We start from the raw sequence: 115,343 nt of genomic DNA on the forward strand, positions 1-115,343 counted from the left end.
CATTCCAGGTTACGCGACGAGCGCGACCAACACGCTGCGCCTGTGGTCCGCGCGTGCAACCGAAGAACTCGATCTGTCCGCGTTCAATCAGGGTGATTACCGGCGCGCGGTGGATGCGAAGAACATGTCGGAGAACGTGTCGCGCCTGCTGTATCCGGATGATTCGACCTCCGCCGGGCGCGAATTGCGGCTGCGCCAGGAATACTTCTTCGTGTCCGCGACGATGCAGGATCTGATCCGCCGTTACCTGCGCACGCACAGCACATTCGGCCGCTTCGCGGAAAAAGTGGCCGTGCATCTGAACGATACGCACCCGGTGCTCGCGATTCCCGAACTGATGCGTCTGCTCGTCGACGTGCATCGTGTGCCGTGGGACAAGGCGTGGCAAGACGTGCAGCAGGTGTTCTCGTACACGAATCACACGCTGATGCCCGAAGCACTCGAAACCTGGGATGTCGAAACGCTTGCACGGCTGCTGCCGCGGCATCTCGAGATCATCTTCGAGATCAACGCGGACTTTCTGAAGCGCGTCAGTGAGCATTCGGGCCATGACGTCGACATGATCCGCCGCATTTCGCTGGTCGACGAGTACGGGCAGCGGCGCGTGCGGATGGCGCATCTGGCGATCGTCGCAAGCCAGAAAGTGAATGGCGTATCGAAGTTGCATTCGCAACTGATGACGCGCGATATCTTCGCCGATTTCGCGCGGATGTTCCCCGAGCGCTTCACCAACGTGACGAACGGCGTGACGCCGCGGCGCTGGCTCGCGCAATCGAGCCCGTCGATGTCGTCGCTGATCGACAAACAGATCGGCACGCATTGGCGCCGCGATCTGTTCGAGCTTGCGAAGCTGCGCGACCTGAAACACGACGCGGCCTTCGTCGACGCGTTCCGCGACGCGAAGCGGCAAAACAAGCTGCGCCTCGCGCAGCGTCTGTCCGCACATACGAAGACCGCGTTTGACCCGAATGCGCTGTTCGATCTGCAGGTCAAGCGCATCCATGAGTACAAGCGGCAGTTGCTGAACGTGCTGCATGTAATCGTCCGCTATAACCGGATTCTCGCGGAGCCGCAGCGCGATTGGGTGCCGCGCGTCGTGATGTTCGCCGGCAAGGCGGCGTCTGCGTACCGGATGGCGAAGACGATCATCAAGCTGATCGGCGACGTCGGCGAGAAGGTGAACAATGACCCGGTGATCGGCGATCGGTTGAAGGTCGTGTTCGTGCCGAACTATGGCGTCAGCGTAGCGGAACTGATCATTCCGGCCGCCGATCTGTCCGAGCAGATTTCGATGGCGGGCACCGAAGCGTCGGGCACCGGCAATATGAAGCTCGCGTTGAACGGCGCGTTGACGATCGGCACGCTCGACGGTGCGAACATCGAGATCTGCGATGCGGTGGGGCGCGAGAATATTTTTATCTTCGGCCACACCGCGGATCAGGTGGATGACCTGCGCGCGACAGGCTATAGACCGCGTCAGTTGTACGAAGAGGACCCCGAACTGCGTCTCGCGCTCGACCAGATTCGCACCGGCTTTTTCTCGCCGGACGATCCGCTGCGCTTCTCGGACATCTTCCACACGCTGGTCGATTGGGGCGATCACTATATGGTGCTGGCCGATTTTGCTGCGTTCGCGAAAGCGCAGGATGAGGTCGACCGGCGTTTTGTGGACCCCGCCGGTTGGGCCGCGAGTGCCATTGAAAACGTCGCCGGCATGGGGCAGTTTTCATCGGATCGCACCATCGCCGAGTACGCGCGCGAGATCTGGCAAGTGAAGCCGGTCGAACTGGAGTAATACGGCGCGAGTTGCATCGTGGCGGCGCGATCGTACGTACCGCCACGCTTTAACCATCGATCGTTTCGACGTCGCGCGCGGCCCGTACACCGAGTTGCGCGTGGGTGAAATCGAACAGCAAATCGATGTTCTGTAGCGCCATCAGGCCGATCACGATCCGGTTCCCGCCGGTAGCGGCCTTTGCAATCGTCACCTGAGCGCCGTCGAAACGATGGCTCCATGCGCCGACGGCGAGCGCGACGTTGTAGTTGGCCTGCTTGAGCACCTTGTTTTCGACATCGTCGTCAAGCCAGCTTGGAGCCTTGTCGGTCTCGATACGGATCATGCCTGCGCCACCCGTCGCGAACACAACGGGTGCCCAAAAACGCATCTTGTCGGCAACTTGCACGCATCCCATCGGCCACTGCAGCGCACCGTCCTGGGCGACGCGTAACGGCAGCTGCGTGAAGCCGGTCGCGACCGCATTCGACGGACTCAGCACGAGATACGGCCGCGTTAAATCCGGATGCACCAGATAGCGCTGACCAATACGCGCGGGCAATGCGCGCAGCGGCGGCGTGCAGCATGTGTCGTCCGGCGCATCCGCGGCGGCGCCGAGAATGCCGGAAAACGCCCAGCCCAACTCGCCGGTGTAGCCATCCATCGCGACGCACCGTTTCGCGCCGGGCAGACAACGCACATCGTCGACCGATTGCGCGGCGATATCGACAGGCTTCGTACCGGCCATGCTGAACGGCACGGTCACCACGGGCCCGGATGCCTGCGCGCCGGTCGGAAACGTGAGCGACGTACGAACACCCGCAGCCGGATAGGCGGTGCGCGGCAGCACCGACGACAGCACGCGTAAGCCGCGCGTGCCGGTGTCGAACATCAGATAAACCGGTTTGCCGTCGATTTGCGCGGGAAGCCCAACGCGTGCGTGGCCGAGGTCGCTGCGCTCAACATGCAGCGGAACCAGCAGACCGTCGCGGCCGCCGTTGATCAGACCCGCGGTGGACGCCGGCGGCGTCGGCGTGGTGATCGACGTGCCGCAGCCGGAGAACATCAGCGCCGACAGCAAGGCGACGATTCGTGCGCTCGCGCGCGGCGCCGCGCGACGCGGCGAAGAGTAGGCAGCCATGGGACACACCTTGCGGTTAAGCGTGTCCCCGTGACGAGCGCCTCGACGCGGGCGCGCTGCGCGCGCGGCGGTTGCGTCGTCCGCATCAGGGAACACGGGATGACAAAACCGCAAACTCTACGCGCGCGTCTTCGCGCATTTGCAAAAATCTGTGCCTGCTACGCATCCTGGCGGCGTTTGATGGCCGTCGATCTGACGCGGCCGATGGTGGCGCGCTCCAACGCGCCGGTGAGTGCGCCGATCACTTCATCGATGGTGCGCGACATCACTTCCACGCGGAACGTGATGCGCTCATGGCGCTTGTCGATGGTCATCACGTAAAGGCGCAAATCGTTGCCGAGCGCAGTGTGCAGCGCGCGCCGTCCCGCGGAAGAGGAGGTGCCGGACAACGTGATATCGATCGTGACGAAAGAGTCGGCCGGTTGAGGAGCGACGGCCGGCGCGCGGAACATGCGCGACGCGGGCCGTTCAAGGGTGGAGACAGGTTCGTGCATCTTCGAAGTGCCGACGCGAGCGGGGACGGCACGGCTGTTGAGACCTGTCCACTGTAGCCGCGCGGGTCTTAAACGAGTGCAAAAGCGCACCGCCGGGAGGTTAATTTTTTGTTAACGACGTTTACGCGAAATATGCGCCGAATGCGCGCGGTCGCCCCGCCGCGCTTAGGTGGTCGACTTGGCCGCAAGCGCGTCGCGAACGGTTTGCGCGACGCGTTCGACGAACTCGAGATCGACGCTCGACAGCGCTTCGTGCTGGCTGTCGCCTGACTCGACGATCAACCGGTGCGTGACGTCCTGGCTCGCCCAGGTAATCCAGCCGACCACGACCAGCATAGCGCCGCACACGATGCCGGCCGGCGACCCGAACAGCCCACCGACGATCGCGCACACCACGCCGACCACCGAAATGGCGACGGGTAGCCAGCGGTTCTTGCGGACCGTCATGACCCGCACGCCGCCGATTTCCCGCAGCGGAAAGACCTGACCGGCTGCGGACAATGCATTGCGCGTGACCGATACGCCGCGCTCATTGAAAGGGATGTCCATTGAGTGGAAGAAAGAGAGAAGCATGGGCCGGGCGCGCTGACGGCAGGATGGCGTTCGCGGTGCTGTGCATGTTGGCTGGTCCCGCCGGACACTTTCGTTAGATCCCTTATTGCGGATTTTATGCCTAAATCGTCACGCAGTAAGCAAGGGGGCAATGCATCGTGCCGCATGCGGGTTGATTTGCCTCAGCCTTCCGTTTCGCGTCCGACCGCGCCCGATCGCGCCCGCTCCGGATCGGAACGAACGACGCATGGTGGTGGATCAAACGGCTGTGCGATCAGTGAAGGTGATAGCATCCAGTCGATATCGGGCACGTCCAGACCGTGTGAGAGGAGCGTCAAGCGTGGGAGCGAAGCAAGCGATCTTCGAACGACTCGCGGGGCTAGCACAGGCATTCGGTCATCCGGGCCGGCTCGAATTGCTGGAGTACCTTGCGCAGCGGCAGCGGTCTGTCGAGGAACTGACCGCGCTGTCCGGTATGAGCTTCGCGAACACATCGCGCCATCTGCAGGTGCTGCGGCGCGCACGGCTGGTGGATGCCGAAAGACGCGGCAAGAACATCGTTTATCGTCTTGCCGGCCACAACGAAATTGTCGGCTTGATGAATTCGCTGGGCCGGATCGGCGAGCGCAACGATGCGGAAGTCAGGCAAACGCTGAACGACTACTTTTACTCTCGCGATTCGCTCGAAGCGGTATCGCGCGACGAACTGGCGCGGCGTCTTGCCGATGGCCTCGTTACTGTGCTGGATGTGCGGCCGCACGAGGAGTTTGCGCACGGTCATTTGCCCGGCGCGTGCAATATCCCGCTGGCCGAACTCGAGCGGCGCCTTGCCGAATTGCCGATCGACACGGCAATCGTCGCGTATTGTCGTGGCCCGTACTGCGTGCTTTCTTTTGAGGCGGTTGCCGCGTTGCGCGCAAAAGGATTCAACGCGCTGCGTCTCGAAGATGGCTTTCCTGAATGGAAGGCGGCGGGGTTTGCGATTGAAACCGGGGTTGCCGCCTGGCGTTTCACCGCGCTCGCCGCCGCGCGCAGACCTACCCGCAAATAAAAAAGACGCCTCGAAGGGCGTCTTTGCGTGCTGCCAGCAACGCTGGCCGTGCGCATTGCGCGCAAGGCCAGTTGCCAAAACGATTTAGAACTTGTGACGCAGGCCGACGCGGAAGGCCAGCTGGTTCTGCGCGTTGTTGCCCGAGTTGCCGAAGAACGAGTTGCTGTCGCCGATCGACGCTTGCAGGTTGCCGTTGCCGGCGCGGCCGCTCGCGTCCTGGAACGCCGTCAGGAAGTAGACGTCGGTACGCTTGCTGAGCGCGTAGTCGACTGCGCCGTTGATCTGGTTCCAGTGGCCGTTCGCATTCGCGCCGGTGATGCGCGAGTACGTGTAGGCCAGTTGCAGCGACAGGGCTTGCGTCAGTGCGTACTTTCCACCGACGTCAACCGCGGTGTATGCCGACGAAGCCAGGCTGACCGGCGAGAACAGCGTGTTCGTGTACAACGCCCAGACCGAAGCCGGACCGAACGTATAGCGGCCGCCGACACCGAACGTGCGCAGATCGCGCAGCACACCCGGGCCGAACGCCGTACCCGGATTGAAGTTCGCGAGGTTGGTCGAGAACGCCGGCACCGATTGCGACGGGAACTTGATGTCCGTGTAGGCAGCACCGAGGCCGAACGGGCCGTAAGCGTAGTTCGCGCCGAAGCTGTACGTACGAGACGAACCGGCGGTCGGCGTAGCAGCCGTACCGGTCGGCGGCGCGCCAGCGAACGAGCCAGCCTGGTTCGAGAAGCCGTACAACGCGCCGAAGGTCACGCCGTAGAAGTTTGCGCTGCTGAACTTCACGGAGTTGTTGATACGGCTCGACGTCAGTTGGTCGACGTCGTTGAAGTGGTACGCGTAGTTGCCGACGACCGTGTTGCCGCCGTTCGAGTACGCGCCGCCGAGCACATCGGTCGACAGCGAGTATTGACGACCAAACGTGACCGAACCGATGCCATCCTTGGCCAGACCCACGAATGCCTGACGGCCGAACAGCGTGTTGCCCTGGCCAGAAACACCCGTGCCGCTATTGAAACCGCCTTCCAGGGTGAAGATCGCCTTCAGACCACCACCGAGGTCTTCCGAGCCACGCAAACCGAAACGGCTGCCCTGAGCAACGCCGTCGTCATACTTGAAAAGCTTCTGCGAGTTGGTACCGCTGTGATTCACGTAGCTGATACCTGCATCGATAATCCCGTACAGCGTGACGCTGCTTTGCGCGTGGGCGGCACTGGCAAAAGTTGCGAGGAGCGCCGTGGTGAGTACTTTCTTGTTCAAATGCATTCTCCGATTTTTAAAGGGATGCGAGCGACAGTTGCCATGCTCTTTACGGCAGGTCTTTCGTCGCCCGCAAATTTAGCGGGAACGTATGCAAATGAATATGACAATTGCGTAATTTGACGGCAATGTAGTGCAAAAGCTACATTTCTTAGACTACAGAGCAGCAAATTTTGCTTCATTTTTATAGTTACGCCTGCAGATTGCTTATAGGTGTATGTGATGTGAAAGAAATGTGACGAAAGTCCGGAAGTGACCCCTGAAAGCAAAATCGCCCGCTTGAAGCGGGCGATTTCCTTGGTCTTCGTGCTCTCGGCGCAGCGCGCCGCCAGCGGCGACTCAATGCTCAATTGGACAGCAGCGGCCCTGAGCGGAACGCCTTCGCGCCGGCCACGCGTGCCACTTCCATGCCGGCGGTCGCAAAGCGGGACACGTGCCGTGCGTACAGCACGCCCGACACCGAACACTTCAACGTGACGACGCGATCGGTCAACGGATCGACGATATCGGCAATCGCCGTGCCCGCATTCACCCACTTGCCGACTTCCGCACGAAATACCACGACGCCGCTCGCCGGCGCCATGATGGGCTCAGTGCCCGCGAGTGGGGTTGCCGCGAATTCGAGCGGCGGCATCGGCGCAGCCGTGCCGTCGATCACGCCGCGCTGGGTCAGGTATTCGACGATCCCTTGCGCATCCTTCTCCGCCACCTCGTAGGTCACGTCGCGCTGGCCGCGCAGTTCGACGGTGACCGAGATCGTGCCGTTCGGAATCGGAAAGCGGTCGCCGAAGCGCCCGCGCAGATCGGACCAGCAGAAGCTATGAATTTCGTCGAACGGATTGCCGACCGAGTCGAGCGCGAGCAGCGATGCCTTCGCGTCCAGGTAGCGCGACAGCGGCTCGACATCGGGCCACAGGTCCGGGTTCGTGTATAGATGTAGTGCAGCTTCCCAATCGCAATGCAGATCGAGCACGATGTCCGCGTCGTACGACATCAGTTGCAACGCGAGCCGATGTGATTCGAGTTCGGTGGACGGCTGCTGCGCTTCGAGCGCCTCGCGCATCGCCGCACGGATCGCCATGCGGTTGCGTTCGATGTCGTCGGTGAGCCGCTTTTCGATAACCGGTTCGACCAGCGCGGCGAGGTTATAAAAATTGCGGTTGAAGTTCTGCGCGGTATTCGTCTCGAAGCGGCCCGCCATCCGTCCAAGCACGTGCTGGTTCAGCCCGATCGGATTCGCGACCGGCACCACGATGATTTCGCCGCGCAGCTTGCCGGCTGCTTCGAGCGCTTCGAGCTTGCGCCGCAACGCCCAGCAGACCAGCATGCCAGGCAGTTCGTCGGCATGCAGCGACGACTGGATATAGACCTTCTGTCCGCCGCCGGGGCCATAGTGGAAGCTCGTCAGACTGCGGGCGGTACCAAGCGACGGAGAGATCAGCGGATGAGTTTGGGTATGCATGGTTCGGGGGGGCGGCAAACGTGCAAGCCGCGCTATGGGTTGATTGCAGAGCAAGAACGGTGGCGCGCGCAATGAAACGCGCGAAGGGCAGGCCGGTTCCGACTGCACGATCTTATCCGATCCGCCGCGCCAAACAAAAACGGGCCCCGCAAGGAGCCCGTTTCTGGAACACCAGCCGGCGCGGGCCGGCCGCGCCATCGGTGTCGATCAGCCGCCGTACACGTCGAAGTCGAAGTACTTCTTCTCGAGCTTCTTGTAGGTGCCGTCCTTGATGATGTCGGCGATCGCCTTGTCGACCTTCACCTTCAGATCGGCGTCGTCCTTGCGCATGCCGATGCCGGCGCCTTCACCGAGAATCTTCTTGTCTTCGAGATCCTTGCCGACGAACTGGAAGCCCGCGCCGCGCGGGGTCTTCAGGAAGCCGATGTCCGCTTGCACGGCATCTTGCAGCGCTGCGTCGAGGCGGCCGGAGATCAGATCGGCGTAGACCTGGTCCTGGTTCTGGTATGCGACGACCTTCGCGCCCTTCGGCTCCCAGTAGGTCTTCGCGTACGTTTCCTGGATCGTGCCCTGTTCGACGCCGACCGATTTGCCAGCGAGCGATTCGGCCGTCGGCAGAATATTCGAACCTTTCTTCGCGACCAGACGCGTCGGCGTATTGAACAGCTTCGACGAGAAGGCGATCTGCTCAGCACGTTGCGGCGTCATCGACATCGACGACAGCACGCCGTCGAACTTCTTCGCCTTCAGCGCGGGGATCATGCCGTCAAAGTCGTTCTCGACCCACACGCACTTCGCGTTCAGGCGCTTGCAGATTTCGTTGCCGAGGTCGATGTCGAAACCAACCAGTTTGCCGTCGGAGCCTTTCGATTCGAACGGAGGATAGCTGGCGTCGACGCCGAAGCGGATGGTCGTCCAGTCTTTGGCGTGTGCGCCGATCGAAACGGTGGCAAGCAGGGCAACCGTCAAGGCCGCGAGCAGTTTTTTCACTGAAATACTCCCGAGTGGTTCTAAATAGTCGCGTACGCGGATTGTGCTTTGCGACATCACCCGCCGCGGATGGCGGCTGGGTTGAGTGGTTTTGGCCGCTGGCAGGCCGCCAGCGACGCGCGCCAAGCTTACCAGTCCAAAAATATTAGGGACCTGGTAAAAGCCCCGATGGCGGGGCAAATCGAGCATTGACGCGCGTTTGCGGGGAAGTGGGGGTGAAAGGAAATCGACAGTTATGCGGTAACGCGCGGGCTTGTTTGAAAGCGCTGCGGCGGCTAGAACCCGCATTCGCGCATTCGTTGCACTGCCGCAAGATCAGTCGATGCGGCAGCGCTTTCGAGGCAGTGCCTTGAAGCAGTCCTGATGCGCGGACACCTGAACCTGTGAGAAGCGTTGCGCGCGACCGCTGCGCTCAGACCACTCGCACGCCGGCGCGCCACGTCGCGCGCGGCACCGGCAGCGCGTCCATCATCGTCACGCGAACGAAATCGGCGCGCAGGCCCGGGGCGATCACGCCGCGGTCGTGCAGGCCGGCCGTACGCGCGGGCTCCGCCGACACCGTCGCCATTGCGCGCGGCAGCGTCCAGCCAGCCTTGTCGACGAGTTCGAACGCGGCGGTGAGCAGGCTCGACGGCACATAGTCGGACGACAGGATGTCGAGCAGGTCCGCTTTCGCCAGCTCCAGCGCCGACACATTGCCCGAGTGCGAGCCGCCGCGCACGACGTTCGGCGCGCCCATGATCGTCGCGATGCCGTGCCGGTGCGCGGCTTCGGCGGCGACGCGGGTGGTCGGGAATTCGGCCAGTACGACGCCTTCGGCGGCCGCCTGTTCGACGTGCTCGATGACCGTATCGTCGTGGCTTGCGACCGGCACCTGCAGTTTCTGGCAACGCTCGATGATCGCGCGACGGTTGGCGTCCGAATAGCGCTGCTGTTCCTCGGCGAGTTCCATCAGCGTGCGCTCGGCCTCCTCGTCGGTCAGCTTGCCGTGGCGTTCCTGGAAACGGCGCCACGCGACGCGGTCGTGCCACTGCCGCTGCCCGGGCGTGTGATCCATCACCGACGCGAGCCGCAGCATCGGATGCGAGCACAGTTCGTCGAACACCTCGACCACATCGCCGGTCGCGATTTCGCAGCGCAAATGCAGGAAGTGATCGGCGCGCAGCAGCTTGCGCTCGGTGAAGCGCTGCAACGCTTGCGCGCAGCGCGTCTGAATGCCGCGCTCGCGCGGCCCGTTGTGTGCGCGCGAGCCGATCGCGAGCGCGTCGAACACGGTCGTGATGCCGGCGGCGGCCACCTGCGCGTCGTGAATCACGAACGCGGCGTCGGTGTTCCAGAACACGCCGGGACGCGGCGCGAGATGCTTCTCGAGATTGTCGGTGTGCAGCTCGATCAGGCCGGGCAGCAGGTAATCGCCTTCCCAGTCCTCCGATTCGCGCGCGGACGTCGTGCCGCGCGAGATGTCGCGGATCACGTCGTTTTCGATCCATACGACGCCGGTGAATTCTTCATCCCGCGTAACGACGCGGGCATTCCTGATCAACATCGAAGACTCCGTTTTTGGCATTGGATGTCAGTGTATGACCGCTGTGTGACGCAGCGGTGGCCTCAGTTCAAGTCGGCGCGTCGCGACCTTCGCGCGCGTGTCTTCGTCGTGAAAAATGCCGACGATCGCCGCGCCGCGCTCGCGCGCTTCGATGACCAGATCGGCGACCACGTCGCGGTTTTCCGCGTCGAGCGACGCGGTCGGCTCATCGAGCAGCAGCACCGGATGTTCGGCGATCAGTCCGCGCGCGATATTCACACGCTGCTGTTCGCCGCCGGAAAACGTCGCCGGCGCGAGCGACCACAGCCGTTCTGGCACGTTTAACCGCGCGAGCAGCGCCGCTGCGCGTTCGCGCGCGGCGGACTCCGCGACGCCGCGCGACAGCAACGGCTCGGCGACCAGCGTCAGCGTCGGCACGCGCGGAATCACGCGCAGGAACTGGCTCACATAGCCGACCACACTGCGTCGCAGATGCAGCACTTCGTGTGCCTGTGCGCCGGTAATCGCGATGTGCTGCACGTCGCTGTGCGGATCGCGCAGCGCGATCGTGCCGGCGCTGGCCAGATAGTTGCCGTACAGACAGCGCAGCAACGTGCTCTTGCCCGCACCCGACGGGCCGACCAGCACGACGCACTCGCCGCGCTGCACATCGAGCGACACGCCGTCGAGCGCGTCGATCTGCACGCCGCCCTGGCCGTGCAGCGTGAAGGTCTTCGCGACGCCGACCGCGCGCAGCATCAGTGCCGGGTTGTCGACGAAGGTGCGCCCGATCGCGCGCGCGGCATTGGATTCGGTAAATGACATCGAAGACCTCAAACCGGCAGAACCGAGGAAACCAGCGTTTGCGTGTACGGATGCTGCGGATCGTCGAGCACCTGATCGGTCAGGCCCGATTCGACGACTTCGCCGCCTTGCATCACCATCAGCCGGTGCGCGAGCAGACGTGCGACGCCGATATCGTGCGTGACGATCAGCACCGACAGATGCAGCGTCGCCGTCAGCGTGCGCAGCAAATCGAGCAGACGCGCCTGCACGGATACGTCGAGGCCGGCGGTTGGTTCGTCCATGAACACCAGACGCGGGCCCGTGACCAGATTGCGCGCGATCTGCAGACGCTGCTGCATGCCACCCGAAAACGCGGATGGATATTCGTCGATACGCGTCGGGTCGAGCTCGACGCGCTCCATCCATTGCGTTGCCAGCGCGCGGATTTGCCCGTAGTGGCGCGCGCCGACCGCCATCAGCGGCTCGCCGATATTCGCGCCCGCGGATACGCCGATGCGCAGCCCATCGCGCGGATTTTGCTGAACAAAGCCCCACTCGGTGCGCATCAGCAGCCGCCGGCGCGGTTCGGATAGTGCGCGCAGATCGACCGTCGCGCCGTGCGCGGCCGCGTACTGCAGCGTGCCGCTATCGGCCTCGGTGCGCAACGCGAGGGTATTGAGCAGCGTCGTTTTGCCAGAGCCGGATTCACCGACGATGCACAGCACTTCGCCAGGATACAGATCGAAACTTACTTTTCTGCAACCGTTGCGGCCGCCGTACTGTCTGGTAAGCGCGCGCGCGCTGAGCAATGGCGCCGGTGCCATGCCTGGTGCCGCCGTGAGCGTTGTGCCGAGCGCGGGCGAGGACACGTTCGTCATGCTTGTTCTCCCGCACCTTGACCCGCAGCTTGCTCCTGCGCTTCGCGCCGCTCGTGACAGTAGTCGCTGTCCGAGCAGACGAACATCCGCTTGCCGCTATCGTCGACGATCATTTCGTCGAGGAAGCTTTGCGTCGACCCGCACAACGCGCACGCATGGTCCCAGCGCTGTACTTCGAACGGGTGATCGTCGAAGTCGAGGCTGCGCACAGGTGTGTACGGCGGGATCGCATGGATGCGCCGTTCGCGGCCGGCGCCGAACAGTTGCAGCGCGGCGTTCATATGCATCTTCGGGTTGTCGTACTTCGGGATCGGCGACGGCGACGCGAGATAGCGATTGTTGACGATCACCGGATAGTCGTAAGTGGTCGCAATGCTGCCGTGGTGCACGATGTCCTCGTACAGCTTCACGCTGATCAGGCCATAGTCGGCGAGCGCATGCAGCTTTCTGCTTTCGACGACGCGCGGCTCGAGCCGGTAGAGCGGCTCGGGATTCGGCACCTGGTAGACGAGAATCTGCTTGTCGGTAAGCGGTGTTTCCGGAATACGGTGGCGCGTCTGCACGATCGTCGCTTCGGTCGTGCGGCGCGTGGTCCTGACGCCCGCCGTACGCGCGAAAAAGCGGCGAATATTCACCGCATTGGTGGTTTCGTCGGAACCCTGATCGATTACCTTCAGCGTATCGTCGCGACCGATGATCGATGCGGTAACCTGAATGCCGCCTGTGCCCCAGCCGAACGGCAGCGGCATTTCACGCGATGCGAACGGCACCTGGTAGCCCGGCACCGCCACTGCCTTGAGCAGCGCGCGGCGGATCATCCGTTTGGTCTGTTCGTCGAGATATGCGAAGTTATAGCCTTCGGCGGCGCGCTCTGCGTCGAACGCCGCGAGGTGAGTGTCGGGCGAGTTCATGCGGCCTGTTCCTGTTGAGCGTCCTTGTTGCCGCTGGCTGCGTCGTCGCCTGCACGGCTGCCGGTAGCAGCAGCCTTCTGTTGCGCGCGCAACCGTCGCACGAGTTCGAGTTCGGACTGGAAATCGACGTAATGCGGCAGCTTCAGGTGCTGCACGAAACCGGACGCTTCGACGTTATCGCTGTGCGACAGCATGAATTCGACGTCCTGCGTCGGCGAGCTCAACGTTTCGCCGAGTTCTGCGGAGCGCAGTGCGCGATCCACCAGCGCCATCGCCATCGCCTTGCGTTCCGAATGGCCGAACGAGAGACCGTAGCCTTGCGTAAACGACGGCGGTGCCTCGGTGCTGCCGGCGAACTGGTTGATCATCTGGCATTCGGTCACGTCGATCTCGCCGATGTCGACCGCTTCGCCGAGCTCGTCGAGCACCATCTCGACCGCGACGCTGCCGAAGCGGATTTCGCCGGCAAACGGGTGCGTGTGCGAGTAGCCGCGCTGCGTTGCATAGCCCATCGCGAGCAGAAAACCCTCGTCGCCGCGCGCGAGGTTTTGCAGGCGCGTCGCGCGGCTCGCCGGAAACGCGAGCGGTTCGCGCGACAGATCTCCGGGTTCCGGCGCATCCGGCGTCGGCGTCTCCTGTTCGATCAGGCCTTCCTTGTCGAGCAGCGCGACGACGCGCGGCATCGACTCATGCGCGACGTTGCGTACGACTGCGTCGGTGTTCGCATTCGGGTTCGCGTTCGCGCCATTCGCTTCGCCTTCGGCGAGCAACGCGAAATCGAGCAGACGCTGCGTATAGTCGTAAGTCGGACCGAGCAGCTGACCGCCGGGCACGTCCTTGAAGGTCGCGGAAATGCGGCGCTCCGCGTGGATCGCTTCGGTGCGTAGCGGCTCCGTGTAGCCGAAGCGCGGCAGCGTCGTGCGATACGCGCGCAACAGGAAGATCGCTTCGACGAGGTCGCCGGCCGCCTGTTTGATCGCGAGCGCGGCGAGTTCTTCGTCGTACACCGAACCTTCGGTCATCACGCGCGACACCGCGAGACGCAATTGTTCACGAATCTGCGCGACGCTCAATTCGGCAAGCCGCGTATCGCCGCGACGTTCCTGATCGAGCAGGCGCCACGATGCTTCGATCGCGCGCTCGCCCCCCTTGACGGCAACGTACATTAGTTGAGCTCCACTTGGGTTGTGCGCGGCAAACCGATCAGCGCGTCGCCGCAGACAAAGTAGCAGTCGATACCGCACGGAAAGAGCGGCGCCAGTTCCGCGCGTTCACACCAGAAACGCTCGGGCAGACTGGCGGGGGCGATCGTTTGCGTCGTTTCGATACCGGGGCCGCGCAACGTGAGCGGCGCGCCGCCGGTCAACGCGGTGACGCGAATGAGCAGCGTCACTGCTGTTTCGGGTGATTCCGGTTCGCCGAGCGCGAAGCTTTCGAGCGCAGGCATCGCAGCGGGATCGTGCAGATACGCGAATGCCGCGCTGCGCGGCGTATCGACGAGCGGCGCACCGGTGTGAAAGCGCAGCGCGGAGGCGAGCGGCGCGTCCGGTTGCGCGAGCCAGACGGGCGTCGAGAAATCGCACAACGTCAGCAGCGCGGCGAATGCGGCACGATCGGCTGCGGGCCGGTGTGCGCCGGCTGCGTCGAGCGCTGGCAACACATCGCTCACGGTACCGGTCGTGCCCGGACGGGACAGCACGTCGAGCAGCGTGCGAAAGACTGCTTGCGTGTCATGCACCGGATCTGCAAAGCCGGGCGTGAGTGTGGCCAGCGAAGCAGCCATTGGGGTGGCCAATGGGGTGGCCAATGGAGTGGCCAATGAGGGAGACGATAAACTGGACAACGCGCCTTGCGCCTGATTATTCGATGTATTCATCAGTCGCCTCGGACCATCGTGAAGAATTCGACGCGCGTATCGTCGGTGTTTTGCCGGCGCGCTTCACGAGCGGCTTCGATGCGCGCGGCGAGCGGCTCGATTAGTTGTTCGTGTAGCTGACGATGGTGTTGCGGCAGTTGCAGCAGCGCATCGGCGAGTGCCGCGAGTTCCGCGCGCCGCCGGTCGCGGCCCAGATGACAGGCGACGCCGACCGGCGCATTCGCCGCCGGTTCGCGCAGACGCAGTGTGGCGCGCGTGACCGTCGCTTCGCCGAGATTGAATGCATCGCCGCTGCCGCCGACACGGCCGCGCACCATCGCAAGGCCGGTTTCAGGCGGGCGCAGCCAGTCGAAAGCGGGCATCGGTGTGCCGTTCATCGCGCGCTGCAATGCGGCTTCGAGGTCCGCGCGCGGCGTGCGCGCCAATACCCCCATCCATGCGCGGCGCACGGACGACGATGACGGGGTGGAGGAAACGGGGGCGGAAGGGTCGCTCATCGGATGTTCCGTGGTGTCGATGTCCGGACATTTGACCATCTATTCATCTAAACGTCTAGACGTTTGTAGGTAAAATCCCGTGGTGACACGGTACGGCGTGTACATTCATATTTTCATCACGGCCTGGGCACTACAATCGAGAGTTGTCTATTTGAACCGAGGGGAATGACACCACCATGACATCGAACGACGACGCGACACCCGGCACGCTGCTCGAACGCGGCGGCGGCGTCGCGGTATGGCGGCAGATCGAGCAGATTCTTGCGGCGGAAATTGCTGCGAGCGGTTTCGGCGAAGAAGGGCGTTTGCCGAGCGAAGCCGAACTGGCGAGGCGTTTCGACGTCAACCGCCACACGATCCGCCGCGCGATGCTGGGGCTCGCGGCGCTCGGTCTGGTGAGTGTCGAACAAGGTCGAGGGACGTTCGTTCAGCCTGGCGCGATCGACTATACGATCGGGCGCCGTACCCGCTTCACGGAAAATTTGCGGCAGCAGCACTCGTCAGGTGTACTGCTGTCTGCTGCGCGCGTGAAGGCGGAGCCCAATGTGGCGAAGGCGCTGGGGTTGCGCTCCGGTGTGCTGGTTTACCGGATGGACACACTGCACGAATCAAACGGGGTGCCGCTCACGTATGCACGCAGCTGGTACCCGGCGGCGCGTTTTCTCGATCTGCCGGACGTGCTCGAGCGCACCGGCGGTATGACAAAGGCGCTTGCCGAATTCGGTATCACCGACTATCTGCGCAAATGGAGCCGTATCGGCAGCGTGTTGCCGGATGCGGACGTCGCGCGCCGCCTGAATATCAACCGGCAGCAACCGGTGCTGTGGGTCGAAAACGTCGACGTCGATACCGAAGGCACACCGATCAAATACGGCTTTACGCACTTTGCTGCAGACCGCGTTCAGCTGATGGTGGAGAACGATGTATGAGCGCGGCACGAGCAGACAGGCATGACGCTGACGCCGCGGGCGCAGCCGTCGCAGCGGGCAGTTGGACGGCTGCTGCGCGTTTCGCGATTTACTACGCGCCGCCGCGCGCGTCGCAATGGTGGGATGAGGGGTCGACATGGCTCGGGCGCGACGCCGAGCGTGGTGTCTCACATGAAGCGGGCCCCGCGTTTCCATTGCTGTCGCAAACGTTGTCCGATCTGACGAAGGCGCCGCGGCGCTACGGCTGGCACGGCACGCTGGTTGCTCCATTTCGTCTAGCTGACGGCGTGCGTGCGCACGACCTCATTGATGCGGCGCAGCGCTGGGCGCAGACCAAAACGGGCTTCGCTTTGCGCGTTGAAGCGGCGACCCTCGGCGACTTCGTCGCATTGCGACCGTCCGACGACAATGGCGACGCGCGCATGCGCGAACTTGCGTCGGATGCACTGCGCGCATTCGCGGCGTTGCGAGCGAAGCCGTCGGCGGCGGATCTCGAACGCCGCCTCGCCGCGCCGCTTACCGAGCGGCAGCGTGCGCTGCTTGTCGAATGGGGATACCCGTATGTATTCGACGAATTCCGTTTTCATATGACGCTGTCGAACTCGCTCGAGCTCGCGCAGGACCGTGCGGCGATCGTCGAATGGTGGCATGCGCGAATCGCGAACCTCGGTATGTTGCCGGTCGACGGCGTGGCGATTTTTGTCGAACCCGCGCCGGCCGAGCCGTTTGTGCTCTGGCAGCGGCTTGCGTTTAAAAGCACCATGGAGGCGAAATAAGCATGCAGGGCCGTTTGATCTATGTAATGGGCCCATCGGGCGCGGGGAAAGATTCGCTGCTGCATTTCGCGCGCGATCGCGTGGCGGGCGCACCGGTGATGTTTGCGCATCGCTACATCACACGCACTGTGGGCAGCAATGAAAACCATATCGCGCTGACGCTCGAAGAATTCGAGGCACGCTCGGCCTTGGGTCTGTTCGCGCTCGAATGGTCGAGCCATTCGATGCGCTATGGCATCGGTATCGAAATCGATGAATGGCTCGCACGCGGTTGCACGGTCGTCATCAACGGTTCGCGGCAACATCTCGAGCGTGCGCTCGAGCGCTATCCGCTGATCGAAGTCGTGCACGTCGAAGCGGCGCCGCATATTCTCGCGGCGCGACTCGGCGCACGGGCGCGCGAAACGGCGGAGCAGGTCGCGGCGCGGCTTGCGCGTCACGCGCCGTTTTCGTTGCCGGACGGCACACGTCTCACGCGCATTGATAACTCCGGCGCGCTCGAGGTAGCGGGCGACGCATTCCTGCGAGTCGTGCGGCGGGGTAAGTGAACCAGCTGAACCCACCCATCCGAAGCAGGCAGGCCGCGTTAGCCAGACGCGATCTGACGCAATGCCGGAGGCTTTGCTGCCTGGGCAAGCGCTACATAGATCTTCATGTAGCGCTGTGCCATGATCGTCGACGAAAAGCAGCGCACGAAGGACGAGCGAATTTCGCCGCGAGACAGTGCGTCAAGTCGCTTTACTGCATCGACCGCTGCCGGGACATCGTCGACGATATAGCCCGTTACGCCGTGGGAAATCACTTCCGGTACCGAGCCCCGATTGAATGCAATGACGGGCGTGCCGCATGCCATCGCTTCGATCATGACGAGGCCGAACGGCTCGGACCACTCGATCGGAAACAATAACGCACGCGCGCCCGCGAGAAAGTGGGCTTTCTGCGCATCACTGATCTCGCCGATGAATTCGACGTCGTGCCGTAGCAGCCGCGGCTGGATGACATCCCGGAAGTACGCTTCGTCAGCCCTGTCTACCTTCGCGGCGATTTTCAGGGGCAGGCCTGCACGCGCGGCAATCTCAATAGCGACATCGACACCCTTTTCAGCGGAGATTCGGCCCAGAAACGCCAGATAGGTCGGCTGTGTGTGCGGGTGAGGCGTCAGCAGATTTTCCGGCAGGCCGTGATAGACGGTACCGATCCAGTTCGCGTTTGGCAACGCAATCCGTTGCGAACGGGAGATCGACACGACAGGGGCCTGCGGGAACATGTCAAACATCGCCTGCAGTTCCGGTTGGTCAAGGCGGCCGTGCAGCGTCGTCAGGAACGGCACATCGACTAGCGAGAATGTCGGGAGAGGCAGGTAGCTCAGGTGAAAGTGCAGGACGTCAAATGTGTGGGCTACGCGACGGACTTTCTCGAGCAGCAGCAGGTGAGGCGCAAGGACATCGCCAGTTCCGGGATCGAGCCGCAACGAACGTGGCCATGCTGGCTCCAGACGCGCGCTTGTTGATGAGTCACCGCTTGCGAAGAGCGTGACGTCGTGTCCCAGGCTGACCAGTGCTTCCGTGAGGTACGACACGATGCGTTCCGTGCCGCCGTAGAGGATTGGCGGAACGGCTTCGTGCAAGGGCGCGATTTGCGCAATACGCATGCGGCAACTCCGGTCAGAAATTTGTTTTTGTTACGCATTGACTGCCTGATTCGCATTGCGCCCTTAAGCGAAACCCTTTTCACAAGATACTATGCGGCCTGACGACAAAATCAATTCTTTAATACTCGTTTTTGACGTTATCAAATAATTCGGAGGGCGTTGTTTATCTGATCTGCATGTTGTACGGGGGCATCGGAATTTAACGGCCAAAACGACAGCTATTGTGATTTCCATGGAATCAAAAAATTCAACCTGAAGTCCTTGATCTCGAGTAAATGCGGATTAGCGTGATATTCGTAAAGAAACATCCGGGATGATTGCCTCCGGTCGAAGGGTGCGTGAGGACACAAGATGCGTCGGGCCTATATTCCTATATAGTGCTGCCATCCGACGCGCCGGGACTCCTTACCCGTGGCGCCGACCACGATCCGGAGTCAAGCCGATGAACGACGCAGTGCGCTTTGCCGAAGTTGCCGACCTCGAACCTGCCGCCGCGTCGTTGCGCGACATCCGTCATCAGATTCACCACCACCCCGAACTCGCGTATGAAGAAGTCGAGACCGCCGCACTCGTTGCGCGCAAGCTCGAAGAGTGGGGCTGGCAAGTGACGCGCGGCGTGGGCCGCACAGGCGTCGTCGGCACACTGAAAGCCGGCTCGGGCACGCGCAGCATCGGCATTCGCGCGGACATGGATGCGTTGCCGATCATCGAGCAGACCGGCCTGCCGTACGCGAGCGGCACGCACGGCAAGATGCATGCATGCGGTCACGACGGCCATACGACGATGCTGCTCGGCGCCGCGCAACATCTTGCCGCGACGCGCCGTTTCTCCGGCACCGTACACCTGTACTTTCAGCCCGCGGAAGAGAGCGGCATCGATAGCGGCGCAATGAAAATGATCGAAGACGGCCTGTTCGAGCGCTTTCCTTGCGACGCGGTGTTCGGCATGCACAACCATCCGGGCGCGGAGCCAGGCAAGTTCTTGTTTCGCAAAGGCCCGTTCATGTCGGCCGGCGACAAGGCGGTCATCACGATCGAAGGCGTCGGCGGACACGCAGCGCGGCCGCACATGACCGTCGACCCGGTCGTGATCGCGGCGAGCATCGTGATGGCATTGCAGACCATCGTCGCGCGCAACGTCGACCCGGCGCAACCCGCGGTGGTGACGGTCGGCTCGATGCATGCCGGCACGGTCAACAACGTGATTCCGGGTACCGCGAAGCTCGAACTCAGCGTGCGGTCGTTTAGCGCGGACGTGCGCGCGCTGCTGAAAAAACGCATTGCCGAACTCGCGGAAAGCCAGGCCGCAAGCTACGGCGGCAAAGCGAACGTCGACTACATCGAAGGCTATCCGGTCGTGATCAATTCGGATGCGGAGACCGACTTCGCAATCGACGTCGCGCGCGAACTGGTCGGCAGCGATAACGTCGTCGCGCATACGGACATGCTGATGGGTAGCGAAGACTTTTCGTTCATGCTGCAGCAGCGGCCGGGTACGTTCCTGCGTCTTGGCAACGGTGTCGGCGAAGACGGCTGCATGGTGCACAACCCGCACTACGATTTCAACGACCGCAATCTGCCGATCGGCGCGGCGTACTGGGCGCGGCTCGTCGAGCGCTACCTCGGCCGCTGACGCGGGCCGGCGCTGACGCATATTAACCGCGCAGCGCGACCATATCGGACACGTTCTGAGCCGCTTGCTGCAGCGGTTCGAGAAATGTTTTCATCATCTGCTTCGCCGAATTGCGCTGCGCGTTGCCGCTGATATTCATCGCTGCGATAACGCGGCCCTGCCGGTTGCGGATCGGCGCGGAAATCGAAATCAGCCCTTCTTCCAGCTCCTGATCGACGATCGCCCAGCCTTGACGGCGAACCTGCGCGATCACCTGTTTCAGTTCGTTCCTGTCGGTGACCGTGCGCGGCGTGTGCGGTTGCAGCGTCGACGCATCGAGCGTCGCGTCGAGTGTCGCATCGTCGAGTGCGGACAGCAGTACGCGCCCCATCGACGTACACCATGCGGGCAGACGGCTGCCGATCGACAGGTTGATCGTCATGATCTTGTGCGTCGGCACGCGCAGCACATAGACGATTTCCGTGCGATCGAGCACCGCGGCCGAGCAGCTTTCATGGACCTGCGCGGACAACGCTTCCATCACCGGCTCGGCGACATTCCAGAACGGCATCGACGTCAGATACGCGAAGCCCAGATCGAGAATGCGCGGCGTAAGCCGGAACAGCCGTCCATCGGCCTCGACATAGCCGAGTGTTTGCAATGTAAGCAGAATGCGGCGCGCGCCGGCGCGCGTCAGACCGGTCGCGGCGGCTACGTCGGTGAGCGTCTGCGCGGGACGCTCCGCATTGAACGCACGGATCACCGCGAGGCCGCGTGCGAACGATTGCACGTAGGAATCGCCCGGTTTGTCGGGGATGTCCGCGTCCATCGTGGATACAGGCTGCGACGCGCGAGTGTCTTTATAAGTGGCCATGTGACGGGCAACGGAATGGCAGGCGATGCGCAAAGGCGAGACGATAGCGCATGCGCCGGGATTCGCCAACTTGACGACGCACACGGATGACGGGCAGAACACACTTGCCTGCGCGATGGCACGGCACCGCCCGCGCAGCTGCCGTGACACTGCTGGTGCGCTTGACAGGCTTTTCAGCCCGCGCCTATTATGACTCAAATTGTTCGATATAAGATCGTTTGTTCGTATAAAGAACAAACAGCAAGGTCGAGACGTCCGATCGACACAGTTTTTCGAGGCGCTCCGCAGCGGGCGCCGCATTTTCACTTTCGTTCGCCGCATCGCGTGGCGAGCACTGCCGACCGCGGCCGCCGCAGCAGCGTCGAAGCGGCCGCTCGCGCAGCATCGTTGGAGACATCGAGATGGCCGAAGCTTTCCTGTGTGATGCAATCCGCACGCCGATTGGCCGCTATGCGGGTTCACTGTCGTCGGTCCGCGCAGACGACCTCGGCGCCGCGCCGCTCAAGGCGTTGATCGAGCGCAATAAGGAAGTCGACTGGAACGTGGTCGACGATGTGATCTATGGCTGCGCGAATCAGGCCGGCGAAGACAATCGCAATGTCGCGCGTATGTCGTCGCTGCTCGCGGGTTTGCCCGAGAGTGTGTCCGGTACGACGGTCAACCGTTTGTGCGGTTCGGGCATGGATGCGGTCGGCATTGCGGCGCGCGCGATCAAGGCGGGCGAGGCCGGCATGATGCTCGCGGGCGGCGTTGAAAGCATGAGCCGAGCGCCGTTCGTGATGGGCAAGGCAACCACCGCATTCGCGCGTCAGGCCGACATCTTCGATACGACAATCGGCTGGCGTTTCATCAACCCCCTGATGAAGCAGATGTACGGCGTCGATTCGATGCCGGAGACCGGCGAGAACGTCGCACAGGAATTCAACGTGAGCCGCGCGGACCAGGATGCGTTCGCGCTGCGCAGCCAGCAGAAAGCGGCTCGCGCGCAACGCGACGGGACGCTTGCGCAGGAAATCGTCGCGGTGTCGGTTCCGCAAAAGAAAGGCGACCCGCTCGTCGTATCGGGCGACGAGCATCCGCGCGAAACCAGCGTTGAAGCACTGGCGAAACTCAAAGGTGTCGTGCGGGCCGATGGCACGGTGACGGCGGGCAACGCATCGGGCGTGAACGACGGCGCGGCTGCTCTGCTGCTCGCGAACGAAGACACCGCAAAGCGGTTCGGACTGACGCCGCGCGCGCGCGTGCTCGGCATCGCGACGTCCGGTGTTGCGCCACGCGTGATGGGCATTGGTCCCGCGCCCGCGACGCGAAAGCTGCTCGGCCGCCTCGGCATGAAGATCGATCAGTTCGATGTGATCGAGCTCAACGAAGCGTTCGCGTCGCAGGGGCTGGCGGTGCTGCGCATGCTCGGCGTCGCCGACGATGATCCGCGCGTCAATCCGAATGGCGGTGCGATTGCGCTTGGTCATCCGCTAGGCATGAGCGGCGCGCGTCTCGTCACGACTGCGATGTATCAGTTGCAGCGCACACAGGGGCGCTTTGCGTTGTGCACGATGTGTATCGGCGTCGGGCAAGGCATCGCGATCGCGCTCGAACGTGTGTGAAAAAACCTTGCGAAGTGGGCGACGCGGCACGTGTCAGTGACGTTGCGCCCCGCTGCTTATGCGACCCAGACCATTCCCTATTCAAACGGCATCCGAAACATTTTACACAATGTGATAGTTTGCGGGATCTATCGGCTTTCGGTCGGGTTATGATGCGTTTTCGTCTGGATGACGAACTGTTTTTTGATACGGAATATCAGTATGAGAAGGCCCGTATCAGGCAGTGACTGAAAACGCTCTTGAGGGAGAACCCGAATGAAGAAAGCGATGGGAGCAGCCGCCTTGCTCGCGATGGCGTATATGGTGCAGCCGGCGTACGCACAAGACTCGCTGGCGAGCACCGCTGAAGGTGTGATCGGTGCGGTGCAGCCTGTGCATATCCAGGCGAAGATCATCGCCATCGATGCCGCGTCGCGTATGGTCACGCTGCAGGGCGCGGGTGGACGCACCGCGATGATTGTCGTTAGCGACCAGGTGCCGGGCTTCGACAAGCTGAAAGTAGGCGACAACGTCGACGCGGAATACAAGAACGCATTGCTGGTCACTGCGGAAAAAGTGAAGGGCGCCGACAAGGGCATTCGCGAGCGTGTCGAATCGCGGGTCTATCAGCCGGCTTCGGGCGGATATCAGTCCGCGCGGCAAATCGAAGTGCTGGCGACGGTCGAGAAGATCGACCGCAAGAAGCGCACGGTCAAGCTGCGCGGCGCGTATCAGACGCAAACGCTTGATGTCGGCCCCGATGTCGACCTGAAGGATCTGAAGGTTGGCGACACGGTGCATGCGGTCTTCGTTTCGGCGGCAGCAGTGAAGATCGCGCCGAGCGGCACATCGACCACTGCGCAGTAATTCCCAGCGAGACGAGCGAAACCCGACTGCCACGCAATGTTGCGTGGCAGTCGGTTTTTTTCTGATTCCCTTTTCCTCGTATATCGATCGCCAGACGAAAGACGCGACGCGGCGGCAGCGCTCATCGCGAGTTTGGCGCATGGATATCCAGACTCAACAGCGATAGTCGCTCGAACCAGCGAAACAGCCAGCCTCGCTGTTTGCGCGGGTATGTGGTCAACAGCAGACGCGCGGCGACATGGCCATCCGTGCTGATCCATACACGTTCGCCACGTCGCAACTGAATCGGATACCCTGGCTGCACCCAGTAGTCGTACGGTGATTCAGCACGCGTCAACCACACGCGCTCACTTTTCACGTTCAGTTCACAGTGCGCATCGACTCGCCAGGACAGCGTCGCGCCCGGCTGTACTTCGAAGTGAACGACAACTCTTGGCAGTCTCTCCGCGCAGATAAGCGAGACTTCGGAGGTGACGACGTCCGATACGGGATCGGTGAATTGCGGGCTTGCCTGGTTCATGATGCGCTCCATCGAATGAGCCGGGGAACAGCACAGAAGGAAAGCCGCGCACAAAACAAAAGGCCCCTTCCGTTACCGGCGGGGCCTTGGGACTGTTTCGCTTATTCAGACTGCTAACGCGCACACGCTCCCATTTGCCCGCCAGAGATGGCTCGCATTGGGTTTGCTACTGCTGCTGCAATGGCAATGGCAATGGCGGTGGAGGTGAGCGTAAGCATGTCGGCGAGTTTGTCTGGCGACGCGCGGCTTGTCAACACAATCTGTGGCAGAAGTATCGAATTCCGGGTGATCGAATCGGGTTATCGGATTTTCACGCAGTGCGATACATCGCGTTGATCAGCGTGAGTGGCAACACGCTGGCGAACACGCAGATACAGCAGCGCGCAACCGGTGATCGCGAGCGGCCATAGCAGATACCAGCCGGTCGCCGCGCACAGTGCCGCGACCGCGACAAGCGCGACGGCCGCGCAGCGGCGCGCTACGGAGCGCCTGGGCAACAGCCGCAGCGCGGCGGCGGTGCCCAGCGCATAGACTGCGACGAACGAGCCGGTGGTCAACAGAACGAGCGGCCGCGGCCCAAGCCCGGCAACCACATCGACGCACAGTGACACCACGGCCAGCCCGGCGATGACCAGCAGACTGCGGCGCGGCACATCGCCCGCGCGACTGCCGGCCGCGAGCCACGTCGGTAGCGCGCCGTCACGCCCGAGTGCAGCGCCCAGCTTCGCCGCGCCGGCGAAATACGCGTTCATCGTGCCGAGCGTCAATAACAACGCGGCGACGGCCGCCAGCACCTGCACCTTGCCGCCGAGTCCGGTCGCGAGCAGTTCCGCAAGAGGCGCGTTCGACTTGCCCGCTGCAGGGCCGAGGACCAGCACGCTGGTGGCGGCGACTCCGAGATACAGCACCCCGACGACGCATACTGCAATGCCGGTCGCAAGCGGCAGATCGCGCGCTGGGCGGCGGAACTCCGCCGCCAGATGCGTGATCGCTTCCCAGCCGGCGAAGCTCCACACCAGCAGCGCGGCCGCGGGACCGACGGCGAGCCAGCCATGCGGCGCGAACGGCTGCAAATTCGCGGCGCGCGCATGAGGGGCCGATGCGATGATGGCCGCCAGCAGCAGCGCGACGAGTACAGCGGCGAGCATCAACTGCAAACGTCCCGAAACGGTCACGCCCAATGCATTGGCGATGGTGACGATCATCATTAGTGCGAGCGCGGTACCGATGACCGTCGTCTGCCCGCCGCCGAATGCCGCGGCCACATAAGCGCCGCCGAACATCGCGGCGGCGGGCGCACCGGCCGGCACCGCGAAATAGAAGCACCAACCGATCACGGCGGCGGCGCGCGGGCCGAACGCATTGCGCACATAGGTCGACACGCCGCCCGCGTCCGGATAGCGCGCGCCGAGCGCGGCAAACGTCGCGGCAAGCGGCACCGATAGCAACACGAGCGCGAGCCACGCGATGAGCGATGCGGGCCCGGCGACGTCCGCGGCCAGCGCCGGCAGCGCGATAACACCGGTGCCGAGCACCGCGCCGATATACAGCGCGGCGCCTTGCATCACGCTCAGGCGTCCGGCACCCGCATGCTGCTGCACAGATGGCGCGTTCATGCGAGCAACGCGTCGTGATTGCGGTCCGCGCGCACCGCCTGCCAGATCGTGACCTCGCGCGGCTTCACCAGCAGATCAGGCAGCGCTTCGTGATACGCCTGGCGATAGGGACGATTCAGCTGCTCTTCCAGCACGTCCTCGTGGCTTTCCCAAGTTTCGTAGAGCATCAGCCGGTGTGGACAGTCCGGATCGCGATGCAGCGTCGCCTGATGGAAATTCGGCTCGTCGCGCATCGCATCGAGCACGCCGTTCAACAGGTTCATAAAACGATCGAGCTTGTCCGGGATGACCTGAAAACGAATTACGTAAGTTACCGACATATCGCAACTCCTTAACATCGCGCGTCATGTCACCCGTTATACTCGCCAATAGCTGACAACCGATGTCAGGATTTCTTTTCGGAGACCACAATTGCGCCCAAGCCGGCTGGTGTCGATGCTGCTGCTGCTTCAGGTCAAAGGCCGCGTGACCGCGCAGGCGCTGGCCGAAGAATTCGACGTGTCGGTGCGCACCGTGTACCGCGATATCGATCAGCTGAGCGCGGCGGGCGTGCCGGTCTATGCCGATCGCGGGCCGGGCGGCGGATTCGCGCTGCTCGACGGCTACCGCGCGCGGCTGACCGGCATCACGAAGGCGGAGGCCGAGACGCTGTCGATCGCGGGTCTCGCGGGCGCCGCGACCGATCTCGGGTTGTCCGAGCAATTGCGCGCGGCGCAACTGAAGCTGGTCACGGCGCTGCCCGATGCGTCGCCTGATGCATCGCGGATCGGTTCACGGCTGCATATCGACCCGGTCGGGTGGTACCGGCGGCCTGCGCAGGTGCCTCATCTGACGCTGCTTGCGGGCGCGGTATGGGACCAGAAGCGGATCGCGATGCAGTACCAGAGTCTGGCGTCGCCGAACCCCGGCGACGGCGAACCCGAGCGGATTCGCGATCCGCTGGGTCTCGTGCTGAAGGGCGGCGACTGGTATCTGGTCGCGCGGGCGCGCACGCAGCTGCGCGTCTACAAAGTGGCGAACATCATGCATCTCGCCGTGCTCGACGAGACATTCGAGCGGCCGGCCGGCTTCGATTTGCGCGCCGAATGGGCGGGCTCGGTGGCGGCGTTCGAAAAGAGCCTGCTGAAGAACGTCGCGCGACTGCGCCTGTCGCAGGAGGGCATGCTGCGGTTGAGCCGGCTCGGCGCCGCGGCGGCCGAACAGGCGCAAAGCGCGCCTCCGGACGACGATGGCTGGCAGGAAGTCACGCTGCCCGTCGAGCAGTTCGACTATGCAGCCGAGCAATTGCTCGGCTTCGCCGGACACGTCGAAGTGCTCGATCCGCCCGAACTGCGCGCGCGGCTCAGGCGTCTCGCGCAGCACATCGCGACGCTCAACGCCGGATAGAGCGGGCGTTCGGTGGCATGCGGCGTTCTGTCACGTTTCTTTTCTGCCAACTAAACTGTGATTCAAGCCAACCCGGCAAAGTGTGCCTCCTGGCCCGGCACAGGTCCTGTACTGTTGATCCTGTAGAGCCGCGCATACGCGCGGCGGCATTGGAGGCATCATGGAACTGCTCTTTCTGGCCCTGGCGACCGTTGGGTTCGGCGCATGGACGACCTATCTTCTGGCGACCAACATCCCGCAAAAACTGCTGTCGCGCGCGGCACGCCACGGGCGCTACGCGGACCTCACCGGCGCGCAAGCCGTTGACGCGCAAGAAGCGGGGCGCCCACGCCGTCGCTACAGCCGCAGCAAGCTGGCCGAGCAATAAAAGCCCGCGTGAGCGGAACATGAGCGGACACCAGGCGCGACACCAGCCACTAGCTGCGATGCGGCCCGACGATGCCCAGCTTTGCGATGCGACGGTACAGTGTCGCGCGCGACATGCCGAGTGCCTGCGCGGCCGCGTTCGGGTGCCATTGGTGGCGCGCCAGCGCGTCGACAATCCTTGCGCGTTCGTCGCCGACATTCGCGAGCGACGGGATCGCGGCGTCGCCGGGCGCCAGCACGGAGGCAATATCGGGCGAAAGATGGCGCAATTCGACGCGCGCCGAATCGCACACCGCACACGCATAGCGCAATACGTTGCGTAGTTGACGGATATTGCCGGGCCAGGCGAAGCCGCATAGCCGCCCGGCCAGACGCGGATCGAGCGTCAGTGCGTGGCCGGCGACTTGCGCTTCTTCTTCGAATACCTCTTGTACGACATCGAGCACGTCTGCGCGCTCGCGTAGTGGCGGCATCTGTAGTGTCGCGCCGCTCAACCGGTAGTACAGATCTTCACGAAACGCACCGTCAGCGACCATGCGCGACAGATCGCGGTGCGTCGCGCAGATCACATCGATATCGACGCGCACCGGCGTGTCGCCGCCAAGCGGCATTACCTCCCCTTCGGCTAGCACACGCAAAAGACGTGTCTGCAGACTCAGTGGCATGTCGCCGATCTCATCGAGAAACAGCGTACCGGTATGCGCGAGCGCGATCTTGCCGCGCGCGCCGCGCGTGCGCGCACCGGTGAACGCGCCGGGCGCATAGCCAAACAACTCGCTCTCGATCAACGATTCCGGAATCGCGCCGCAATTGACGGCGACAAATGGCCGTGCGCGTCGGCTTCCGGCGTCATGCAGCGCATGCGCGAACACTTCCTTGCCGACGCCGGTTTCGCCGAGGATCAGGATCGGCAGCCGTTTGCCCGCGATGCGCAGCGCGACTTCCGCGTTGTGCGCAATGCGCGCGTCGCGGCTGCGCAGGAAGCGGCCGAGCGCGCCGAGGTCGCGCCGCGCGTAAGCGTCGGCGTTGGCATGGGCATGATGGCCCGTACCGCCACTGTCGACGCGCGTTGCCGAAACCGTCGCTTGCGTCGCGCGCGACGAACGCCGCAGCGGTTCGCGAATACGCGCATGCAGCACCGCGCCGCTCGCACGCAAACGCAGCGGCACAATCGTGTCGCTGCGCGCGACGTCATGCAGATGAAGCGCGGACGTATCGAAGATCTCGTCGATATGGCGAGGCCCCCGCAAGCCCGCGATGCATTCCTGCGCCCTCCGGTTCGACGCGGCGATATTCCCGCATTCGTCGAATGCGATCAGCACTTCGGGCTGCGCTTCGACGAAGTTGCGGCTCTGGTGGCCGAACAGTACCCAATGCTGCGCGGTCTGGTTCAGCAAGTAGCCGTCTTCGATCAGCGCCGCGCTTTGCCGCACGAGCTGATACACGAGCCGCTGGCTGTCGCGATTGTCCGGCGACGTCACCGCCGATGCGTCGAGCACGCCGATCAATTCGCCGGTCGGCGCGAAGATTGGCGATGCGCTACAGGTCAGCGTCGTGAAGGCCGCGCGGAAATGATCGATCTTATGCACGATGATCGGCGCGAGATCGGTCAGCACATTCGCGACCGCGCAGGTACCTTCCTCCTGTTCCGACCAGCATGAGCCGATATAAAGTCCCGCATGTTTGAAATGGCTGCGCCGGTCGCGGTCGATCCGGTAATCGATGGTCACGCCGTGCGCGTCGGTCAGCATCACGCAATAGTCGGCGACGCGAATCATCTCGTGCAGTCGCGTCAGGCATTGTCCGGACGCGCGCAGAAAGGCTTCTTCCTTGCCTTGCACCTCGCGCAATTCCGCAGACGTAAGCACGCGCGGCCCGATCACCGAGCCCGGATCGAGCCGGTATTGCTCATACGAGCGCTGCCACGACGACACCAGTCGCTGCGCATCGGGCGCGCCGGCCGGCGCGGGCAGGCGTCCTTCGATAGCACCGCGTACACGATCGATGTGCTGCGTTTGAGCGACGTAGGGCATGTTCGGCTCCCGTCAGGCGGCGCATGCTGGAGTGGGAACTTCTTGTAGCACATCTATTGCGCGCAATCACACCGCATTGCAGCACGTGAGACGGATGAGACGTTCGTCTCAGCGTCGCGTGTGACAGTGCGTACGCCGCGAATTGCGCCCGAAACGCACGGCGACGTTGGCACCGACGATCGATGCATATCGTTCGGAATGCTTCGCGTGCGTATCAGCGTGAGACACCTTCACGTTCTCGCACTGCGTCATGTCCTGTTTGCAAACCGGTCGATACGCTCGCGCGAATGGCTGCGAAGCTTGGCGGGCGCGGTTCCGCGTCGGTCAACGGACGCGCGAAAAAAATGGCATGGGCTTTGCAGTATTGCGCTTGGTCAAAACGGCGCGGCGTGCTGTATGCATTGAGCCTCATGTCGCGACCTTCGATAAGTTGCCGCACTCACGCGGTTCAGGAGACAAGCCCTTGCCATCGCCCATCACGGTTGGCGTGATCGCGAACCCTGCATCCGGACGCGACATCCGCCGGCTGACGACCCATGCATCTGTTTTCCCGACGGCCGAAAAGGCAAACATGGTCGTCCGTCTGCTCGCGGGGCTTGGCATGCTGGGCCACGGCCGCGTGCTGACGCTGCGCGACAAGACCGGCGTCGCCGCGCTGCTGCGCCGTGCACTCGACACGCATGCGGCGCTCGGCAACCCCGAGCATTGGCCCGATGTCGAGTTCCTCGAGCTGCCGATTACCGACAGCGTCACGGATACGCATAACGGCGTCGATCGCATGGTGCATGCGGGCGTCGATCTGATCGCGGTGCTCGGCGGCGACGGCACGCATCGGGCGGTGGCCGCGCATTGCGGCAGCGTGCCGCTGCTGACGCTTTCCACCGGCACCAACAACGCGTTCCCCGAGATGCGCGAAGCGACCGTTGCGGGCCTCGCCGGCGCGCTGGTCGCCGCGGGCGTGGTGCCGCCCGACGTCGCGTTGACGCGCAACAAGCGGTTGGTCGTGCGTTGCGTCGCCGGGCCGAATCGCGGCCGCGAAGAGATTGCGCTGGTCGACGTCTGCGTAAGCCGGCAGCGTTTCATCGGCGCGCGCGCGGTGTCCGAGCCAGCGGATATCGAATCGCTGTTTCTCACGTTCGCGTCGCCGGACGGTATTGGCCTGTCGTCGATCGGCGGCGCGTGGGCGCCGGTCGAGCGCAGCGCATCGCACGGTTTGCACCTGACGTTCGCGCGTAACGGAGAAGCCGGGGTGCCGATCTTCGCGCCGCTCGCGCCGGGCCGCGTCGAGCAGGTGACGATGCGCACCTGCGATCGGCTCGAAGTCGGCGAATGGCTGCCGCTCGATGCGGGCCGCGGCACGCTTGCGTTCGACGGCGAACGTGAAATCGAAATAGAGCGCGACGATCGCTATGAGATCGCGCTGGATTGGGCCGGGCCGTTGACGGTCGACGTGGGCCGCACGCTGCGTTTCTCGGCGTCGCGGCAGTTGATGCGCGAGATGGCCGCGCAGCGCGGATGACGGATGCGGTTTGCGCCGCCACCGCTCACGCGCTGCCTGCTGCCGTGTTTGTGTTTGCGACGTGTGAACCGTTCGCGTCGGGTTCGCGATCGGTATGACCAATGGAAAGGAGACACACCATGTCTGTTTCGAGTCAGTTGAGCAAGGACAAACTGCTGGACGCGTATCGAATGATGCGCACGATCCGCGAGTTCGAGGAGCGCTTGCACGTCGAGTTCGCGACCGGCGAGATTCCGGGCTTCGTGCATCTGTATGCGGGCGAAGAGGCGTCGGCGGTTGGCACGATGCTGCATCTGAACGACGCCGACTACGTCGCCACCACGCACCGCGGCCATGGCCATTGCATCGCGAAGGGCGTCGATGTACGCGGCATGATGGCCGAAATCTATGGCCGCACAACCGGCGTATGCCGCGGCAAGGGCGGCTCGATGCATATCGCGGACCTGTCGAAGGGGATGCTCGGCGCGAATGGCATCGTCGGCGCGGGCGGTCCGCTCGTGTGCGGCGCGGCACTCGCGGCGAAGTACAAGAAAAACGGCGGCGTGGGCGTGTGTTTCTTCGGCGACGGCGCGTCGAATCAGGGCGTGATTTTCGAATCGATGAACCTCGCATCGATCTGGCGCCTGCCGGCGATCTTTATCGCTGAAAACAACGGCTATGCGGAGTCGACGTCGTCGTCGTGGGCGGTCGCGTCGGACAACATCGCGGACCGCGCGAGCGGTTTCGGCATGCCGGGTGTGATTGTCGACGGGTTCGATTTCTTCGCAGTGCATGAAGCGGTCGGCGAAGCGATCGAGCGCGCGCGTCACGGCGGCGGACCGACGCTGATCGAAATGAAACTGTCGCGCTATTTCGGCCACTTCGAAGGCGATGCGCAAACCTATCGAGCGCCGGGCGAAGTGCAGAAGCTGCGCGAAGAGAAGGATTGCCTGAAGCGTTTCGAAGAGCGTGTCGTGCGCGCGGAGATGCTAGGCGCGGCGGAACTACGCGATGTCGACGCGAAAGTGAAGCAGTTGATCGATGGCGCGGTGAGCGAAGCGAAGGCGGCACCGCTGCCGGGCGCGGAAGACCTGCTAACCGACGTGTACGTGTCGTATCCGTAATTGCCGAACGGCCCAACTTCAAGGAGACAGACATGGCACGCAAGATCAGTTTTTCACAGGCAATCAACGAGGCCTTGAGCCAGGAAATGGCGCGCGACGAGAGCGTCATTGTGATGGGTGAGGACAACGCGGGCGGCGAAGGCGCGCCGGGTGAGCACGATGCATGGGGCGGCGTGCTCGGCGTAACGAAGGGGCTTTACCACAAGTATCCGGGGCGCGTGCTTGATACGCCGCTGTCGGAGGGCGGCTTTATCGGCGCCGCGGTGGGCGCTGCCGCATGCGGAATGCGCCCGGTCGCGGAGTTGATGTTTATCGACTTTATGGGTGTTTGCTTCGACCAGATCTTCAATCAGGCCGCGAAATTCCGTTATATGTTCGGCGGCAAGGCGGTGACGCCGGTTGTGATTCGCACGATGCAGGGCGCGGGCTTGCGCGCGGCGGCCCAGCATTCGCAGATGCTGACTTCGCTGTTTACGCATGTGCCGGGGCTGAAGGTGGTGTGCCCATCCACGCCGTATGACGCGAAGGGTTTGATGATCCAGGCGATTCGCGACAACGATCCGGTTATTTTCTGCGAGCACAAGTTGCTGTACGGGCGTGAGGGCGACGTACCCGAAGAGCTGTATTCGATTCCGTTCGGCGAAGCGAACCTCGTGCGCGAAGGCGATGATGCAACGATCGTCACGTATGGCCGCATGGTGCACTTCGCAACCGATGCGGCGGACAAGCTCGCCAAAGACGGCATCGATGTCGAGATTATCGATTTGCGCACGACGTCGCCGCTCGACGAGGACACGATACTCGAAAGCGCGGAGAAGACGGGTCGGGTGATCGTCGTCGATGAGGCGAATCCGCGTTGTTCGATTGCGACGGATATTGCCGCGCTCGTCGCGCAGAAGGCGTTCCATTCGTTGAAGGCGCCGATCGAACTCGTCACCGCGCCGCACACACCCGCGCCGTTCGCAAGCGTGCTCGAGGATCTGTACATCCCGTCGGCGGACAAGATCGCCGCGGCGGTCGCGAAAGCACGTCATTGAGTACACCACCGAGCAAGCAGCACGCAACTCAGCGCACAACTGAACGAGGTACCGAGCGATGCCGATTCACATGATTACGATGCCCAAGTGGGGCTTATCGATGGAACAAGGGCAGGTCAACGGCTGGCTGAAAGCGGTTGGCGACAAGGTGAGCCGTGGCGACGAGTTGCTCGACGTCGAAACCGACAAGATTTCGTCGGGTGTCGAGTGCGCGTTCGACGGCACCTTACGCCGGCAGGTCGCACAGGAGGGCGACACGTTGCCGGTCGGTGCGCTGCTCGGAGTGGTCGCCGATGTCGAAACGCCGGACGCGCAAATCGACGATGCGGTCGCGACCTTCCAGCGTGATTTCGTGCCGGCGGCCGCAGCCGATGCCGACGCCGGACCACAACCGGAGAAAGTGCAGATTGGCGGTCGCACGGTGCGCTACCTGAAAATCGGCGAAGGCGGCGGCACGCCAGCGGTGCTGATCCATGGGTTCGGCGGCGACCTGAACGCATGGATGTTCAACCATGCAGACCTCGCCACGCACCGCGAGGTCTGGGCGCTCGATCTGCCGGGGCACGGCGAGTCGGGCAAAGCGGTCGATACGGGCAGCGCCGACGAACTGGCGGACGCGGTGCTCGTGTTTCTCGAAGACCGCAGGATCGCGCGCGCCCATCTGGTCGGGCATTCGATGGGCAGCCTCGTGGCGATGACGGTCGCCGCGAAAGCACCGGCGCGCGTCGCATCGCTCGCGCTGATCAGTGGTGCAGGGCTCGGGGACGAGATCAATCGCGCATATATCGAGGGCTTTGTCGCGGGCACCAGCCGCAATTCGCTGAAGCCGCACATGCTGAAATTGTTCGCGGACCCGGCGCTCGTCACGCGGCAGATGATCGAAGATGTCGTGAAGTACAAGCGGCTCGAGGGCGTCAACGACGCATTGCAGAAGATCGCGGGGCGGGCGTTCGTCGAAGGCGTGCAACAGAAGATTTACCGCGATCGGGTCGGCACGCTCGCGCCGCGCGTGATGGTGATCTGGGGCGCGCAGGATCAGGTCATTCCCGCGCGTCATGCGCAAGGGTTGCCCGGCGAAATCCGCGTGCACGTGCTGGAAGGCAAGGGCCATATGGTGCATATGGAGGCGGCATCCGAAGTGAACCGGCTGCTGAACGACTTTTTCGGAGTGGCCTGACGATGGAAGCCGTTCGGCAGAAGGAAACCGTGCAACCTGGCGCGACGGCGCTCGGGCAGCAGGGCCTGCGTAGCCGCGACAAGCTTGCTCGCATTCCGGTGAAGATCGTGCCGGCTGCGCGGGCCGATGTGCTGCCCAAGCCGCCGTGGCTGCATGCGAAACCAATGATGAGCGTAACGGTAGCCGGCATGGCGGCCATTCTTCGCGCGCATCGGCTGCATTCGGTGTGCGAGGAGGCGACGTGTCCGAATATCGGCGAATGCTTCGCGCAGCGGACCGCCACGTTCATGATCATGGGCGGCGTATGCACGCGGCGCTGTGCGTTCTGCGATGTCGCGCATGGCCGGCCGGCGCCGCTCGACGACGACGAACCCGCGCGTCTCGCCGATGCGGTGGCGGCACTCGGGCTGCGTTACGTGGTGGTAACGTCGGTGGACCGCGACGATCTGCGCGACGGCGGCGCCGTGCATTTCGCCCGTTGCGTTGCGTTGTTGCGCGAGCGCGTGCCGGGCATTCGTGTCGAACTGCTGACGCCGGATTTTCGTGGACGTGTCGAGCGGGCGATCGACGCGTTGTCGGCGGCATGGCCTGACGTGTTCAACCACAACGTCGAGACCGTGCCGTCGCTGTATCGTGCGGCCCGCGCGGGAGCGAGTTACGGCGGCTCACTGGAACTGCTCGAGCGCATGAAACGCGCGCATCCGCGCATGCTGACGAAGTCGGGATTGATGGTCGGCCTCGGTGAGACGGACGCGGCGTTGGTCGACACGATGCGCGATATCCGCGCGCACGACGTCGATGTGCTGACGATCGGCCAGTATCTGGCGCCTTCGAAGTTTCACCTGCCGGTGCGGCGCTATGTGCCGCCGGAAACCTTCGATGCGTGGCGGGACGAAGGGCTGCGGATGGGGTTCAGGGAGGTGGTGGCGGGTCCGCTGGTGAGGTCTTCTTATCACGCGGACCAGGTACGGGTGAGCGGCGCCTCTGAATCCTGAGTGCAAGAGCGGCGAATCAATTCACGTACATCCGCGCCATAGCGTCGGCTCGGTTTTGACCTGCGCGTGCCGATCGGGATCGGGGGCCCGGAAGCACAAAAACCATGCGCTCGAATAGTTTCGACGTCTCGGTCGGCTATTTTCTACGCTGCGCGATGGCGCCACCACGCGTCCGGTGCAATGGTATTTCGACAATCTTCTGCCGGAGGAAAGCGTTCGTGCGTTGCTCGCGGCGGATGTGGGGCTGCCCGACATCACCGATGCGTTTGCCCTTCTTGAGCACTATGGCCGGGAGTCCGCGGGGTCGATCACGCTGCGCACAGCGGATGATCGGGCGGATATCGATAGCACCCTGCGGCCGCGTCGCGCTGGGTTTAACGCGCGTGACCGCGCTACGCCAGCTCGATGAGTTGCTGCGGCGTATTCCCGTCGAGGCTGACGCGCTGCTTGCAGCAGTGAATGCGCAAAACGCGGCAATGCTCGCTGAGCGTCCGCATCTCGCCGCGACCTTCGGCGGCGAGATGCGGTGCTTGAGGGCAATTTGCCACGTCGTCATTAGAGAAATGGTCGAGCGCCTGCTAAAGTGACTATCCGACGCGGCAGATCAGGTCAGATCACCCGCTCTCGCAACTTCGCGGAGACGATATCGATTACCGTGACCACTACGATCACCATCAACAGCACCGCAGTCGTTTGCGCGTAATCGAACGAGCGGATCGATTCGTAGAGCACCACGCCGATCCCGCCCGCGCCGACCATTCCGACCACCATCGCCGAGCGCACGTTCGATTCAAACCGGTACAACGCATACGAGATCCACAGCGGCAACACCTGCGGCAGCACGCCATAGATGATCTCGTCGAGACTCGTCGCGCCGGTTGCGCGCACGCCTTCGGCCGGGCGCGGGTCGATTGCCTCGACCGCTTCCGCAAACAGCTTCGCGAGCACACCGGTCGTATGCACCCACAGCGCGAGCACACCCGCAAACGGACCCAGACCGACCGCAACGATAAACAGCATCGCGAACACCATTTCATTGATCGCGCGGCACGCATCCATCGCGCGCCGCACCGGCTGCACGACCCACGCCGGCGCCATGTTGTGCGCGGACATCAACCCGAACGGAATCGCGCAGACAATCGCTAGCGCCGTGCCCCACACCGCGACCGCAAGCGTGACCAGTAGCTCTTGCGTGTAGATGCGCCAGTCGCTGAAGTTCGGCGGGAAAAAGTCCTTCGCGAACTGCCCCATGTTGCCCGCATCCGCGAACAGATCGAGCGGGCGCATATCCGCGGCACGCCACGACAGTCCAAGCACCGCGATCAACACGATCCAGCTGAACGTCGAACTCCAGCTGCGCTTGCCGGCGGCCGCGGCATTCGGCGCCGCGACTGCTTTCGATTGCCGTGCGCCGCGTTCGGCGGCCATGTCTGCGCTATTCATTTATTGCTTCGCGGCCGCGTCGTTCAGTGCGCTCAGCTTTGCGTCGATTGCGGCGACCTGCGTCTTGCGGTCCGCATCGGAGAGGTTCGTGTTAGCTTCGATCTTCTGCTTCTCCTGGAACAGCGCGACCTGGCGAATCGGCACCAGCTGCGCATCCGACGATGCCGCGAAGCCGCTATAGTTGGTCAGGTTTTTCATCACTTCCTTCTCACGCGGATCGGTCTTCGCATAGTTCACGAAGAAATCGCGCAGCTTGTCCTTCGTTTCCTGCGACAGGTCCTTGCGGTACACCAGCGGGTCGCTCGGAATCAGCGGCGACTTCCACAGCACGCGCACCTGCGCGAACTTGTCCGGATGCTGGGTTTGCAGGCGATCGAGCTCCTGCGTGTTGTTGGTCGCGACGTCGATCTTGTTGTTGATCACCGCCAGCAGGTTCGCTTCGTGGCTTGACGGCAGCACCGTCTTGAACGAAGCCGACGTAACCGGCACGCCGCGTTTCGCAAACAGGTAATAGCCCGGAATCAGCGTGCCGGAGGTCGAGTTCGGATCGCCCCAGCCGAGGTTCACGTCTTTCGTATTCTTGAATACATCGTCGAGCGTCTTGAAGCGGCTGTTCACGTTCGTGACTAGCACTGAATAGTAGCCGCCAACACCATTCGCGTTCACCGACTTCACGAACACTTCGCCGTTCGAGCGATCGACGGCTTCCATCGCCGACGCGTTGCCGAAGTAGCCGATCTGAACCTTGTTGAAACGCATCGCTTCGATGATGCCCGCGTAATCCGTCGCGAAGAACGCCTTCACGTGCAGACCGGTCTTCTGGTTCAGATCGTCGATCAGCGGTTGCCAGCGCTGCCGCAGCGTGCTGGACGCATCGGTCGAGATGATGCCGAAATTGAGGTCTTCAGCATGAGCGGCGACGCAGGCAAATGCAGCTACGCCGACGATCAGTGAGCGCAAGAATTTCATGAGTTCAGAATCCCGGTTGGTTTTTGGTCGGTGCTAAACGGCTTGGAGGTGTGTGTCCGCTTGCGCGGCATCACGTGGAATGCGCGGTATCGAGAGCAAAAGCGTACGACTGCGATGCGCGCGGCACATCGTCGTCGGTATGTTCTTCCAGCAGTTCGCGCGCGTCGTCGCCGTACAGCTGTTTCAACAACGCCGGCGTCAGGCTTGCCGACGGACCGTCGTAGACGATCTTGCCGCGCCGTAGCGCAACCGTTCGCGCGCAGTACTGCATCGCGATATCGACCTGATGCAGCGAGACGAGAACGGTCAGGTTGTGCTCGGTGTTCAGCTTGCGCAGCATGTCCATCACGCGGCGCGACGATTCGGGGTCGAGCGACGCAATCGGTTCGTCCGCGAGAATGATGCGCGCTTGCTGCACGAGTGCGCGTGCGAGGGCCGCGCGCTGTTGCTGGCCACCGGACAGATTGCTTGCGCGTTCGCGCAGATGATCGCCAATGCCAACTTCGCGCAACGCGGTCAGCGTCAACTCGCGTTCACGATGCGGAAAAACACCCGTCAAACGACGCCACAACGGTAAGCGCGCAAGCGCGCCGACTAGCACATTGGTTTCGACCGTCATCCGGCCAACAAGATTGAATTGCTGGAAGACAAAGCCGATATCGCGCCGGATGCGCCGCACCTCGCGCACGATACGGCCGTTTTGCTGAATCGGCCGGCCGAGAATCTCGATTTGCGATGGTTGCGCATCGGAGGCGGTGAAGCCCGCGATATGCCGCAGCAACGTCGACTTGCCCGAACCGGACGCGCCTATCAGTGCAACCATTTCGCCCGGCTCGACGCGCAAGTCGATTTCATCGAGTGCTTTGCGGCCGTTACTGAACGTCTTGCTCAAACGTTCGATGCGGATGGCTTCCATAGATGTCCTGTCAATGACGCCGGCTATTCGCCGGAACGTTCGGCCACATTCTAGGAAGCGACTATGACGGTTAGGTGAAAGCTGTCGCAACGTCTAGACGACTATATGTATCAAAACGTGAATGCGGTCCCGCATGCCGCTTTTTACGCGTGTGTCAGTCATATGACAGCGCCTTGTGAGCGTCGCGCCACTGTCATTTAACTGCGAGGCGAACAAGCTATATTTGAAGGGGTCAGTGCATGAGCCGTCCCCAAAAACGCAGCCTCTCACGCCGGCGCCGCCATGCAAAAGGTTCTCAGCTTCTTGCCCGATTCATTTGCGGAATACGAAGAACTGAAGGCAATTCTCGAAGGCGGCAGTGCGCTCTTCGAGATTCGAACCGTCTGCGAAACGCGAGTGCGGGGCAGGTCGTTCGCCGTGTTCTCGGCGAGCATCGGATCGACTGATCCGCTTGCGCCGGCAATCGGATTTTTTGGCGGGATTCACGGACTCGAACGCATCGGGTCACAACTGGTTCTCGACTACATGCGCTCGCTGCTTGGCCGTCTCGAATGGGATGAACTGCTCGTGCGCCAGTTGCAATCGATTCGTCTGATCTTTGTCCCGATTGTCAATCCAGGTGGAATGTGGGCTGCGACGCGCGCGAATCCGAATGGCGTCGACCTGATGCGCAACGGTCCGCAGGATGCCGACGAACATGTGCCGTGGCTTGCCGGCGGACAGCGGCTCGGCGCGTGGCTGCCGTGGTATCGCGGCCGGCGCGGGTCGCCGATGGAGCCGGAGGCGACCGCGTTGCTGCAGGTGGTGGCAAGCGAACTCGCGTCACGTCCGTTCAGCGTCGCGCTCGACTGTCATTCCGGCTATGGCTGGCGCGACAGCATCTGGTTTCCTTATGCACGCACCCGTCGAGCGATGCCGCACTTGCCCGAAATGTTCGCGCTGAAAACGATGTTCGAGCACGCGCATCCTCACCATGGCTATCTGTTCGAGCCGCAAAGCCATCAATATCTGCTGCACGGAGATCTGTGGGACTACGCGTATGACACGCGTCCTCCCGCAAGCATCTTTTTGCCGATGACGCTCGAACTCGGTTCGTGGATATGGATCAGGAAAAACCCGCGGCAGATTTTCTCGCGGCAAGGCATGTTCAATCCGGTAAAGGCGCATCGCACTGAGCGCGTGTTGCGCCGGCATGCGAATCTGCTCGACTTCCTGACGCGCGCGGCCTACTCGTCGCAGCGCTGGCTGCCGCAAGGCGTGGTGCGCCAGCAACTGCTGCAGCGCGCGTTCGACTTCTGGTATCGGACGCAGCACATATGAGCGCATGGATCCTGTTGCGCGGGCTGACACGCGAATCGCGGCACTGGGGGACGTTGCCGCAACGCGTATCCGATGCATTTAGCGAAGCGCGCGTGCTGCCGGTCGACCTGCCCGGCAACGGTGAGTTTGCCGCGTTGCGTTCGTATCGCCGCGTTGCGGATATGGTGGGCTTCGTGCGCGTCGTCGCGGTCGAGCGCGGTATACCAGCACCATACCGGGTACTCGCGATGTCGCTCGGCGGAATGGTCGCAACCGACTGGGCGCAGCGGTATCCGGATGAAATCGAATCGCTGGTGCTGATCAACACGAGCATGCGTCCGTTCAACTGGCCACACGAGCGGTTGCGGCCGCAAGCATGGCCGATGCTGATGCGCATCGCCGCGCACTGGCGCGAGCCGCGCGTCGCGGAAAGCGCGGTTCACGCGTTGACGTGCAACAACCGCGTCAGCCTTGCCGACGATCTCGACACGTGGTCCGCGATTCGCCGCAGCGCGCCGGTGAGCCGCATCAACGCGTGGCGGCAACTGATGGCGGCGGCTTCGTTTCGCGCCGAGTCGCAGCCGCCACGGTGCCGCACGTTGATTCTGTCATCGGCCGCGGACGGTCTTGTGAATCCGCTTTGCTCTGCCCGTCTCGCAGCCGCGTGGCGCGCGCCACATCGACACCATGCATCGGCGGGTCACGACTTGCCGCACGATGACCCGGCGTGGCTCGTCGAACAGATGCTCGACGGTTTGCGATAGCGGCGGGCGCTAACTCAGCCTTTCGGTCTTTCACCATGGCGGCGTTAATCAACGCTGCAATTTATCATTGATTCGTGCGTCACAATTAATAAATGAAAGCTAACATTTCTATTGGTAATTATTTGAACGTTAATTAACGAATTTATAAACGATTGTTATCGTTTGTGCGGTAGCGTACTTTGCAAAGGATATTTACTTTGTAATATCAGTATGCGGGGCTGTGAAATAGGTAAAAAGATATTCCGCAACAGTGCTGCATCATTTTAATGCAATCGTAAAAGATACGTTTTCAAATGCATGCCAGATGACTTGATGACCACGCTGTGGCCTGTGTGTTGAACGGTAAAGGCTTATCCCACAAGGGTCCGACGTGTGCCTTATGCACTTTGAAGGGGACTTCGGCGGGTGGCGCCAGGGACCTCTCCAACAAAAGAGAAACGTTTTTTATTTATCGAATATTCGCCGCGTGGATATCGTAACAGGTTGAATATAAACCAATTAAAAGATTGCGAAATAATAATTGTGCAATGCAGTGTCCATTTTGGCGTTTCAGAGTGGAAACATAAAACACGGGCGTAAACCCTGGATAAATTCAATCGAGTATCGCAAAAGCGCCGCTTGCCCCTTTTCAGTCAAACGTTTGCGCGCATGGCACCGCCTATGCAGGGAGTGCCGCGGATTGGCGTAGTGCTGCCAAGCCGCCCCCCATCCTTTGTGGAGGATCACATGCGAAAAACTTTACTGGCGACCGCTGCAGTCCTGGCCCTCGGCTTCAGCGGCTACGCGATGGCAAACCCATGTAGTGGCAATGACTCGTCATGCAACCAGGAAGCCGCCGGCGGCAGTAACAACCTGACGAGCTCGGCAGCATCGACGCAGACTTCGACGTCGGGTAGCAATGCTAACGAAATCGCGTCAGCAGCGAACCTGTGGCAGAACTCGAACAACTCCACCAGGATCGTTGCATTGAGCCGGCTTGATGGCACCGTGAGCAATGTCGGCGTGACCAATGTCGGCAACATGGCGACCAACTATGGCAGCGCAGCCGGCGGCCGTGGCGGCAGAGGCGCCGCGGGCTTTGGCGGCATTGGTGTCGGCGGCGATGGCGGAGCGGGCGGCGCCGGCGGTAACGGCGGCAATGGCGGCAACGCGCGGAATGGTAGCGCAACCGCGGGCGACGCGAACAACGCTGGCGCATGGGCCGGTGACGGCAATGCGGGTAACGGTGGACGTGGCGGCTCCGCGCATGCGGGCGGCACGCAAGGTGGCGATGGCCACGGCAGGGGCGCGGCTGGCGCGGCTGGCAGCCTCGCGCTCGGTGGTTTCGCTGGCGGTCGTGGCGGTGGTGCGGGCGGCAACGGCGGCAATTCCGGGGCAGGTGGCGCCGGTGGCAACGGCGGCAGAGCAAACGGTGGTGGCGATGCCGCGACGGTGAGCTCGAATTCGCCGGGTGGAGCGGGCGGCGCTGGCGCGGCAGGCGGCGCGGGCAGCGCAACCGGCGGTGCGGGTAGCGGCACCGGCGGTGCGGCAACGACCGGCGCGACTTCCGGTACGGGTGGCGCAGGCACGGGCACCGGCGGCGCAGGCGGCGCAGCGACGTCGACGGCTGGCGCGGGCGGTGCAGGAGGCACGGGCACCGGCGGCAACGCGACCAACGGCAGCTCCACTTCGACGGCATCGAACGGCAGCGCGACGGCTGGCGTCGGCGCGGGCGGTGCGGTCGGCGGTGCGGGCGGCGCGGGCGGTACCGGCAATGGTGGCGTCGGCAACGGTGCGGCTGGCGGCGCGGGCGGCAACGGTGGCACCAATACCGTCGACGCAGGCTCCTTCAACATGAGCAACACGATGACGGGCGCTGCGCAATCGGCTGCCGGCATCGTCGTGATGAACCAGAACAGCGGTGTCGCGTCGCTCGTGCAACAGGCGGTCACCGTTCAGGCCAACCTGACCGTTGGCCACTAACGCAACCAGTCATAGGAGGCTCTCATGAGAAAGACTCTGATGGCGAGTGCTGCGGTCCTTGCGCTGGGCTTTAGCGGGTACGTGATGGCGAACCCGTGTAGCGACGGCAAGGACTCGTGCAACCAGAGCGCGGCCGGTGGTGGGAATACGTCGGCGGTCAGTGCGACAGGGAATCAGACCAGCACGTCGGGCGACAACGCGAATGAAATCGCGTCGGGCGCAACGGTCAACCAGGATTCGTTCAACACGACCAAGGCAGTTGCGCTTGGCAAGCTGAACGGCTCGGTAACCGGTCTTGGCGTGTCGGGTATCGGCAATGTCGCACTGAACACGGGTAGCGCGGCCGGCGGCCGCGGCGGCCGTGGCGGTGCCGGCTTTGCCGGTATCGGCGTCGGTGGCAACGGCGGCGATTCCGGCAATAGCGGCAACGGCGGCAATGGCGGTAATGCCAGGAACGGCAGCGCGAACGCTGGCTCTGTAACCAACGACGGCGCGGTAGCCGGCACCGGTTACGGTGGCGATGGCGCGCGTGGCGGCCGGGCGAGCGCCGGCGGCACACAAGGCGGCGATGGCTCAGGTCATGGCGGCTTCGCGGTGGCGCTGAGCGGCGCGGCGGGTGGCTTCGCAGGCGCGCGTGGCGGTGGCGCTGGCGGTAACGGCGGCGGCGGCGGTGGCGGCGGCGATGGTGGCAATGGCGGTCGTGCGAACTCGATGTCCGGTAGCGCGTCCGCGACGTCCGCAGGCGGCGACGGCGGTGCGGGTGGTGCCGGCGGCGGAGGCAGCGCCACCGGCGGCGCAGCAACCGCGACGGGCGGTGCGGGTACGACCGGCGCAACCACCGCAACTGGCGGCGCAGGCAGCGGCACGGGCGGCAACGGTGGTGCGGCAACCGCCACGGCTGGCGCGGGCGGCGCGGGCGGCACCGGCACGGGCGGCACGTCGACCAACGGCGATGCAACCACGACCGCGACTAACGGCAGCGCAACCGGCGGTGCAGGTGCGGCCGGCGGTGCGGGCGTAGCCGGCGCCGCGGGCGCAACCGGAACCGGCGGTGCCGGAACCGGCGGCGCGGGCGGTGCGGGCGGCGCGGGCGGCACCAATACCGTCAACGCTGGCACGTTCGACATGAGCAACACGATGACGGCAGCAGCGCAATCGGCGGCAGGCATCTCGGTGATGAACCAGACGAGTGCGGCAGCTTCGCTTGCGCAACAGGCAGTCACGGTTCAGGCGAATCTCACCGTCGGACATTAGTCCGCGGAAGCCTCGAACGTCGATGCCGAGGAGCGAGCCGCGGAGCATGTACCCCAAAAGTTCCGCGGCGAGCGCTCCGTGACCGGGCGGGCGACGCCAGCTCGTCGCCTCGTCCGGCGCTGACCATAGATATCCGGTCCCGGCGCGGTGCATGCCGCCGCATCGGGACGAAGGGAGACGCTCATGCAAGCGCGCAAGAGCTGTTCGTTGCTCGTTGTACCGGTCATGCTCGCCGTGCACGGTCTCGCGTGCGCGGCCGACGCAACGCCGCTGATCGCTGCGGCGGCGCAGGCGCAAGCGGTGGGACCCGCCGCGGCGGTTCCTGTCGCGGCGGACGCGCCGTCAGTGCCTGGAAGTGCGCCCGCGGTAGTCGCGACGTCCCCGCAGGCGCCACAAGCGACACACGCAACATCGGCGGCACAGGACGACGTATTCGGCGTCGCGATGACCGCCGGGCAACTGGACGCGCATCGCGGCGGCGACGCGCTGATCGGCCAGAACGATCTGACCGGTACGGTCGCGAACAATACGGCCAACCGCGTTGTGACCGGATCGAATTCGATCAGCGAGGGTTCGTTCGCGAATTCGAGTGGTCTGCCGACCGTGATCCAGAATTCCGGCGCGAACGTGTTGATTCAGAACGCGACCGTGCTGAACGTCCGTTTCGGTAACTGAGCGGGGCATGCTGCGATGATTCATTTTGTCCGTCCCGCGGCCTGGCCGGCTGTTGTCCTCGCGTGCGTGCTGACGTTGTGGTCCGCCGCGCGCGCGGACGACATCATGATTACCGATCCGCAAGGCGCAAGCTACGCGATGCACGTGACGAGCCTCAAGGAGGCGCGTTTCAAGCGGACCATCAAGCAGCAATTCGATTTCAGTTGCGGGTCCGCCGCGGTCGCGACGCTGCTCACGTACCAGTACAACTATCCGGTGAGCGAGCAAACGGCGTTTCAGGAAATGTTCCTCGACGGCGATCAGCAGAAAATTCGCCAGCAAGGGTTTTCGCTGCTCGACATCAAGCGCTTTCTGGAGCGGCGCGGTTTTATCGCGGACGGATATGAGCTGCCGTTGCAGAAGCTCGCGGATACAAACACGCCGGCGATCGTACTGATCAGCGAGAGCGGGTATCACCATTTCGTCGTGGTGAAAGGATTTCGCAACAACCGCGTGCTGATCGGCGATCCGGCGACCGGTACGCGGCCGATTCCGCAGGAAAGCTTTGAAAAGAAGTGGGAAGACCAGGTTTTGTTCGTGATCCACAACAAGCCGGGCGTGGGCATTTTCAATAGCCCGGCGGACTGGCGTGTTGCACCGAGCGCGCCGCTTTACACGGGGATCAATCGCGACGGGCTCTATTTCGTCGTGATTCCCAAACACGGACCGAGCGACTTCTGAGGCGATCATGAAGACGGAGACACGCAAGTTCGCGCGTATCGCCACCGTCGTGTGTGGAAGCGTCGCGCCGTTTGCGGCGCACGCGCAACAGATTGACACGGTCGCGGAATCCGCGCTCCAGTCTGCTGCCGCGGCAGCGCCGATGGTCGCGGGCGTCGTGCAACCAGATGAAGAAAGCACGCGCGCGTCGGCAAATTTGCCGATTGTCGATGCGGCGCAAACGGATGCACAATGCGTGACCGATGCGGCGAGCGCGCGCAGCGTACCGGTTTCGTACGCCGCGCCGATTGCTGTTCCAGGGCATACGGACACGGTTGCGAATATGAGTACAGAGACAGCAGCACCGGTCGTCGCCGCGGCGCAGGCGAATGAACTGGAATGGGGCGAGCCGCGCGACGATGCGGCGAAGGTGGCGGACGTCGACCTGCCGTCTCCGGTGCGGCCGGTGCCGCTCGAAGAGGCCGCGCGCATGGAAGGCGCGCCGGACGTGCCGCATCAAATCGAAAGTTCGCTGCCGGGTGCGCGGCATGCCGACAAGGTGCCGCCTGCAAAACCGGTGCTGTTGCCGAATGTGCAGCGGCCCGTGCACAAGGCACCGGTTTCGTACGCGGCGCCGATAGCGGTTCCGGTTCACGCGGCGGGTGAAGAGAGGCGCGCCGAAGTGGCGCGTGTGGAAGGGAACTCCGCTGAAGTGAAGCGCGCCGAGGTAAGCGGCGCGCTGGCGAATCCCGCCGAAGCGGACCGCGCGCTAGCGATCCGAACCGAATCGAACGAGGCCGAAGCGTCGCCGTCGCCGCGCGATGACAAGCCGGCGGCGCAAGCGGCTACTGCCGCAAACGTCGTTGAAGCCACGCCGCCTCGTGTCGTCGCGCAAACCCCAGCCGATGGACAGCCGATGCGTGCGACACCGCAACGGCGCGTGTCCTACGCGGCCCCGGTCGCCGTGCCCACGCATGACGGCACGCGTGCAATGTCTGACGCACACGGTTTTCCGCCTTCCGCGCCGGCACTCCCGCAAGCGAAGCCGTTTGCACTCGCGCATGTGAAATCGTCGGCCGCCACGGCGCCCGTCGTGCAAATGTTGCAATTGCCGGGACCGTCGGTAGCACCGTCGCCATCGCCGCGCGCCGATTCACGCGTTGCATCGACGCCTGCCGCATTGCCGTCCCCACCGGCGAAGCCGCCCGTTTCGTACGCCGCGCCAATCGCAGTGACAGCGCGCGCGGATTCGTCAGCTAGCGCGAAGCCGAACGCGCAATCGAACGCACAGCAGGTTGCACAGCACGGCGCGCAACCGCAAGCGCAACCCGCTCAGGCTGCCGCGAGCACCGAAGATCCGCAATGGTCGATGCCACAGAAGGTCGCGATCAGCGACGACCGGCTCGACAAAATGCGCGGCGGCTTCGATCTGTCGTCGGGATTGAAAGTGTCGTTCGGCATTTCGCGGATGGTGGTCGTCAACGGTAATCTCGTGACGACGACCAGCTTCAATATTCCGGACATCAGCCACATCAGCGCGCAGCAGGCGCAGCAACTGGCTTCGGTCAACGCGGGCGCTCTGGTTCAGAACGGACCGGGCAATGTCGTGCAGCCCGGTGCGCTACCTTCGCTGTCGGGCGCGGTGATCCAGAACACGTTGAGCAACCAGCAGATCCAGGCATTAACGACGATCAACACGACGGTCAATTCGCTATCGATGTTCAAGAATGCCAATATCGGCTCGACATTGAGCGGTGCGCTCGTGCGAGGTCGATAGGCGGTAGCGGCACATGTGCGAGTCGGTGTGCACCGCATTGACTTCAATGCGGTGCACCGTGCGTGTGGTCAGAACGTGATCGGCAGGCGGAACGTCAGCGTGAGGTCCGGCGTGTCGCGCGTCAGGCCCGCGCCGATTGAAAAGTTCAACGTGGTCTTCGGCGACAGCCGATACGAATACCCGATAAGCAGCGTGCCGAGCACGACGCGTACCGAGCCGGGAACGGTCTGACCGTTCTGCTTGGTCGGCAACACGATGCTCTGGTCGTAACCGATACTGAACGACGATTTTTCGTTTAACGCGAGACCCATGCCGACGTTGAAGCCCCAGATATCGCCGGGCTGTATGCGGCCGACAAAGTCCTTTTCGCCGTTAAGAATCGTCAGGCTCAAGTCGCTTCGCCCGAAACTGTGCAGGTAGCTGAAGTTGCCGAAGAACACCACCGGATCGCTCGGGAACAACCAGGTGAGACCCGGCTGGATCGCGTAAAAGCCGGTACCGGTCGGCTGTTCGAGCGGCAGGCCGGTGCCCGTCGTGTTGCCGATGCAGCGTGTCACGCAGTCGGTCACGACGTCGAACGGGCTTTTGCCGGTGGCAGTCTTGAAGCGCAACCAGCCGACGTAGTAGAACTTGTCCGGACCACCTTCGTTCAACTGGTAGCGCAGCGTCATTTCGACGTCGCCGATGTTATGGCCGCTGCTATTGAACACGTTGTCCTGGGCCGAACCGGTGAACACTTCGCGGCTCACGGTATCGTTGCTCGAGTAGACGTACGGCACGCGCACTTCCACTTCCATCCGGTTGGTGATCCCGTAGCGTGCGGCAAGGCCCGCCGTCAGCACGGTCGACTTGATTTCTCGCACGTCGATCAGGCCGATCAGCAGCGCCGGGATGATCGTGTAGCCGACCAGCGCGACGCGGTCCGACGATGAATAGCCGAACTGGAACGATGGCTCGATCGTTATCTTGCCGCGCGGCGTGAGCACGCCCGGCTGATCGAAGATCGGCGCGACAGCAGGCGGTGCGGTATCCGCCACCGGCGCCTGGCCGACAGGCTGTTGCGCCGCGGGCGCCGCGCTTTGGTTCGCGGGTTGACTGGCGGATTGATTGACCGGCTGGTCAGGTGCCTGGTTTGGCGCTTGACTGGATGTAGGCGCCGCGTTCTGCGCGCTCTGCGCGGACGTTGCAGCCGGCGCCGCCGCCTGTGCCGCTCCCGCGGTGCCGCCAGCAGCCGCGCCAACTCCCGCACCCGCGCCCGCACCCGCTCCCGCTCCCGCGGCCGCATCCTGCGCGATGCCAGGCGCTGCTCCTCCGCCAACGCCCGGCTCACCCGCGCCGCGCTTCGATTCCAGCATGCGCGAGTCGAGTGCGCGGCTCAATTGCTGGAAATTCGCCTCCTCTTCGGCGAGTTTCCGCTTCAATGCGTCGAGCTCTTTAATGCGGTTGTTCAATTCCTGCCGAAGCGTTGCGATGTTTTCCTGCGAGGTCTGATCGTCGAGCGATTGCGCATGCAATTCGGCATGAAAGAAAAATAATAAAGTCGCATAACTGATCGTGCGGAAATGTCGCAATGGCTCGCGCTTCATGGCCTTGTCTCCATGGCAGGCTTGCAGGTTCTACCGCGCACACTTCGACAACAGGCCAGCCGGGTCAGCGGGGAAGCGACACGCTGCCGGGCCGGCAAATGTTTGCAATTCGGTTGAGACGTGTATATGCGCTACGTGAAAAAGCGGCATCTGAAGCGCTTGTCCAGTCGCGCTAAAAGCATCGGCATCAGAGCCGCGTTTTGCGCAACGGACGATTGCGTTATGCGGACTCGCCCGCAGGCGACGCACATTAAAAGATTAGCGCATTATTTGCAGGTTCGCTAATCATAAGAACCCTGGATCGTATTGTTTATTAACAAACCAGGTATCCAGAAACGCTATAACGATTCACGATAAATTCACAATGTCATGTAATGCGTATTCGAATGCGCGCATTCACCGGCGAATAGATGCGCGCGCCGTTCGCATTTTCATGTGCGCATGCACACAGAGGCGTCAGAAGCAGGGTGCATAATGCCCATCTATCGACGTTGCAATGAATCGCCGCCCGCCGTGGAGGACGTCATGCTAGCGAAGAACGAGGAAGCCGTCGCGCACCAGCTCAACGATGTCATCGAATTCGCGCGGGGCCGATTGCCTGAACCGGCCTTTGCGATCGTCGAACCTTTCCTGCGGCACTACTACGATTTCGTCGACGCCGACGAACTGCAAAGCCGCAATATCCCCGACCTGTACGGCGCCGCGATGGCGCACTGGCAAACGGCGCAACGCTTTGTGCCGGGCAGCGAACGGCTGCGCGTGTACAACCCGATTCTCGAACAGCACGGCTGGCACTCGGACCACACGGTGGTCGAGATCGTCAATGACGACATGCCGTTTCTGGTCGACTCGGTCTCGATGGCGGTGAACGGCCTTGGGCTCGCGCTGCACTCGGTGCTGCACCCGGTGTTCCGTATCTGGCGCGGCAAGGACGGCAACATCGAGCGCGTCGCGCTCGGCGGCTCGACACCTGACGACGGGCAGTCGCAGCTCGCGTCGTTTATCCATTTCGAAGTGGACCGTTGCGGCGATGCGGCGAAGCTCGACACGCTGCGCGCATCGATCGCGCGCGTGCTGGGCGACGTGCGCGCCGCGGTTGAAGACTGGCAGAAGATCGTCGGCGCCGCGCGCAGTACGATCAAGGATCTCGCCGCGCGCGAGACGAGCGCGGAAGGCGTCGAGGCCCGCGCGTTTCTCGAATGGATGGTCGCCGACCATTTCACGTTCCTCGGGCAGCGGGACTACGAACTGGTGGCGCACGGTAGCGGTTTCGGTTTGCGCGCGATTCCGGGCACGGGCCTCGGCATTTTGCGCGAAGCCATCGGCGACGAGCGCACACCCGATGTGACGCCGCTGCCGCCCGCCGCGGCGGAGATCATTCAGGGCCCGTGGCCGATCTTCCTGACGAAAGCCAATTCACGCGCAACCGTGCATCGGCCAGGTTATCTCGACTACGTCGGCGTAAAGCTGGTCGGGCCGGACGGCAAGATTGCCGGCGAGCGGCGTTTTATCGGGCTGTACACGTCAACCGCGTATATGGTGTCCGCGACGGAGATCCCGATTGTGCGACGCAAGTGCGCGAACATCGTGCGGCGCGCGGGCTTTCTGCCGAAAGGGCATCTCGGCAAGTCGCTCGTGACGGTGCTGGAAACCTATCCGCGCGACGAACTGTTCCAGGCCGACGAAAACGAGCTCTACGACATCGCGATGGGCGTCCTGCGCTTGCAGGAGCATCAGCGAACGCGGCTGTTCGTGCGGCGTGACCGCTTCGACCGCTTTGTGTCATGCCTCGTGTTCGTGCCGCGCGACAAGTACAACACGGACTTGCGCCGACGCATCGCCAGACTGCTGCTCGATGCGTTCAACGGTGCGGCAGTCGAGTTCACGCCGTTGTTGTCCGAGTCGACGATCGCGCGGATTCATTTCGTCGTGCGCGCGGAACCCGGCGCAATGCGCGACGTCGATACGCACGAGCTGGAAACGCGACTCGTGCAGGTCACGCGCCGCTGGCAGGACGATATGGCCGATGCGCTGCTCGATGCGTTCGGCGAGGAGCAGGGCAACCGGCTGCTGCAACACTATGCGGATTCGTTTCCGGCCGGCTATCGCGACGACTATGCGGCGCGTACGGCGGTGCGCGATATCGAACTGATCGAGCGCGTGCAGGCGACCGGCCATCTGGCGATGAACCTGTACCGGCCGATCGAATCGGCGCCGCGTGCATTCCGCTTCAAGGTCTACCGGGTCGGGCAGCCGATCGCGCTGTCGCGCAGCCTGCCGATGCTCGAGCATCTGGGCGTGCGCGTCGACGAAGAGCGCCCGTATCTGATCGAAGCACCGCACGCGCAGCCCGCATGGATTCACGATTTTGGCCTCGAGATGGCCGATGAAACCGAGTTCGACATCGAGCGCGTAAAAGACCTGTTCGAAGACGCGTTCGAACAGGTGTGGTGCGGCACGATCGAAAACGACGACTTCAACCGCCTCGTGCTGCGTGCGCATCTGGCCGCTCGCGAAGTGACGATTCTGCGCGCGTATGCAAAGTACTTGCGGCAGGTCGGTTCGACCTTCAGCGATGCGTATATCGAACGCGCGTTGACCGGCAACCCGGCGATCGCGCGGATGCTGGTCGAACTGTTTATCGCGCGTTTCGATCCGTCGCCGGGCACCGGACGCGAAGCGCGCGTCGACAGAATGCTGATCACGATCGAAGCGGCGCTCGATCAGGTGCCGAACCTCGACGAAGACCGCATCCTGCGGCAGTTCCTCGGCGTGATCAATGCATCGGTGCGCACCAACTATTTTCGCCGCGATGCGCATGGCCGGCCGATGCCGTATCTGTCGTTCAAGTTCGATCCGGCGAAAGTGCCGGGCCTGCCCGAACCGAAGCCGATGTTCGAAATCTGGGTCTATTCGCCGCGAGTCGAAGGCGTGCATTTGCGCGGAGGAAGGGTCGCGCGCGGCGGACTGCGCTGGTCCGATCGCCGCGAGGATTTCCGCACCGAAGTGCTCGGGCTGATGAAGGCGCAAATGGTGAAGAACGTCGTGATCGTGCCGGTCGGCTCGAAAGGCGGCTTCGTCGTGAAGAACCCGCCGCCGCTGACCGACCGCGAAGCATGGCTGCGCGAAGGTGTCGCGTGCTACCAGACGTTTCTGCGCGGACTGCTCGATGTAACCGACAACCGTTCGGGCGCTGAGATCGTGCCGCCGCCCGAAGTGGTGCGGCACGATCCGGACGATCCGTATCTGGTGGTCGCCGCGGACAAGGGTACCGCGACATTTTCCGACTACGCGAACGCGATCTCGCAGGAGTATGGGTTCTGGCTCGACGATGCGTTCGCGTCAGGTGGCTCGGTCGGCTACGACCACAAGAAGATGGGCATCACCGCCCGCGGCGCATGGGAGTCGGTCAAGCGGCACTTCCGTGAGATGGGCGTCGATACGCAAGCGACTGACTTCACCGTGGTCGGCGTCGGCGATATGTCCGGCGACGTGTTCGGCAATGGCATGTTGCTGTCGCCGCATATCAGGCTGGTGGCCGCGTTCGATCATCGTCATGTGTTTATCGATCCCAACCCGGATCCGGCGACCAGCTTCGCCGAGCGGCAGCGCCTGTTCGGCCTCGAGCGATCAAGCTGGAACGACTACGACCCGTCGCTGATCTCGGCGGGCGGCGGGATATTCCCGCGCACCGCGAAGACCGTACCGATCTCCGCGGCCGCGCAGGGGGTGCTTGGCATCACCGCGACCGCATTGACGCCGAACGAACTGATGCGCGCGATACTTCAGGCGCCGGTCGACCTGCTATACAACGGCGGCATCGGCACGTATGTGAAAGCAAGCCACGAGACGCATGCGCAGGTCGGCGACCGCACCAACGATGGGGTACGCGTCAACGGCAGCGAACTGCGCTGCAAGGTGGTCGCCGAAGGCGGCAATCTGGGCCTCACGCAGCACGGCCGCATCGAGTTTGCGCAGCGCGGCGGGCGCGTGAATACCGATGCGATCGACAATTCGGCCGGCGTAGACTGTTCGGATCACGAAGTGAACATCAAGATTCTGCTGGGCCTCGTGGTCGCGGACGGTGAGATGACCGAGAAGCAGCGTAATGCGCTTCTCGCGGAAATGACCGATGAAGTCGGGCTGCTGGTGCTGCAGGACAATTATTACCAAACGCAGGCCCTTTCGATCGCAGGCCGCTACGCAGCCGACATGCTCGATGCGGAAGTGCGGCTGATGCGCTGGCTCGAACGCGCGGGGCGACTGAACCGCGTGATCGAATTCCTGCCGACCGACGAGCAGATCAATGAACGGCAGGCGGCGAAACAGGGCCTCACGTCGCCGGAGCGGGCGGTGCTGCTCGCGTACAGCAAGATGTGGCTGTACGATGCGCTGCTCGAATCGGACGTGCCGGAAGATGCGCTGGTCGCCGGCATGCTGGCCGGATATTTCCCGCAGCCGCTGCGCCAGCGCTTTGACGAACCGATGCATCGTCACCCGCTGCGTCGCGAGATACTCGCTACCTTCCTGACCAACGGGCTCGTCAACCGCGTCGGCTGCGCGTTCGTGCATCGGCTGATGGAGGAAACCGACGCGCAGCCGGGCGATATCGTCCGTGCGTGCCTGATGGCGCGCAGCGTGTTCGATCTCGACGACGTGTGGCGCAAGATCGACGCGCTCGATAACCGCGTGCCGGACGACGTGCAGGCGCGCATGTTTGTCGAAATCACGCGCCTGCTCGAAAGCGCGGCGCTATGGTTCCTGCGGCATCTGCAAGCAGGCGAACTGAAGGATGGCGGCGCGATGGCGCTGATTGCGCGTTGTCGCGATGCCGCGCAGCGGCTTGCGCCGCAACTGCCCGCGCTGCTGCCCGCGGCGGACATCGAAGCGTTGTCTGAGCGGCAACGCGTGCTGGTCGATGCGGGCGTCGACAGCGAGCTGGCCGTGCGGGTCGCGAGCGGCGAGATTCCAGCCGCGCTGCTCGATATCGCGGAAGTCGCGGCGACCAGCGGGCGCAGCCTCGAGCAGGTCGCGGGCGTTTATTTCGCATTGGGCACCCAGCTGAATTACAACTGGATCAGCGAGCGGGCGGCTGCGTTGCCGACGCCCACGCACTGGGACGTGATGGCGCGCGCCGCGGCGCTGGCCGAACTCGCGCGCCTGAAGCGCCAGCTTGCAACCAGCGCGCTGGCGGACGCGCCGGACGCATCGGAGATGACCGACCCCGGTACCCTGGTCGACGCATGGCGAGCGCGGCGCGAAGTCGCGCTCGCGCGTTATGCGCAGTTGCTGGGCGATTTGCGCGCGGCAGGCGGCGCGAGCCTGTCGATGTTGCTGGTCGTCGTGCGGGAGATGGCGGCGCTCGAGCGCCATTGAGCGTTTCCCGGCCGCCCACGCGCAATGCCGTGGTGCCGCGCGCGGCTTGCTTTGCCCGCGGCTTCGCTGACCGGTCGGCGCGGTCGCGTGTGATCAGTTCGATACAGCGCGCACATGTTCCAGCCGGATTGTCGATAATATCGATTGTTCTCACCACAGCATCCTGTCCGTCATGAATGAAACCGTTTCGACGAATCCGACTGTTCCGCGCCTGACGAGCCTTTCGCACGGCGGTGGCTGCGGCTGCAAGATCGCGCCTGCCGTGTTGTCGAACCTGCTCAAGCGCAGCGTGCCGTTGCCGACGTTTCCCGATCTGCTGGTCGGCACCGAAACCGCCGACGATGCCGCTGTCTATCGGCTCAACGACGAACAGGCAATCATTGCGACCACCGATTTCTTTATGCCGATCGTCGACGACCCGTACGATTTCGGCCGCATCGCCGCGACCAACGCGCTGTCGGATGTCTACGCGATGGGCGGTAAGCCGATTCTCGCGCTCGCGCTGGTCGGCATGCCGATCAACGTGTTGCCGCACGACGTGATCGCGGCGGTGCTGCGCGGCGGCGAAGACGTCTGCAAGGAAGCGGGCATTCCGGTCGCCGGCGGCCATTCGATCGATTCGGTCGAGCCTATCTACGGCCTCGCCGCGCTCGGCGTCGTACATCCGCAGCGGGTGAAGCGCAATGCAGCCGCGCAGGCCGGTGATGTGCTGGTGCTCGGCAAGCCGCTGGGTGTCGGCGTGCTGTCCGCGGCACTGAAAAAGAACCAGTTGAGCGATGCAGGCTACGCACAGATGATTGCGTCGACAACCAGGCTGAACCGCCCCGGCACCGAACTTGCGTCGTTGCCGGGTGTGCATGCGTTGACCGATGTGACCGGCTTCGGTCTGCTCGGGCATCTGCTCGAAATGGCGCGCGGCGCGGGGCTCGGCGCACGTGTGCGCTATGCGGACCTGCCGTGGCTTGACGGCGTCGATGCGTTTGCCGCGGCGGGCGTGTTCACCGGCGCGTCGGGGCGCAACTGGGCGTCGTATGGTGAGCACGTGCAACTAGCCGCTACCCTGCCGGACACCGCTCAGACGTTGCTGACCGACCCGCAAACTTCGGGCGGCCTGCTGGTTGCCTGCGCGCGCGAAACGGTCGACGACGTACTCGCGGTTTTCCACACGGATGGCTTCTCGCGTGCGGCGGTGATCGGCGAAATGACGAGCGGCGCGCCGCGTATCGAAGTCGTTTGACATAGACGTCCAACTTTTCTTCTCCCGCACCGACGATGAAGGAAGAATCGCCGAAAGCCATCTTTTACGCGCTGGCCGCCAACATGGGCATCGCGATCTGCAAATTCGCCGCTGCGGCCTTTACCGGGTCCGGCGCGATGTTTGCCGAAGCGATCCATTCGACCGCCGACTGCGGCAATCAGGTCCTGCTGCTGTTCGGACTGCGCCAGGCGCGGCGGCCCGCGACTCCGCTGCATCCGCTCGGCGCCGGCCGCGTAATCTACTTCTACTGCCTGATTGTCGCGCTGCTGCTGTTTTTTGTCGGCGGCGCGTTCTCGGTTTATGAGGGGGTGCATCGCGCGATTGCGCGCGAGCCGCTGTCGTATGCGTTTGTCGCACTGGCGGTGCTGGGCGTGTCGGTCGTGCTCGAGGCGCTGTCGCTCGCGGGCGCGATACGTGAGATCCGCAAGACCAATCGGGATAAATCGCTGTGGCGGTGGTTTCGCGAAACACGCGAGTCTGATTTGCTCGTGGTCGCGGGCGAAGACATCGCGGCGCTCGCAGGCCTCGCGATAGCGTTCGTCGCGGTGTTGCTGACGATGGTGACTGGCAATCCGCTGTTTGATGCGCTCGGTTCGATCGGCGTCGGATTGCTGCTGATGGTGATCGCTTTCCTTGTCGCGCGCGAAGTGAAGTCGATGATTATCGGCGAATCGGCAAGCCCGGAGGTTCGACGCGCAATCGATGCGCATTTGCGCGCGCGCAGTGAAATTCGCAGCATCATGAATCTGATTACGCTGCAATGGGGACGGCACGTGGTGGTGGCCGTGCAGGCGGAGATGATCGACTACGAAAGCGGACGCGCGATGGTCGATGCGATCAATATCATAGAAGCCGATCTGCAGCAGACGTTTCCGCAAGTGCGCTGGGTGTTCTTCGAGCCGGATGTGCCGCGCCTGTGAGCGGGCATCACCGGCGCGTGGCCGGATGTCAGGTTTAATGAACCTGTATTGCCGCGCCTCTATACTTGTTCGCGCTTAAGGTGGTGCGGCTGATTGCGCATTCCATGCGATAGCACGATCGAGTACATGCTCCAGGCGCTGTCTGAATGCAGCGCATCCCTCCGCTGAAGCCTCGCATTGAATCAACGCATCGCGCTCGCGTGGCGCTACGCGTGTTTAGCCACGACATCGCCGGCTACTGAATCCGAACTGCACAAAACAAGACAAAAGGAACGACGCTAAATGAAGATTCGCCGCTCTCGCCGTTCGACCGCTGCCCGCGCGTCGCGGACATTGACCGCACTGGGTTGCGCAGCCGCGACTGCAGTCGCGTGCATGTCTGCGCTGCCAGGCATCGCCGATGCACAGACTCATACGACGCCACACGCCGGAACGTCTCCCCATGCAGTGCCGAAGATTCGCGCGCCGAAGGTGATGATCGTGTCGATGTTCGGCCCGGAAGGCCAGGTCTGGCTCGACAAACTGGGCCCGTGGCAGCAGATTCGTGTGCCGGGTTTATCGCCGGACTACCCGATGGTTCGGTGCAACGAGCAGGACGTCTGTGTGATGACGACTGGCATGGGGCACGCGAATGCCGCGGCGTCGATGATGGCGTTGACGTTCTCGCCGCAATTCGACTTACGCCACACGTATTTCCTGATCGCCGGCATCGCCGGCATCGACCCTGCGCGTGGCACGCTGGGCAGCGCCGCATGGGCGAACTATCTGGTCGATTTCGGCATTCAGTGGGAAATCGACGGCCGCGAAGCGCCGCCGAAATGGACCAGCGGCTACTCCGGCATCTTCGCGAAGAGCCAGGGCGATAAGCCACCGCTCGAATACCAGACCGAAGTATTCGAGTTGAACCATCAGTTAACCGATACGGCGCTCGCATTGTCGCGCGACGTCGAACTCGCTGATGCGCCGCAAGCACAGGCGACCCGCGCGAAGTACGACTATGCGCCGGCGAACCAGCCGCCGAAAATCATTCAGTGCGATACGTCGACGAGCGATACGTGGTGGTCAGGCGACGCGATCGGCGAGCGAGCGCGTGAATGGACGAAGATTGTCACCGATGGCAAAGGCCTCTACTGCACGTCGCAGCAGGAAGACAACGCGACATACGAAGCGCTCAAGCGCGCCGCAAGCGTGCAACGCATCGATTTGAAGCGTGTTGCCGTGCTGCGTACCGGCGCGGATTTCGATCGCCCGCCGAAGGGGCAATCGAGCGTTGACAATCTGCTTAACACAAATGGTCAGGGTGGCGGCGATATCGCACTCGCGAACCTCTATCGCGCGGGCAGTCCGCTCGTGCAGTCGATTGTCACGCAATGGGCCAAATGGAAAGAGGGCGTACCGACGCACTAGTGCGTTGGCACGCCCTCTCTAACGACGGCGCCCGCAAAGATGCTGACGCCGCAATTCACTGTTGCATTATCGGGAACGGTATGGCGTCCACACAGGAACGCTCGTTTCCCAATGATCGAGTTCGGACGGGCTCATGTTCGGCTCCTTCATCAACATTTCACTGCCGTGTGACTGCGCAAGATTAAATGTCGCTTCACACGGCGACCTGACTTTACTGACCGCTTACAGCATTAGCGGCGTGTCCGCTTTGCGTAGCGACCGGTTCCGCGCCGCCCACATCGGTTTTCACCGAATAGCCATGTGCTTCGGCGATACCGGCTTTAACCTCGGCACGCGGCACATTGCTGCCTTGCGACCACCACGGCTGGTTGTACGAGCCCGCGCGACCGATCCCGCCACCGCCTTGCGCAAACGCGGAGGTGCTTGCCAGGACCGAAAGGACGAGCGCTGCGAAAAGACTGCGTTTCATGAGTTCACTCCTGTCATTCGTTTTTGAGCGCTGACGTGTAGCGCTGCGACAGGATGAAATGTAGGCGGGAGAGCGCGGCGGATAAATCCGCGTTTCGCGAAATGAATTGTCAAGAATGTGGAACAATCGCAGCACGCGCCGCGATTGTTCATCAGACCACAATCACGCGACCCATTCGGTGATCACAGGCGTTTCGAGCGTTGTCGCCGCTTCGCGCTCTTCGAACGTACGTTCGGTACAGGTCTTGTCGAGGCTCGCGCGGCCGCTCAACAGCGGGCACCGATCGAACAGCTCGGCCACCCAGTCGACAAACACGCGCACCTTCGACGACAGATGCCTGCTGGTCGGATAGACGACCGAGATTGGCATCGGCAGCGGTTTGTAGTCGGGCAGCACTTCGATGAGCTGACCGGAGCGCAGATGCGGCAGCGCCATGAAAAGCGGCGGCTGGATCAGCCCGAAGCCTTCGAGGCCGCAGGTCACATACGCATCTGCATCATTGACCGACACAATGCCCTTCATCTTTACAGGGACTTCTTTGCCATCGACGAGAAACTCCCAGTCGAAGTTGCGGCCTGTACGGCTCGAAAAATAGTTGACCGCCTGATGACGCTCAAGGTCGTCGAGCGTTTGCGGCGTACCCGCGCGCTCGAGATACGCCGGCGCCGCGCACGATACCCCTTCGAACAGACCGATGCGCCGCGCGACCAGCGATGAGTCCTGCAGCGCGCCGACCCGCACCACGCAATCGACGCCTTCCTGCAGAAGATCGACCGGTCGGTCAGACAAGCCGAGTTGCAGGTCGATATCCGGATAGAGCTTGTGGAATTCGCACAGTTGCGGAATGACGAGCAGCCGCCCGAGCGAACCCGGCATATCGACCCGCAGCTTGCCGTGTGGCTTCTTGTTGCCGTGCTGGAAACTCGCTTCGGTTTCCTCGACATCCGCGAGGATGCGCATCGCGCGCTCGTAGTACGCGGCGCCATCGGGCGTCAGCGATAACCGGCGCGTCGTACGGTGCAACAGACGCGTGCCGAGAAATGCCTCGAGGTTCTGGATGATGGTCGTGACCGATGCGCGCGGCAGGTCGAGCGTTTCCGCGGCGCGCGTGAAGCTGTTTGTGTCCACGACCCGGGTGAACACTTGCATGGCCTGGAGCCGGTCCATTGCGAACCTCCGGATGATTGAGTGCGAGCGTGTGCAAGCGGCGCGCGGCGGGAACAGCTTAAGCGGCAATGCAGGCCTAATGGCGAACAACGCGATTTATTGTTCAGGCGCACCGAATTGTGTTGCCGGATTATAGGCATTTATTTGGAAGTTTGCAGAACGCACAATTCGCCCCGTCTGGTTAATTTCGCGCATTGTCGCCGTTCGATATGGATGCATTCAACTCGCGTCACTCGCTGGTTCCTGAGGGTAGTGGCCCGGCAGGCGGTCATGCGTCGCTCGATGTCAGCGACGTGATTATCGAGGGGTACGCGCAAGACATCACGTTGCGGCTGTACCGGCGCACCGGCAAATCCGGTCTGCCAATTCTGCTGTATTTCCACGGCGGCGGTTTCGTTCGCGGCTCGATCGACGATGCGGACTTTGCGGCGCGCTTCTTTGCTGAACAATTGCCGGCGCTGGTAGTGTCAGTGGGCTATTCGCTAGCACCCAAGCATCCGTTTCCGGCCGCGCCGGAAGACGCGCATCGCGCGGTGCTGTGGGTGAAGACCCGTGCGCGCGCTTTTGGTGCGGATACGAAACGGATCGGCGTCGCGGGGTACGACGCGGGCGGCCAACTGGCGAATTGTCTTGCGTTTATCACGCGTGATCGCGGCGACGTGCGCATTCTCGCGCAGGCGCTGTTCGGGCCGATGCTCGACCCGAGCCTCACGCGCCTGGGCGATGAACGCAGGCTCGGCTCGGACATTACCGCGAGCGAATGCGCGGCCTGTTACCGCGCCTATCTGCCTCAAGCGGCGCAGCGCATGCATCCGTACGCAGCGCCGCTCGAAGCGGTGCGTCTCGCGAACCTGCCCGACACGTTGATCGCCACCGCGGGCAACGACGTGCTTCACGTCGAAGCGGAGAAATACGCGGGCAATCTGATTGCCGCCGGCGTGCTCACGCAGGTGGTGCGTTTTCCGAATCTGACGCACGCGGCGCTCGCGGATCATCCGGCTGCGCTGCAGGAAGCGGTGCGGTTTTTCCGCTGCAGATTCGATGCACGAGACGCACGAGATTCACGCGACGCGCGTTGATGCACGTTAAAGCGCGTCGATGTCGCGCCCCAATAAACAAACCAACTTGAACTAATGAAACGGGAGTCCGTCATGTCATTGCTTCCTCTCAAGCGCTCCAGGCTGGCGATCGCCGCCGCCGCAGTCGTCGTTATCGCCGGGCTCGGCACGCTCGGCGCGATGCGCGTCGATGCGCGTTCCGAGCCGGCCGTGGCCGCCGCTCCGCTGACCGAAGTCGACGTCGCCAACGTCGTGCAGAAAACCATCACCGACTGGCAGGCGTATTCAGGCCGCCTCGAGGCGATCGACAAGGTCGATATCCGTCCGCAGGTGCCGGGCACGATCGTCGCGGTCAACTTCAAGGACGGCGCGCTCGTGAAGAAAGGCGATGTGCTGTTCGTGATCGATCCGCGTCCATATCAGGCGGAAGTCGATCGTGCGGCCGCGCAAGTGGCCGCCGCGCAGGCGCAGCGTCTGTACGCGCAGACCGATTGGGAGCGTGCGCAGCGGCTGATCGGCGACAACGCGATCGCCAAGCGTGACTACGACGAGAAGCAGAACGCCGCACGCTCGGCCGATGCGAACGTGAAGGCCGCGCAGGCGGCGCTGGAAGCCGCGCAGATCAACCTCGGCTATACGAAGGTCACCGCGCCGGTGTCGGGCCGCGTGTCGCGCGCTGAAATCACGCTCGGCAATGTGGTGAGTGCAGGCGCGGGCGCGCCGGCATTGACCACACTCGTATCGGTATCGCCGATCTACGCATCGTTCGATGCGGACGAGCAGACCTACCTGCAATACATCAGCCGCGTGAAGAACAACGGCAAGGTGCCGGTCGAACTGGGCCTCGCGAACGAATCGGGCTACTCGCGTTCGGGTGTGATCGATTCGGTCGACAACCGTCTCGATACGTCGTCCGGCACGATCCGCGTGCGCGCGCGTTTCGATAACGCTGACGGCACGCTGGTGCCGGGTCTGTTCGCGCGCGTGAAGGTGGGCGGTAGCGCGCCGCATCCGGCGCTGCTGATCGACGACGCGGCGGTCGGCACCGACCAGGACAAGAAGTTCGTGCTGGTCGTCAACAAAAACAATCATGTTGTGTATCGCGAAGTGCAGATCGGCCATCTGCAAGGCAACTTGCGCGTCGTCACCGGCGGCTTGCAGAACGGCGAGCGGATCGTCGTGAACGGCACGCAGCGGGTGCGTCCGGGCGAACAGGTGAAGGCGCACATGGTGCCGATGACGGGTGGCGGTGACAACCCGGACGACTCGGTCGCGCAAGGTCAGCCTGCACGCACGAAGCCGCAAGACAATTCGTGATGCTCGCGCGGCGCACTGCAACGGTGCGCCAGCGCTTTAACGGACAGAGCCTCCCATGAACATATCCAAGTTTTTTATAGACCGGCCCATTTTTGCGGGCGTTCTATCGGTCCTGATTCTGCTGGCAGGCGTGATCGCGCTGTTTCAGTTGCCGATTTCCGAGTACCCGGAAGTCGTGCCGCCGTCGGTGGTCGTGAAGGCGCAGTATCCCGGCGCGAACCCGAAGGTGATCGCCGAGGCTGTTGCGTCGCCGCTCGAAGAGCAGATCAATGGCGTCGAGAACATGCTGTACATGCAGTCGCAGGCGAATAGCGACGGCAATCTGACGCTGACGGTGACATTCGCGCTCGGCACGAACCCGGACCTCGCGACGCAGCTCGTGCAGAACCGCGTGAATCAGGCGTTGCCGCGTTTGCCGGAAGACGTGCAGCGTCTGGGCGTGACGACCATCAAGAGCTCGCCGACGCTGACGATGGTCGTGCACCTGATCTCGCCGAACGATCGCTACGACATGACGTATCTGCGCAACTACGCGTTGCTCAACGTGCGGGACCGGCTGCAGCGGATTCGCGGCGTTGGCGAAGTGCAGCTGTGGGGCGCGGGCGACTACGCAATGCGTGTATGGCTCGATCCGAGCAAGGTCGCGCAACGCAATCTAACCGCAACTGAAGTGGTGAACGCGATTCGCGAGCAAAACATTCAGGTTGCAGCGGGTGTGATCGGGGCATCGCCGTCGGTGCCGGGCACGCAGCTGCAATTGCTGGTGAATGCGCGCGGCCGTCTGAAGACCGAGAGCGAGTTCGGCGACATCGTTGTGAAGACTGCGCCGGATGGGGCCGTCACGTATCTGCACGATATCGCGCGCGTCGAGCTCGCCGCGTCGGAATATGGGCTGCGCTCGCTGCTCGACAACAAGCCGGCGGTCGCGCTGGCGATCAACCAGTCGCCGGGTGCGAACTCGCTGCAAATCTCCGACGAAGTGCGCAAGACGATGAAGGAACTTGCCGCCGATATGCCGGCTGGCGTGCAATACAAGATCGTCTATGACCCGACGCAGTTCGTGCGTTCGAGTATCGAGGCCGTGATTCATACGCTGCTCGAAGCGATCGCGCTGGTGGTGATCGTCGTGATCGTGTTCCTGCAGACGTGGCGTGCTTCGATCATCCCGCTGATCGCGGTGCCCGTGTCGATTGTCGGTACGTTCTCGTTGCTGCTGGCGTTCGGCTTCTCGATCAATGCGCTATCGCTGTTCGGGATGGTGCTGGCGATCGGTATCGTGGTCGACGATGCGATTGTGGTGGTCGAAAACGTCGAGCGAAACATCGAACGCGGGCTGACCGCGCGCGAAGCGACCTATAAGGCGATGCAGGAAGTGAGCGGACCGATTATCGCAATCGCGCTCACGCTGGTCGCGGTGTTCGTGCCGCTGGCGTTCATGACGGGCCTGACCGGTCAGTTCTACAAGCAGTTCGCGATGACCATCGCGATCTCCACGGTGATCTCCGCGTTCAACTCGCTGACGCTGTCGCCGGCGCTGGCGGCGATGCTGCTGCGCGGCCATGACGAGAAGGAAGACTGGCTTACGCGTTTGATGAACCGCGTGCTCGGCGGCTTCTTCCGGCGCTTCAACAAGGTGTTCCACCGGGGTTCCGAAGCGTACGGTAAGGGCGTGACGGGCGTGCTGCGTCATAAGGGCGCGATGCTGATCGTCTATGCGGTACTGCTCGCGTTGACCGCGGTCGTCTATCGCGCGGTGCCGGGTGGCTTCGTGCCCGCGCAGGACAAGGAGTACCTGATCGCATTCGCGCAGCTGCCGAACGGCGCATCGCTCGATCGCACCGAAAAGGTGATTCGCGATATGAGCGCGATCGCGCTGAAGCAGCCGGGCGTCGAGAGTGCGGTGGCGTTCCCGGGGCTGTCGGTGAATGGCTTCACGAATAGCTCGAGCGCCGGCATTGTGTTTGTCACGCTGAAGCCGTTCGACGAGCGCAAGGGCAAGGCGTTGGCTGCCGGCACGATCGCGGGCGCGCTGAACCAGCAGTACAGCAAGATCAAGGACTCGTTCGTCGCCGTGTTCCCGCCACCGCCGGTGCTGGGTCTCGGTACGCTCGGCGGCTTCAAGATGCAGCTGGAAGACCACGGTTCGGTCGGCTATGCGGCGCTGAACGACGCAGCGGAAGCATTCGTGAAGAAAGCGTCGCAGACGCCGGAGCTGGGCCCGACGTTCTCGAGCTATCAGATCAACGTGCCGCAACTGAACGTCGATCTGGACCGCGTGAAGGCGAAGCAACTCGGCGTCGCGGTGACCGACGTGTTCAACACGATGCAGATCTATCTCGGCTCGCTGTACGTGAACGACTTCAACCGCTTTGGCCGCGTGTATCAGGTGCGTGTGCAGGCGGACGCGCCGTTCCGCGCGAACGCGGAGGACATCGGCCAGCTGAAGACGCGCAATGCGAACGGCGACATGGTGCCGTTGTCGTCGCTGGTCAAGGTGTCGCCGACCTTCGGGCCGGAAATGGTGGTTCGCTATAACGGCTACACCGCCGCCGACATCAACGGCGGCCCGGCGCCCGGTTATTCGTCGGGTGAAGCGCAGGCGGCAGCGGAACGCGTCGCGGCGCAGGTATTGCCGCGCGGCGTGAAGCTCGAATGGACCGACCTCACGTATCAGCAGATTCTCGCGGGCAACGCGGGGCTGTGGGTGTTCCCGATCAGCGTGCTGCTGGTGTTCCTCGTGCTCGCCGCGCTGTACGAAAGCCTGACGCTGCCGCTCGCGGTCATCCTGATCGTGCCGATGAGCGTGTTGTCGGCGCTCGCGGGGGTGTGGATTACGGATGGCGACAACAATATCTTCACGCAGATCGGTCTGATGGTGCTGGTGGGTCTCGCATCGAAGAACGCGATTCTGATCGTCGAGTTTGCGCGCGAGCTCGAACACGACGGACGCTCGCCGCTCGAGGCGGCCATCGAAGCCAGTCGCTTGCGCTTGCGGCCGATTCTGATGACGTCGATCGCGTTCATCATGGGTGTGGTGCCGCTCGTGCTGTCGTCCGGCGCCGGTTCGGAGATGCGCCATGCGATGGGTATCGCGGTGTTCTTCGGGATGCTCGGCGTGACGCTGTTCGGCCTGATGCTGACGCCGGTGTTCTATGTGGTGCTGCGTCTGCTGGCTGGCGGCAAGATCCACGTTGCACAGAAAGATGCGCCGCATCTGGTTGCGCAAACAACCGATGCATAAGGACGGGAACATGAAAAAAGACCAAACGATGGGCGGCCTGGGCCGCGCGGCAGCCAGCGCGTTGTTGCTGATGCTGCTGGCGGCGTGCTCGGTCGAGCCGACCTACAAGCGGCCGGACGCGCCAACACCGACCGCATTCAAGGAAGCCCCGGCGCTCGACGCCAAAGAGGCAGGCACATGGAAACCCGCCGAACCGGCCGAAGCCGCGCATCGCGGCGACTGGTGGAAGATTTTCGGCGACCCGGTGCTCGATAACCTCGAACAGCAGGCGGCCGACGCGAACCAGGATCTGAAAGCGGCTGCGGCGCGCGTGCAGCAGTCGCGCGCGCTGGTGCAGAACGCGCGGTCCGACTGGTTCCCGACGATCGACGCGGGTTTTGGCCCGACGCGTCAGCGCCTGTCGCCGGCGTCGCAATTCTTGCCGGCGAACGCGAATGTGCCCGCGCAAACCTTGTGGCGCGCGCAAGCGACTGCGTCGTATGAAGTCGATCTGTTCGGACGGATCAGCTCGAACGTTCATGCGGCGCAGGCGGACGCGCAGCAAAGCGAAGCGCTGTTCCGTTCGGTGCAGCTTGCGCTACAGGCGGACGTCGCGCAGAACTACTTCCAACTGCGCGAATTCGATACGCAGGTCGACCTGTTCCGCCAGACCGTCACGTTGCGCGAGGATTCGCTGAAGCTGGTGCAGCAACGCTTTAACGAAGGCGAAATCAGCGAACTGGATTTGTCGCGTGCGAAGAACGAACTGGCAACCGCGCGAGCGGACGCAGTCGGCGTCGCGCGTCAACGCGCGATCTCCGAGCACAGCCTCGCGATTCTGCTCGGCAAGGCGCCGGCGGACTTCTCGTTCCCCGCGACGCCGCTCGTGCCAGTGACCGCGCGCGTGCCGGCGGGCTTGCCGTCCGCGCTGCTCGAGCGTCGTCCGGACATCGCTGCGGCCGAACGCGCGATGGCGGCCGCGAATGCGCGCGTCGGGCTGGCGAAGTCCGCGTATTTCCCGAAGCTCGACATTACCGCGGCAGGCGGTTTCGAGGCGTCGACACTCTCCGAGCTGTTCCACTGGTCGAGCCGCGCGTTCCTGCTCGGGCCGTTTGCCGGCACCGCGCTGACGATGCCGCTGTTCGACGGTGGACGCCGCCGCGCCGGGGTCGAACAGGCGCGCGGGAAGTACGACGAAGATGTCGCGCAGTATCGCCAGCAGGTGCTGCAGGCGTTCCGCGAAGTCGAAGACAACCTGTCGGACCTGCGCCTGCTCGACGATCAGATCGCGCAGGAAAACGAAGCGGTGAATGCGTCGCAACGGTCCGCGCATCTGTCGACGACGCAATATAAGGAAGGACAGATTGCCTACCTCGATGTGATCGATGCGGAGCGTCAGGTGCTGCAAACGCAATTGCAGGCAAGCCAGTTGAACGGCGTGCAGGCGGTCGCGACCGTCAATCTGATTCGTGCGCTCGGCGGCGGCTGGGGCGATATCAAAGCGGATGACTCGACCGCGGTCGGCATGAAAGATAGTCAGCAGCAGGTCGCAAAGCAGTAGCGTGGGTTTGGATATGCAATCCCTGTCTCTACGGTATTCCGCGATCCGGCTAGACTGTCGACTCGACGGATACCGCTGGAGACAGCATGAACGACTCACCAGGCCGCGCGCTCGACCCTCATCACGCGCGCCCGCCCGTGCACGATTTGCCCGCCCTGCTCGAAGCACTGCGTGAAACGGCGGCCGAGCGCGACCGCGCCGGCGGCCACGCCGCGCGCGAAAAGCAGTGGATCGCCGACGCGGGACTGCTGACACTCGCCGTGCCACGGGAATTCGGTGGCCAAGGCGCACGCTGGCACGATATCTACGAGACGATTCGCGCGATCGCGAGCGTCGACAGCGCGCTTGCACATCTGCTGGGTTTCCAATGCCTGCAAGTGGTCAGCGTCGATGTCTGGGGCAATGACGCGCAGCGATCCCGCTATCTGGGCGGCACCATTGAGAACCACTGGTGGTGGGGCAATGCGGTGAACCCGCTCGACACCCGTCTGGTTGCGACGGCAACGACCGAGGGCGGCTATCGTCTCGATGGAGCGAAAGGATTCTGCTCCGGCACACGCGGCTCGCAGATGATGACGTTTTCCGCGCACGATGCAGTGGCCGGCAAACCCGTGTTCGGCGTCGTGCCGACCACGCGCGCCGGCATTACGGTCCACGAAGACTGGGACCCGATCGGCCAGCGGCAGACCGATAGCGGCAGCGTGTCGTTCGACAATGTGCGCGTCGAGCCGCATGAGGTTCTACAGCGCTCCGACGTGCCGCGCGCAACCCTTCGCACACTGGTCTCGCAACTGGTGCTAACCAATCTGTTCGTCGGTATCGCGCAAGGCGCACTCGATGAAGCGCGCCGCTATGTGCTGCAGTACGGACGTCCGTGGATCGCGTCAGGTGTGGCGCGCGCCGCTGATGATCCTTACCAGTTGCAGCGCTTCGGCGAAATGCGGCTGAAGACGATCGCCGCGCAAGCGCTAGCCGACCGTGCGGCCGACGCGCTTGACGACGCATGGCAGCAGGGCTTCGAACTCGCCGCGCAGCAGCGCGCGCAGGTTGCGCTCGCAACGTCCGAAGCGAAGGTGTTCGCCCATCGCGCGGCACTTGACGTCAGCGAAGCGCTGTTCGACGCATGCGGCGCACGCGCGACCGGCGCACCGCTCGCGCTTGACCGGTTCTGGCGCAACGCACGCGTACACACGCTGCATGACCCGCTCGACTACCGCGTCCGTGATATCGGACGCTACGCGCTCGAAGGGACGCTGCCGGACGTTTCTTTGTACACTTGAGGGAGTCGGCGGCGCACGGCCTCGCAGTGCGGCTCGGCTTCAATCAACTCGAGGGTCACCGGCTTGCAGTTCAAACTACCGACTACGGCGACAGCGCCGTTTTGCCCGGCGGAAGTGCAGGGTTCCGTCGCCGTCACGCCCGGCGCACCGTTCTGGAAACGGATTTTGCAGTTCGCGGGCCCCGGCCTGCTGGTATCGATCGGCTATATGGACCCGGGCAACTGGGCGACCGATATCGAAGCAGGATCGCGCTACGGCTATAGCCTGCTGTTCGTTGTCGTGCTGTCGAGCCTCGCCGCGATGGTGCTGCAGTGCCTGAGCATGCGCCTGGGCATCGCGACCGGCAGGGATCTCGCGCAACTGTCGCGGGACCGCTATTCGCCGGGTGTGGTGCGCGGCCAGTGGGTGCTCGCTGAGCTATCGATCGTCGCATGCGATCTTGCCGAAGTGCTCGGCGGCGCACTCGCGTTTCACCTGCTGTTCAAGATTTCGCTGACCGCCGGCGTGTTGCTCACCGCGCTCGACACGCTGATTGTGCTGGGTCTGCAAGGCAAGAAGTTTCGAGATCTCGAGGCAATCATCCTCGGGCTGATCGCGACGATCGGCGTCGGCTTTATTATCCAGCTCATTCTGGTGAAGCCGGCCTGGTCAGAGGTCGCGCATGGCCTCGTGCCGTCGCTGCAGGCGGTGGGCAGCCGCGAGCCGCTGTACCTCGCGATCGGCATTCTCGGCGCGACGGTGATGCCGCACAACCTGTATCTGCATTCGTCGGTGGTGCAAACGCGCTCGGTCAAGCGCAATTCGAAGGGCATTGCGTCGGCCATATCGATGTCGCGCATCGATACGATCGCGTCGCTGACACTCGCGCTACTCATCAACGCGGCCATACTGATTCTGGCCGCCGCCGCATTTCATGCGACCGGCCACGATCAGGTGACCGACATCGAGGATGCATACAAGCTGCTGGCGCCGATCGTCGGCACGGGTTTCGCGGCCATTCTGTTCGCGGTGACGCTGCTCGCTTCGGGGCAAAGCTCGACCTTCACCGGCACGGTCGCGGGCCAGGTGATCATGGAAGGCTTTATCAACATGAATATCCCATGCTGGCAGCGCCGGCTGATCACGCGCGCGCTCGCGCTGATCCCCGCGTTGATCGGCATTCAGCTATTGGGTAACGCGGCGGTCGGCGAATTGCTGGTCGCGAGCCAGGTCGTGCTGAGTCTGCAATTGCCGTTTGCACTGTATCCGCTGATCCGGATGACCGACGATCGTACGCTGATGGGCGAGTTCGCGAATCGGCTGCCGACGCGGATCGTCGCGTGGGCGCTGTTCGTCGTGATCAGCGCCGCGAACCTGTGGCTGGTCTTGCAGACGATCGGATTGCTTTCGTGAAACCGGTGCGCCGCGGCGCACCGGTAGCGGGGTGGGGCTCAGGGAAAGTCGCTCAAGCAGCGACCAGAGCGATAGCGGGGTTCAGCTCGATTTCGACGTCGGTAACCGGTTCGGCAACCTGCGGCGCGCTTTGCGGCACTTGCGGTGTTTGCGGTTGCGACACCTGCGGTGCAACCTTCGCGGCCGCCGCTTTCTTCGTTTTGCCCGCGCGCGACGGCGGCTGGCATGCGCCGCATACGACGTTGTGCTGCAGGTCGTGCTTGTGCGCAACGAACTTGCCGCTGCAGCGGCAGCAGCGTGTGAGTTGCAGAATGTCGGCGTCGAAGAAACGCACGAGCGTCCACGCACGCGTCAGATCCAGCACCGGCTCGGCTTGCGCGTGGTTGCAATGCTCGAGATAGAGCCGGTAGCCCTTGGTCAGCGCGTCGAGGTGCGAGCAGCGCGCCTCGTTCTTCAGAAACAGGTACGTGTTATAGAACAGCGACGCGTGGATGTTCGCAAGCCACGTCATGTACCAGTCGGCCGAGAACGGCAGCATGCCCTTAGGTGGCGATGCGCCCTTCACCTCGCGATACAGACGGATCATGCGGTCGCGGGACAGCGTCAATTCGCTTTCCAGTACCTGCATGCGCGCGCCGAGTTCGATCAGCGCGATTGCGCGAAACACTTCTTGCGCGTCTTCGGTCAAGCTTCGCTTGAGCATGGCAGTCCCTTTATTAGGCGAACTGCTCTGCGGGTTGGCCGGCAAGCAGAATCGCCGCGTGCGTCGAAGCGACTTCCGCATGCTTCGCCGTTTGCGTCAACGCCGACAACATCGTGTGATCGTTGAAGCGGAAAAAGCATAAAAGCTGGTCGGAAGAGGCCAGCTTGACGATCTGCGCGAGAGACAGACCAGCAAGCAAATCGGCCAATTCCGACGACAGACCCAGCCGGAACATGCCGACTGGCTTGTCCTCGCGCAACATGCGTTGCGCGAGCATGATGTACGACAGGTTGATCTCGCGGATTGAATCCAGCGTCTCGCTGCTACGGTCCATTTTCTCGTTTCCCGAAGCCCCGATTGTTTGCCGGCCTTGGTGAGCCGTTATGGTCTATCGCGTCGACGGAAACGTTTGCTCCGATCACGCATGGCCGCTCTGAAACAACTGGCGACTCTTTGATACAGGTCGTTACATTTCGTAACAGCCTGGGGCGAATTGTATGAAGTCATTTTGGGAAAAGCAATCCCTTTCTCAAAATTTTGTCGCGAAAAGTCGACGCAATTCCGGTAAGTTTTTCACAAAGCCGTAATAGTCTTTCGCGAATCAATAACTGCCGTGTCAATGATCGCTGAGAGGCTTGCTGCATAAGGGATGCAGGAAAAATTTCCGGGTATTGTCAACGACTAGTCGCGGAGTCTCCATGCGTAAATTTCTTTGAGAAAGGGAAAAGCAAGGGATTGGCGTTCGCGGTAAAAAATGCGGAGATTCGCTCGGTCACGCGAAAGGCCGATTTGTAACGGATATGCGGAATAGATGTAACAGGTCGACGCGCATTTGTAACTTGTAAACTGACCAGCCGTGCCGCCGCGGCGGCGCACCGGGACGCTTGTCGACTGATGTGGTGTGCGTTGCCGGGCGGGGTATTCAGGGCTGTGCGCCGGTGTCGTCTTCTGGCGTGGCCTGCGCCGCGGCGAGTCTTCGCAAGGTGTCGGCCGTCTGCTGATCGGCCGGGAAGAACGCTTCAATCGCGAGTTCCGACAGCGTCACGTCGACGGGCGTGCCAAACACGGTTGTCGTGCTGAAGAAGGACAGCACGCCGTGCGGCGTATCAAGTCGCAGCGGCACGGCAATCTGGTTGAGCGGCGCGTCATCGGACGCCGTGCTCTGCGCGCCGGCGGGTGCCGCGTAGCGGGCCAGTTCGTCGTATAGCGCGGCCAGCGTGGCGTCGCCGCTCACTTCTATCTGCCGTTGGAGGCGCGCGAGCAGATGTGCGCGCCATGTGTGCCAGTTAACGATCGACGACGCGATGCCGTCAGGATGCAGGCTCAGCCTCAGCGCGTTGACCGGAGGCGCGAGCAACGCGGCTTGCGCGGATTCGATGAGCGGCGCGAGCGCGCGATTTGTCGCGACAATCGTCCAGTGCCGGTCGACGGCGATCGCCGGATAGGGTTCGTGTCCCTTCAGCACGCGATCGACCGCTTCACGCGCGGCGTCGAGCTGCGGATCGGACAGCGGCCGCTCGCGAAAGAGCGGCGCGTAGCCGGCAGCGACAAGCAGCGCATTGCGTGCGCGCAACGGCACGTCGAGCCGTTCTGCCAGGTGCATGATCATTTCGCGGCTCGGCGTCGCGCGGCCCGATTCGACAAAGCTCAAATGGCGCGTCGAGATATCGGCTTCGGATGCGAGCAGCAACTGACTCATCCGCCGGCGTTGCCGCCATTCGCGCAGCAGGTCGCCGACTGGGCGGTTGGTCGGCGCGGCCCGCTCGCCAACGGAGATCGTGTAGGTGTCCATGCTGGCGATGATAGCTAATGCTCGCCGTTAGTCCATTACCTCAGAGGTAATGGACTGCGAGATCGCGCTCGCCTGTTGAGCTTTCGCCGCGTCTTCCTTCCGCGTTCGCGATCGGAATACATCGGCGCGTATGGGTGTTTTGTACGCGTAGGCTGTTTCGATCTGCCGTCCTTATGCAGTGCGAGAGGTTCGTCGAACACGCGCCGCTTCGCGGTGCGAACTCATTACCTCGCACGTAATCGACTTCCGGCTGCGCATCGCAGAACCTTCAGTCAGAGCTTGCCGCGACTTGAAACGCGTGAGCAGGTCTCGACCGAATCCAACCCTATTGAAGGAATCTGTGATGAATGCGCACACCGCTTTGATCGACCGCTATTTCGACATCTGGAACGAAACCGACGCAGGCCGCCGTCTGACGCTCATTGCACAAACATGGGCGAGCGACGCGACCTATGTCGACCCGCTGCTATCCGCGCAGTCTCACGACGGCATCGACGCGATGATCCGCGCGGTGCATGAGCGTTTTCCGCGCCACACGTTTCGACGTACGACAGCCGTCGACGGGTTCGCGGACCGCTTGCGCTTTTCGTGGGAACTGTCGAGCCCGGACGGGGTTTCGATCGTCAAGGGTTCGGATTTCGGTCAGGTCGATGCGGACGGACGTCTGCGCACGATGACCGGTTTTCTCGATGAAGTACCGGGCGCGGCCTGATCGCAACTATCAAAACGGAGAAGGAGAACTGGAAATGCATGAGCCCGTTGCCGTGTCGTCCCCCGCGAAGTTTGCGCGCGCGCTTGGCGTCGTCGATGCGTTGTCTGTCGCGATCGCGGGTTTCGCGTTGTTCGCCGGAACGCGTGCGTTCACGTTCCTCGCACTGGTCGCACTGCGCGACCCGGTGCTCGGCGGGTCGGGGCTCATGCTGCTGGCGCTGGTTGGCTGGATCAGATGGTGTTGCAGGCATATGGTGAAGGGGACCTGGCTTTGAGCGACAGCTGCCGCGTCGCACGGCAAAGCACGTGAATGCCGCTATCCGGCGTGCTGGGGTCCTGACGAATACGCTCACGCGCAAGATCGCGTCGGCGAGCGTCGCGTCGATCACCGCACGTTCAAACCCACGCTACTGTCCACGCGGTAATGACCGCAAGTCCGACCCGGCACGCCTCGATAAAACGTGACAACATCTGCGCGAGAACGCGAGTCTTCGCTCTCCTGTCGTTCAATGCGATGTCGTACTGAATCGACGTTTTCAGTCGAACAATCGATGAATGAATTCTTGTCACTTGAGTCATGAAACAGAAGCATGAGTAAGCTCATCACTGTCATACCACCTGGCAGCAGCGTATATCGTATCGGAGACGATCATGCACGGTGAGCCAGCAGGTCTCCCGGTCGAGATCGCGCAGGACGCGATCGTCTATGTGATCGATGACGACGAGGCAATACTCGAGGCCATCGGGGCTCTGCTCAGATCCGTTGGTGTGTGCGCCGAACTGTTTTCCAGCGGACAGGATTTCTTTGCGCATCCGCTGCCCGACGTGCCCGCGTGTCTCGTGCTTGACGTGCGATTGCGCGGGCAAAGCGGGCTCGTCGTGCAGCAACAGATCGTCGCGCAGAAAATAAGGATACCGATCGTATTCATGACCGCGCACGGTGATATCGCGATGTCGGTCAGGGCAATGAAGGCGGGCGCCGTCGATTTCCTCGCGAAGCCGTTTCGCGATCAGGACCTGCTCGATGCGGTGACGCGCGCGCTGGTCGCCGACGAAGAGCGTCGCGAGGCCGACCGTTCGTTTGCGGATCTGCGACGCCGCTACGCACTATTGACGCCGCGCGAACGGCAGGTCATGGCGCGCGTGGTGAACGGCCTGCGCAACCGGCAAATTGCGGATGAGATGAATCTGAGCGAAAACACGACGAAGTTTCACCGCAACCAGGCAATGAAAAAGATGGAGTCGAAATCGCTGGTCGACTTTGTGCTGATGGGCGGCGTGCTCGGATTGCAGGAAGCGCCGGACGATTCGTCCGCGCGAAGTTTGACGAAGCTTCCCGGCGACGCTGCGTGACGCGTATGGGCGTCGACCGTTGTGCGCGCATATAACAAGCGGGGCGGCTCGTAGTACGACCGCCCCGCCACCATGTAGTCCGGGCAAACGATGCCCGCCCGTCCACGCGTTTTGTTAGTTCTTGACCACCGACGCTTGGTAAATCTGGTCGATTGCCTTCGACAGCGTCGAATTGAACTCTTGATCGCTCATCGATTTCTTCAGATCGTTGATCAACGCACGCGAGAAGCTCGCGATCATGCCGTTGTTCGACGCAAGGCGCTCGCATGCGTCGTCGAGCGTATAGCCACCCGACAGTGCGACGACGCGCACGACACGCGGGTGTTCGATCAGCGGAAGATAAAAGTCCGGCACTTCCGGCAGCGTGAGCTTGATCATCACGTTGGTCGTCTCCGGCAATGCGTTGAGGCCTTTGTGCAACTCGGCAAGCAGCACCTTCTCCGCGCCGGCCTTGTCCGGCGCCTTGATCGACACTTCCGGCTCGAGAATCGGCACCAGACCGTGCTTGCTGATCTGCGCGCCGAACTCGAATTGCTGCTTGACGATCGCGGCGATTCCCGCGGCCGAATTCTGATTGATCAGCGAGCGCATTTTCGTGCCGAAGATGCCGAGCTTCACGGCACGCTCGAGCAGCGCGTCGAGCCCCGGGATCGGCTTCATCAGGCGCACACCGTCGGCTTCTTCGACCAGACCTTTGTCGACTTTCAAAAACGGCACGACGCCACGGTCTTCCCATAGAAACGATGGCACCGGCTTGCCCTGCGCCTGGCCGTCCATCGTCTGTTCGAACAGGATTGCGCCGACCACCTTGTCGCCGGTGAACGACGGCGCGGTAATGATGCGCGTGCGCATCTCGTGCATCAGCTTGAACATTTCGGCGTCGCCGCTATACGCGTCGTCCGGAATTCCGTATTGCCGCAATGCACCGGGCGTCGAACCGCCGCTCTGATCGAGCGCCGCGATGAATCCCGGCTTGTCAGTCATCTGTGCAAGCATTTTTGCGTTTGCCATGAGCGTTTCTCCGTGAGCCAATCAAAAACCGCTACAAAGCGCACCCTGCGTTGGGTCCGTTGAATTCCTCGACATCAAAGTGTACTGGCATTGGCGGGCACGCTAGTGAAAACGACGCGACACCGTCGACAGGCGGACGGCAAAGCGGCCGTGGGTGCAATTTTGCCGTGTCAGTAAGCAACGGATGTGCCGCACATTCCGTCCGCTTCGCCACGCTGCACCGGGCATTAGGTGAAAACCCCGAGAGCTCTGTGTCATGCGGCGGCAGCCTTGCGCGGCGGGACTTCAGCGCGCATCGCATGCTCTGTCGGATGAGAATGCGTGTGAAATCAAAGTAACGGTGCTTGTTACGATCATCTCAATAAAGTACGATTGGTTGCTAACAAACCATCAGCCGTTGCTGTGCATTGCACAAAACCGCGAACGTCTCATGCCTGAAGCTTCCACCTTGTCTTCTTCGGTCGTTGCGCTTGCGCGCGGCGCCGTTGTTCATCCCGCGCGCAATCCCGGCGCGCCGTTCGACGCGTCGTGGTTCGACGACCTGCGCGTCAATCAGTCCGCTGTCGAGCGGCGCACTGCCACGCTCGGCACGCGCCGCACCGTCAAGAAAGACGCGCAGGCCGCGTGGCTGCTGAAAGCGATCACCTGCATCGATCTCACGACGCTCAGCGGCGACGACACCGAAGGCCGCGTGCGCCGTTTGTGCGCGAAAGCGCGTCAGCCGGTGCGCGCGGACATCCTTGCGGAGCTCGGTATCGCGCCGCATGGGATCACGACCGGCGCGGTGTGCGTGTATCACCGTTTCGTCGCGACCGCGGTCGACGCGCTGCGCGGCAGCGGCATTCCGGTTGCCGCGGTGTCGACAGGCTTTCCCGCCGGGCTGAATCCGCACGAACTGAAACTGAAAGAGATCGAAGCGTCGGTAGCGGACGGTGCCGAAGAAATCGACATCGTCGTCACGCGCGAGTACGTGCTGACCGGCAACTGGCGTGCGCTCTATGACGAAGTGCGCGACTTCCGCGCCGCGTGCGGCGCCGCGCACCTGAAGGCAATTCTCGCGACCGGCGATATTCGCACGCTGTCGAACGTTGCGCGCGCATCGATGGTGTGCATGATGGCCGGCGCCGATTTCATCAAGACGTCGACCGGCAAGGAAGGCGTCAACGCGACGCTCGACGTGTCGCTCGTGATGGTGCGGATGATTCGCGAATACCACGCGCGCACTGGCGTGCTGATCGGCTTCAAGCCGGCGGGCGGCGTCTCGGATGCGAAGACGGCGCTGCTGTATCAGATACTGATGAAGGAAGAACTCGGGCGCGCATGGCTCGAGCCGGAACTGTTCCGTATCGGCGCATCGAGTTTGCTCGCCGATATCGAGCGTCAGCTCGAACATCACGCGAGCGGCCGTTACTCCGCCTTCAACCGTCACCCCGTTGCATAACGTTGCATCTGCAAGCAAACCGATTCTCATGAGCGTAGCCGAGTATTTTTCATCGATGGAGTACGGTCCCGCACCGGAGGACGACCAGCCCGCGCGCGCATGGCTCGCGCAGCATAGCGGCGTCTTCGGTCATTTCATCGGCGGCGCGTGGCGCGCGCCGTCTTCGGGCGAGCGTTTCGCGACGCATGAGCCGGCCTCGGGCCAGCCGCTCGCGCAGATTGCGCAAGGCGATGCGGCTGACGTCGACGCGGCGGTGGCCGCCGCGCGCGCCGCGCAGTCCGCATGGCGTGCATTGGGCGGCGCGGGGCGCGCGCGGCATTTGTATGCGCTCGCACGGATGGTGCAGCGGCACAGCCGGCTATTCGCGGTGCTGGAGGCGCTCGATAACGGCAAGCCGATACGCGAAACACGCGACATCGATATTCCGCTCGTCGCGCGCCACTTTCTGCATCACGCCGGCTGGGCGCAACTGCAGGACAGCGAATTCGCGGACTACGCGCCGCTCGGTGTGATCGGTCAGATCGTGCCGTGGAACTTCCCGCTGCTGATGCTCGCATGGAAGATCGCGCCCGCGCTCGCGACCGGTAACTGCGTGGTGCTGAAGCCGGCTGAATACACGCCGTTGACCGCATTGCTGTTCGCCGAGCTCGCGCAGCGCGCCGGTCTGCCGTCCGGCGTACTGAACGTCGTGACCGGTGATGGCCGCACGGGCGCCGCGCTGGTCGAGCATCCGGATATCGACAAGATTGCGTTTACCGGTTCGACCGAAGTCGGCCGGCTGATTCGCGAGGCCACCGCCGGCTCCGGCAAATCGCTGACACTCGAGCTCGGCGGCAAGTCGCCGTTTATCGTGTTCGACGATGCGGATCTCGACGGCGCGGTGGAAGGCGTGGTCGACGCGATCTGGTTCAACCAGGGGCAGGTGTGCTGCGCCGGCTCGCGGCTGCTCGTGCAGGAAGGCGTCGAAGCCCGTTTTATCGAAAAGCTGAAGCGGCGTATGGCGACGTTGCGCGTCGGTCCATCGCTGGACAAGGGCATCGATATCGGTGCGATCGTCGACCCGGTGCAGCTCGAGCGGATCCAGTCGCTGGTCGAAATGGGGCGCCGCGAAGGTTGCATGGTTTGGCAAGCTGCGCAAACGCAGATGCCCGGACAAGGCTGTTTTTATCCGCCGACGCTCGTGACCGGCGTCGCTCCGGCGTCGACCCTTGCACAGGAAGAAATCTTCGGCCCCGTGCTAGTGACGATGAGCTTTCGTACACCCGACGAAGCAGTTGCGCTCGCAAACAACACACGCTACGGTTTGGCCGCGAGCGTGTGGAGCGAAACGATCGGCCGCGCACTCGATATCGCGCCGCGTCTCGCGTGCGGTGTCGTGTGGATCAACGCGACGAATCTGTTCGACGCGGCGGTCGGCTTCGGCGGCTATCGCGAATCCGGCTATGGCCGCGAAGGCGGGCGGGAGGGCATTTACGAATACCTGAAGCCGAACGCTTGGCTTAATCTGCCGCAGCGGCGTGCGGTTCAGCGTGTCGTCAGCGAAGCGTTGACGGGCGATGACGCCTTCGCGCGCGATGCGAATGACCCGTTCAATGTCGATCGCACCGCGAAGCTGTTCGTCGGCGGCAAGCAGGTGCGGCCGGACAGCGGTTACTCGCTGCCGGTGGTCGCGCCTGATGGCGGGATGGTGGGCGAAGTCGGCGCGGGCAACCGCAAGGACATTCGCAATGCGGTGGCCGCCGCGCGTAACGCGCAGAAGTGGTCGGGTACGACCGCGCATAACCGGGCGCAGGTGCTGTATTTCCTTGCCGAGAACCTTGCGGTGCGCTCACGCGAATTTGCGGCGCAGCTGGTTGCGCGAACCGGTGTCAGCGAGTCCGGCGCGCGCAATGAGGTGGAGGAATCGGTCAAGCGGCTGTTCACGTACGCCGCATGGGCCGACAAGTTCGATGGCGCGGTGCATGCGCCGCCGCTGCGCGGCGTCGCGCTCGCGATGCACGAGCCGCTGGGTGTGATCGGTATCGCGTGCCCGGACGAGGCGCCGCTGCTTGCGTTCGTGTCGCTGGTGGCGCCGGCGTTGGCGATGGGTAACCGCGTCGTCGCGTTGCCGAGCGCTGCGTGCCCGCTCGCGGCGACCGATTTTTATCAGGTCGTGGAAACATCGGATGTGCCTGCGGGTGTGCTGAACATCGTGACCGGCGAGCGTGGCCCGTTGCTCGACGCGCTAGCGAAACATGACGATGTCGATGCGCTGTGGTGCTTCGGTGACGCGAGCGATTCGACGAAGGTCGAGCGTGCATCGGTCGGCAACCTGAAGCGCATGTTCGTCGACTACGGCCGCTGCTTCGACTGGTTCGACCGGTCGACAGAAGGGCCGGCGCTGCTGCGCCAGGCCGTGCAGGTGAAGAATATCTGGATACCGTACGGCGACTGATCTGCTGAATGCGCGAGAAACGCGCGACGGATCACAAGCCAACTGAAAACGGAGGAGACAACGTGCTGAAAAATGTAGACCCGCTGCTTAACGCCGACGTGCTGTATGCGCTGCGCGCGATGGGACACGGCGACGAACTCATTATTTGCGACGCGAATTTCCCCGCCGACTCCGTTGCGCGCGCAACGGTGCTCGGCAAGCTGCTGCGGATCGACGGCGCGGACGCGCCGCGTGCCGTCCGCGCGGTATTGTCGGTGTTGCCGCTCGACACGTTCGTCGACGATCCCGCGTTGCGGATGGAGGTGGTGGGCGAGCCGAACACGATTCCCGCGGTGCAGCGCGAGGCGCAGGCCGAAGTCGACTCAGCCGAAGGGCGTAATGTGCCGTTCCATTCGATCGAACGCTTCGCTTTCTATGAGCGCGCGCGCAAAGCGTATTGCGTGATCGCGACCGGCGAGCAACGCGGGTACGGCTGCTTCGTATTCAAGAAAGGCGTGATGCTCGCGCCGGATGCTCCGCGGGAAACACGCAAATGACCACGCAATCGCAAGCTCGCGGTCGCGTGGTGATCCTCGGTATCTACGTGACGGACCTGACGTTTCGCGCGGAACGGATGCCATTGATCGGCGAAACCATCGCCGGCTCCGCATTCGCGATGGGCCCGGGCGGCAAGGGCTCGAACCAGGCGGTCGCCGCCGCGCGCGCGGGTGCTGACGTTGTGTTCTGCACGCGCGTCGGCAACGACGCATTCGGCCAGATCGCGCGGGCGACCTGGGACGCCGAAGGCATCACGTCGCGGGCCACCGTGATCGACGGCGCGTCGACGGGCGCCGCGCATATCTTCGTCGATGAAACCAGCGGAATGAATGCGATCATCGTCGCGTCCGGCGCGGCAGGCACGATGTCCGCCGCGGACGTCGATGCGATCGAAGCCGATATTGCAGGTGCACGCGTGTTCGTCACGCAGCTCGAACAGCCGATTCCCGCGGCGAAGCGCGGCCTCGAAGTCGCGCGCAAGCACGGCGTGACGACAGTGTTTAATCCAGCGCCCGCGTTGCCGCTTGGCGACGATATCTTCCCACTGTGCGACTACATCACGCCGAACGAGACCGAGACTGCCGCACTGACCGGCATGGCCGTGAACAATGTCGACGACGCGCGCCGTGCAGCGGACGTGCTGCTAAAAAAAGGTGTTGGCACCGCGATCATCACACTAGGCGAAGCAGGGGCGCTGCTGCATTGCGCGCATCAGTCGGTATTCGTGCCCGCGTTTCGTTGCGGGCGCGTCGTTGAAACCGCGGGCGCTGGCGATGGCTTCACCGGCGGTTTCGCGGCCGCGCTCGCGCGTGGCGAGAGTCCGCTTGAGGCGACCCGGTTTGGGTGCGCGCTCGCGGGCATTTCGGTGACGCGCGCGGGCACCGCGCCGTCGATGCCATCGCTCGCCGAAATCAACCAGGTTCTGAGTCAGTCCGGATCCGCGCGCGCGCTGTCCGCATGATCGAATCCCCGACGTATCGCGAAGTCTGAAGGAGCTTGCCGTTACCATGAGGTTCTCGCTCAACGCGCAAAAGCTGTTCGCCGACCGGCAGCTGAACTTCCTGCTCGCCGTGAATCTGGTGATCGTGCTGGTCGCGATCTGGCTTTCACGCGGCCAGTTCGTCGGCATCGACAATCTGCAGTCGATGGCCGCACAACTTCCCGAAGTAGCGCTGCTCGCGCTCGGCATCATGCTGTCGATGCTGTCCGGCAACGGCGGTATCGATCTGTCCGGTGTCGGGCTGGCGAATCTTTCCGGCATGATTGCCGCGCTGATCGTGCCGCATGTGGTGAGCGGCGACGATTCGCCGGCGCTATTTACCGCGCTGTTCTGCGTGATCGTGGTTGGCTCGGGCCTGCTCGGTGGCTTGTTGAATGGTTTTATCATCGCGCGCCTGAAGCTCACGCCGATCCTCTGCACGCTCGGTACGCAGCTGCTCTTCACCGGCATCGCGGTGGCGCTCAGTAATGGCGCATCGGTTCACGTCGACTATGTCGATCCGCTTTCCGATATCGGCAACGGCACGTTCTTGCAGGTGCCGATCCAGTTCTGGATCTTCATGGTCGCAGTCGTCTTTCTCGGCTGGCTGCTCAAGCGCACGCCGTTCGGCCTGCGTCTGTATCTGATGGGCACCAATCAGCGCGCCGCATTTTATGCGGGCATTCCGCGTGAACGGATGCTGATCCTCACTTACACGATGTGCGGCGTGCTTGCGTCGCTGGCCGGGCTTGTCAGTGTGTCGCACACGTCGAGCGCGAAATGGGACTACGGCAATTCGTATCTGCTGATCGCAATTCTGATCGCGGTGATGGGCGGTGTGAATCCGGCCGGCGGCTATGGACGCATCATCTGTGTGTTTTTTGCCGCGACCGTGCTGCAGTTCCTGTCGAGCCTGTTCAATCTGCTCGGCGTGTCGCAGTTCTTCGGCGATTGCGCATGGGGCTTCCTGCTGCTGCTGTCGCTGGCATTTGCGGGCGGCGAGCGCGTGCGCGCGATCTTCGGCTTCGGTAGTCAGCGGGCCGGCGGCAAGCGTCCGGCAGGCGGCTAGCGGGTCAACCGCAGGAAATCAGGCGGACATCGCGCCTCAGGCGTCCGTCTTCGTTAATCGTGGGGCGTCAACGAAAAAGCAAGGAGACAACTACATGAAACCCGTACGTTTGGGCGTTGCTTTGACAGCATGCGCACTCGCCGCCGGTATCGCCGCGACCGCCTATGCGGCAACCAATGAAACGATTGTCACGGTCGTCAAGGTAACGGGCATCAGCTGGTTCAACCGGATGGACGAAGGCGTCAAGCAGTTCGGCCAGGAAACGCCGGGCGTGACGGTCTATCAGACAGGGCCGGGCCGCGCGGACGCCGCGCAGCAGCTGAAGATTATCGAAGACCTGATCGCGAAGAAAGTGAATGCGATCGCGGTCGTGCCGTATGACCCGCCGACGCTCGAGCCGGCGCTGAAGAAGGCGATGGACCGCGGCATCAAGGTGGTCACGCACGAGGCGGACAACGAAAAGAACACGATGGTCGACGTCGAGGCGTTCGACAATTCCGCATACGGCGCCGCGCTCAACGAACGGCTTGCATCGTGCATGCACGACGAAGGCAAGTGGGCGACGCTGGTCGGCTCGCTCGGCAGCCGCTCGCAGGTGCAGTGGGCGAACGGCGGCATCGACAACGCAGCGAAGAAGTATCCGAAGATGAGTCTCGTCGAAAAGAACCTCGAGACCAACAACGACGGCGAGCGCGCGTATGAAGTGGCGAAGGAAGTGCTGCGCAAGCATCCGGATCTGAAGGGCTTCCAGGGCTCGTCGTCGCTCGACGTGATCGGCATCGGCCGCGCGGTCGAGGAAGCCGGTCTGCAGGGCAAGATCTGCGTGTACGGCACGGGTCTGCCGACCGAAGCGGGCAAGTACCTCGAAAGCGGTGCGATCAACGGTATCGCGTTCTGGGATCCGAAGCTCGCCGGCATCGCGATGAACAAGGTTGCGAAGATGCTGATCGACGGCAAGACGGTCGAAAACGGCGCGAACCTCGGTCTGCCGGGCTACGAGAAGGTGACGGTGTCGAAGGGACCGGGCAAGGGCATTATCGTGCGCGGTCAAGGCTGGGTCAGCGTCGACAAGTCGAACTACAAGCAGTACTCGTTCTAGGCAGCATCTTTTGATGCTGGTTTGATGGCGGCAATGCCGCGCATCCGCGTCGTCAGTGGGTATCCCGACGCGGATGCGCGTTTGAAGATGACGGCCTCGCACATGAACTCACCCGTTTCCTCGACACCGTTTCTCGAAGTGGTCGGCGTGCACAAGCGCTTTACCGGCGTGCATGCGCTGCGTGGCGTAAGCCTGTCGTTTCAGCGTGGGCAGATTTATCACCTGCTCGGCGAAAACGGCTGCGGCAAGAGCACGCTGATCAAGATCATTTCCGGCGCCCAACCGCCGGATGAAGGCGAACTCGTTATCGAAGGCGTGCGGCACGCGCGGCTGTCGGCACTCGAATCGCTCGCGGCGGGCATCGAGACGGTTTATCAGGACCTGTCGCTGCTGCCGAATATGAACGTCGCGGAGAATGTCGCGCTGACGTCGGAACTCGCTGAGCACAACGGGCGCCTGACGCGCACCTTCGACCGCAAAGCGCTCGCGGCGACTGCGCAGCGCGCATTGCATGCAGTCGGGCTACCTGGCGACGCCGAATTTCAGGCAACGCTAATCGAACAGTTGCCGCTGGCGACCCGTCAACTCGTCGCGATTGCACGCGCGATCGCCAGCGAGGCGAAGTTCGTGATCATGGACGAACCGACCACGTCGCTCACGCAAAAGGAAGTCGACAATCTGATCGCGGTGCTTGCCAATCTGCGCGCGCACGGCGTGACGGTGCTGTTCGTCAGCCACAAGCTCGACGAATGCTATGCGATTGGCGGCGAAGTGATCGTGCTGCGCGACGGTCAGAAGATGGCGCAAGGTCCGATCGAGCACTACTCGAAGGCGCAGATCAGCGAACTGATGACCGGGCGCCAGTTGTCGAATGAGCGCTATCGCGAAGGCGGAGTCGGCAGCGAAGTGGTGCTCGACGTGAAGCATCTGACGCGCGCCGCGCAGTTCGCGGATGTGTCGTTCTGCGTGCATCGCGGTGAAATTCTCGGTGTAACCGGACTGCTCGATTCGGGCCGCAACGAACTGGCACGCGCGCTCGCCGGTGTCGCGCCGGCCGATAGCGGCGCGCTGGTGCTGGACGGCAAGATGATTGCGGTGCGTACGCCGTCCGACGCGAAAGAACATCGGATTGGCTACGTACCCGAAGACCGGCTTAACGAAGGGCTCTTTCTCGACAAGCCGATTCGCGACAATGTGATCACCGCGATGATCGCGAGTCTGCGAGATCGCTTCGGGCAAGTCGATCGCGCCCGAGCGCAGGCACTCGCGGTCGATACCGTGAAAGAACTGCAAATCGCGACGCCGGACGTCGACAAGCCCGTGCAATCGCTATCGGGCGGCAACCAGCAGCGCGTGCTGATCGGCCGCTGGCTCGCGATCGATCCGCGCGTGCTGATTCTGCATGGGCCGACGGTCGGCGTCGATGTCGGTTCGAAGGACATCATCTACCGGATCATGCAGCGACTGTCGCAGCGCGGGATCGGCATCATTCTGATCAGCGACGACTTGCCCGAGTTGCTGCAGAACTGCGACCGGATTCTGATGATGAAGAAAGGCCGCGTCGCGAACGAGTACCGCGCGGATCAGCTGGAAGAAGCAGACCTGTATCACGCGCTGCTGTCGGAAGCCGCATAGGGGTAACTCAGCATTGCAGTCTCAGGCGCTTCATCGGTTTTAAAGGTTATAGGAAGTCATCGATGTCATCGAGCATGAACCGGACCATGGCCACTCCCAACGTCGCTGAAATCGCACCGAAGCTCAAGCCGTCAGGCTGGCGTACGCGTCTCGCGCGTCAGCCTGAATGGTTCACGGCTGCGTTGATCGTCGTGTTGTGCGTTGTCGTCGGCGCGATCAATCCGCGCTTTTTCCAGTTTGCGACGCTGTTCGACCTGCTGCATTCAGCGACGACCGTGTCGTTGTTCGCACTCGGCACGCTGGTCGTGCTTGCGTCAGGTGGTATCGACGTATCGTTCACCGCAATCGCGGCGCTAACCATGTACGGGATCACGAAAGCTGTATTCGCGTGGTGGCCCGATGCACCGTTCGCGCTGATCCTGCTGACCGGCGCGGTGGGCGGCATTCTGCTCGGCTTGATCAACGGCGTGCTTGTTTTCAGGCTCAAAGCGCCGTCGCTGATCGTGACGATCGGCACGCAATATCTGTATCGCGGTCTGCTGCTGACGTTTATCGGCACGACGTTCTTTATGAACATCCCGCACAGCATGGACCACTTCGGCCGCATTCCGCTGTTCTTCTATCACACGGCCGATGGTCTGCGCGCGGTGCTGCCGGTCTCGGTGCTCGCGCTCGTGATCGCCGCGGTGGTCACATGGTGGCTGCTCAACCGCACGATGATGGGACGCGGCGTCTATGCAATGGGCGGCAGTCTCGCGATTGCCGAGCGGCTCGGCTATAACCTGCGCGCAATCCACCTGTTCGTGTTCGGCTATACGGGGATGCTGGCGGGCATCGCCGGCATTATTCACGTGTCGAACAATCGGCTTGCCAATCCGTTCGACCTGGTCGGCACGGAACTCGATGTGATCGCCGCGGTGATTCTCGGCGGCGCGCGCATCACGGGCGGCACCGGGACGGTGGCGGGTACGCTGCTCGGTGTCGTGCTCGTGACGCTGATCGAGAATGTGCTGATTCTGGTCGGCGTGCCGAGCACCTGGCAGAAGGTGATTATCGGCGCGTTTATTCTGGTTGCCGGTACGCTGTTCGCGCTGCAGCGAAAGCGCTAGCGACTTCGCCGCAGCGGTTCTGCCGCGGGCGTTGCTTCATGCGCCGGGGCCTTCAGACACGACCGCTCAGACTGCAAACGCCGGCGCGTTCACTTGCGCCGGCGTGCTTCCTGTCCTTTCTCGGTGATGATCGAGTCGAAGTCGTCGACCTGTGAAAAGCGCACCGCTTTGACCACCCCGAACTTGCTGCTGTCCACCACCAGATGGCTTTCCACCGCGCTTGCCATCGCCGCCTGCTTGAGCGCGACCTCGTGAAAATTCCAGCATGTGACGCCGCGTGCGGCATCGACACCGCCTGCTGAAATAAACGCCTTGTTGATGCCCATCCGGCTCAGCACCTCGATGCTTTCCTCGCCAGCGAACGAGTCGGACGACGGCACATAAACGCCGCCCAGCAGGATCATCCGCACGTTCGGTTTGCGCCGCAAAATTTCCGCGACGTTAAGCGAATAGCAAACCACCGTCACATGCATCTCCGTTGGGATCAGCCGCGCGAGCGTGGTGAGCGTGGTGCCGCAGTCGATAAAAATCGTTTCGTTGTCGACGATGAGCCCGGCTGCAATCGACGAAGCTTCCGCCTTTGCGTGCGCGAAGTGATCTTTTTCCTGCTCCAGCGAATAGCCGGCGCTATTGGGCACGTCGGTCGCGCTGACGATATATCCGCCGAGATACGTGAATTTGCCTGGGCTCGCGGCAATATCGCGGCGCACGGTCATTTCCGAAACGCCGAGCAGTGATGCCGCGTCGCGCAGACGCATCACGCTTTGTCTTGCCAATGCATCGGCAAGCACGCGCAGACGTTCAGTTTTGACCATGGATTCCTCTGAGATACCGTGCGCGACGCGCGTTAGATTTCGTTCGGGTTATGAGAGGATTATAACAACCGGCGTCACAAGCTGTGAGTTAAAACATTGAGTTAAAAGTGCTTGAGCGTCATTCGGATGCATCGTGCCCGTCGCTATATCGATTGCATATAAAGCACCGAATGCGAGAGCCTACGGCCATTTGCGGGAACTGACGCGTTTTGGCACGGTCTTTTGCATATTCGAATGGGAGGAGACCAACATGACGCGTACCGTCGAATCCGGCGTGATTTTCATTGCACGTATCGCGCTTGCGGTGCTGTTCCTTTGGGGCGCCACGATGAAATTGACGGGTTACGCAGGCTTTCTGGGCTACCTGAACTCGAGAGGCGTGCCATTTGTGATGTTCGCGGGGCCGATTGTCGTCGCGATCGAGCTGCTCGGCGGGATCTTGCTCGTGTTCGGCTGGCGAATGCGCGCGGTCGGTTTGATTCTTGCAATCTACACGGTGGCGACTGCGGTTCTCGGGCATGATTTCTGGAATGCGACCGACCCCAACGTTGAACGTGAAATGGTCGTGCATTTCTGGAAGAACATCGCGATTGCCGGTGGTTTCCTGCTGTTGGTGGTGACCGGTGCGGGGCGCATCAGCGTCGACGGCATGCGGGCGCCGCGTGGCAGGTTGAGCCTGTAGCGAACGCCGTGTATCGAATTGGCGCCGGTTGTGGGTGCCGATATGGCGTTATCCAGCGCAATCGTTTTGAGCTGACAAGGAGATGCAATGATTCAAGCTTTCGACCAATTGATCGGCGGCCAGGTCATGCAGTTTTGCGCGAGCCTCGGCGAAGGGCCGACGCCGCATCGCGTCATCATTAGTCAGGCCGACTCGGCGAAAACGCTCGTGATTCTCGATGCGTCCGGTTTGATCGGTACGATCAAGGCGGAAATCGAAGAGCCCGAAGACCTTGTCGCGAACGCAATTCGCAAGACGCAAAGCGAAGGGCTGATCGAAAAGGCGCTCGATACCGGGCAAATTCAGGAAGTGACGTTGTAGGAGATACCCAACCCTTTGCGCGCTACAGTCCGCGTGCTACAAGATCAGACGCCCGCGATACGAACCGTATCGCGGGCGTCTTTGTTTTCGGCGGGGCGCGGATCGGACCTGGCTCGCGCTCAGGTCGCACTTTCTCGTGGCGAAGTTTGCGGCCCGCGTTGCACGCGTGCATGCGGATGCGGATCGATGAAACGCGCGAGTGCCGCGGCGATCAGCAGCACCACAGTCGAAACGGCCGTTGCGGCATGCAGCCCCGCCACGATGTGCACGGCTTGCGAGCCACTCGCCAGCGCGCCAAACGCGGCGACGCCGACCGCGCCGCCTGCCTGGCGTGCCGTGTTCAGTACCGCGGACGCGGTGCCGGCACGCCGTGCGTCCGCCGACGCGAGCACCGCGGTCGTCATCGCGGGCACCGCGAGTCCCATGCCGGACGGGATCAGCAGGAACGGCACCAGCAGCGCCCACAGCGGCGTGTGCGCATCCACGCGTTGCAGCAGGCCGTAGCCGAGCGCGGCAATCAGCGCGCCGGTGAACATCGGCACGCGCGAGCCGAAGCGGCCGACCACCCAGCCGCTGACGACATTCGAAACCAGAAACCCGCCGGTCAGCGGCAGGAACGCGAGGCCGGCCTGCAACGGCGTGTCGCCACGCACGCGCTGCAAGAACAGGCTCAGCACGAACACGACACCGTAGTACGTCAGATTCACGCACACGCCGAACAGCACCGCGGCGCTAAACGTACGGTTGCTGAATAGCGCGAGCGGTAGCATTGGCGCAGCGGCGCGCTGCTCGGTGGCGATAAATGCGAGCCCGGCGACCAGCGCAACACCGAGGCCGCCCGCGACCAGAGGATGCGCGATACCGAGCGGCCGCCACTCGATCACTGCGCCGGTGAACGCGGTCAACGCGATGATGGCGAGAAACTGGCCGAGCGGATCGATGCCGCGCGCCGAAGCTGCGGGTGCGGACTGCACTCGCGTGCTGGCCGGCGCAGGCTTCGGCAACCATGCGAACGTTGCGACAAGGCCGGCCGCGCATAACGGCAGGTTCACCAGAAAGATGCTGCGCCAACCGAACAGGTCGATCAGCACGCCGCCGACGACCGGGCCCGCGGCGATCGAGATCGCGCCGGCGGCGGTCCACAGGCCGACCGCACGCGCGCGCAACTTCGGATCGTGCGCGCACGACCGATTCAGCAACGCGAGCGAGTTCGGCAGCATCGCGGCCGCACCGACCCCCTGGAGCGCGCGTGCGGCGACGAGCAGCGTGTCATTCGCGGCGAGTCCGCATAGCAGCGACGCGAACGCGAATAGCACAATGCCGCCCGCAAACATCCGCCGTGCGCCGTACCGGTCGCCGAGCGCGCCTGCCGACAGCATCAGCACCGCGAACGCGAGCGTGTACGCATCGACGATCCACTGCAGCGCGGTGACGTTCGCGTGCAAATCGGCGCCGATGCGCGCGAGCGCGACGTTGACGATCGTCACATCGAGTTGCGTGACGACGAAGCCGACACTGACGGTCGCGACAATCCGCGCGAGCGCAGGTGTCAAACGTGACGATGACGACGTGTCGGACGGTGAGGAAAGGGATAGGGTCTTCATGCGACCCATGGTAGGGCGGATCGTTGTCGTGACGTTTCGGGCTCTTGCGAAATATCGGCGCGTGATTTCGCGCAGCCGGTTTGGGCCCGGTCGGAATGGGCCCGCCGAGCGCGCAGCGTATGCAAATTCAGACTGATCTTATGGGCATGAGTATTTCGTGCCCAGAGAATCGCCACCGAGGCTACTAGTCGAGAATTTTTACAATGCGTATAGCAATCCTTCAACGCGACCCGGTGCGAGGCAAGCACCTGGAGCGCATCCTGGTGCAGTCTGGTCATAGCTGCATGGTCTATGACGACGGTTTGACGATGTCCAAAGCGCTCGCGCGCTCCACCGCCGACCTGCTCGTGCTCGATTGGCACGGCGTACGAATGTCCGGCGTCGACGTGCTGAAGTCCACGCGTGCGGTGAGCGGTGACCGCGTGCCGGCAATATTCGTGTCCGAAGAGGGCGCCGAAGAAAACGTCGTGCGTGCGCTGATCAGCGGCGCGGACGATTACCTGACATTTCCGATCCGCATCGCCGAATTCCGCGAACGGGTCACCGCGCTATTGCGGCGCTCGTATCCGGAGCGGTTTGGCGTGACGTGCTTCGATGTCGGCCCGTACCATTTCGACACGCGCCGCCAGATCGTCAAGCTGCGCGGCAAGCCGGTTCAATTGTCGGGTACGCAGTATCGCCTCGCGACGCTGTTCTTTTCGAATGTCGGCCGTGTGCTGTCGCGCGACCATATCTTCGCGATGGTGTGGGGGCGCGAATTTCTCGAAGTCACGCGCACGATCGACAGCCACGTGTCGCGCCTGCGCTTGCTGCTGCAGATCGAAGCGTGCAACGACTATTGTCTGCAGCCGGTGTACAAGAGCGGTTACCGTTTGTTATGCGTGCGTCCCGAGCATGACACGCCGGCTGAAGCGACTGCGGCGGTCGAAATCGCCGCAGCCTGATCATCGAGCATGAACATTGAGAAGCAACGACGCGCGCGGTGCGATGCCGCGCGCTGATTGAACTGCAACCCGCTCAGCTCTTTCCGCCGATCGTATCCATCGGCACGAATGCGCCTTTTTCCACCCTATAGATTGTCACCGGCGCGTCTTTCAGATCGCCTTTCGCGTCGTACGCGACGTCGTTTGACGTGACGCCCTTCAGGTTCACCTTGTCGAGCCATGCCGTGTACACCTTCGGGTCGGTCGAGTTCGCATCTTTCATTGCAGTCAGAAGCGCGATCGTGCCGTCGTACGAGTACGGCGAGTAGGTAACCGGGTCTTCATGGAAGCGTGCCTTGTAGCGCGTTTCGAAGCCGGTAAAACCTGGCATTTTCTCTTTCGGTAGACCGCCCATATACACGATCGAGCCTTCGGCCGCGCTGCCGCCGACCTTCAGGAAAGTCGGCGACTTCGACATCTCGCCAGTGATAAACGCGGACTTGATGCCGAGCTGGCGCATCTTGCGGATCATCGGCGACGATTGCGCGTCGCCGCCGCCGTAGAAGATCGCGTCCGGGTTCAAGCCCTTCATGTTGGTCAGGATCGCGGAGAAATCGAGCGCCTTGTCGTTCGTGAAGTCGCGTTTGACGACGGTGCCGCCCGCTGCCGTCACGGCTGCGGCGAACTCGTCGGCGATTCCCTGGCCATATGCGGTGCGGTCATCGATGATCGCGACACGGCTGTACTTCAGGTGCTTCACCACATAGGTGCCCATGATGCTGCCCGCTTGCGAATCACTGGTCAGCAGCCGGTAGGTGGTTTTGTAGCCGCGTGCGGTGTAGGCCGGCGACGTCGCCATGGAAACCTGCGGCAGACCCGCACGGTTATACAGGTCGGACGCGGGAATACTCGTGCCCGAGTTGAAGTGACCGACGATGCCGTGCACGCCGCCGTCAATCAGACGTTGTGCGACGGTCGTGCCCGTGCGCGGATCGGCCTGGTCGTCTTCGGACGTCAACGCGAACGTAACCGGCTTGCCGCCGATCACCGGATGCGTCGCGTTGAAATCGTCGATCGCGAGTTGCGCGCCCTTTTGCATGTCGGTGCCGTAATTCGATTGCTGGCCGGTCAACGGCGCGGCAAAACCGATCTTCACGACGTCGCCGTCCGCGGCTTGCGCGCCGGTCGTCCACGTGAGCGCCGATGCGATCACGATATGCGATATCTTGAGCTTCACTGTGACTCCCCCGTGTATGAATGCACGCAGGCATCACGCACGCGATGCATGCGGCCCGTGCATGGTTGACAAGCGTGGTGCTGCGAATGCCGGACGCGGCGTGCGCGATGGCACGCCGCGGGTGTTACGCGTGATGCGACGACAGCAGTGGTAACAGCATCGAAAACGGCTGCGAACGCAGCGTCGATTACAGCTTTGGCAGAGCAGGACGCGCTTCGATCGAGCGGCGGACCAGCGCCTCGACCGCTTTGCGCTCATCGCCCGCGAGCGGCAGGCGCGGCGGACGAACCGGCTCGGTACCCAGGCCGACGATCGCTTCGGCCAGCTTGATGTTCTGCACGAGCTTTGCCGATACGTCGAGTGCCAGCAGCGGCGCAAACCAGCGGTAAATGGCGCGTGCTTCCTCGAAGCGGCCTGCCTTGAACAGCTTGTAGATCGCGACCGTCTCGTGCGGGAACGCGCAAACGAGCCCCGCGACCCAGCCGTGCGCGCCCATCGTCATCGCCTCGAGTGCGAGGTTGTCGACGCCGCACAGAATCGCGTAACGGTCGCCCACTGCGTTGATCAGATCGGTCACGCGCCGCACGTCGCCACACGATTCCTTGATCGCGACGATCTTCTTTTCATCCGCGATCTCCGCAAACATGTCGGGTGTCATATCGACGCCGTATGCAAGCGGATTGTTGTAGATCATCAGCGGCAAGCTGCTTGCGTTCGCAACCATCCGGAAATGGTTCAGCGTTTCGCGGCGGTCCGACAGATACCGCAGGCCAGGCAGCACCATATAGCCGGCCGCGCCGCGCCGCGCACCCGCTTCGGCCTGGCGGCAGGCGTCGAGCGTGCTGTTTTCGGCGATCGTCAGCAGCACCGGCACACGGCCATGCGACGCTTCGACGGCGATATCGAGCACTTGCAACTTTTCATCGAGGGAAAGCGTCGACGCTTCGCCGAGCGAACCGCATACGATAATCCCGTCGACGCCCGCGTCGATCTGTGCCTCGATGTTCTTCTTCGTCCACGCGCGGTCTATGCTGAAATCCGCGTTGAATTTGGTGGTGACGGCGGGCAATACGCCTTCCCAGATATGCGCCACGACGGCTCTCCTGATGTTGATGAATCGATCGCAGTGTAAGCAGGGAAAAATCGGCCGTCTTGCGCGATTCGCGCGTGCTCGATGACGATTTCAGCATAGTCGAAGAGATTTGCGTAGGCATCCTGAACCCGTTTCTGATGGGCATTTCGGACAATTGGGGTTGTCACCAGGTGCGCGAATGAGCGGCTTCTCGGCCGGGCAATCGTCCAACGCCGCGCTGACCGGTGACGCTATCGGCATACGCTGTCGTACTCAACCTCGCAGCGGTTGACGAGTGCATTCGCTACAATGGCGCGCAGTCGCGATGGCTATGCTGAAATCGTCATGAACGGCGCGCAGCGGGGTCAAGACTCGCGCGTGCCGCATTCCTACCATGTCGCCATGAAAACCCTGAACGTTATCGACTCGCACACCGGCGGCGAGCCCACGCGGCTCGTCGTATCCGGCGGCCCCGACCTCGGCAGCGGCACGCTCGCCGAGCGCCTCGATGTATTCCGCACCCGCTTCGACAACTGGCGAGCCGGCATCGTGACCGAGCCGCGCGGCTCGGACGTCGTCGTCGGCGCGCTGCTGTGCGAGCCGGATGTTCCTGAATGCGCGGCGGGCGTGATCTTTTTCAACAATGTCGGTTATCTCGGCATGTGTGGGCACGGCACGATTGGGCTCGTTGTGTCGCTCGCGCACACGGGACGTATCGGCCCGGGGAAGCACAGGATTGCGACGCCGGTCGGCGTTGTCGAAGCGACGTTGAACGACGATCTGAGCGTGTCGGTACGCAACGTGCCGTCTTACCGCTATCGGAAGAGTGTGAGCGTGGACGTGCCGGGTTACGGTGCATTCACCGGCGATATTGCGTGGGGCGGCAACTGGTTCTTCCTCGTCGCGGATCATGGTCGCGTGCTGGAGCCCGCGCATATCGCTGAACTGACTGCGTTCACGTCGACGATGCGCGACGCGCTGAATGCGTCGGGTATCACGGGTGCGGCGGGCGGTTATATCGACCATATCGAACTGTTCGGTCCCGGCTCGCGCGAGGGCATCGACAGTCGCAGCTTCGTGCTGTGCCCGGGCAATGCATACGATCGCTCGCCGTGCGGCACCGGGACGAGCGCGAAGGTTGCCTGTCTCGCGGCCGACGGCAAGCTTGCTCCGGGCGCGGTATGGCGCCAGGAAAGCATTATCGGCAGCGTCTTTGAAGCCTGCTATGTACCGGCGGAAGCAGCGGAAGCAGCGGAAGCAGCGGAAGCAGCGGAAGCGGCGGCTGACGGCATCGCCGCGATCGTCCCGACAATTACTGGACACGCCCACATCATGGCGGAAAGCCGACTGTGTTTTGACGGAAGCGACCCGTTCACATGGGGCATTCCGACGCGATGACGTTAGCGATGGGAATACCCGTGGCGGTTAACGCATCCGTTGTGAGCGCAACCATAGCGAGCACCCTGTGCGGGAAGGGCAAAGCAGCACGGACGTGAGGCAGTCGATGAAAGCGGATGTACTGATCGTCGGCGCCGGTATCGTCGGCGCCGCATGCGCGGCGGAACTGGCCGCGCGTGGCTCGCGCGTCACGGTGCTGGATGCTCACGGCATCGGCGGCGGTGCGACCGCGGCGGGCATGGGGCATATCGTCGTGATGCACGAGTCGCCGGCCGAGTTGGCGCTGAGCCGTTATTCGCGAGACTTGTGGCTGGAGCTGGCGCCGCGGTTGCGCACGCGCGATGCGTTCTCGCGTTGCGGCACGCTATGGGTCGCGGCGGACGAAGAAGAATGGCAAGCCGCGCGCACGATGCACGATGCGTTCGCGGCACAGTGCGTTGACGCGCAATTGCTCGACTCGAACGCGCTACGCGCGTGTGAGCCGGCCTTGACGCACGGCATGGCAGGCGGCCTGCTGATCGAACAGGACAGCATTGTCTATGCGCCGGCGGCCACGCAGTGGTTGCTGACGCTGTCGCCGGCCGCATCGCGCATCAACGTGCGGCTCGGCGCGCGTGCGGTCGCAGTCGATGCACGGTCCGTCACGCTTGCGGACGGCGAGCGCATCGAGGCGGCGCACGTGGTCGTCGCTAACGGCATTCACGCAACCGGTCTGGTGCAATCGTTGCCTCTGCAACCGAAGAAGGGCCATCTGCTGATCACGGACCGCTATCCTGGCCTGATCCGGCATGAGCTGCTGGAGCTCGGCTATATCAAGAGTGCGCATCATGCGACCGGCACCTCTGTCGCGTTCAATGCACAGCCGCGTCCGACCGGCCAACTGCTGATCGGTTCGTCGCGACAGTTCGATTCAACCGACCCCGCGGTCGAAATGCCGGTGCTCGCGCAGATGCTGCGGCGCGCCGCGCGGTATTTGCCGGCGGTGCCTCGCCTGAATGGCATTCGCGCGTGGACGGGCTTTCGCGCGGCGACGCCGGATGGCTTGCCGTTGATCGGGCGTGCGGACCATCGCGCTGCAGGCGAGAGCGCGGCCGGCGTCTGGCTCGCTGTCGGTCACGAAGGTCTGGGTGTGACGACATCGCTTGCGACCGCGCAATTGCTTGCCGCGCAGATCACCGGCGGTACGACGGCGATTCCGGTCGAACCGTATTTGCCCGCGCGCTTCGCGCCCGGAGTCTGCCATGCATGACACGAACCTGAATGAAGCTCGCGTGCGCGTGACGATCGACGGGCGCGCACTAATCGTTCTCGCGGGTTCGACCGTCGCGGCCGCGCTCGCGGCCGATGCGGGTGTTGCAGGCACGCGCACCTCGGTAAGCGGCGCGCCGCGCACCGCGCTGTGTGGAATGGGCGTATGCCAGGAATGCCGCGTGACGATCGACGGTGTCGCGCACACGCTCGCGTGTCAGACGCTATGCCGCGACGGACAGGTAATCGAAACAACCGGACCGCGCTGACATGATCAAACAACAGGTTGACGTCGTCGTCGTAGGCGCTGGCCCTGCCGGTTTGAGCGCCGCGCGTGCGGCCGCACAGGCGGGCGCGCGCGTCGCGGTGCTCGACGACAATCCGCGTGCGGGTGGTCAGGTGTGGCGCAATGGGCCCGCGCATCCGCCGGCTGCGGCGTTGACCTGGCAGCTTGCCGCGTTGCGAAGCGCCGGTAACGTCGTGTTGCTGTCATCCGCGCGCGTTGTCGCACCGCTAGACGATCGCGGCTTGCTGGTCGAATCGGCGCAACGCGGCGCACTCGAGCTCGGCTACCAGCGTTTGATTCTCGCAACCGGCGCACGCGAGCGGCTGTTGCCGTTCGACGGCTGGACCTTGCCCGGCGTGACCGGCGCCGGCGGTTTGCAGGCGCTGATCAAGGGCGGTATGCCGGTGCGCGGTGAGCGCATTGTGATCGCGGGTAGCGGTCCGCTGCTGATTGCGTCGCTTGCGACCGCGCGGCAAGCGGGCGCGACCGTGCTTGCGGTGGTCGAGCAGGCGCCATGGTCGGCGCTCGCGCGTTTTGGTATCGGGCTAGCGGCGACGCCGTCGAAGCTATGGCAGGCCGCGCAGCTAACGCGTGGTTTTGGGGGGCTGCGTTATCTGACTGGCAGCGTTGTGCGCGAGGCGCACGGCGACGGTCGCGTCGAGCGGATCAGCATTCGCCGCGGCGCAAGCGCCGATCGCGCTGCCGACGTCGTATTCGACTGCGATCGTATCGCGTGCGGTTATGGGCTCGTGCCGAACATCACACTCGGCGACGCGCTGGGCTGTGCGATTCGCCGTGATGCTGCGGCGGGCAGCGTGCTGATTGTCGATCACGAACAGCGCACGTCGCTCGATCAGGTATTTGCCGCGGGCGAATGCACAGGCATCGGCGGCATGGAGCTGGCGAGCGTCGAAGGCGAGATCGCTGGCCTGAATGCAGTCGGCGCGACCCGTGAAGCGACGCGACTGCATGCGCAACGCGATCGCTGGCAGCGTTTCGCTCGGCGTGTCGAGACCGCGTTTGCGCTTCGCGAAGCCGCACGCGCGTTGCCATCCGATCACACGGTGCTGTGCCGCTGTGAAGATGTCAGTTGCGCCGATGTGCGCGAGCATACGAACTGGCGCGATGCAAAACTGCAGACGCGCTGCGGGATGGGGCCTTGTCAGGGACGAGTCTGCGCAACGGCGGCCGAGGTGTATTTCGGCTGGAACACCGCTCAAACGCGGCCTCCGTTCAGCCCGGCGCGGATTGCGACACTGCTCGAAGCCGCACCGGAGCCGGCAACCGCCAGCGAATGAGCGGCCACGTACCGCGAGTTGCACATCAACGTCTTTACGTCGCCTCTGAGGCGCACTCCGAATTTTTTGCGGCGCTGCGCGGCCCTATAATCGTCGCACACGACCGGAGGAACCACGGTCGGATGACCCTCGCGCCGCACCGCGAATCACGGAACCCGCAATGAACTCGCTGGCTCACCCGCAGGAAACGACCGAAGCAAAGCCGCGTGCGACGCCGGGCGCAGGCGCTTCAGCGCTTGCCGCGATGCTCGCGCATTTCACGCTGCTCGAGCCGGTTTTCGATGCGATGCCGGACACCGTGTTCTTCGTGAAGGATGCCGACGCGCGGTACGCGCTGGTCAATCGCACGCTGGTGTCGCGTTGTGGCTACAAGGAAAAGGACGCGCTGCTCGGCAAGACCGCTGAAGACGTATTTCCGCGCCGCTTCGGCCGGATCTATACCGCGCAGGACCAGGCGGTCATTCATGTCGGCAACCAGATGGTCGATCAGCTCGAACTGCATCTGTATCCGGGCCGCCAGCCTGGCTGGTGTCTGACCTGCAAACAACCGCTGCGCGACGCGTCAGGGCAGATCGTCGGGCTTGCGGGCACGTCGCGCGACCTGAAGGCCGACGAGAGCAGTCACCCTGCGTACACGCGTCTTGCGGCGGTCGTGCAGTACATCCAGCAAAACTACGTGCAGCCTCTGAATCTGAAGCAGCTTGCGGCGATGGCTGACATGTCGGTTGCGCAACTCGAGCGCTATTTCCACAAGGTGTTCCATCTGACGCCGCGCCAGGTGCTGCTGAAAACGCGCCTCGATGCGGCGACCGCGCTGCTCGTATCGCACGATAAGGTCACCGATGTCGCCGCGCTGTGCGGCTACACCGATCACAGCGCATTCACGCGGCAGTTCAAGGCGACCGTCGGCGTGACGCCGACTGAATACCGGATGCTGCTGCTTGGCAACGGCCGCCAGCGCGCAGCCGCATGACGCGCGTCGTCCGCGGCAAATGAAAAAGCAAGGGGCCGCGCATCGCTATCACGTGTACGTCGTCGCACTCGACGACACGGTATGGAACGAAGCACGCTTCAGGCGCGCGAACCCCGACTATCGCTTCGACCGGCCGTGCGTATATGTGGGAATGACGGGGCTAGACCCGGACTTGCGTTTTGATCGGCACAAGGCGGACATTCAGGCGAATCGCTATGTGCGCGACTACGGTTTGCGGCTAATGCCGGAGCTGTATGACTTTTACAATCCGATGCCGTATGACGGCGCGCGCGATATGGAAGTGGAACTGGCGATCGGTTTGCGCGAAGCAGGTTACGCGGTATGGCAAGCGTGATGAAAGGAATGCTGTTATCGGATGCCGAGGCCACGCAGAATCGCATTGCCTTCTTCGGTTAGACGAAAACGCGGAGCGCCGGCAACTGAAGCAATGCTTTCGACGAGCCCCGCTTCCTTCAACAATGGAATTTCCGGTTTCGCGTACGCATCGATAGGCGCGTGCAGCAACAGCAGCAGCGTGGCAAGTTCATGGTGGCTGAGCAGGCGGCGCAGGATCGTTGGCCGCTTCGTGGCCGCCGGGGTTTGCAGGACGGCGCGTTCGTTTTTGCTTTCATTGTCGTGCATCGGGCACCTCGTACGGATCGCAGTTCGAGTCAGGCTTCGGATCATGGGGAGCCAAACTTAAACGATACTTAAGTGACGCATGTATGCGACGTTTTTGCACGGTCGCGCAATGTGCTGCCGCGTTCGCATCGCGACCGTTTGCGATCCGCTTACACTTCATTGTGACGCGCGTGTTTGTCACCGCGCGTCACGGCGCGCACGTCTTGCTGGCCGCCTCGATCCACATGTTCGACATGTGGCGCTTGCCCGCATAGAACCGATAGGTCGTGCCACCGGTATCGGTGCGTACCTTGACGATATTCGAGTCACCGAAATCGAGCATCGTGCCTTGCGGAATCGGCGACGTGGTGAAGTGCGTATCGTGCTTTCTGGCTTCCTGTTCGAGGCATTGCACGACATCGGCAACCGGGCGCTGCGTGATCGTGTCGTTTTCCGGATCGCCCGCGTCGGGGTTGCTTTGAAACTGCGCGCAGGCGCTGAGCGCGCATGCGATGACGACGACGGATAACGATGCTTGCAACGGATTCCTCATGACTCTCCCTGGCGTTTGGACCATGTTTGAACGCTGTCTTCAGCGATGACACAAGACTCGATTATATCGACGCAAGGGCCGTGCCCAGTGCAGGTGCCACGCGGCGGTCCGTCAATGATGACTGTGTACACCAACAAGGCCGCACCGGACCGCGATGTTTGTCGTCACAGTCGAACATGAAGAGACCCGTCACCTGCGATTCGCGTGGCCGCGCAATGGCGGCCTGACGTCCGCCCGGTTGTCGGTTCAACGTCCGCCGCGCCGTCGCGCGGCGAACGCGTCGCGTGTTTGCATCGCGGAGTAGGTCAGTTGCGCGGCCGCGAGGCCGAACGCACCGAACGTGTGCGTGAGACCAAACTTTGCAAATGCGTCGGGCACGGGTCGTTCACCGGATAGCGCTGCGGCGAGCAACTCGCCGCACACGGTGGTCGGCGCCATCCCGTGACCGCCGAAACCGACCGCGTACCAGACGCCATCCGCACTCTGGCCGATTTGCGGCATCTTGTGCCGCGCATAGCTCATCAATCCGCCCCACGCATAGTCGACATGCACGTCTTGCAGTTGCGGGTAGACCTTGAGTAAATCCCGGCGCAGTAGCCGTTCGATGACCTGCGGCGTGCGTTCGACGATCGAGATGCGGCCGCCCCACAGGATTCGCGTGTCGGGCAGCGGACGGTAATAGTCGAATGCAAAGCGTGTGTCATATACCGCCGATGCGCAATCGATCGCGTCTTTCAACCGCGCGCCGAGCGGCTCGGTCGCGATCACATAGGTGGCGATCGGCAGGACCGCGCGTTCGACGCGTGGATATACGTTGCGCGCATAGCCGCCGCCCGCCATCACAACGTGTTGCGCATCGACGGTTCCGTCGTCGGTATCGATCGCGAAACCGCCGCTTTGCGCGCGCAGTGCGCGCACCGGCGAGTGCTCATGGATGCGCGTACCCGCGTCGGCCGCCGCGGCTGCCACGCCGACTACATACTTCAAAGGATGAAAGTGGAAGGCATTGCGCTCGAGAAGCCCGCCGTAATAGCGGTCGGTTTTGAGCCGCGATGCGAGTTCATCGTCGCCAAGCGGTTCCCAATCGACGCCGAACGATTCCTTCATTAGCTGGCGCTGCGTATCGAGGCGCGCCGGCTCGTCGAACCAGTTCGCGAGAATGACACCGGCATCGGTCGCGTCGCATTCGATGCGATAACGCCGGATGCGTTTGCGCATCAGATCCACCGCATCGGTGGTCAGCGTGTAGAGTTCGCGCGCCCGTGTCGGCCCGAGCACCTTCAGCAGTTCCGCGCAGTCGAGGCTATAGCCGCCGAACACAAAGCCGCCATTGCGGCCCGAAGCGCCGAATCCGACCTGTTCCGCTTCCAGCACGACGACGTCGCGCACACCGCGCTCCGCGAGACCGAGCGCGGTCGACAGCCCGGCCAGTCCGCCACCGATGATGCATACGCGAGCGCTATGCCGGCCCGCCAAACGCGGCCGTTCGGGACGAGTGACGGTCGCTTCATAGAAGCTTTGCATAGCGCATTCCGTTTGAACGGGCGGCTATGGTACTGAAAATTCCGCCGGGCTCCTATCGGGCTTTCCACAGGGTATGTGCGCGACTTCCACCTCGCCGGCACGCCCGCGCCATGCCGGAAACGCCCGTGCAGCGCGGCATTGCGGCAGGCGACGCGGCACGAGTGTTGCGCGGCGTACTCAGTGCCTGCGCCACTTTGCGTCTCGGTCCCTCGCAACGCGCGGTTACGCGCTAGACTGATATGAGTCGCATTTTTTGTGGTCCGGCATCTGCAAGGAGACGCCACCATGAATCGGCCGCTGCTTCGCGTCCCGCCGTTGCGCACCATCGGCACCACGTCCGCCTGGAAGTGGCTGAAGTGGGGCATATTTTTCGCGTTTCTGGTGGCGGTCGCAGCCGGTGTGCGGGTCGTGCAGATTGAAATGGATACATCGCGTCTGCAGGCGCGCTATCTATCCGAGCTGACCAGCGAAATCGGCTTTACGGTTGCCACCGGGCCGAGCGACAACATCCGCTTTCCGAAAGACGGGCCTTACGATATACGCCTTGGATACACCTTGCTGCCGTCGATAGAACGGCGCCTGCGAGAGCGCGGTTTTACCATCGCATCGCAGGCACGCGATTCAGATCGTATGCTTGCGCTTGCCGACGACGGCCTTTTCATCCCCTACGAAGAGAAAGATCAGGCGGGCTTGCGCCTGTACGACTCGACCGGCGACGCGCTATTCGGCGACGATTATCCAAAGCGGATTTACCGCAGCTTCGATGCGATTCCACCGCTTGTCGTCAATTCGCTGCTGTTTATCGAAGACCGTCATTTGCTGGACAAGGACCAGCCCAATCGCAATCCGGCGATCGACTGGGGGCGCTTTGGCCGCGCATTGGCCGACCAGGGCGCGCGTATTTTCAACCATAGCCAGCCGCAGCCGGGTGGCAGCACGCTCGCGACTCAGATCGAGAAGTTTCGCCACTCGCCCGGCGGACGCACCGCGACGCCGCAGGAGAAGTTGCGGCAGATTGCATCGGCATCGGTGCGCGCGTATCTGGACGGGCCGCGCACGATGGAAGTGCGTCAGCAGATCGTCATGCGTTATTTGAACTCGGTGCCGCTTGCCGCGCAGTCGGGCATCGGCGAAATCAACGGGATCGGTGACGGGCTCGCTGCGTGGTACGGCCGCGATTTCGATGCGGTGAACCTTATCCTGAAGGCGCCGCCGACCCCGGAGAATTTGCCCGCGCAAGGGCTCGCATTCCGTCAGGTGCTGTCGCTGATGATCGCGCAGCGCGGTCCGTCGCATTTCCTGCTGCGGCGAAACGCGGATCTCGCATCGCTGACCGACAGTTATTTGCGGCTGCTGGCGAGCGGCGGCGCGATCTCGATGTCGCTGCGCGACGCGGCGCTCGCCGCGCCGGTGCAACTGCATCGCTCGGGGCTGCCGCCGGCGACCGAATCGTTCGTATCGCGCAAGGCGGTGACGTCGTTGCGCTCGCATCTGATGACCGCGTTGGGCGTGAACAATCTGTACGATCTCGATCGCCTCGATCTGACGGCGACCGCGACGCTCGACAACGAAGTGCAGCAGGCGGTCAGCGACCGACTCGCCGCCGCGTCGACGAAGGACGGCGCGCGGGCCGCCGGACTCTACGGCAAGGACATGCTGCGTCCGCAGGACGATCCGTCGAAAATTTCGTTTAGCTTCACGCTGTTCGAAAAGAACAACGGCCAGAACCTGATGCGTGTGCAAACCGACAGCGTGAACCAGCCGTTCGACATCAACCAGGGCGCGCGTTTGAATCTCGGTTCGACCGCGAAGTTGCGCACGATCATCACGTATCTGCAGATCGTCGAGGAACTGCATGGCCGCTATGCGGATATGAGCCCCGAAGAGTTGCGCGCGGTGAAGCCTGACCCGTCCGATTTGTTGACGCGCTGGTCAATCGATTATCTGTTGCATACGAAGGACCATTCGCTCGATGCGATGCTCGATGCGGCGATCGAGCGCAAGTATTCGGCGAGCGCCGGCGAAATGTTCTATACGGGCGGTGGCGGACAGGTATTCAGCAACTTCGAATCGAGCGACAACGGCCGCATTCTGACCGTGCACCGCGCGTTCCAGCACTCGGTGAATCTGGTGTTTGTGCGGATGATGCGCGATATCGTCCACTACGAAATGATCCAGACGTCGGGTCCAACCACGCAGTGGCTCGACGATCCGGTCGCGCGCAATACGTATTTGACGCGCTTCGCGGATCAGGAAAGCCGTGTGTACGTGAACCGCTTCTACACGAAGTATCACGGCAAGACCCAGGACGAGGCGATCGCCGCGTTGCTGCGTACGGTGCACAAGTCGCCGAAGCGGGTGGCGACCGCGCTGCGCAGCGCCGCGCCCGACGGCTCGCAGGAATGGTTCAATGCGCAGATGCGCGCGTCGCTGAAAGGCACGCCTGCCGCAACCATTCTCGATAATGAAGATCTCGCGAATCTCTATTCGAAGTACGCGATCGACAAGTTCAACCTGAACGACCGCGGCTATATTTCCAAAGTGCACCCGCTCGAACTGTGGACCGTCAACTATCTGCGCACGCACCCGGATGCGACGCTGAACGACGTGCAGGAAGCGAGCCGCGACGCGCGCACCGATGCGTACAAGTGGCTCTTCAAGACGCGCTATCACGCGACGCAGGATCGCCGCATCAAGCGGATGATCGAACAGCGTGCATACGAGGAGATTGGCGCTTCGTGGCGCGCGCTGGGTTATCCGTTTTCGAAGCTCACGCCGTCGTATGGCGCGGCGATCGGTGCATCGGGAGACCGGCCGGCGGCGCTCGCGGAACTGATCGGCATTGTGTCGAACGGCGGAAACCGGGCGCCGACGCATAGCATCACCGACCTCGAATTCGCAAAGGGCACGCCGTATGAAACGCGCTTTACGCGTGCGGCTGCGCAGCCGAACCAGGTCGTGTCGCCGGATATCGCGCGTGTCGTGCAATCGCTGCTGCACGATGTGGTCGCGGGTGGAACCGCCGCGCGTCTTTCACAGGGCCTGAAGTTCCCGAACGGTGAGACGCTGCAGGTGATCGGCAAGACCGGCACCGGCGATCAGCGCTTCAATGTGTACGCGAAAGGCGGGCGGCTGATCGAATCGCGCAAGGTCAATCGCACGGGCACTTTCGTGTTCGTGATCGGCGACCGTTACTACGGTACGTTGACAGCGCTTGTGCATGAGCCGTACGCGGCGCGTTTCGACTTTACGAGCGCGCTCGCGGTGCAGTTGCTGAAGTCGATGGGGCCGGCGCTACAGCCGCTGCTCGATACGCCGGAGCAGCGCGCGGCGAAGCGCGTCGCAGCGGCGAGCGGCGAACCGCAGGCGCGATAGACGTTAGTAACCGGCTTCGACCGCGGGCTTCAAAAACAGCTCATGCACCGGCGCGAAGTGCGCGTAAAGCGGCAAGATTGCGCCGCCCATCGCACGCGCATCCGCGCCGATCGTTCCTTCGAGCAATTGCGGTCGAACGATACCCTCCCATTCGAACCGGTCGAGCACGCGTTCGGTGCGCCGGATAATTTCGCGCACGAGCTGGCGGTCGAGTTCGCCGTCGATCACCACCGCCTCGAGGTCGAGCAACGCCGCTGCGTTGGTCAACGCGTTGGCGATGGCCGGACATGCGTTGTCGAGCCATTGCTCGGTCAGCCGCCATAAGTCGGCGGTCAACGCGCGATGGTCATGCGCGGCGGCGGGTGGCGCGCTTGCGTCCGCGAATAACTGCTCGAGCACAAAGCCGGATGCCGCATGCAGCAACTGGCGCGCCGGCTCGCGAGCGCGCCCGCCAAGAGGAATCGAGCCGACTGCGCCCGCGTTGTCGTGCGGGCCGCCATGCAGCCGCCCATCGATCACGAGACCGCCGCCGATAAACGTGCCGACAAACAGATACAGAAAGTTGTGAATGCCCCGCCCCTGGCCCATCACGAGCTCGGCCGCGCATGCGGCGGTCGTGTCCTTTGCGAATTCGACCGGCAAGCCGGTCATCGATGCGATCCGCGCGCGGATGTCGATGTCGTTCCATGCGTCGAGCGCATCGCGCGGCGCACCGAGAAACTCACGCCAGCCGCCGAGCCACAATGGTGCGGCAACGCCGACTCCGACCACATTGCGCTTCCTTGCCGCCCCCAATGCGTCGTTCACGCGCGCGAGCTTGATTTCCAGTGCAGGGAATAGCGTGCGCGGGTCCGGATACGCGTACTCGAGCACTTCGCGGCAGCAGACGCGGCCGACGAAATCCATCGCCAGTACGTCGAGGCTGCGTCGTCCGACTTTCACGCCGATCGTGTACGCGCCTTCGGCACGCAACGCGATCGGCACCGACGGCTGGCCGATGCGCCCGCGCACGCGCGCCTGCTTGACCAGCAGGCCGTCGTCGATCAACCGGTCGACGATCATCGACACGGTTTGCATCGACAGTCGCGTGAGCCGACCGACATCAGCCTTCGGCAATGGGCCATGCAAGCGGATCGCCTGCAGCACGATGCGCTCGTTGAACTGGCGCATGCCGACCTGGTTCGAGCCGACCGTGCGCTTCAATGGAGAGCGGGTACCGGTGTCCATCGTCGTCGGCTTAAGCGGATCGGAGCCTGACATTCATGATGGCCATCATGCGATTGCCTTGACATCCGCTTCCTTTGCGCCGGTCATGATCGCAACCGCCTCAGACATGTGAATGTCCTCGCGTTTGACGAGTGCCGCGCGCCGGCCGAGGCGCTGGATATGAATGCGGTCCGCGATCTCGAACACGTGCGGCATGTTGTGGCTGATCAGAATCACCGGTAGTCCGCGGTCGCGTACGCGGCGAATCAGTTCGAGCACCATGTTGCCTTCCTTCACGCCGAGTGCGGCGGTCGGTTCGTCGAGAATCACAACGTGGCGCGCGAACGCCGCGCTGCGGGCCACCGCGACCCCTTGGCGCTGGCCGCCCGATAGCGTTTCGACGGCCTGACGCATCGAGCGGATGCCGATCTGCAAGTCCTTCATATGCGCGGTGGCCTCTTCGAGCATGCGGCGCTTGTCGATCATCTTGAACAGCGAGCCGCGCCAGCCTGGTTTCACCAGTTCGCGTGCGAGGAACAGGTTCTCCGCGATGCTCATCGCCGGCGCGACGGCGAGGTCCTGGTACACCGTTTCGATGCCGTGGTCGCGCGCATCGAGCGGGCTGCGGAATTTGACCGGCTTGCCGTCGAGGCGGATCTCGCCTTCATCCGGGAGCGTCGCGCCCGATAGCGCCTTGATCAGCGATGATTTGCCGGCGCCGTTGTCGCCGATCACCGCCATGATCTCGCCGGGCATCACTTCGAAGTCGCAGCCGTCGAGCGCGGTGACGTGACCGTAACGTTTGATCAGGCCGCGCGCCTCGAGTACAGGCGTGGTGGAGGAAGAGGGAACGGATGTCGTCGACATGACGGGCTCCATGCTTGAATGCGGTGCGAAAGATGAAGTCGCGTGGGCGCTAAGGCGAACGCAGTGACATAGAAGAAGCAGGCGGGCAGCGCCTAGCGCGCGCCGCGGCGCGACAGTTTGTCGGCGGCGACCGCGAGGATCACGAGAATGCCGGTGATCAACACCTGGTACACCGACGACACGCCGATCAGCGTCAATCCATTGCGGAACACGCCGACGATCAGCGCGCCCAGTAGCGTGCCGGCGATCGATCCGCGTCCGCCGAAGAGGCTCGTGCCACCGAGCACGACCGCGGTAATGCTGTCGAGGTTTTCGGTTTGTCCGGCCTGCGGGTCGCCGACGCCGGTGCGCGACACGGACAGCAATGCAGCGATACCGTAGATCGCACCGGCCAGCGTATAAACGGTCAGCAGAATTTTCTGCGACGAAAGGCCCATCAAACGCGCCGCTTCCGCGTTATTGCCGAGCGCGTACAGATGCCGGCCCGGGACCGTATCGCGCAACACGAACCATGTCGCGAGATACATCAGCAGCGTGAGCACCGTGCCGTATGTCACTTCAGCGGGCCCAAGCTTGAATGTGCTGCCAAAGAACATGATCGCGTCGGGCAGATTCGACACGCTTTCGGCGTTCGAGTAAATCTGCGTGAGCGCGAACGCGATATTCAATGTACCGAGGGTCACGATAAACGACGGCAGCTTGATGCGCGTGATCAGCGCGCCGTTGAGCAGGCCAAACAGCGTGCTCGCGCCAATGCCGCACAGAATTGCGAGGATCGGCGGCACGCCGAGCACGACCGCGAATTTGGTCATCACGATCGAGCCGAACGCCATTACCATCCCGCACGACAGATCGATGCCGCCTGTCAGCACGATCAGCGTCTGGCCAATCGCGATCACCGCGACCACCATCGTTTGTTGCAGAATCAACGATAGATTCTGCGCGGACAGAAAGCGGTCGCTTTGAGAAATAAAGAACGCGCATGCGAGCACCAGCGCGATCAGCGGGCCGGCTTCGGCAAGCGATGGCAGGCGCTCGGTGAAGCGGCGGTGGTGGTCGTGAACGGGAGCGGCGGGGGTGGGAGTCGACATGATGTGTTTCCTCGATGCGATGATGCAAAGACCGTTGCGTCTAACGTACTGCACGTGTGCGGTCGCACTGTGATGCGACGGCGATACCTGCGGTGCCGCGCGTGGCCGCGCAGCACCGCGTGATGCGTGGCGTTACTTGTTACCCCAGCAGTTCTCGAGACCGAATGCTGTGTCCTTGCTATCGACGCCTGACTGCGCCTTATCGGTGATCAACGTGACGCCCGTGTCGTGATAGCCGGTCGGTTTCTTGCCGGTTTTCGCGTACTCGACGCCGGCATTCACACCGAGCTCGGCCATCTTCAGCGGGTATTGCTGCGAGGTCGCCGCGATCGCGCCGGCTTTCACGTTACGCACGCCTTCGCAGCCACCGTCGATCGATACGATCATCACGCTTTTGTCCTTGCCCGCGGCCTTGAGCGCGCGATAGGCACCGGCCGCGGCGGGTTCGTTGATCGTATAGACGACGTTGATGTCAGGCGCTTTTTGCAGGCAGTTTTCCATCGCCGTTTGTCCCTTCGCCTGATCGCCGCGCGTGTCCTGGCTGCAGACGATCGACGGGTCGCCTTCCTTGATGCCAAAACCCTTCAGAAAGCCGTTATGCCGCAGCACGCCGACCGACACACCGGGCGCGAGGTCGAGCGTCGCGATCTTCGCGGGCTTACCGCCCATCGCTGCTTTCGCGTATTCGCCGATCAGCACACCTGCCTTGAAGTTGTCGGTTGCAAAGAGCGCGTCGGTCGCATCTTGCGGTTCGGTCGGCGTATCGAGCGCAATCACGATGGCGCCGGCCGCGCGTGCCTTTTTGATGCTCGGCACGATCGCCTTCGTATCGCTTGGCGTGATCAGGATTGCCTTTGCGCCGGCCGTCAGCATGTTTTCGATTGCAGTCACCTGGCTCGCATTGTCGCCGTCGAACTTGCCGGCAGCGGTCATCAGCTTCGCACCGTCTTTTTGCGCAGCGGCCTCGGCGCCCTGACGCATCTTCACAAAGAACGGGTTGGTGTCGGTCTTCGTAATCAGACCGATCACAGGCTGGTCCGCTGCGTGGCTCGTACCGACGCACAACATGGCGGACGCCGCCGCGCACACAGCGACGATTCGCGTCAAGGCGCAAGGCACGCTCGATTTCAGGTTCATGGAAACGCTCCTCCAGATAATTGACAACGACGTTATGGATTGCAGTCGATTCGATCGGGTGTGGGCGCGGTGGGCCGGCCTCCTTCTGTTCGTGCGCGATTGCGCTCGCGTGCGGGACTAAATCAATTTGTTTTATTTAGTACAGCAGCGAGGTGCTTGAGTGTCAAGGAACACGTCTTTTGTTGCGATGCGTGAAAGAGGCAGCGGCTATCCGCTGTGAGCGAGGCGGGTCAATGGAGAGAGGCGTTCATGCGACGCGTCGTCGATGCGTGAGAATGCGGGTAAATCAGGAGGACAGAGAAGTTCTTCGGCGCAATGTTCAGATCATTGCGCGGTATCATCGCGCGATTTTCAGGCGGACGACGTCAAATCGATATGCATATCGGGGCGGCGGCGATGTAAAGGCAAGGCAAGTCGCACGCGCCAACTCGCCTTACCGCTCGGCTATTGTCCAAACCGGGATCTGCTATCGCGCGAGTTCATCGAACTCGATTTTGCCGCCCTTCATCACGAGCGGAATACGCTCGCCTTGTCCGGTCAGGCAAGCGATATCCGTTAGCGGGTCGCCATCGACGACGATCATATCGGCCCACGCACCCGGTGCGATACAACCGAGCTTTTCCGGCAGCCCGAGCACTTCCGCCCCGACGACCGTCGCACTTCGGATCGCGTCGGCCGCGCCAAGCACATCGGCGCGAATCAGAAACTCGTTGCTTTGCAGCCGCTGCGACGGACCGAGCAGATCGGAGCCGAAGCCCATCTTCACGCCAGCGTGGCGGTAGATTTCGAGCGAACGTTTGCCAGCTTCGCGCACGTCCTCGATCTTGGCGACGCTTTCCTCCGCAAGCCCAAATTGCGCGCCTTCGCTTGCTAGCGCGTCGTACGTGACGAGCGTCGGCACCACATACGTACCGGCTTCGGCCATCAGCTTCGCGGTCGGCGCATCGATCAGATTGCCGTGCTCGATCGTGCGCACGCCACAGCGCACGACGCGTGCAATTGCTTCGGCGGTGTACGCGTGCGCCATCACATATGTATGTCGTGCACGCGCTTCATCGACGATCGCGCGCACTTCGTCTTCCGCAAAGCCGAATGCGCCGACCGGATCGGTAGGCGACGCGACACCGCCGGACGCCATGATCTTCAGATGGTCGGCGCCCATCTGCAGTTCTTCGCGCGCGGCCTTGCGCACTTCGTCGATGCCATCGGCAACGCGGGATAGCGCGCCGACTCGCACGCAGCAGCCGCATGGTGCGCTGTCGCCGAGATAGTCCGAGCGGGCACGCATGTCGCCGTGACCGCCGGTCGGACTCAGCGCGCGGCCGGCGACGAACATGCGCGGCCCGACCGCGAGCCCGCTTTCGATCGCCGTCTTGTGTGGCGCGTTTGCACCGCCCGCATCGCGTACCGTCGTGAAGCCGCGTCGTAGCATGCCGCGCATGATCGGCACCGAGCGCAACGTGACGAGCACATTCGGCATGTGTACCTGTTGCGACAGATTTAACTGCACAGCCACGACGTGCACATGCAGATCGATCAGGCCGGGCATCAACGTCTTGCCGCGCAGATCGATTACGCGCGCAACCGCGCTTTGCAGCGGCCTGTCGCTGACTTCCTTGATGAGGCCATCTTCGACCAGTACATCGCGCGTTTCCAGCATTTCGCCGCGCGTGGGGTCAAGCAGCGCGGCATTTTTGAACAGCGTACTTTCCACGTCTTCCTCCTGATTCGATCATCACACGAAGGGTGTACTGCGCGAGCGTGCGCATCGCGACCTTGTCGCTATGCCGTTTCATGCGCGGCAATGTCTTCGAGCGAACGGCCGCGCGTCGGTATGCCCATCACCAGCACTGAAACCGCGCCGAGCAGCAGCACGACGGTCGTCGTGCCGAACACGCCGCCGAAGCCGAACTTCGGAAACAGATAGCCAACCAGAATAGGCGATGCAATCGCGCCAATGCGGCCGATCGCCGATGCGAGGCCAGTGCCGGTCGTGCGCACCGCGGTCGGAAAGACTTCGGCCGTATAAGCGTAGACGCCTGCATAAGTGCCATTCATGAAGAACGACAGGCAGAAACCGGACAGCATGATCTCGCGGCCGGTGGTCGCAAACGCCATGCCGAGCGCGCACGCGCCGCCGAGCACCATATAAGTCGCGATGGTGGCCTGCCGGCCGATTTTTTCGTTCAGCCACGACGCGCTGAAATAGCCGGGAATCTGCGCGAGATAGATACCGACCGAATAGCCGAAGCTTTGCGTGATGCTCATTCCGCGCTGCACGAGGAGGCCCGGAATCCACGTGAAAAACGCGTAGTAGCTGAAGGTGATCGACAACCACATCAACCACGTCATCGCGGTGATGCGGCTGCGAGGACCCGTCCAAAGCGCACGAAAATTCGCGAGCAGGGTGCCGGTTGCGGGTTGGCCCGCATTGCGCGCCGCGCCGCTCGCCGGCTCGGGCGCAGGCAATGCGATACCGCGCCCAGCGAATTCAGTTTCGATTTTCGTCAGCACACGGTCCGCTTCCGCGGTGTGGCCGCGGCTTTCAAGCCAGCGCGGCGATTCGGGCAGCGCGCGTCGCCACCACAGCAGCATCACAACTGGCAACGCGGTGATGTACAGCACGATGCGCCAGCCTTGCGGAAAGGCCGGCACGATGAAGTAACCGAGCAGCGCCGCGCCAACGAAGCCGAACGAAAAGAACCCGGCAAGCGAGCCGGTAAATAGCCCTCGATAGCGCCGCGCGACGAACTCCGCGAGATAAGGCGCGATGATCGCGCTTTCCGCGCCGGTGCCAATACCCGCGACGATTCGCGACGCGAGAAACGTTGGCCACGTATTCGTCATCGCGCTCACGACCGTTGCGACGCTGTATAGCAGCAATGCCCACATCATCACTTTGCGGCGTCCAATCAGATCGCCGAGGGTGCCGGCCGACAGCGCACCGAAAAAGTAACCGATGAAATTGCCGCTGCCGAGCACGCCGGTCTGCACGCTCGTCAGCGCCCAATCGTGCCGCAGCACCGGCAGCACGAACGCGACGATCGCGGCATCCATCGCATCGAAGGTGTAGCCGAGTCCGCCCATCAATAACAGGCGCTTGTGGAAAATCCCAAACGGCAGGCGTTCGATGCGACCGGAAATCGTCGACACGGTTTGTCTCTCCCTTTGTGATGAACGGCGCTTGTGAAGCGGACGTCGCGCGTTTCTCTGCGCGCGTGAGGACTACGTCGCGCGATGCATTGCGCAACCTGCACGGCCGATTCTAGGGCCTCGGCTAACGTCACAAATATTTATAATCGTGATTCGCCACATAAACGTAATGAATGAGGCTGGGATGAATTTCAGAACACTCGATCTGAATTTGCTCAAGGTGTTCGAGGCGCTGATGTCCGAGGGCGCGGTCACGCGAGCCGCGTCGAAGCTGTCGCTGACGCAGCCGGCGGTAAGCAATGCGTTGAGCCGCTTGCGCGAAGCGTTTGACGATCCGCTGTTCGTGCGCAACGGCGCCGGCGTTACGCCGACACAGCGCGCGATTGCGTTGTGGGGGCCGGTCGGCGAATCGTTATCGCGCATCCGCGCGGCGCTCGATGAAGAGACGTTCTCCGCCGAAACCGCGCAAGCGAGCTTCAGCCTGTCGATGTCCGACTATGTGGCCGGGATCGTGATGCCGCGGCTGATTGCGCGCTTTGGCACGTCCGCGCCGGGGCTGCGCTTTCATTCGGTGCCGAACATGCTGGTCGATGCGCCGACTTTGCTCGAGGACAATCGCGTCGATTGCCTGATCGGCGTGTACGTGAACGAGACTTTGCCGCCCGCGTATATCCGCTCCCGTTCGCTGTGGACCGTCGACTATGCATGCCTGATGCGGCGCGATCATCCGCTCGCGAGTGCCGGCCGTCTAACCATGCGGCGCTTTCTCAGCGCGCGGCACGTCGATATCAGCCTCGCCGGACAAACGCTGCCGTCATTCGACATTTTTCTGGCATCACACGGACTGAAGCGTAATCTGGTCTCAACCGTCAATCACTATACGGTCGCGAGCGAAATGATCCGCGCCAGCGACCTGATCGCGGTGATGCCGCGCGACTTGTGCGAACGCTTCGGCATGAGCGGCGACCTGGTCGGCGTGCGTGCGCCGCTCGAGGCGCCTGAACGCGTGATCAGTCTGTTCTGGCATCAACGCAACGAAACCGTGCCGGCGCACCGATGGTTGCGTGAGCAACTGGTTGGCATGTTTGGCGATAATGATGCACGTCATTCATGAACTTGTCGCATCAATGCAATGTCGATATTTAGCAACGGTGTCGAGCATGCTTGAGCGGACAACGCCGGCACACGCCGGTCAGAGCGTCAGCGAATATCGCGCGTTGCTGGCACACTAGCGGTCCTTGCGCGAGCCGACTCCGGTGAGCCGATCGCGGCGAGCCGTAACGGCAGGCCATCAAGGCAAACCGATCCCACAACGTGAGCAATTTGGAGGTTTTCATGCAGATTCATCATCGCCGTTTCGGCCGCACAGGCTGGGACGTTTCGGAAATCGGCTTCGGCGCGTGGGCGATCGGTGGCTCGTGGGGCGACGTATCGGAAGCGGATGCGCGCCAGGCGCTGCATGCGGCGCTGGACGCGGGCACCACGTTCATCGATACCGCGGACGTCTATGGCGACGGCCGCTCGGAGCGCATCATTCGCGACGTGCTGCGCGAGCGCGGTGGCAAGCGGCCGATGGTCGCAACGAAGGCAGGGCGCCGCTTGAACCCGCACGTTGCCGATGGCTATACGAAGGCCAATATCGAAGCATTTATCGACCGCAGCCGCGAGAACCTCGGCGTCGATACGCTGGATCTGGTCCAATTACATTGCCCACCCACCGACGTCTATTTCCGCCCGCAACTGTTCGAAGGCCTCGATGAACTGGTCGCGGCGGGCAAGCTGCGCCACTACGGCGTATCAGTCGAACGCGTCGAGGAAGCGTTGAAGGCGATCGAATACCCGAACGTCGTGTCGGTGCAGATCATCTACAACATCTTCCGGCAACGGCCCGCGCAGCTGTTTTTCCGCGAGGCGCAGGCCAGGAATGTCGCGGTGATTGTCCGCGTGCCGCTCGCGAGCGGGATGCTGACCGGCAAGCTCAACGCGCAATCCACCTTCGCCGCCGACGACCATCGCAACTTCAACCGCCACGGCGAAGCGTTCGACGTAGGCGAGACGTTTTCTGGCGTGCCGTATGACATCGCGCTCGAGGCGGTCGATGCGTTGCGGCCTTATGTGCCGCAAGGCGCGACGATGGCGCAGTTCGCGCTGCGCTGGATTTTGATGGAGAAGGCGGTTTCAGTCGTGATTCCTGGTGCGAAAAACGCGTCGCAGGCTCAAGCGAATGCAGATGCGAGCGCGCTCGCCGCGCTGCCGGATGAAACGATGGCGCATGCGCGCCGGATCTACGATCAACTGATCGCGCCGCACGTGCATCACCGTTGGTAAACGACAAAGCGGGCCGCCATCAAGGCGACCCGCTTTTGCTTGCACAATCGAATCGTGAGCGGTATTCAAACTGCCGTGCGCTTTACTTCTTAACCTCCGTCACCCGTTACCCGTGCCGAACCGCTGACGAGCGGTGCCCCATACGGCAGATCGATCGCCGGCGTCGAATGCCGTTCAGCATGTGCGCGACGCATCGGTTTCAACACGAAGATCGCCATCAATGCCGCGATTGCTGCCATGCCGGCGGCCAGCATAAAGACCGCGTGCCAGCTGCCGGTTGCCGCGGTGATCACGCTGGTGAGCGGCACGAGCAGCGCCGCGGTGCCCTTCGCGGTGTACAGCAGGCCCGCATTTGTCGCCGCAAACTTCGGTCCGTACGTGTCGCCGCAAGTCGCGGGGAACAGGCTATAAATCTCGCCCCACGCGAAGAACACAATACCGGTCAGCACGACGAAGGCCGTCGGGCTATGTCCGTACAACGACAGCAACACAATACCGATTGCCTCGATGCCGAACGCAATGAACATCGTGTTTTCGCGGCCGATGCGGTCCGATACCCAGCCGAAGAACGGCCGCGTCAAACCGTTCAGCACGCGGTCGATCGTCAGTGCGAACGTGAGTGCCGGCAACGTGAGACCGAGCAGCGAAACCGGTGAGTCCTGCAGGCCGAAGTCCTTCGCGATCGGGCCGAGTTGCGCGGTTGCCATCAGGCCGCCCGCGGCCATCATCACGAACATCAGGTACATCACCCAGAACACCGGCGAGCTCACCACTTCACGCGGCGTCGCGTTGTAGACCGCGCGCTTCACCGCGCCCGCGGTGCTCTTCACCGCGTTCTTCGCGCTTTCGATCAGGCTGTGCGGCGGCGCGACCAATGCGAGGCCCAGCAGGAACACGACAATGCCCTGGCCGACACCGAAGTACAGGAACGTCGCTTCGTAGCCGCTGCTCTTGATCATGTGCGCGATCGGCACGACCGTGGCGGCCGAGCCCATCCCGAAGCCCGCCGCGGTAATACCCGCTGCGAGGCCGCGCCGGGTCGGAAACCACTTGAGCGCATTGCCGACACAGGTGCCGTACACCGCGCCCGCACCGATACCGCCGACCGCCGCCGCGAGATACAGCACAGGCAGCGACGCCGCAACCGAGTTGAGCACCCAGGCGAGCGCGCACAATATGCCGCCACCGACCACCACCGGACGTGGTCCGATTTTATCGACGAGATAGCCTTCCACAGGTACGAGCCACGTTTCGGTCACGACGAAGATCGTGAACGCGACCTGAATCGCCGGGCGTCCCCAATGGTATTTCTCGTTGATCGGGTTGACGAACAGGGTCCAGCCGTACTGCATGTTGGCGATCATCGCCATGCATATGACGCCGAACACTAGCTGCACCCATGGCGACGCGATCCATGACGTCGCCTGTCCCTGCTGATCCGTTCTCATCGATGTCTCCTTGGCGTTTAGCCTTGTTTATGTGTGTGAAAAAGGGAGACGACGGGCTGAGTCGCCGCCAACCTGGTTGAAGCCGGTCATAAGACGATACAGTATGTGATATATCAAGTAAGTCAAGCGAAAGGCCTGCGGGGTTTTCACCAGGCGTTTTGCTCATAAGAAAGGAAAATGAAGGGAATGCATGAATCGTTCTGAATAAACAAAAAAAAGCCCGCCGGACAAGGTTCGGCGGGCGAGAACATGTGGCGAGACAAAGCGGGTTCGCGACATGCGTTACCTTTATAGATGAAAGTAAAACGTAATGTAAAGGTTTTTATTTGTAGGGAATCGTTCGATTCCGCACAGGGCTTGACGCGCCAGTCAACGTGTGCGGTTTACCTCCGCTTGCGGCTTTCCATTCTTTCAATTGTTTCGGTGTAAGAAGGAGTTGCTTACGCCGTGCCTTCAGGACGCTCCGCGCGTGGACGTGTTCTGCTATGTTGCGTGCGCGCGGCCGGCAGCGAGCCGCTTGATTCCTCTCACGCGCCCCTCGTCATGTCCATCAATAGCCTTCTGCAAAGCGCGTTTACCCATCAGCGTGAAGGTCGTCTCGACCTCGCTGAGCATTGCTATCTCGACGTGATAAAAAGCGCGCCGACACATTGGAGCGCGCGCTTCGGCCTTGCGGAAGTCTTGAACCGGACGAAACGCTATGACGCGGCGATCGGCTGGCTCACGCCGATGCTGACCGAAGACCCGGAAGAAAGCGTGTCGCTGAACCGGGAAATCGGTTTTGCGCACGCGAATGCCGGACGTCCGGAGCGCGCGCTCGAGCATTTCAAATCGATTCTCGAGGAACTGCCGAACGATGCGGAAACGCTGCACCTGGTCGCCAATTTCGAGCAGTCGTTGAATATGCACGAAGAGGCCGACGCTCACTTTCGGCGTGCGCTCGAACGCAAGCTTCTGATAACCGTGCCGGCCGTCACCGCGCGGCCGGCATTCTGTGCGTTGTTTGTGTTTGCGCCAGGCCGCGGCAATACGCCATTCGCGTACCTTGTCGAGGGCGCACCGTTCGAAAGCAACGTGCTGAACCTGTTGCAGGACTTCAAATACGACGACGATGCGCTGCGCAACGGCGGCGACGTAGTCGTCAATCTGATCGCGGACGTCGATCAGGGCGGCCCGATAGTTGCAATCGCCGATGAGTTTGTCGAGCGTATCGGCAAGCCGATCGTCAATCATCCGCGTTTGATCAAGGGCACCGGGC

The 115,343-nt window shown here is 62.9% G+C and carries 102 protein-coding genes and 2 pseudogenes (2 of these 104 running past the window's edge); 59 read left to right on the top strand and 45 right to left on the bottom strand.

Annotated features, from left to right (window positions below):
* Positions 1–1,795, top strand: the 3' portion of a protein-coding gene (locus BX592_RS02895; protein ID WP_134190146.1) for a glycogen/starch/alpha-glucan phosphorylase. The gene continues 659 nt to the left of window position 1, outside the view; the window shows 1,795 of its 2,454 coding nt (coding positions 660–2,454); its start codon lies beyond the left edge, outside the window; the stop codon is at positions 1,793–1,795.
* Between the two features lie 49 nt (positions 1,796–1,844).
* Here the strand turns inward: BX592_RS02895 and BX592_RS02900 are convergent, their stop codons facing one another.
* The 3 genes from BX592_RS02900 to BX592_RS02910 all read right to left on the bottom strand — a co-directional run bounded on the left by BX592_RS02900 (position 1,845) and on the right by BX592_RS02910 (position 3,958).
* Positions 1,845–2,915, bottom strand: a complete 1,071-nt coding sequence (locus BX592_RS02900; RefSeq protein ID WP_134190147.1) for a hypothetical protein — start codon at positions 2,913–2,915, stop codon at positions 1,845–1,847.
* Positions 2,916–3,073: 158 nt separating this feature from the next.
* Entirely contained in the window at positions 3,074–3,409 is a 336-nt protein-coding gene (locus BX592_RS02905; RefSeq protein ID WP_134190148.1) for a hypothetical protein, read from the bottom strand.
* Positions 3,410–3,574: 165 nt separating this feature from the next.
* Positions 3,575–3,958 carry a DUF6232 family protein gene (locus tag BX592_RS02910; protein WP_134190365.1) on the bottom strand — a complete coding sequence of 128 codons (384 nt, stop codon included), beginning with the start codon at positions 3,956–3,958 and terminating at the stop codon, positions 3,575–3,577.
* Positions 3,959–4,301: 343 nt separating this feature from the next.
* Here BX592_RS02910 and BX592_RS02915 point away from each other — a divergent pair, with 343 nt between their 5' ends.
* Complete coding sequence (locus tag BX592_RS02915) at positions 4,302–5,012, top strand: ArsR/SmtB family transcription factor (RefSeq protein WP_243849268.1); 711 nt, start codon at positions 4,302–4,304, stop codon at positions 5,010–5,012.
* Between the two features lie 84 nt (positions 5,013–5,096).
* On the opposite strand, the gene BX592_RS02920 is transcribed toward BX592_RS02915, so the two are convergent.
* From BX592_RS02920 to phnG, 11 genes are all read right to left on the bottom strand, one after another.
* Complete coding sequence (locus BX592_RS02920; protein ID WP_134190150.1) at positions 5,097–6,275, bottom strand: porin; 1,179 nt, start codon at positions 6,273–6,275, stop codon at positions 5,097–5,099.
* Positions 6,272–6,625: a hypothetical protein gene (locus BX592_RS02925; protein ID WP_134190151.1), complete on the bottom strand. Its 354-nt coding sequence runs from the start codon at positions 6,623–6,625 to the stop codon at positions 6,272–6,274. The genes BX592_RS02920 and BX592_RS02925 overlap by 4 nt, the downstream gene beginning before the upstream one ends.
* Positions 6,622–7,737: a succinylglutamate desuccinylase/aspartoacylase family protein gene (locus tag BX592_RS02930; protein ID WP_134190152.1), complete on the bottom strand. Its 1,116-nt coding sequence runs from the start codon at positions 7,735–7,737 to the stop codon at positions 6,622–6,624. The genes BX592_RS02925 and BX592_RS02930 overlap by 4 nt, the downstream gene beginning before the upstream one ends.
* Before the next feature lie 207 nt (positions 7,738–7,944).
* Positions 7,945–8,727, bottom strand: a complete 783-nt coding sequence (locus BX592_RS02935; RefSeq protein ID WP_134190153.1) for an ABC transporter substrate-binding protein — start codon at positions 8,725–8,727, stop codon at positions 7,945–7,947.
* Between the two features lie 412 nt (positions 8,728–9,139).
* Positions 9,140–10,294, bottom strand: coding sequence for an alpha-D-ribose 1-methylphosphonate 5-triphosphate diphosphatase (locus tag BX592_RS02940; protein WP_279589166.1), 1,155 nt, complete (start codon positions 10,292–10,294; stop codon positions 9,140–9,142).
* A gap of 6 nt (positions 10,295–10,300) precedes the next feature.
* On the bottom strand, positions 10,301–11,077 hold the full coding sequence (gene phnL / locus BX592_RS02945) for a phosphonate C-P lyase system protein PhnL (protein ID WP_134190155.1): 777 nt from the start codon (positions 11,075–11,077) through the stop codon (positions 10,301–10,303).
* 8 nt (positions 11,078–11,085) lie between these two features.
* The gene (gene phnK, locus BX592_RS02950; protein ID WP_134190366.1) at positions 11,086–11,862 is read right to left on the bottom strand and encodes a phosphonate C-P lyase system protein PhnK; all 777 of its coding nucleotides are present in this window, start codon (positions 11,860–11,862) and stop codon (positions 11,086–11,088) included.
* 50 nt (positions 11,863–11,912) lie between these two features.
* Positions 11,913–12,827, bottom strand: a complete 915-nt coding sequence (locus BX592_RS02955; protein ID WP_134190156.1) for an alpha-D-ribose 1-methylphosphonate 5-phosphate C-P-lyase PhnJ — start codon at positions 12,825–12,827, stop codon at positions 11,913–11,915.
* Positions 12,824–13,993: a carbon-phosphorus lyase complex subunit gene (locus BX592_RS02960; protein WP_134190157.1), complete on the bottom strand. Its 1,170-nt coding sequence runs from the start codon at positions 13,991–13,993 to the stop codon at positions 12,824–12,826. The genes BX592_RS02955 and BX592_RS02960 overlap by 4 nt, the downstream gene beginning before the upstream one ends.
* Complete coding sequence (gene phnH / locus BX592_RS02965; protein ID WP_134190367.1) at positions 13,993–14,610, bottom strand: phosphonate C-P lyase system protein PhnH; 618 nt, start codon at positions 14,608–14,610, stop codon at positions 13,993–13,995. The genes BX592_RS02960 and phnH overlap by 1 nt, the downstream gene beginning before the upstream one ends.
* 92 nt (positions 14,611–14,702) lie before the next feature.
* On the bottom strand, positions 14,703–15,200 hold the full coding sequence (phnG, locus tag BX592_RS02970) for a phosphonate C-P lyase system protein PhnG (protein WP_134190158.1): 498 nt from the start codon (positions 15,198–15,200) through the stop codon (positions 14,703–14,705).
* A 176-nt stretch (positions 15,201–15,376) separates the two neighbouring features.
* Here phnG and phnF point away from each other — a divergent pair, with 176 nt between their 5' ends.
* Genes phnF through phnN form a run of 3 tightly spaced genes read left to right on the top strand, consistent with a single transcriptional unit; the run spans position 15,377 to position 17,453 of the window.
* Positions 15,377–16,129 carry a phosphonate metabolism transcriptional regulator PhnF gene (gene phnF / locus BX592_RS02975; protein ID WP_134190159.1) on the top strand — a complete coding sequence of 251 codons (753 nt, stop codon included), beginning with the start codon at positions 15,377–15,379 and terminating at the stop codon, positions 16,127–16,129.
* A complete protein-coding gene (locus tag BX592_RS02980) occupies positions 16,126–16,905 on the top strand; it encodes a DUF1045 domain-containing protein (protein ID WP_134190160.1) in 780 nt (259 codons plus the stop codon). Before phnF ends, BX592_RS02980 begins: the two co-directional genes overlap by 4 nt.
* A gap of 2 nt (positions 16,906–16,907) precedes the next feature.
* Positions 16,908–17,453: a phosphonate metabolism protein/1,5-bisphosphokinase (PRPP-forming) PhnN gene (gene phnN, locus BX592_RS02985; protein ID WP_134190161.1), complete on the top strand. Its 546-nt coding sequence runs from the start codon at positions 16,908–16,910 to the stop codon at positions 17,451–17,453.
* A gap of 38 nt (positions 17,454–17,491) precedes the next feature.
* On the opposite strand, the gene BX592_RS02990 is transcribed toward phnN, so the two are convergent.
* On the bottom strand, positions 17,492–18,556 hold the full coding sequence (locus tag BX592_RS02990; protein ID WP_134190162.1) for a glycosyltransferase family 4 protein: 1,065 nt from the start codon (positions 18,554–18,556) through the stop codon (positions 17,492–17,494).
* 442 nt (positions 18,557–18,998) lie between these two features.
* Between BX592_RS02990 and BX592_RS02995 the strand changes: the two genes are divergently transcribed.
* Positions 18,999–20,189, top strand: coding sequence for a M20 aminoacylase family protein (locus BX592_RS02995; protein WP_134190163.1), 1,191 nt, complete (start codon positions 18,999–19,001; stop codon positions 20,187–20,189).
* A gap of 22 nt (positions 20,190–20,211) precedes the next feature.
* Here the strand turns inward: BX592_RS02995 and BX592_RS03000 are convergent, their stop codons facing one another.
* Positions 20,212–20,997 (bottom strand): IclR family transcriptional regulator, encoded by a 786-nt coding sequence (locus tag BX592_RS03000; RefSeq protein WP_134190368.1) that lies wholly within the window; start codon positions 20,995–20,997, stop codon positions 20,212–20,214.
* 446 nt (positions 20,998–21,443) lie between these two features.
* Between BX592_RS03000 and pcaF the strand changes: the two genes are divergently transcribed.
* Together pcaF and BX592_RS03010 are read left to right on the top strand one after the other, a co-directional pair.
* A complete protein-coding gene (gene pcaF / locus BX592_RS03005; protein WP_134190164.1) occupies positions 21,444–22,646 on the top strand; it encodes a 3-oxoadipyl-CoA thiolase in 1,203 nt (400 codons plus the stop codon).
* A 255-nt stretch (positions 22,647–22,901) separates the two neighbouring features.
* Entirely contained in the window at positions 22,902–23,492 is a 591-nt protein-coding gene (locus BX592_RS03010; RefSeq protein WP_134190165.1) for a hypothetical protein, read from the top strand.
* A gap of 121 nt (positions 23,493–23,613) precedes the next feature.
* On the opposite strand, the gene BX592_RS03015 is transcribed toward BX592_RS03010, so the two are convergent.
* From BX592_RS03015 to BX592_RS03025, 3 genes are all read right to left on the bottom strand, one after another.
* A complete protein-coding gene (locus BX592_RS03015) occupies positions 23,614–24,012 on the bottom strand; it encodes a DUF2917 domain-containing protein (RefSeq protein ID WP_134190166.1) in 399 nt (132 codons plus the stop codon).
* Positions 24,013–24,311: 299 nt separating this feature from the next.
* Entirely contained in the window at positions 24,312–25,628 is a 1,317-nt protein-coding gene (locus BX592_RS03020; RefSeq protein WP_134190167.1) for an APC family permease, read from the bottom strand.
* Positions 25,625–25,948, bottom strand: coding sequence for a putative quinol monooxygenase (locus tag BX592_RS03025; RefSeq protein WP_134190168.1), 324 nt, complete (start codon positions 25,946–25,948; stop codon positions 25,625–25,627). Before BX592_RS03025 ends, BX592_RS03020 begins: the two co-directional genes overlap by 4 nt.
* A gap of 91 nt (positions 25,949–26,039) precedes the next feature.
* On the opposite strand from BX592_RS03025, the gene BX592_RS03030 reads away from it, so the two are divergent.
* Positions 26,040–27,014, top strand: a complete 975-nt coding sequence (locus BX592_RS03030; protein WP_134190169.1) for a helix-turn-helix transcriptional regulator — start codon at positions 26,040–26,042, stop codon at positions 27,012–27,014.
* A 160-nt stretch (positions 27,015–27,174) separates the two neighbouring features.
* A complete protein-coding gene (locus BX592_RS03035; protein ID WP_134190170.1) occupies positions 27,175–27,381 on the top strand; it encodes a hypothetical protein in 207 nt (68 codons plus the stop codon).
* A gap of 49 nt (positions 27,382–27,430) precedes the next feature.
* On the opposite strand, the gene BX592_RS03040 is transcribed toward BX592_RS03035, so the two are convergent.
* Complete coding sequence (locus BX592_RS03040) at positions 27,431–29,413, bottom strand: sigma-54-dependent Fis family transcriptional regulator (RefSeq protein WP_134190171.1); 1,983 nt, start codon at positions 29,411–29,413, stop codon at positions 27,431–27,433.
* A gap of 463 nt (positions 29,414–29,876) precedes the next feature.
* Between BX592_RS03040 and BX592_RS03045 the strand changes: the two genes are divergently transcribed.
* From BX592_RS03045 to BX592_RS03075, 7 genes and pseudogenes are all read left to right on the top strand, one after another.
* Positions 29,877–30,932, top strand: a complete 1,056-nt coding sequence (locus tag BX592_RS03045; RefSeq protein WP_134190172.1) for an ATP-NAD kinase family protein — start codon at positions 29,877–29,879, stop codon at positions 30,930–30,932.
* Between the two features lie 119 nt (positions 30,933–31,051).
* A complete protein-coding gene (locus BX592_RS03050) occupies positions 31,052–32,035 on the top strand; it encodes a thiamine pyrophosphate-dependent dehydrogenase E1 component subunit alpha (RefSeq protein ID WP_134190173.1) in 984 nt (327 codons plus the stop codon).
* Positions 32,036–32,067: 32 nt separating this feature from the next.
* The gene (locus BX592_RS03055; protein WP_134190174.1) at positions 32,068–33,072 is read left to right on the top strand and encodes an alpha-ketoacid dehydrogenase subunit beta; all 1,005 of its coding nucleotides are present in this window, start codon (positions 32,068–32,070) and stop codon (positions 33,070–33,072) included.
* 58 nt (positions 33,073–33,130) lie between these two features.
* The gene (locus BX592_RS03060) at positions 33,131–34,249 is read left to right on the top strand and encodes an acetoin dehydrogenase dihydrolipoyllysine-residue acetyltransferase subunit (RefSeq protein ID WP_134190175.1); all 1,119 of its coding nucleotides are present in this window, start codon (positions 33,131–33,133) and stop codon (positions 34,247–34,249) included.
* Positions 34,250–34,251: 2 nt separating this feature from the next.
* Entirely contained in the window at positions 34,252–35,244 is a 993-nt protein-coding gene (gene lipA / locus BX592_RS03065) for a lipoyl synthase (protein WP_134190176.1), read from the top strand.
* Between the two features lie 148 nt (positions 35,245–35,392).
* Positions 35,393–35,647: pseudogene (locus tag BX592_RS03070) on the top strand (HipA N-terminal domain-containing protein); the annotation flags it as partial.
* A complete protein-coding gene (locus tag BX592_RS03075; protein WP_134190177.1) occupies positions 35,628–35,831 on the top strand; it encodes a hypothetical protein in 204 nt (67 codons plus the stop codon). The pseudogene BX592_RS03070 and the gene BX592_RS03075, both read left to right, overlap by 20 nt.
* 22 nt (positions 35,832–35,853) lie before the next feature.
* Here the strand turns inward: BX592_RS03075 and phnE are convergent, their stop codons facing one another.
* The 3 genes from phnE to phnC all read right to left on the bottom strand — a co-directional run bounded on the left by phnE (position 35,854) and on the right by phnC (position 38,572).
* Positions 35,854–36,687, bottom strand: coding sequence for a phosphonate ABC transporter, permease protein PhnE (phnE, locus tag BX592_RS03080; RefSeq protein ID WP_134190178.1), 834 nt, complete (start codon positions 36,685–36,687; stop codon positions 35,854–35,856).
* The gene (gene phnD / locus BX592_RS03085) at positions 36,688–37,656 is read right to left on the bottom strand and encodes a phosphonate ABC transporter substrate-binding protein (RefSeq protein ID WP_134190179.1); all 969 of its coding nucleotides are present in this window, start codon (positions 37,654–37,656) and stop codon (positions 36,688–36,690) included.
* A gap of 70 nt (positions 37,657–37,726) precedes the next feature.
* A complete protein-coding gene (gene phnC / locus BX592_RS03090; protein ID WP_134190180.1) occupies positions 37,727–38,572 on the bottom strand; it encodes a phosphonate ABC transporter ATP-binding protein in 846 nt (281 codons plus the stop codon).
* 282 nt (positions 38,573–38,854) lie between these two features.
* Between phnC and BX592_RS03095 the strand changes: the two genes are divergently transcribed.
* From BX592_RS03095 to BX592_RS03125, 7 genes are all read left to right on the top strand, one after another.
* A complete protein-coding gene (locus BX592_RS03095) occupies positions 38,855–39,892 on the top strand; it encodes a M14 family zinc carboxypeptidase (RefSeq protein ID WP_134190181.1) in 1,038 nt (345 codons plus the stop codon).
* On the top strand, positions 39,889–40,635 hold the full coding sequence (locus BX592_RS03100) for an alpha/beta fold hydrolase (protein WP_134190182.1): 747 nt from the start codon (positions 39,889–39,891) through the stop codon (positions 40,633–40,635). Before BX592_RS03095 ends, BX592_RS03100 begins: the two co-directional genes overlap by 4 nt.
* A gap of 726 nt (positions 40,636–41,361) precedes the next feature.
* Complete coding sequence (locus BX592_RS03105) at positions 41,362–42,597, top strand: hypothetical protein (protein WP_134190183.1); 1,236 nt, start codon at positions 41,362–41,364, stop codon at positions 42,595–42,597.
* 24 nt (positions 42,598–42,621) lie between these two features.
* Positions 42,622–43,851: a hypothetical protein gene (locus BX592_RS03110; protein WP_134190184.1), complete on the top strand. Its 1,230-nt coding sequence runs from the start codon at positions 42,622–42,624 to the stop codon at positions 43,849–43,851.
* 183 nt (positions 43,852–44,034) lie between these two features.
* Complete coding sequence (locus BX592_RS34280; protein WP_134190185.1) at positions 44,035–44,526, top strand: hypothetical protein; 492 nt, start codon at positions 44,035–44,037, stop codon at positions 44,524–44,526.
* A 15-nt stretch (positions 44,527–44,541) separates the two neighbouring features.
* The gene (locus BX592_RS03120) at positions 44,542–45,246 is read left to right on the top strand and encodes a C39 family peptidase (RefSeq protein ID WP_134190186.1); all 705 of its coding nucleotides are present in this window, start codon (positions 44,542–44,544) and stop codon (positions 45,244–45,246) included.
* A gap of 7 nt (positions 45,247–45,253) precedes the next feature.
* On the top strand, positions 45,254–47,002 hold the full coding sequence (locus tag BX592_RS03125) for a hypothetical protein (protein WP_134190187.1): 1,749 nt from the start codon (positions 45,254–45,256) through the stop codon (positions 47,000–47,002).
* Positions 47,003–47,070: 68 nt separating this feature from the next.
* Here BX592_RS03125 and BX592_RS03130 read toward each other — a convergent pair whose 3' ends face one another.
* Positions 47,071–48,588: an acetate kinase gene (locus BX592_RS03130; protein ID WP_134190188.1), complete on the bottom strand. Its 1,518-nt coding sequence runs from the start codon at positions 48,586–48,588 to the stop codon at positions 47,071–47,073.
* A gap of 525 nt (positions 48,589–49,113) precedes the next feature.
* Here BX592_RS03130 and BX592_RS03135 point away from each other — a divergent pair.
* The 4 genes from BX592_RS03135 (at position 49,114) to BX592_RS03150 (ending at position 57,549) form a co-directional block, all read left to right on the top strand.
* The gene (locus BX592_RS03135) at positions 49,114–53,964 is read left to right on the top strand and encodes an NAD-glutamate dehydrogenase (protein ID WP_134190189.1); all 4,851 of its coding nucleotides are present in this window, start codon (positions 49,114–49,116) and stop codon (positions 53,962–53,964) included.
* A gap of 172 nt (positions 53,965–54,136) precedes the next feature.
* Positions 54,137–55,201: a selenide, water dikinase SelD gene (gene selD, locus BX592_RS03140; protein ID WP_134190190.1), complete on the top strand. Its 1,065-nt coding sequence runs from the start codon at positions 54,137–54,139 to the stop codon at positions 55,199–55,201.
* Between the two features lie 35 nt (positions 55,202–55,236).
* Positions 55,237–56,142 carry a cation diffusion facilitator family transporter gene (locus BX592_RS03145; protein WP_134190191.1) on the top strand — a complete coding sequence of 302 codons (906 nt, stop codon included), beginning with the start codon at positions 55,237–55,239 and terminating at the stop codon, positions 56,140–56,142.
* A 375-nt stretch (positions 56,143–56,517) separates the two neighbouring features.
* A complete protein-coding gene (locus BX592_RS03150) occupies positions 56,518–57,549 on the top strand; it encodes a purine-nucleoside phosphorylase (protein ID WP_134190192.1) in 1,032 nt (343 codons plus the stop codon).
* A gap of 211 nt (positions 57,550–57,760) precedes the next feature.
* Here BX592_RS03150 and BX592_RS34285 read toward each other — a convergent pair whose 3' ends face one another.
* Entirely contained in the window at positions 57,761–58,018 is a 258-nt protein-coding gene (locus BX592_RS34285; protein ID WP_243849270.1) for a hypothetical protein, read from the bottom strand.
* Between the two features lie 162 nt (positions 58,019–58,180).
* Positions 58,181–59,185 carry a LysR family transcriptional regulator gene (locus BX592_RS03160; protein ID WP_134190193.1) on the bottom strand — a complete coding sequence of 335 codons (1,005 nt, stop codon included), beginning with the start codon at positions 59,183–59,185 and terminating at the stop codon, positions 58,181–58,183.
* A gap of 209 nt (positions 59,186–59,394) precedes the next feature.
* Between BX592_RS03160 and BX592_RS03165 the strand changes: the two genes are divergently transcribed.
* The 6 genes from BX592_RS03165 (at position 59,395) to BX592_RS03190 (ending at position 69,013) form a co-directional block, all read left to right on the top strand.
* On the top strand, positions 59,395–60,264 hold the full coding sequence (locus BX592_RS03165; protein WP_134190194.1) for an alpha/beta hydrolase: 870 nt from the start codon (positions 59,395–59,397) through the stop codon (positions 60,262–60,264).
* A 72-nt stretch (positions 60,265–60,336) separates the two neighbouring features.
* Complete coding sequence (locus BX592_RS03170) at positions 60,337–61,560, top strand: efflux RND transporter periplasmic adaptor subunit (protein ID WP_134190195.1); 1,224 nt, start codon at positions 60,337–60,339, stop codon at positions 61,558–61,560.
* Positions 61,561–61,615: 55 nt separating this feature from the next.
* Positions 61,616–64,801 carry an efflux RND transporter permease subunit gene (locus tag BX592_RS03175; RefSeq protein WP_134190196.1) on the top strand — a complete coding sequence of 1,062 codons (3,186 nt, stop codon included), beginning with the start codon at positions 61,616–61,618 and terminating at the stop codon, positions 64,799–64,801.
* A 10-nt stretch (positions 64,802–64,811) separates the two neighbouring features.
* Positions 64,812–66,341 (top strand): efflux transporter outer membrane subunit, encoded by a 1,530-nt coding sequence (locus tag BX592_RS03180; RefSeq protein ID WP_134190197.1) that lies wholly within the window; start codon positions 64,812–64,814, stop codon positions 66,339–66,341.
* Positions 66,342–66,427: 86 nt separating this feature from the next.
* Positions 66,428–67,621 carry an acyl-CoA dehydrogenase family protein gene (locus BX592_RS03185; protein ID WP_134190198.1) on the top strand — a complete coding sequence of 398 codons (1,194 nt, stop codon included), beginning with the start codon at positions 66,428–66,430 and terminating at the stop codon, positions 67,619–67,621.
* A 63-nt stretch (positions 67,622–67,684) separates the two neighbouring features.
* Positions 67,685–69,013, top strand: a complete 1,329-nt coding sequence (locus BX592_RS03190) for an Nramp family divalent metal transporter (RefSeq protein ID WP_134190199.1) — start codon at positions 67,685–67,687, stop codon at positions 69,011–69,013.
* A gap of 52 nt (positions 69,014–69,065) precedes the next feature.
* Here BX592_RS03190 and flhC read toward each other — a convergent pair whose 3' ends face one another.
* The 3 genes from flhC to BX592_RS03205 all read right to left on the bottom strand — a co-directional run bounded on the left by flhC (position 69,066) and on the right by BX592_RS03205 (position 71,508).
* Positions 69,066–69,716 carry a flagellar transcriptional regulator FlhC gene (gene flhC / locus BX592_RS03195; RefSeq protein ID WP_134190200.1) on the bottom strand — a complete coding sequence of 217 codons (651 nt, stop codon included), beginning with the start codon at positions 69,714–69,716 and terminating at the stop codon, positions 69,066–69,068.
* Positions 69,717–69,729: 13 nt separating this feature from the next.
* Positions 69,730–70,050 carry a flagellar transcriptional regulator FlhD gene (flhD, locus tag BX592_RS03200; protein WP_134190201.1) on the bottom strand — a complete coding sequence of 107 codons (321 nt, stop codon included), beginning with the start codon at positions 70,048–70,050 and terminating at the stop codon, positions 69,730–69,732.
* 588 nt (positions 70,051–70,638) lie between these two features.
* Positions 70,639–71,508: a helix-turn-helix domain-containing protein gene (locus BX592_RS03205; protein WP_134190202.1), complete on the bottom strand. Its 870-nt coding sequence runs from the start codon at positions 71,506–71,508 to the stop codon at positions 70,639–70,641.
* Positions 71,509–71,851: 343 nt separating this feature from the next.
* Here BX592_RS03205 and BX592_RS03210 point away from each other — a divergent pair, with 343 nt between their 5' ends.
* The 3 genes from BX592_RS03210 to BX592_RS03220 all read left to right on the top strand — a co-directional run bounded on the left by BX592_RS03210 (position 71,852) and on the right by BX592_RS03220 (position 73,572).
* Positions 71,852–72,220, top strand: coding sequence for a nuclear transport factor 2 family protein (locus BX592_RS03210; protein ID WP_134190203.1), 369 nt, complete (start codon positions 71,852–71,854; stop codon positions 72,218–72,220).
* Between the two features lie 34 nt (positions 72,221–72,254).
* Positions 72,255–72,494, top strand: coding sequence for a hypothetical protein (locus BX592_RS03215; protein WP_134190204.1), 240 nt, complete (start codon positions 72,255–72,257; stop codon positions 72,492–72,494).
* Positions 72,495–72,870: 376 nt separating this feature from the next.
* A complete protein-coding gene (locus BX592_RS03220) occupies positions 72,871–73,572 on the top strand; it encodes a response regulator transcription factor (RefSeq protein ID WP_134190205.1) in 702 nt (233 codons plus the stop codon).
* Between the two features lie 114 nt (positions 73,573–73,686).
* Here BX592_RS03220 and BX592_RS03225 read toward each other — a convergent pair whose 3' ends face one another.
* Positions 73,687–74,583, bottom strand: a complete 897-nt coding sequence (locus BX592_RS03225; protein ID WP_134190206.1) for a fructose bisphosphate aldolase — start codon at positions 74,581–74,583, stop codon at positions 73,687–73,689.
* A 430-nt stretch (positions 74,584–75,013) separates the two neighbouring features.
* On the opposite strand from BX592_RS03225, the gene deoC reads away from it, so the two are divergent.
* From deoC to BX592_RS35105, 7 genes and pseudogenes are all read left to right on the top strand, one after another.
* Positions 75,014–76,024: a deoxyribose-phosphate aldolase gene (deoC, locus tag BX592_RS03230; protein WP_134190207.1), complete on the top strand. Its 1,011-nt coding sequence runs from the start codon at positions 75,014–75,016 to the stop codon at positions 76,022–76,024.
* A gap of 28 nt (positions 76,025–76,052) precedes the next feature.
* Entirely contained in the window at positions 76,053–78,458 is a 2,406-nt protein-coding gene (locus BX592_RS03235; RefSeq protein WP_134190208.1) for an aldehyde dehydrogenase family protein, read from the top strand.
* Between the two features lie 62 nt (positions 78,459–78,520).
* A complete protein-coding gene (locus BX592_RS03240) occupies positions 78,521–78,994 on the top strand; it encodes an RbsD/FucU family protein (RefSeq protein WP_134190209.1) in 474 nt (157 codons plus the stop codon).
* On the top strand, positions 78,991–79,956 hold the full coding sequence (gene rbsK / locus BX592_RS03245; RefSeq protein WP_134190210.1) for a ribokinase: 966 nt from the start codon (positions 78,991–78,993) through the stop codon (positions 79,954–79,956). Before BX592_RS03240 ends, rbsK begins: the two co-directional genes overlap by 4 nt.
* A 46-nt stretch (positions 79,957–80,002) precedes the next feature.
* Positions 80,003–81,043: an ABC transporter permease gene (locus tag BX592_RS03250; RefSeq protein ID WP_134190211.1), complete on the top strand. Its 1,041-nt coding sequence runs from the start codon at positions 80,003–80,005 to the stop codon at positions 81,041–81,043.
* A 94-nt stretch (positions 81,044–81,137) separates the two neighbouring features.
* The gene (locus BX592_RS03255; protein WP_134190212.1) at positions 81,138–82,142 is read left to right on the top strand and encodes an autoinducer 2 ABC transporter substrate-binding protein; all 1,005 of its coding nucleotides are present in this window, start codon (positions 81,138–81,140) and stop codon (positions 82,140–82,142) included.
* Between the two features lie 102 nt (positions 82,143–82,244).
* A pseudogene (locus tag BX592_RS35105) lies at positions 82,245–82,781 on the top strand (ATP-binding cassette domain-containing protein); the annotation flags it as partial.
* Here BX592_RS35105 and BX592_RS35110 read toward each other — a convergent pair.
* Positions 82,695–83,114 carry a lantibiotic dehydratase C-terminal domain-containing protein gene (locus BX592_RS35110; RefSeq protein ID WP_475483652.1) on the bottom strand — a complete coding sequence of 140 codons (420 nt, stop codon included), beginning with the start codon at positions 83,112–83,114 and terminating at the stop codon, positions 82,695–82,697. The pseudogene BX592_RS35105 and the gene BX592_RS35110 overlap by 87 nt on opposite strands.
* On the opposite strand from BX592_RS35110, the gene BX592_RS35115 reads away from it, so the two are divergent.
* Both BX592_RS35115 and BX592_RS03265 read left to right on the top strand, forming a co-directional pair.
* Positions 83,097–83,777, top strand: coding sequence for an ATP-binding cassette domain-containing protein (locus BX592_RS35115; protein ID WP_425021304.1), 681 nt, complete (start codon positions 83,097–83,099; stop codon positions 83,775–83,777). The genes BX592_RS35110 and BX592_RS35115 overlap by 18 nt on opposite strands.
* Positions 83,778–83,839: 62 nt before the next feature.
* A complete protein-coding gene (locus BX592_RS03265; protein WP_134190214.1) occupies positions 83,840–84,886 on the top strand; it encodes an ABC transporter permease in 1,047 nt (348 codons plus the stop codon).
* 89 nt (positions 84,887–84,975) lie between these two features.
* On the opposite strand, the gene BX592_RS03270 is transcribed toward BX592_RS03265, so the two are convergent.
* Positions 84,976–85,701: a DeoR/GlpR family DNA-binding transcription regulator gene (locus tag BX592_RS03270; protein WP_134190215.1), complete on the bottom strand. Its 726-nt coding sequence runs from the start codon at positions 85,699–85,701 to the stop codon at positions 84,976–84,978.
* A 250-nt stretch (positions 85,702–85,951) separates the two neighbouring features.
* Here BX592_RS03270 and BX592_RS03275 point away from each other — a divergent pair, with 250 nt between their 5' ends.
* Positions 85,952–86,383: a DoxX family protein gene (locus tag BX592_RS03275; RefSeq protein ID WP_134190216.1), complete on the top strand. Its 432-nt coding sequence runs from the start codon at positions 85,952–85,954 to the stop codon at positions 86,381–86,383.
* An 87-nt stretch (positions 86,384–86,470) separates the two neighbouring features.
* Entirely contained in the window at positions 86,471–86,743 is a 273-nt protein-coding gene (locus tag BX592_RS03280; protein WP_134190217.1) for a hypothetical protein, read from the top strand.
* 119 nt (positions 86,744–86,862) lie between these two features.
* Here the strand turns inward: BX592_RS03280 and BX592_RS03285 are convergent, their stop codons facing one another.
* Positions 86,863–88,347: an MFS transporter gene (locus BX592_RS03285; protein WP_243849271.1), complete on the bottom strand. Its 1,485-nt coding sequence runs from the start codon at positions 88,345–88,347 to the stop codon at positions 86,863–86,865.
* A gap of 203 nt (positions 88,348–88,550) precedes the next feature.
* Here BX592_RS03285 and BX592_RS03290 point away from each other — a divergent pair, with 203 nt between their 5' ends.
* A complete protein-coding gene (locus BX592_RS03290; protein WP_134190219.1) occupies positions 88,551–89,291 on the top strand; it encodes a response regulator transcription factor in 741 nt (246 codons plus the stop codon).
* A 73-nt stretch (positions 89,292–89,364) separates the two neighbouring features.
* On the opposite strand, the gene BX592_RS03295 is transcribed toward BX592_RS03290, so the two are convergent.
* Positions 89,365–90,507 (bottom strand): branched-chain amino acid ABC transporter substrate-binding protein, encoded by a 1,143-nt coding sequence (locus tag BX592_RS03295; protein ID WP_134190220.1) that lies wholly within the window; start codon positions 90,505–90,507, stop codon positions 89,365–89,367.
* A gap of 187 nt (positions 90,508–90,694) precedes the next feature.
* Positions 90,695–91,600 carry a dihydrodipicolinate synthase family protein gene (locus BX592_RS03300; RefSeq protein WP_134190221.1) on the bottom strand — a complete coding sequence of 302 codons (906 nt, stop codon included), beginning with the start codon at positions 91,598–91,600 and terminating at the stop codon, positions 90,695–90,697.
* Between the two features lie 381 nt (positions 91,601–91,981).
* Here BX592_RS03300 and BX592_RS03305 point away from each other — a divergent pair, with 381 nt between their 5' ends.
* The 6 genes from BX592_RS03305 to BX592_RS03330 all read left to right on the top strand — a co-directional run bounded on the left by BX592_RS03305 (position 91,982) and on the right by BX592_RS03330 (position 97,137).
* Positions 91,982–92,977, top strand: coding sequence for a 4-hydroxyproline epimerase (locus tag BX592_RS03305; RefSeq protein WP_134190222.1), 996 nt, complete (start codon positions 91,982–91,984; stop codon positions 92,975–92,977).
* Between the two features lie 94 nt (positions 92,978–93,071).
* On the top strand, positions 93,072–94,226 hold the full coding sequence (locus tag BX592_RS03310; RefSeq protein WP_279589167.1) for an NAD(P)/FAD-dependent oxidoreductase: 1,155 nt from the start codon (positions 93,072–93,074) through the stop codon (positions 94,224–94,226).
* On the top strand, positions 94,219–94,494 hold the full coding sequence (locus tag BX592_RS03315; protein WP_134190224.1) for a 2Fe-2S iron-sulfur cluster-binding protein: 276 nt from the start codon (positions 94,219–94,221) through the stop codon (positions 94,492–94,494). The genes BX592_RS03310 and BX592_RS03315 overlap by 8 nt, the downstream gene beginning before the upstream one ends.
* Before the next feature lies 1 nt (position 94,495).
* Positions 94,496–95,809, top strand: a complete 1,314-nt coding sequence (locus tag BX592_RS03320; protein WP_208327834.1) for an NAD(P)/FAD-dependent oxidoreductase — start codon at positions 94,496–94,498, stop codon at positions 95,807–95,809.
* A 160-nt stretch (positions 95,810–95,969) separates the two neighbouring features.
* On the top strand, positions 95,970–96,782 hold the full coding sequence (locus BX592_RS03325) for an AraC family transcriptional regulator (RefSeq protein ID WP_377681601.1): 813 nt from the start codon (positions 95,970–95,972) through the stop codon (positions 96,780–96,782).
* A 19-nt stretch (positions 96,783–96,801) separates the two neighbouring features.
* Positions 96,802–97,137 carry a hypothetical protein gene (locus BX592_RS03330; RefSeq protein ID WP_134190225.1) on the top strand — a complete coding sequence of 112 codons (336 nt, stop codon included), beginning with the start codon at positions 96,802–96,804 and terminating at the stop codon, positions 97,135–97,137.
* Between the two features lie 14 nt (positions 97,138–97,151).
* On the opposite strand, the gene BX592_RS03335 is transcribed toward BX592_RS03330, so the two are convergent.
* From BX592_RS03335 to BX592_RS03345, 3 genes are all read right to left on the bottom strand, one after another.
* Complete coding sequence (locus BX592_RS03335) at positions 97,152–97,424, bottom strand: hypothetical protein (RefSeq protein WP_134190226.1); 273 nt, start codon at positions 97,422–97,424, stop codon at positions 97,152–97,154.
* Positions 97,425–97,611: 187 nt separating this feature from the next.
* Positions 97,612–97,956 carry a hypothetical protein gene (locus BX592_RS03340; protein ID WP_134190227.1) on the bottom strand — a complete coding sequence of 115 codons (345 nt, stop codon included), beginning with the start codon at positions 97,954–97,956 and terminating at the stop codon, positions 97,612–97,614.
* Between the two features lie 246 nt (positions 97,957–98,202).
* Positions 98,203–99,480 (bottom strand): NAD(P)/FAD-dependent oxidoreductase, encoded by a 1,278-nt coding sequence (locus BX592_RS03345; RefSeq protein WP_134190228.1) that lies wholly within the window; start codon positions 99,478–99,480, stop codon positions 98,203–98,205.
* A 285-nt stretch (positions 99,481–99,765) separates the two neighbouring features.
* Here BX592_RS03345 and BX592_RS03350 point away from each other — a divergent pair, with 285 nt between their 5' ends.
* Positions 99,766–102,855, top strand: a complete 3,090-nt coding sequence (locus BX592_RS03350) for a transglycosylase domain-containing protein (RefSeq protein ID WP_134190229.1) — start codon at positions 99,766–99,768, stop codon at positions 102,853–102,855.
* A gap of 3 nt (positions 102,856–102,858) precedes the next feature.
* On the opposite strand, the gene BX592_RS03355 is transcribed toward BX592_RS03350, so the two are convergent.
* The 6 genes from BX592_RS03355 to BX592_RS03380 form a co-directional block, all read right to left on the bottom strand.
* On the bottom strand, positions 102,859–104,082 hold the full coding sequence (locus BX592_RS03355) for an ROK family transcriptional regulator (RefSeq protein WP_134190371.1): 1,224 nt from the start codon (positions 104,080–104,082) through the stop codon (positions 102,859–102,861).
* Between the two features lie 45 nt (positions 104,083–104,127).
* On the bottom strand, positions 104,128–104,928 hold the full coding sequence (locus tag BX592_RS03360) for an ATP-binding cassette domain-containing protein (RefSeq protein ID WP_134190230.1): 801 nt from the start codon (positions 104,926–104,928) through the stop codon (positions 104,128–104,130).
* Between the two features lie 92 nt (positions 104,929–105,020).
* Complete coding sequence (locus BX592_RS03365) at positions 105,021–106,019, bottom strand: ABC transporter permease (protein ID WP_134190231.1); 999 nt, start codon at positions 106,017–106,019, stop codon at positions 105,021–105,023.
* Positions 106,020–106,151: 132 nt separating this feature from the next.
* Positions 106,152–107,156 (bottom strand): sugar ABC transporter substrate-binding protein, encoded by a 1,005-nt coding sequence (locus BX592_RS03370; RefSeq protein ID WP_134190232.1) that lies wholly within the window; start codon positions 107,154–107,156, stop codon positions 106,152–106,154.
* A gap of 466 nt (positions 107,157–107,622) precedes the next feature.
* Positions 107,623–108,870, bottom strand: a complete 1,248-nt coding sequence (locus BX592_RS03375; protein WP_134190233.1) for a metal-dependent hydrolase family protein — start codon at positions 108,868–108,870, stop codon at positions 107,623–107,625.
* Positions 108,871–108,938: 68 nt separating this feature from the next.
* Positions 108,939–110,309, bottom strand: coding sequence for an MFS transporter (locus BX592_RS03380; protein ID WP_134190234.1), 1,371 nt, complete (start codon positions 110,307–110,309; stop codon positions 108,939–108,941).
* A gap of 184 nt (positions 110,310–110,493) precedes the next feature.
* On the opposite strand from BX592_RS03380, the gene BX592_RS03385 reads away from it, so the two are divergent.
* Both BX592_RS03385 and BX592_RS03390 read left to right on the top strand, forming a co-directional pair.
* On the top strand, positions 110,494–111,423 hold the full coding sequence (locus BX592_RS03385) for a LysR family transcriptional regulator (protein ID WP_134190235.1): 930 nt from the start codon (positions 110,494–110,496) through the stop codon (positions 111,421–111,423).
* Between the two features lie 227 nt (positions 111,424–111,650).
* Positions 111,651–112,637, top strand: coding sequence for an aldo/keto reductase (locus BX592_RS03390; protein WP_134190372.1), 987 nt, complete (start codon positions 111,651–111,653; stop codon positions 112,635–112,637).
* Between the two features lie 89 nt (positions 112,638–112,726).
* Here BX592_RS03390 and oxlT read toward each other — a convergent pair whose 3' ends face one another.
* Entirely contained in the window at positions 112,727–114,085 is a 1,359-nt protein-coding gene (gene oxlT / locus BX592_RS03395) for an oxalate/formate MFS antiporter (RefSeq protein ID WP_134190236.1), read from the bottom strand.
* Between the two features lie 543 nt (positions 114,086–114,628).
* Here oxlT and BX592_RS03400 point away from each other — a divergent pair.
* Positions 114,629–115,343 carry the 5' portion of a tetratricopeptide repeat protein gene (locus BX592_RS03400; RefSeq protein ID WP_134190237.1) on the top strand. Its footprint extends 704 nt past the window's final position, so the window shows 715 of its 1,419 coding nt (coding positions 1–715); it begins with the start codon at positions 114,629–114,631; its stop codon lies off the right edge, out of view.

Source organism: Paraburkholderia rhizosphaerae, assembly GCF_004366595.1.
In the GTDB taxonomy this organism is placed as follows: domain Bacteria; phylum Pseudomonadota; class Gammaproteobacteria; order Burkholderiales; family Burkholderiaceae; genus Paraburkholderia; species Paraburkholderia rhizosphaerae.

What these genes read in the sequence shown, in the direction of transcription:
- BX592_RS03035 (WP_134190170.1), top strand. Translation starts at nt 27,175, where the DNA reads ATGGAACTGCTCTTTCTGGCCCTGGCGACCGTTGGGTTCGGCGCATGG.
- phnL (WP_134190155.1), bottom strand. Translation starts at nt 11,077, where the DNA reads ATGTCATTTACCGAATCCAATGCCGCGCGCGCGATCGGGCGCACCTTC.
- BX592_RS02980 (WP_134190160.1), top strand. Translation starts at nt 16,126, where the DNA reads ATGAGCGCGGCACGAGCAGACAGGCATGACGCTGACGCCGCGGGCGCA.
- BX592_RS03325 (WP_377681601.1), top strand. Translation starts at nt 95,970, where the DNA reads ATGAACTCGCTGGCTCACCCGCAGGAAACGACCGAAGCAAAGCCGCGT.
- phnE (WP_134190178.1), bottom strand. Translation starts at nt 36,687, where the DNA reads ATGAATAGCGCAGACATGGCCGCCGAACGCGGCGCACGGCAATCGAAA.
- BX592_RS03040 (WP_134190171.1), bottom strand. Translation starts at nt 29,413, where the DNA reads ATGCCCTACGTCGCTCAAACGCAGCACATCGATCGTGTACGCGGTGCT.
- BX592_RS03355 (WP_134190371.1), bottom strand. Translation starts at nt 104,082, where the DNA reads ATGGACACCGGTACCCGCTCTCCATTGAAGCGCACGGTCGGCTCGAAC.
- phnD (WP_134190179.1), bottom strand. Translation starts at nt 37,656, where the DNA reads ATGAAATTCTTGCGCTCACTGATCGTCGGCGTAGCTGCATTTGCCTGC.
- BX592_RS03315 (WP_134190224.1), top strand. Translation starts at nt 94,219, where the DNA reads ATGCATGACACGAACCTGAATGAAGCTCGCGTGCGCGTGACGATCGAC.
- BX592_RS03350 (WP_134190229.1), top strand. Translation starts at nt 99,766, where the DNA reads ATGAATCGGCCGCTGCTTCGCGTCCCGCCGTTGCGCACCATCGGCACC.
- BX592_RS03120 (WP_134190186.1), top strand. Translation starts at nt 44,542, where the DNA reads ATGATTCATTTTGTCCGTCCCGCGGCCTGGCCGGCTGTTGTCCTCGCG.
- BX592_RS03305 (WP_134190222.1), top strand. Translation starts at nt 91,982, where the DNA reads ATGAAAACCCTGAACGTTATCGACTCGCACACCGGCGGCGAGCCCACG.
- BX592_RS03060 (WP_134190175.1), top strand. Translation starts at nt 33,131, where the DNA reads ATGCCGATTCACATGATTACGATGCCCAAGTGGGGCTTATCGATGGAA.
- BX592_RS03335 (WP_134190226.1), bottom strand. Translation starts at nt 97,424, where the DNA reads ATGCACGACAATGAAAGCAAAAACGAACGCGCCGTCCTGCAAACCCCG.
- BX592_RS03055 (WP_134190174.1), top strand. Translation starts at nt 32,068, where the DNA reads ATGGCACGCAAGATCAGTTTTTCACAGGCAATCAACGAGGCCTTGAGC.
- BX592_RS03340 (WP_134190227.1), bottom strand. Translation starts at nt 97,956, where the DNA reads ATGAGGAATCCGTTGCAAGCATCGTTATCCGTCGTCGTCATCGCATGC.
- BX592_RS03275 (WP_134190216.1), top strand. Translation starts at nt 85,952, where the DNA reads ATGACGCGTACCGTCGAATCCGGCGTGATTTTCATTGCACGTATCGCG.
- BX592_RS03025 (WP_134190168.1), bottom strand. Translation starts at nt 25,948, where the DNA reads ATGTCGGTAACTTACGTAATTCGTTTTCAGGTCATCCCGGACAAGCTC.
- phnN (WP_134190161.1), top strand. Translation starts at nt 16,908, where the DNA reads ATGCAGGGCCGTTTGATCTATGTAATGGGCCCATCGGGCGCGGGGAAA.
- BX592_RS03270 (WP_134190215.1), bottom strand. Translation starts at nt 85,701, where the DNA reads ATGGTCAAAACTGAACGTCTGCGCGTGCTTGCCGATGCATTGGCAAGA.
- rbsK (WP_134190210.1), top strand. Translation starts at nt 78,991, where the DNA reads ATGACCACGCAATCGCAAGCTCGCGGTCGCGTGGTGATCCTCGGTATC.
- BX592_RS03105 (WP_134190183.1), top strand. Translation starts at nt 41,362, where the DNA reads ATGCGAAAAACTTTACTGGCGACCGCTGCAGTCCTGGCCCTCGGCTTC.
- BX592_RS03130 (WP_134190188.1), bottom strand. Translation starts at nt 48,588, where the DNA reads ATGAAGCGCGAGCCATTGCGACATTTCCGCACGATCAGTTATGCGACT.
- flhD (WP_134190201.1), bottom strand. Translation starts at nt 70,050, where the DNA reads ATGGACCGTAGCAGCGAGACGCTGGATTCAATCCGCGAGATCAACCTG.
- BX592_RS03135 (WP_134190189.1), top strand. Translation starts at nt 49,114, where the DNA reads ATGCTAGCGAAGAACGAGGAAGCCGTCGCGCACCAGCTCAACGATGTC.
- pcaF (WP_134190164.1), top strand. Translation starts at nt 21,444, where the DNA reads ATGGCCGAAGCTTTCCTGTGTGATGCAATCCGCACGCCGATTGGCCGC.
- BX592_RS03290 (WP_134190219.1), top strand. Translation starts at nt 88,551, where the DNA reads ATGCGTATAGCAATCCTTCAACGCGACCCGGTGCGAGGCAAGCACCTG.
- BX592_RS03165 (WP_134190194.1), top strand. Translation starts at nt 59,395, where the DNA reads ATGGATGCATTCAACTCGCGTCACTCGCTGGTTCCTGAGGGTAGTGGC.
- BX592_RS03235 (WP_134190208.1), top strand. Translation starts at nt 76,053, where the DNA reads ATGAGCGTAGCCGAGTATTTTTCATCGATGGAGTACGGTCCCGCACCG.
- BX592_RS03360 (WP_134190230.1), bottom strand. Translation starts at nt 104,928, where the DNA reads ATGTCGACGACATCCGTTCCCTCTTCCTCCACCACGCCTGTACTCGAG.
- BX592_RS03210 (WP_134190203.1), top strand. Translation starts at nt 71,852, where the DNA reads ATGAATGCGCACACCGCTTTGATCGACCGCTATTTCGACATCTGGAAC.
- BX592_RS03180 (WP_134190197.1), top strand. Translation starts at nt 64,812, where the DNA reads ATGAAAAAAGACCAAACGATGGGCGGCCTGGGCCGCGCGGCAGCCAGC.
- BX592_RS03285 (WP_243849271.1), bottom strand. Translation starts at nt 88,347, where the DNA reads ATGAAGACCCTATCCCTTTCCTCACCGTCCGACACGTCGTCATCGTCA.
- BX592_RS03100 (WP_134190182.1), top strand. Translation starts at nt 39,889, where the DNA reads ATGAGCGCATGGATCCTGTTGCGCGGGCTGACACGCGAATCGCGGCAC.
- BX592_RS03225 (WP_134190206.1), bottom strand. Translation starts at nt 74,583, where the DNA reads ATGGCAAACGCAAAAATGCTTGCACAGATGACTGACAAGCCGGGATTC.
- BX592_RS03170 (WP_134190195.1), top strand. Translation starts at nt 60,337, where the DNA reads ATGTCATTGCTTCCTCTCAAGCGCTCCAGGCTGGCGATCGCCGCCGCC.
- phnC (WP_134190180.1), bottom strand. Translation starts at nt 38,572, where the DNA reads ATGGAAGCCATCCGCATCGAACGTTTGAGCAAGACGTTCAGTAACGGC.
- BX592_RS03010 (WP_134190165.1), top strand. Translation starts at nt 22,902, where the DNA reads ATGAAGAAAGCGATGGGAGCAGCCGCCTTGCTCGCGATGGCGTATATG.
- BX592_RS02990 (WP_134190162.1), bottom strand. Translation starts at nt 18,556, where the DNA reads ATGCGTATTGCGCAAATCGCGCCCTTGCACGAAGCCGTTCCGCCAATC.
- phnH (WP_134190367.1), bottom strand. Translation starts at nt 14,610, where the DNA reads ATGGCTGCTTCGCTGGCCACACTCACGCCCGGCTTTGCAGATCCGGTG.
- BX592_RS02930 (WP_134190152.1), bottom strand. Translation starts at nt 7,737, where the DNA reads ATGCATACCCAAACTCATCCGCTGATCTCTCCGTCGCTTGGTACCGCC.
- BX592_RS03365 (WP_134190231.1), bottom strand. Translation starts at nt 106,019, where the DNA reads ATGTCGACTCCCACCCCCGCCGCTCCCGTTCACGACCACCACCGCCGC.
- BX592_RS34280 (WP_134190185.1), top strand. Translation starts at nt 44,035, where the DNA reads ATGCAAGCGCGCAAGAGCTGTTCGTTGCTCGTTGTACCGGTCATGCTC.
- BX592_RS03160 (WP_134190193.1), bottom strand. Translation starts at nt 59,185, where the DNA reads ATGGACCGGCTCCAGGCCATGCAAGTGTTCACCCGGGTCGTGGACACA.
- BX592_RS03345 (WP_134190228.1), bottom strand. Translation starts at nt 99,480, where the DNA reads ATGCAAAGCTTCTATGAAGCGACCGTCACTCGTCCCGAACGGCCGCGT.
- BX592_RS03150 (WP_134190192.1), top strand. Translation starts at nt 56,518, where the DNA reads ATGTCTGCGCTGCCAGGCATCGCCGATGCACAGACTCATACGACGCCA.
- BX592_RS03175 (WP_134190196.1), top strand. Translation starts at nt 61,616, where the DNA reads ATGAACATATCCAAGTTTTTTATAGACCGGCCCATTTTTGCGGGCGTT.
- BX592_RS03185 (WP_134190198.1), top strand. Translation starts at nt 66,428, where the DNA reads ATGAACGACTCACCAGGCCGCGCGCTCGACCCTCATCACGCGCGCCCG.
- BX592_RS35110 (WP_475483652.1), bottom strand. Translation starts at nt 83,114, where the DNA reads ATGCACGCAGAACGACACATCCGCGAACTGCGCGGCGCGCGTCAGATG.
- phnK (WP_134190366.1), bottom strand. Translation starts at nt 11,862, where the DNA reads ATGGCACCGGCGCCATTGCTCAGCGCGCGCGCGCTTACCAGACAGTAC.
- BX592_RS03255 (WP_134190212.1), top strand. Translation starts at nt 81,138, where the DNA reads ATGAAACCCGTACGTTTGGGCGTTGCTTTGACAGCATGCGCACTCGCC.
- BX592_RS03280 (WP_134190217.1), top strand. Translation starts at nt 86,471, where the DNA reads ATGATTCAAGCTTTCGACCAATTGATCGGCGGCCAGGTCATGCAGTTT.
- BX592_RS03205 (WP_134190202.1), bottom strand. Translation starts at nt 71,508, where the DNA reads ATGGACACCTACACGATCTCCGTTGGCGAGCGGGCCGCGCCGACCAAC.
- BX592_RS03125 (WP_134190187.1), top strand. Translation starts at nt 45,254, where the DNA reads ATGAAGACGGAGACACGCAAGTTCGCGCGTATCGCCACCGTCGTGTGT.
- BX592_RS03330 (WP_134190225.1), top strand. Translation starts at nt 96,802, where the DNA reads ATGAAAAAGCAAGGGGCCGCGCATCGCTATCACGTGTACGTCGTCGCA.
- BX592_RS03095 (WP_134190181.1), top strand. Translation starts at nt 38,855, where the DNA reads ATGCAAAAGGTTCTCAGCTTCTTGCCCGATTCATTTGCGGAATACGAA.
- BX592_RS03320 (WP_208327834.1), top strand. Translation starts at nt 94,496, where the DNA reads ATGATCAAACAACAGGTTGACGTCGTCGTCGTAGGCGCTGGCCCTGCC.
- BX592_RS03215 (WP_134190204.1), top strand. Translation starts at nt 72,255, where the DNA reads ATGCATGAGCCCGTTGCCGTGTCGTCCCCCGCGAAGTTTGCGCGCGCG.
- BX592_RS02905 (WP_134190148.1), bottom strand. Translation starts at nt 3,409, where the DNA reads ATGCACGAACCTGTCTCCACCCTTGAACGGCCCGCGTCGCGCATGTTC.
- BX592_RS03110 (WP_134190184.1), top strand. Translation starts at nt 42,622, where the DNA reads ATGAGAAAGACTCTGATGGCGAGTGCTGCGGTCCTTGCGCTGGGCTTT.
- deoC (WP_134190207.1), top strand. Translation starts at nt 75,014, where the DNA reads ATGCCTGAAGCTTCCACCTTGTCTTCTTCGGTCGTTGCGCTTGCGCGC.
- BX592_RS02940 (WP_279589166.1), bottom strand. Translation starts at nt 10,294, where the DNA reads ATGCCAAAAACGGAGTCTTCGATGTTGATCAGGAATGCCCGCGTCGTT.
- BX592_RS03015 (WP_134190166.1), bottom strand. Translation starts at nt 24,012, where the DNA reads ATGAACCAGGCAAGCCCGCAATTCACCGATCCCGTATCGGACGTCGTC.
- BX592_RS03000 (WP_134190368.1), bottom strand. Translation starts at nt 20,997, where the DNA reads ATGGACGCGGACATCCCCGACAAACCGGGCGATTCCTACGTGCAATCG.
- flhC (WP_134190200.1), bottom strand. Translation starts at nt 69,716, where the DNA reads ATGCTCAAGCGAAGCTTGACCGAAGACGCGCAAGAAGTGTTTCGCGCA.
- BX592_RS03265 (WP_134190214.1), top strand. Translation starts at nt 83,840, where the DNA reads ATGTCATCGAGCATGAACCGGACCATGGCCACTCCCAACGTCGCTGAA.
- BX592_RS34285 (WP_243849270.1), bottom strand. Translation starts at nt 58,018, where the DNA reads ATGAAACGCAGTCTTTTCGCAGCGCTCGTCCTTTCGGTCCTGGCAAGC.
- selD (WP_134190190.1), top strand. Translation starts at nt 54,137, where the DNA reads ATGAATGAAACCGTTTCGACGAATCCGACTGTTCCGCGCCTGACGAGC.
- phnF (WP_134190159.1), top strand. Translation starts at nt 15,377, where the DNA reads ATGACATCGAACGACGACGCGACACCCGGCACGCTGCTCGAACGCGGC.
- BX592_RS02900 (WP_134190147.1), bottom strand. Translation starts at nt 2,915, where the DNA reads ATGGCTGCCTACTCTTCGCCGCGTCGCGCGGCGCCGCGCGCGAGCGCA.
- BX592_RS02910 (WP_134190365.1), bottom strand. Translation starts at nt 3,958, where the DNA reads ATGGACATCCCTTTCAATGAGCGCGGCGTATCGGTCACGCGCAATGCA.
- BX592_RS03385 (WP_134190235.1), top strand. Translation starts at nt 110,494, where the DNA reads ATGAATTTCAGAACACTCGATCTGAATTTGCTCAAGGTGTTCGAGGCG.
- BX592_RS03020 (WP_134190167.1), bottom strand. Translation starts at nt 25,628, where the DNA reads ATGAACGCGCCATCTGTGCAGCAGCATGCGGGTGCCGGACGCCTGAGC.
- BX592_RS02955 (WP_134190156.1), bottom strand. Translation starts at nt 12,827, where the DNA reads ATGAACTCGCCCGACACTCACCTCGCGGCGTTCGACGCAGAGCGCGCC.
- BX592_RS03145 (WP_134190191.1), top strand. Translation starts at nt 55,237, where the DNA reads ATGAAGGAAGAATCGCCGAAAGCCATCTTTTACGCGCTGGCCGCCAAC.
- BX592_RS02960 (WP_134190157.1), bottom strand. Translation starts at nt 13,993, where the DNA reads ATGTACGTTGCCGTCAAGGGGGGCGAGCGCGCGATCGAAGCATCGTGG.
- BX592_RS03370 (WP_134190232.1), bottom strand. Translation starts at nt 107,156, where the DNA reads ATGAACCTGAAATCGAGCGTGCCTTGCGCCTTGACGCGAATCGTCGCT.
- BX592_RS02995 (WP_134190163.1), top strand. Translation starts at nt 18,999, where the DNA reads ATGAACGACGCAGTGCGCTTTGCCGAAGTTGCCGACCTCGAACCTGCC.
- lipA (WP_134190176.1), top strand. Translation starts at nt 34,252, where the DNA reads ATGGAAGCCGTTCGGCAGAAGGAAACCGTGCAACCTGGCGCGACGGCG.
- BX592_RS03250 (WP_134190211.1), top strand. Translation starts at nt 80,003, where the DNA reads ATGAGGTTCTCGCTCAACGCGCAAAAGCTGTTCGCCGACCGGCAGCTG.
- phnG (WP_134190158.1), bottom strand. Translation starts at nt 15,200, where the DNA reads ATGAGCGACCCTTCCGCCCCCGTTTCCTCCACCCCGTCATCGTCGTCC.
- BX592_RS03050 (WP_134190173.1), top strand. Translation starts at nt 31,052, where the DNA reads ATGTCTGTTTCGAGTCAGTTGAGCAAGGACAAACTGCTGGACGCGTAT.
- BX592_RS03220 (WP_134190205.1), top strand. Translation starts at nt 72,871, where the DNA reads ATGCACGGTGAGCCAGCAGGTCTCCCGGTCGAGATCGCGCAGGACGCG.
- oxlT (WP_134190236.1), bottom strand. Translation starts at nt 114,085, where the DNA reads ATGAGAACGGATCAGCAGGGACAGGCGACGTCATGGATCGCGTCGCCA.